The sequence below is a fragment of the Chlorogloeopsis fritschii PCC 6912 genome (assembly GCF_000317285.1).
Classification (GTDB): Bacteria; Cyanobacteriota; Cyanobacteriia; order Cyanobacteriales; family Nostocaceae; genus Chlorogloeopsis; species Chlorogloeopsis fritschii.
Window position 1 is genome coordinate 1 of sequence record NZ_AJLN01000141.1, and the last position, 115343, is coordinate 115343.

General features: G+C 41.4%; 100 protein-coding genes and 4 pseudogenes (1 of these 104 running past the window's edge). 69 read left to right on the top strand and 35 right to left on the bottom strand.

What is annotated here, in order from left to right:
• The 3 genes from UYC_RS35870 to UYC_RS0130930 form a co-directional block, all read right to left on the bottom strand.
• Window positions 1-588: efflux RND transporter permease subunit (locus UYC_RS35870; protein WP_040432690.1), on the bottom strand; the 588-nt coding region annotated here is incomplete at its 3' end.
• A gap of 34 nt (window positions 589-622) precedes the next feature.
• Window positions 623-2272 carry an efflux RND transporter periplasmic adaptor subunit gene (locus tag UYC_RS0130925; protein WP_016878023.1) on the bottom strand — a complete coding sequence of 550 codons (1650 nt, stop codon included), beginning with the start codon at window positions 2270-2272 and terminating at the stop codon, window positions 623-625.
• Window positions 2273-2654: 382 nt separating this feature from the next.
• A complete protein-coding gene (locus UYC_RS0130930) occupies window positions 2655-3389 on the bottom strand; it encodes a DUF305 domain-containing protein (RefSeq protein WP_016878024.1) in 735 nt (244 codons plus the stop codon).
• Between the two features lie 598 nt (window positions 3390-3987).
• Here UYC_RS0130930 and UYC_RS0130935 point away from each other — a divergent pair.
• The gene (locus UYC_RS0130935) at window positions 3988-4356 is read left to right on the top strand and encodes a four-helix bundle copper-binding protein (RefSeq protein ID WP_016878025.1); all 369 of its coding nucleotides are present in this window, start codon (window positions 3988-3990) and stop codon (window positions 4354-4356) included.
• A gap of 303 nt (window positions 4357-4659) precedes the next feature.
• Here UYC_RS0130935 and dps read toward each other — a convergent pair whose 3' ends face one another.
• A complete protein-coding gene (gene dps, locus UYC_RS0130940) occupies window positions 4660-5226 on the bottom strand; it encodes a DNA starvation/stationary phase protection protein Dps (RefSeq protein ID WP_016878026.1) in 567 nt (188 codons plus the stop codon).
• 344 nt (window positions 5227-5570) lie between these two features.
• Between dps and UYC_RS0130945 the strand changes: the two genes are divergently transcribed.
• Together UYC_RS0130945 and UYC_RS0130950 are read left to right on the top strand one after the other, a co-directional pair.
• A complete protein-coding gene (locus tag UYC_RS0130945; RefSeq protein ID WP_016878027.1) occupies window positions 5571-5861 on the top strand; it encodes a DUF4278 domain-containing protein in 291 nt (96 codons plus the stop codon).
• A 212-nt stretch (window positions 5862-6073) separates the two neighbouring features.
• Window positions 6074-6817: a DUF561 domain-containing protein gene (locus UYC_RS0130950; protein WP_016878028.1), complete on the top strand. Its 744-nt coding sequence runs from the start codon at window positions 6074-6076 to the stop codon at window positions 6815-6817.
• Window positions 6818-6921: 104 nt separating this feature from the next.
• Here the strand turns inward: UYC_RS0130950 and UYC_RS0130955 are convergent, their stop codons facing one another.
• Window positions 6922-8046, bottom strand: a complete 1125-nt coding sequence (locus UYC_RS0130955) for a DegT/DnrJ/EryC1/StrS family aminotransferase (protein ID WP_016878029.1) — start codon at window positions 8044-8046, stop codon at window positions 6922-6924.
• 532 nt (window positions 8047-8578) lie between these two features.
• Between UYC_RS0130955 and UYC_RS0130960 the strand changes: the two genes are divergently transcribed.
• Both UYC_RS0130960 and UYC_RS0130965 read left to right on the top strand, forming a co-directional pair.
• Window positions 8579-9355 (top strand): ABC transporter permease, encoded by a 777-nt coding sequence (locus UYC_RS0130960; RefSeq protein ID WP_016878030.1) that lies wholly within the window; start codon window positions 8579-8581, stop codon window positions 9353-9355.
• 136 nt (window positions 9356-9491) lie between these two features.
• Window positions 9492-11351, top strand: coding sequence for a methyl-accepting chemotaxis protein (locus tag UYC_RS0130965; RefSeq protein ID WP_016878031.1), 1860 nt, complete (start codon window positions 9492-9494; stop codon window positions 11349-11351).
• Window positions 11352-11407: 56 nt separating this feature from the next.
• Here UYC_RS0130965 and UYC_RS0130970 read toward each other — a convergent pair whose 3' ends face one another.
• Window positions 11408-13273: a hypothetical protein gene (locus UYC_RS0130970; protein WP_016878032.1), complete on the bottom strand. Its 1866-nt coding sequence runs from the start codon at window positions 13271-13273 to the stop codon at window positions 11408-11410.
• Between the two features lie 532 nt (window positions 13274-13805).
• Window positions 13806-14060: a hypothetical protein gene (locus UYC_RS35875; RefSeq protein WP_039752155.1), complete on the bottom strand. Its 255-nt coding sequence runs from the start codon at window positions 14058-14060 to the stop codon at window positions 13806-13808.
• A gap of 31 nt (window positions 14061-14091) precedes the next feature.
• Here UYC_RS35875 and UYC_RS38345 point away from each other — a divergent pair, with 31 nt between their 5' ends.
• Together UYC_RS38345 and UYC_RS0130975 are read left to right on the top strand one after the other, a co-directional pair.
• On the top strand, window positions 14092-14235 hold the full coding sequence (locus UYC_RS38345; RefSeq protein WP_157171293.1) for a hypothetical protein: 144 nt from the start codon (window positions 14092-14094) through the stop codon (window positions 14233-14235).
• A gap of 464 nt (window positions 14236-14699) precedes the next feature.
• On the top strand, window positions 14700-15041 hold the full coding sequence (locus UYC_RS0130975) for a hypothetical protein (RefSeq protein ID WP_016878033.1): 342 nt from the start codon (window positions 14700-14702) through the stop codon (window positions 15039-15041).
• A gap of 34 nt (window positions 15042-15075) precedes the next feature.
• On the opposite strand, the gene dapF is transcribed toward UYC_RS0130975, so the two are convergent.
• Window positions 15076-15921: a diaminopimelate epimerase gene (gene dapF, locus UYC_RS0130980; RefSeq protein WP_016878034.1), complete on the bottom strand. Its 846-nt coding sequence runs from the start codon at window positions 15919-15921 to the stop codon at window positions 15076-15078.
• A 92-nt stretch (window positions 15922-16013) separates the two neighbouring features.
• Here dapF and UYC_RS0130985 point away from each other — a divergent pair, with 92 nt between their 5' ends.
• Window positions 16014-16235 carry an Hfq-related RNA-binding protein gene (locus tag UYC_RS0130985; protein ID WP_026087695.1) on the top strand — a complete coding sequence of 74 codons (222 nt, stop codon included), beginning with the start codon at window positions 16014-16016 and terminating at the stop codon, window positions 16233-16235.
• 110 nt (window positions 16236-16345) lie between these two features.
• Here UYC_RS0130985 and UYC_RS0130990 read toward each other — a convergent pair whose 3' ends face one another.
• Window positions 16346-18685, bottom strand: coding sequence for a monovalent cation:proton antiporter family protein (locus UYC_RS0130990; RefSeq protein ID WP_016878036.1), 2340 nt, complete (start codon window positions 18683-18685; stop codon window positions 16346-16348).
• A gap of 470 nt (window positions 18686-19155) precedes the next feature.
• The gene (locus UYC_RS0130995) at window positions 19156-19428 is read right to left on the bottom strand and encodes a hypothetical protein (RefSeq protein ID WP_016878037.1); all 273 of its coding nucleotides are present in this window, start codon (window positions 19426-19428) and stop codon (window positions 19156-19158) included.
• Between the two features lie 466 nt (window positions 19429-19894).
• Here UYC_RS0130995 and UYC_RS0131000 point away from each other — a divergent pair, with 466 nt between their 5' ends.
• Both UYC_RS0131000 and UYC_RS0131005 read left to right on the top strand, forming a co-directional pair.
• Window positions 19895-20830, top strand: coding sequence for a M23 family metallopeptidase (locus tag UYC_RS0131000; protein ID WP_016878038.1), 936 nt, complete (start codon window positions 19895-19897; stop codon window positions 20828-20830).
• A 95-nt stretch (window positions 20831-20925) separates the two neighbouring features.
• On the top strand, window positions 20926-21471 hold the full coding sequence (locus UYC_RS0131005; RefSeq protein WP_016878039.1) for a late competence development ComFB family protein: 546 nt from the start codon (window positions 20926-20928) through the stop codon (window positions 21469-21471).
• A gap of 220 nt (window positions 21472-21691) precedes the next feature.
• Here UYC_RS0131005 and UYC_RS0131010 read toward each other — a convergent pair whose 3' ends face one another.
• Entirely contained in the window at window positions 21692-22363 is a 672-nt protein-coding gene (locus tag UYC_RS0131010) for a L,D-transpeptidase (RefSeq protein WP_016878040.1), read from the bottom strand.
• Window positions 22364-22697: 334 nt separating this feature from the next.
• Between UYC_RS0131010 and UYC_RS39165 the strand changes: the two genes are divergently transcribed.
• The 3 genes from UYC_RS39165 (at window position 22698) to UYC_RS0131025 (ending at window position 24662) form a co-directional block, all read left to right on the top strand.
• Window positions 22698-22850 (top strand): hypothetical protein, encoded by a 153-nt coding sequence (locus tag UYC_RS39165; protein ID WP_016878041.1) that lies wholly within the window; start codon window positions 22698-22700, stop codon window positions 22848-22850.
• A gap of 383 nt (window positions 22851-23233) precedes the next feature.
• On the top strand, window positions 23234-23890 hold the full coding sequence (locus tag UYC_RS0131020) for a sigma-70 family RNA polymerase sigma factor (RefSeq protein WP_016878042.1): 657 nt from the start codon (window positions 23234-23236) through the stop codon (window positions 23888-23890).
• Between the two features lie 160 nt (window positions 23891-24050).
• Window positions 24051-24662 (top strand): anti-sigma factor family protein, encoded by a 612-nt coding sequence (locus UYC_RS0131025; protein WP_016878043.1) that lies wholly within the window; start codon window positions 24051-24053, stop codon window positions 24660-24662.
• 125 nt (window positions 24663-24787) lie between these two features.
• Here UYC_RS0131025 and UYC_RS0131030 read toward each other — a convergent pair whose 3' ends face one another.
• Window positions 24788-25219, bottom strand: a complete 432-nt coding sequence (locus UYC_RS0131030; protein ID WP_016878044.1) for a gamma-glutamylcyclotransferase family protein — start codon at window positions 25217-25219, stop codon at window positions 24788-24790.
• Between the two features lie 45 nt (window positions 25220-25264).
• On the opposite strand from UYC_RS0131030, the gene leuS reads away from it, so the two are divergent.
• From leuS to UYC_RS0131045, 3 genes are all read left to right on the top strand, one after another.
• On the top strand, window positions 25265-27880 hold the full coding sequence (gene leuS, locus UYC_RS0131035; protein ID WP_016878045.1) for a leucine--tRNA ligase: 2616 nt from the start codon (window positions 25265-25267) through the stop codon (window positions 27878-27880).
• A 475-nt stretch (window positions 27881-28355) separates the two neighbouring features.
• Window positions 28356-29417: a mevalonate kinase family protein gene (locus UYC_RS0131040; RefSeq protein WP_016878046.1), complete on the top strand. Its 1062-nt coding sequence runs from the start codon at window positions 28356-28358 to the stop codon at window positions 29415-29417.
• Complete coding sequence (locus tag UYC_RS0131045; protein WP_016878047.1) at window positions 29398-30291, top strand: UTP--glucose-1-phosphate uridylyltransferase; 894 nt, start codon at window positions 29398-29400, stop codon at window positions 30289-30291. The genes UYC_RS0131040 and UYC_RS0131045 overlap by 20 nt, the downstream gene beginning before the upstream one ends.
• Before the next feature lie 82 nt (window positions 30292-30373).
• On the opposite strand, the gene UYC_RS0131050 is transcribed toward UYC_RS0131045, so the two are convergent.
• Complete coding sequence (locus UYC_RS0131050; protein ID WP_016878048.1) at window positions 30374-30814, bottom strand: pentapeptide repeat-containing protein; 441 nt, start codon at window positions 30812-30814, stop codon at window positions 30374-30376.
• Window positions 30815-31180: a hypothetical protein gene (locus UYC_RS0131055; RefSeq protein ID WP_016878049.1), complete on the bottom strand. Its 366-nt coding sequence runs from the start codon at window positions 31178-31180 to the stop codon at window positions 30815-30817.
• A 57-nt stretch (window positions 31181-31237) separates the two neighbouring features.
• Here UYC_RS0131055 and UYC_RS0131060 point away from each other — a divergent pair, with 57 nt between their 5' ends.
• The 4 genes from UYC_RS0131060 (at window position 31238) to UYC_RS0131075 (ending at window position 38446) form a co-directional block, all read left to right on the top strand.
• On the top strand, window positions 31238-32950 hold the full coding sequence (locus UYC_RS0131060) for a TM0106 family RecB-like putative nuclease (protein ID WP_016878050.1): 1713 nt from the start codon (window positions 31238-31240) through the stop codon (window positions 32948-32950).
• Between the two features lie 421 nt (window positions 32951-33371).
• Window positions 33372-34562, top strand: coding sequence for an esterase-like activity of phytase family protein (locus UYC_RS0131065; RefSeq protein ID WP_016878051.1), 1191 nt, complete (start codon window positions 33372-33374; stop codon window positions 34560-34562).
• A gap of 591 nt (window positions 34563-35153) precedes the next feature.
• Window positions 35154-36791: a serine/threonine protein kinase gene (locus UYC_RS0131070; protein WP_016878052.1), complete on the top strand. Its 1638-nt coding sequence runs from the start codon at window positions 35154-35156 to the stop codon at window positions 36789-36791.
• Between the two features lie 83 nt (window positions 36792-36874).
• Window positions 36875-38446 (top strand): serine/threonine protein kinase, encoded by a 1572-nt coding sequence (locus UYC_RS0131075; RefSeq protein ID WP_016878053.1) that lies wholly within the window; start codon window positions 36875-36877, stop codon window positions 38444-38446.
• A 29-nt stretch (window positions 38447-38475) separates the two neighbouring features.
• Here UYC_RS0131075 and UYC_RS0131080 read toward each other — a convergent pair whose 3' ends face one another.
• Window positions 38476-39363 carry a 4-hydroxybenzoate solanesyltransferase gene (locus tag UYC_RS0131080; RefSeq protein ID WP_016878054.1) on the bottom strand — a complete coding sequence of 296 codons (888 nt, stop codon included), beginning with the start codon at window positions 39361-39363 and terminating at the stop codon, window positions 38476-38478.
• Window positions 39364-39767: 404 nt separating this feature from the next.
• On the opposite strand from UYC_RS0131080, the gene UYC_RS0131085 reads away from it, so the two are divergent.
• Window positions 39768-41417, top strand: a complete 1650-nt coding sequence (locus tag UYC_RS0131085) for a Ppx/GppA phosphatase family protein (protein ID WP_016878055.1) — start codon at window positions 39768-39770, stop codon at window positions 41415-41417.
• Between the two features lie 602 nt (window positions 41418-42019).
• Here UYC_RS0131085 and UYC_RS0131090 read toward each other — a convergent pair.
• Window positions 42020-43030: a metal ABC transporter substrate-binding protein gene (locus UYC_RS0131090; RefSeq protein WP_016878056.1), complete on the bottom strand. Its 1011-nt coding sequence runs from the start codon at window positions 43028-43030 to the stop codon at window positions 42020-42022.
• 144 nt (window positions 43031-43174) lie between these two features.
• Between UYC_RS0131090 and UYC_RS0131095 the strand changes: the two genes are divergently transcribed.
• From UYC_RS0131095 to UYC_RS0131110, 4 genes are all read left to right on the top strand, one after another.
• Window positions 43175-43942, top strand: a complete 768-nt coding sequence (locus UYC_RS0131095) for a metal ABC transporter ATP-binding protein (RefSeq protein WP_085951651.1) — start codon at window positions 43175-43177, stop codon at window positions 43940-43942.
• A 73-nt stretch (window positions 43943-44015) separates the two neighbouring features.
• Complete coding sequence (locus UYC_RS0131100; protein WP_016878058.1) at window positions 44016-44870, top strand: metal ABC transporter permease; 855 nt, start codon at window positions 44016-44018, stop codon at window positions 44868-44870.
• 163 nt (window positions 44871-45033) lie between these two features.
• Window positions 45034-45831, top strand: coding sequence for an HAD family hydrolase (locus UYC_RS0131105; protein WP_016878059.1), 798 nt, complete (start codon window positions 45034-45036; stop codon window positions 45829-45831).
• A 172-nt stretch (window positions 45832-46003) separates the two neighbouring features.
• Window positions 46004-47239 (top strand): DNA double-strand break repair nuclease NurA, encoded by a 1236-nt coding sequence (locus UYC_RS0131110; RefSeq protein WP_016878060.1) that lies wholly within the window; start codon window positions 46004-46006, stop codon window positions 47237-47239.
• Window positions 47240-47278: 39 nt separating this feature from the next.
• Here the strand turns inward: UYC_RS0131110 and UYC_RS38350 are convergent, their stop codons facing one another.
• A complete protein-coding gene (locus UYC_RS38350; protein ID WP_127011271.1) occupies window positions 47279-47473 on the bottom strand; it encodes a hypothetical protein in 195 nt (64 codons plus the stop codon).
• 184 nt (window positions 47474-47657) lie between these two features.
• On the opposite strand from UYC_RS38350, the gene UYC_RS0131115 reads away from it, so the two are divergent.
• From UYC_RS0131115 to UYC_RS39685, 5 genes and pseudogenes are all read left to right on the top strand, one after another.
• Window positions 47658-49109 carry a folate/biopterin family MFS transporter gene (locus UYC_RS0131115; RefSeq protein ID WP_016878061.1) on the top strand — a complete coding sequence of 484 codons (1452 nt, stop codon included), beginning with the start codon at window positions 47658-47660 and terminating at the stop codon, window positions 49107-49109.
• A 164-nt stretch (window positions 49110-49273) separates the two neighbouring features.
• Window positions 49274-50776 carry a carotenoid oxygenase family protein gene (locus UYC_RS0131120; RefSeq protein WP_016878062.1) on the top strand — a complete coding sequence of 501 codons (1503 nt, stop codon included), beginning with the start codon at window positions 49274-49276 and terminating at the stop codon, window positions 50774-50776.
• Between the two features lie 432 nt (window positions 50777-51208).
• On the top strand, window positions 51209-52498 hold the full coding sequence (locus UYC_RS0131125) for a Glu/Leu/Phe/Val family dehydrogenase (protein WP_016878063.1): 1290 nt from the start codon (window positions 51209-51211) through the stop codon (window positions 52496-52498).
• An 806-nt stretch (window positions 52499-53304) separates the two neighbouring features.
• A pseudogene (locus tag UYC_RS40530) lies at window positions 53305-53577 on the top strand (HAMP domain-containing protein); the annotation flags it as partial.
• A gap of 165 nt (window positions 53578-53742) precedes the next feature.
• A pseudogene (locus UYC_RS39685) lies at window positions 53743-54613 on the top strand (sensor histidine kinase).
• A gap of 14 nt (window positions 54614-54627) precedes the next feature.
• On the opposite strand, the gene UYC_RS0131140 reads toward UYC_RS39685, so the two are convergent.
• The gene (locus UYC_RS0131140; RefSeq protein ID WP_016878066.1) at window positions 54628-55962 is read right to left on the bottom strand and encodes a cytochrome P450; all 1335 of its coding nucleotides are present in this window, start codon (window positions 55960-55962) and stop codon (window positions 54628-54630) included.
• 63 nt (window positions 55963-56025) lie between these two features.
• On the opposite strand from UYC_RS0131140, the gene UYC_RS0131145 reads away from it, so the two are divergent.
• From UYC_RS0131145 to minE, 6 genes and pseudogenes are all read left to right on the top strand, one after another.
• Complete coding sequence (locus UYC_RS0131145; protein WP_016878067.1) at window positions 56026-56628, top strand: TetR/AcrR family transcriptional regulator; 603 nt, start codon at window positions 56026-56028, stop codon at window positions 56626-56628.
• 44 nt (window positions 56629-56672) lie between these two features.
• A complete protein-coding gene (locus tag UYC_RS0131150; RefSeq protein WP_016878068.1) occupies window positions 56673-57344 on the top strand; it encodes a hypothetical protein in 672 nt (223 codons plus the stop codon).
• A 2-nt stretch (window positions 57345-57346) separates the two neighbouring features.
• Window positions 57347-58673 (top strand): annotated as a pseudogene (locus tag UYC_RS35880) (four-carbon acid sugar kinase family protein).
• 87 nt (window positions 58674-58760) lie between these two features.
• Window positions 58761-59810, top strand: coding sequence for a septum site-determining protein MinC (gene minC / locus UYC_RS0131160; RefSeq protein ID WP_016878070.1), 1050 nt, complete (start codon window positions 58761-58763; stop codon window positions 59808-59810).
• A gap of 54 nt (window positions 59811-59864) precedes the next feature.
• Window positions 59865-60671 carry a septum site-determining protein MinD gene (gene minD, locus UYC_RS0131165; protein WP_016878071.1) on the top strand — a complete coding sequence of 269 codons (807 nt, stop codon included), beginning with the start codon at window positions 59865-59867 and terminating at the stop codon, window positions 60669-60671.
• Window positions 60672-60709: 38 nt separating this feature from the next.
• Entirely contained in the window at window positions 60710-61027 is a 318-nt protein-coding gene (gene minE, locus UYC_RS0131170; protein WP_016878072.1) for a cell division topological specificity factor MinE, read from the top strand.
• Between the two features lie 115 nt (window positions 61028-61142).
• Here the strand turns inward: minE and UYC_RS0131175 are convergent, their stop codons facing one another.
• Entirely contained in the window at window positions 61143-62402 is a 1260-nt protein-coding gene (locus UYC_RS0131175) for a hypothetical protein (RefSeq protein WP_016878073.1), read from the bottom strand.
• A gap of 1136 nt (window positions 62403-63538) precedes the next feature.
• Here UYC_RS0131175 and fmt point away from each other — a divergent pair.
• Window positions 63539-64537, top strand: a complete 999-nt coding sequence (gene fmt, locus UYC_RS0131180) for a methionyl-tRNA formyltransferase (RefSeq protein WP_016878074.1) — start codon at window positions 63539-63541, stop codon at window positions 64535-64537.
• 13 nt (window positions 64538-64550) lie between these two features.
• Here fmt and UYC_RS0131185 read toward each other — a convergent pair whose 3' ends face one another.
• A complete protein-coding gene (locus tag UYC_RS0131185) occupies window positions 64551-64946 on the bottom strand; it encodes a DUF6464 family protein (RefSeq protein WP_016878075.1) in 396 nt (131 codons plus the stop codon).
• Window positions 64947-65280: 334 nt separating this feature from the next.
• Between UYC_RS0131185 and psaC the strand changes: the two genes are divergently transcribed.
• The 10 genes from psaC (at window position 65281) to UYC_RS0131240 (ending at window position 72833) form a co-directional block, all read left to right on the top strand.
• Window positions 65281-65526 (top strand): photosystem I iron-sulfur center protein PsaC, encoded by a 246-nt coding sequence (gene psaC / locus UYC_RS0131195; protein WP_016878077.1) that lies wholly within the window; start codon window positions 65281-65283, stop codon window positions 65524-65526.
• Window positions 65527-65908: 382 nt separating this feature from the next.
• The gene (glmS, locus tag UYC_RS0131200) at window positions 65909-67813 is read left to right on the top strand and encodes a glutamine--fructose-6-phosphate transaminase (isomerizing) (RefSeq protein ID WP_016878078.1); all 1905 of its coding nucleotides are present in this window, start codon (window positions 65909-65911) and stop codon (window positions 67811-67813) included.
• Between the two features lie 487 nt (window positions 67814-68300).
• Window positions 68301-70184: a DUF262 domain-containing protein gene (locus UYC_RS0131210; RefSeq protein WP_016878080.1), complete on the top strand. Its 1884-nt coding sequence runs from the start codon at window positions 68301-68303 to the stop codon at window positions 70182-70184.
• A gap of 117 nt (window positions 70185-70301) precedes the next feature.
• Window positions 70302-70424, top strand: coding sequence for a hypothetical protein (locus UYC_RS40080; RefSeq protein ID WP_268744026.1), 123 nt, complete (start codon window positions 70302-70304; stop codon window positions 70422-70424).
• A gap of 86 nt (window positions 70425-70510) precedes the next feature.
• Complete coding sequence (locus UYC_RS0131215; protein ID WP_016879794.1) at window positions 70511-70768, top strand: UPF0175 family protein; 258 nt, start codon at window positions 70511-70513, stop codon at window positions 70766-70768.
• Entirely contained in the window at window positions 70761-71006 is a 246-nt protein-coding gene (locus UYC_RS39690) for a PIN domain-containing protein (RefSeq protein ID WP_016878082.1), read from the top strand. Before UYC_RS0131215 ends, UYC_RS39690 begins: the two co-directional genes overlap by 8 nt.
• Before the next feature lie 4 nt (window positions 71007-71010).
• Window positions 71011-71244, top strand: a complete 234-nt coding sequence (locus tag UYC_RS39695; protein WP_016878083.1) for a PIN domain-containing protein — start codon at window positions 71011-71013, stop codon at window positions 71242-71244.
• A gap of 288 nt (window positions 71245-71532) precedes the next feature.
• The gene (locus tag UYC_RS0131230) at window positions 71533-72168 is read left to right on the top strand and encodes a hypothetical protein (RefSeq protein WP_016878084.1); all 636 of its coding nucleotides are present in this window, start codon (window positions 71533-71535) and stop codon (window positions 72166-72168) included.
• A gap of 113 nt (window positions 72169-72281) precedes the next feature.
• The gene (locus UYC_RS0131235; RefSeq protein ID WP_016878085.1) at window positions 72282-72542 is read left to right on the top strand and encodes a DUF4160 domain-containing protein; all 261 of its coding nucleotides are present in this window, start codon (window positions 72282-72284) and stop codon (window positions 72540-72542) included.
• Window positions 72543-72545: 3 nt separating this feature from the next.
• Window positions 72546-72833, top strand: coding sequence for a DUF2442 domain-containing protein (locus UYC_RS0131240; RefSeq protein WP_016878086.1), 288 nt, complete (start codon window positions 72546-72548; stop codon window positions 72831-72833).
• A gap of 66 nt (window positions 72834-72899) precedes the next feature.
• Here the strand turns inward: UYC_RS0131240 and ade are convergent, their stop codons facing one another.
• Both ade and UYC_RS0131250 read right to left on the bottom strand, forming a co-directional pair.
• A complete protein-coding gene (ade, locus tag UYC_RS0131245; protein ID WP_016878087.1) occupies window positions 72900-74534 on the bottom strand; it encodes an adenine deaminase in 1635 nt (544 codons plus the stop codon).
• 191 nt (window positions 74535-74725) lie between these two features.
• Window positions 74726-74950: a transposase gene (locus UYC_RS0131250; protein WP_016878088.1), complete on the bottom strand. Its 225-nt coding sequence runs from the start codon at window positions 74948-74950 to the stop codon at window positions 74726-74728.
• 22 nt (window positions 74951-74972) lie between these two features.
• Here UYC_RS0131250 and UYC_RS0131255 point away from each other — a divergent pair, with 22 nt between their 5' ends.
• Window positions 74973-75527 (top strand): IS200/IS605 family accessory protein TnpB-related protein, encoded by a 555-nt coding sequence (locus UYC_RS0131255; RefSeq protein WP_016878089.1) that lies wholly within the window; start codon window positions 74973-74975, stop codon window positions 75525-75527.
• A 282-nt stretch (window positions 75528-75809) separates the two neighbouring features.
• The gene (locus UYC_RS40235) at window positions 75810-79781 is read left to right on the top strand and encodes a PAS domain S-box protein (protein ID WP_016878090.1); all 3972 of its coding nucleotides are present in this window, start codon (window positions 75810-75812) and stop codon (window positions 79779-79781) included.
• Between the two features lie 22 nt (window positions 79782-79803).
• Here the strand turns inward: UYC_RS40235 and UYC_RS0131265 are convergent, their stop codons facing one another.
• Both UYC_RS0131265 and UYC_RS0131270 read right to left on the bottom strand, forming a co-directional pair.
• On the bottom strand, window positions 79804-81168 hold the full coding sequence (locus UYC_RS0131265; protein WP_016878091.1) for a glutamate-cysteine ligase family protein: 1365 nt from the start codon (window positions 81166-81168) through the stop codon (window positions 79804-79806).
• 45 nt (window positions 81169-81213) lie between these two features.
• Window positions 81214-83541, bottom strand: a complete 2328-nt coding sequence (locus tag UYC_RS0131270) for a heavy metal translocating P-type ATPase (RefSeq protein ID WP_016878092.1) — start codon at window positions 83539-83541, stop codon at window positions 81214-81216.
• A 791-nt stretch (window positions 83542-84332) separates the two neighbouring features.
• Between UYC_RS0131270 and UYC_RS0131275 the strand changes: the two genes are divergently transcribed.
• The 8 genes from UYC_RS0131275 to UYC_RS0131310 all read left to right on the top strand — a co-directional run bounded on the left by UYC_RS0131275 (window position 84333) and on the right by UYC_RS0131310 (window position 93344).
• On the top strand, window positions 84333-84572 hold the full coding sequence (locus UYC_RS0131275) for a FeoA family protein (protein WP_016878093.1): 240 nt from the start codon (window positions 84333-84335) through the stop codon (window positions 84570-84572).
• A 17-nt stretch (window positions 84573-84589) separates the two neighbouring features.
• Window positions 84590-86587, top strand: coding sequence for a ferrous iron transporter B (gene feoB / locus UYC_RS0131280; RefSeq protein WP_026087697.1), 1998 nt, complete (start codon window positions 84590-84592; stop codon window positions 86585-86587).
• A 464-nt stretch (window positions 86588-87051) separates the two neighbouring features.
• Window positions 87052-87492 (top strand): hypothetical protein, encoded by a 441-nt coding sequence (locus tag UYC_RS0131285; protein ID WP_016878095.1) that lies wholly within the window; start codon window positions 87052-87054, stop codon window positions 87490-87492.
• A gap of 149 nt (window positions 87493-87641) precedes the next feature.
• Window positions 87642-88934: an aminotransferase class V-fold PLP-dependent enzyme gene (locus UYC_RS0131290; RefSeq protein ID WP_016878096.1), complete on the top strand. Its 1293-nt coding sequence runs from the start codon at window positions 87642-87644 to the stop codon at window positions 88932-88934.
• On the top strand, window positions 88931-90001 hold the full coding sequence (locus tag UYC_RS0131295; RefSeq protein ID WP_235083120.1) for a sodium:calcium antiporter: 1071 nt from the start codon (window positions 88931-88933) through the stop codon (window positions 89999-90001). The genes UYC_RS0131290 and UYC_RS0131295 overlap by 4 nt, the downstream gene beginning before the upstream one ends.
• A 215-nt stretch (window positions 90002-90216) precedes the next feature.
• Window positions 90217-90882, top strand: a complete 666-nt coding sequence (locus tag UYC_RS0131300; protein WP_016878098.1) for a methyltransferase family protein — start codon at window positions 90217-90219, stop codon at window positions 90880-90882.
• Between the two features lie 90 nt (window positions 90883-90972).
• Window positions 90973-91863, top strand: a complete 891-nt coding sequence (locus tag UYC_RS0131305; protein ID WP_016878099.1) for a Uma2 family endonuclease — start codon at window positions 90973-90975, stop codon at window positions 91861-91863.
• Between the two features lie 176 nt (window positions 91864-92039).
• Window positions 92040-93344, top strand: coding sequence for an alpha/beta hydrolase (locus UYC_RS0131310; RefSeq protein ID WP_016878100.1), 1305 nt, complete (start codon window positions 92040-92042; stop codon window positions 93342-93344).
• Window positions 93345-93462: 118 nt separating this feature from the next.
• Here the strand turns inward: UYC_RS0131310 and UYC_RS0131315 are convergent, their stop codons facing one another.
• Entirely contained in the window at window positions 93463-94368 is a 906-nt protein-coding gene (locus UYC_RS0131315; protein ID WP_016878101.1) for an alpha/beta fold hydrolase, read from the bottom strand.
• A gap of 188 nt (window positions 94369-94556) precedes the next feature.
• On the opposite strand from UYC_RS0131315, the gene UYC_RS0131320 reads away from it, so the two are divergent.
• The 4 genes from UYC_RS0131320 (at window position 94557) to UYC_RS0131335 (ending at window position 98230) form a co-directional block, all read left to right on the top strand.
• Window positions 94557-95864 carry a protein kinase domain-containing protein gene (locus tag UYC_RS0131320; protein ID WP_016878102.1) on the top strand — a complete coding sequence of 436 codons (1308 nt, stop codon included), beginning with the start codon at window positions 94557-94559 and terminating at the stop codon, window positions 95862-95864.
• A 103-nt stretch (window positions 95865-95967) separates the two neighbouring features.
• A complete protein-coding gene (locus UYC_RS0131325; protein ID WP_016878103.1) occupies window positions 95968-96234 on the top strand; it encodes a Ycf66 family protein in 267 nt (88 codons plus the stop codon).
• Window positions 96235-96272: 38 nt separating this feature from the next.
• Window positions 96273-97757 carry a CIA30 family protein gene (locus tag UYC_RS0131330; RefSeq protein ID WP_016878104.1) on the top strand — a complete coding sequence of 495 codons (1485 nt, stop codon included), beginning with the start codon at window positions 96273-96275 and terminating at the stop codon, window positions 97755-97757.
• Window positions 97758-97876: 119 nt separating this feature from the next.
• Window positions 97877-98230 carry a hypothetical protein gene (locus UYC_RS0131335; RefSeq protein ID WP_016878105.1) on the top strand — a complete coding sequence of 118 codons (354 nt, stop codon included), beginning with the start codon at window positions 97877-97879 and terminating at the stop codon, window positions 98228-98230.
• On the opposite strand, the gene UYC_RS0131340 is transcribed toward UYC_RS0131335, so the two are convergent.
• From UYC_RS0131340 to UYC_RS0131350, 3 genes are all read right to left on the bottom strand, one after another.
• Complete coding sequence (locus UYC_RS0131340; RefSeq protein WP_016878106.1) at window positions 98227-99225, bottom strand: sodium:calcium antiporter; 999 nt, start codon at window positions 99223-99225, stop codon at window positions 98227-98229. The two genes, UYC_RS0131335 and UYC_RS0131340, sit on opposite strands and share 4 nt — an antisense overlap.
• 253 nt (window positions 99226-99478) lie before the next feature.
• A complete protein-coding gene (locus UYC_RS0131345; protein ID WP_016878107.1) occupies window positions 99479-99838 on the bottom strand; it encodes a hypothetical protein in 360 nt (119 codons plus the stop codon).
• A gap of 24 nt (window positions 99839-99862) precedes the next feature.
• Window positions 99863-100198, bottom strand: coding sequence for a hypothetical protein (locus tag UYC_RS0131350; RefSeq protein ID WP_016878108.1), 336 nt, complete (start codon window positions 100196-100198; stop codon window positions 99863-99865).
• A 213-nt stretch (window positions 100199-100411) separates the two neighbouring features.
• Here UYC_RS0131350 and UYC_RS0131355 point away from each other — a divergent pair, with 213 nt between their 5' ends.
• The 4 genes from UYC_RS0131355 to UYC_RS0131370 all read left to right on the top strand — a co-directional run bounded on the left by UYC_RS0131355 (window position 100412) and on the right by UYC_RS0131370 (window position 103513).
• Complete coding sequence (locus UYC_RS0131355; protein WP_016878109.1) at window positions 100412-101197, top strand: class I SAM-dependent methyltransferase; 786 nt, start codon at window positions 100412-100414, stop codon at window positions 101195-101197.
• Between the two features lie 338 nt (window positions 101198-101535).
• Entirely contained in the window at window positions 101536-102729 is a 1194-nt protein-coding gene (locus UYC_RS0131360) for an HlyD family efflux transporter periplasmic adaptor subunit (RefSeq protein ID WP_016878110.1), read from the top strand.
• 107 nt (window positions 102730-102836) lie between these two features.
• Complete coding sequence (locus UYC_RS0131365) at window positions 102837-103100, top strand: hypothetical protein (RefSeq protein WP_016878111.1); 264 nt, start codon at window positions 102837-102839, stop codon at window positions 103098-103100.
• 5 nt (window positions 103101-103105) lie between these two features.
• Window positions 103106-103513: a type II toxin-antitoxin system VapC family toxin gene (locus UYC_RS0131370; protein ID WP_016879796.1), complete on the top strand. Its 408-nt coding sequence runs from the start codon at window positions 103106-103108 to the stop codon at window positions 103511-103513.
• A gap of 30 nt (window positions 103514-103543) precedes the next feature.
• Here the strand turns inward: UYC_RS0131370 and UYC_RS40465 are convergent, their stop codons facing one another.
• The 3 genes and pseudogenes from UYC_RS40465 to devC all read right to left on the bottom strand — a co-directional run bounded on the left by UYC_RS40465 (window position 103544) and on the right by devC (window position 106287).
• Complete coding sequence (locus tag UYC_RS40465) at window positions 103544-104305, bottom strand: cyclic nucleotide-binding domain-containing protein (RefSeq protein WP_235083154.1); 762 nt, start codon at window positions 104303-104305, stop codon at window positions 103544-103546.
• 30 nt (window positions 104306-104335) lie between these two features.
• Window positions 104336-105010: pseudogene (locus tag UYC_RS40470) on the bottom strand (ATP-binding cassette domain-containing protein); the annotation flags it as partial.
• Window positions 105011-105120: 110 nt separating this feature from the next.
• Window positions 105121-106287, bottom strand: a complete 1167-nt coding sequence (gene devC / locus UYC_RS0131380; protein ID WP_016878114.1) for an ABC transporter permease DevC — start codon at window positions 106285-106287, stop codon at window positions 105121-105123.
• A gap of 203 nt (window positions 106288-106490) precedes the next feature.
• On the opposite strand from devC, the gene UYC_RS0131390 reads away from it, so the two are divergent.
• On the top strand, window positions 106491-107804 hold the full coding sequence (locus UYC_RS0131390) for a lipopolysaccharide biosynthesis protein (RefSeq protein ID WP_235083145.1): 1314 nt from the start codon (window positions 106491-106493) through the stop codon (window positions 107802-107804).
• Window positions 107805-108177: 373 nt separating this feature from the next.
• On the opposite strand, the gene UYC_RS0131395 is transcribed toward UYC_RS0131390, so the two are convergent.
• Window positions 108178-108558, bottom strand: a complete 381-nt coding sequence (locus tag UYC_RS0131395) for a hypothetical protein (RefSeq protein WP_016878117.1) — start codon at window positions 108556-108558, stop codon at window positions 108178-108180.
• Between the two features lie 541 nt (window positions 108559-109099).
• Between UYC_RS0131395 and UYC_RS35885 the strand changes: the two genes are divergently transcribed.
• Window positions 109100-110887 (top strand): fatty acyl-AMP ligase, encoded by a 1788-nt coding sequence (locus UYC_RS35885; RefSeq protein WP_016879797.1) that lies wholly within the window; start codon window positions 109100-109102, stop codon window positions 110885-110887.
• Between the two features lie 47 nt (window positions 110888-110934).
• A complete protein-coding gene (locus UYC_RS0131405; RefSeq protein ID WP_016878119.1) occupies window positions 110935-112206 on the top strand; it encodes a glycosyltransferase family protein in 1272 nt (423 codons plus the stop codon).
• Between the two features lie 125 nt (window positions 112207-112331).
• On the opposite strand, the gene UYC_RS0131410 is transcribed toward UYC_RS0131405, so the two are convergent.
• Window positions 112332-113483, bottom strand: coding sequence for a glycosyltransferase (locus tag UYC_RS0131410; protein WP_016878120.1), 1152 nt, complete (start codon window positions 113481-113483; stop codon window positions 112332-112334).
• Window positions 113484-113721: 238 nt separating this feature from the next.
• Here UYC_RS0131410 and UYC_RS0131415 point away from each other — a divergent pair, with 238 nt between their 5' ends.
• Entirely contained in the window at window positions 113722-114411 is a 690-nt protein-coding gene (locus UYC_RS0131415) for a Uma2 family endonuclease (protein WP_016878121.1), read from the top strand.
• Here UYC_RS0131415 and UYC_RS0131420 read toward each other — a convergent pair.
• Both UYC_RS0131420 and UYC_RS0131425 read right to left on the bottom strand, forming a co-directional pair.
• Window positions 114402-115247: an SDR family oxidoreductase gene (locus UYC_RS0131420; protein ID WP_016878122.1), complete on the bottom strand. Its 846-nt coding sequence runs from the start codon at window positions 115245-115247 to the stop codon at window positions 114402-114404. The genes UYC_RS0131415 and UYC_RS0131420 overlap by 10 nt on opposite strands.
• Before the next feature lie 92 nt (window positions 115248-115339).
• Window positions 115340-115343 carry the 3' end of a DUF6887 family protein gene (locus UYC_RS0131425; RefSeq protein WP_016878123.1) on the bottom strand. 200 nt of this gene lie beyond the right edge of the window, so 4 of the gene's 204 nt are visible here — the last part of the coding sequence; the start codon falls outside the window, past its right edge — the gene reads right to left on this strand; it ends in the stop codon at window positions 115340-115342.

A 115343-nucleotide genomic window follows, 5' to 3' on the forward strand; every position in this document is an offset into this window, starting at 1 on the left:
CTTGAGCTTGGCTGGATCGACTAAAACCTGATACTGGCGAACATCACCACCATAGGCAATCACCTGAGAAACACCCGGTACAGCTAGCAGTCGGTTGGTAATATCTCGATCAACCAAACGCCGCACTTCCATCATTGGGGTTGTTTCGGTAGTGAAAGCATATTGCACAACCGTACCAATAGGAGAAGAAATCGGAGAAATTTGCGGATTTTCCACGCCTTCTGGCAGTTTTTGCAGCGCCTGTTGCAACCGTTCTGTTACTAATTGCCGCGCTTGATAAACATTAGTTCCCCATTTAAAAATCACCTTCACAACAGAAATACCAACAGCCGAGGAAGAACGCACCGTTTCTACTCCCGGCGTACCATTGACTGCGCTTTCTATTGGTAAAGTAATTAAAGACTCGACTTCTTCCGGAGCAAGCCCTGGAGCTTCGGTTTGAATTTCTACTTGGGGTGGGGCAAAATCAGGAAAGACATCTAGGGGCATCTGGGTAAGGTTATACACACCCAAGAAAGTAACAACAATAGCTCCTAGCACCACTATCCAGCGTTGGATAATCGACCACTTGAGAATAGCATTTAACATATTTAGTTCAATTTAAAAGACTGCCTATCCTTGTTTATCGGTGTCCATCTGTGGTCGAATTATTTGCAATGTGATGAGTTTCTGTATCACGAGCAGAAGTATCTAACTCCGACGAACTGCCTACTAGCACTAACTGCTGCGACTGATTGCGACGACTTGTGATGTAAACACCAGCCATGAAAGCAATGGTAGCGATCGCACTTCCTCCACCTACTCCTAGCAACCACAGCGGTACTGGTAAGCTAGATGTTTTAACTTCAGTCGCCTGTGCAGGAGTTTCTTTTGTTTGATCTGTTGTCTTAGCACCACCCCGCAATGATTGTGCATAAAGTTGGGGCGCACGCTGAGTAACAATCAAATCTCCCTCAAATAAACCAGTCTTTACCTCAATTAAGTCTCCGGAAGTTTGCCCTAAGCTGACTTCAATCGGCTGGTAAGCATTACCATTTTGCACGTAGACAGTTTTTTTACCATTCACATCAACTACAGCTGAACTCGGAATCACCAACTGAGCGCCTGATGCTTGATTTGTAAGAATTTCAAGCTCTGCAAACATTCCGGGTTTGAGTTGCCCACCTGTATTATTAATTTCTGCTTGTACTGGTACAACTCGCGTTTCTGCTTCTACTACTGCACCAATTCGGGAAATTCGTCCAGAAAAGGTACGCTCAGGCATACTAGCGACTTTTAGCCTAATTCTCTGACCAGTTTTTACTTGATCTAAATCTTTTTCATAAATATTAGCTGTGGCAAAAACTCGACTATCGTTCACGATTGTCATGAGCTTGCCACCTGCATCCTCAAAGGATTGACCGATTGTTACTTCTCTGTCAGCAACTTTACCGGAAATGGGAGATGTTACCGTCACCAGTCCTTTAGCATTAGCGCTATTTCCCAATTGTTGCAGGCGCGTTTCATAAATAGTATTACTGAGGCTTATACGTTTTTTTGCTACTTCTACTCCTGCTTGAGCGCGTTTGAGTTGATTTTCTGCCTCGATGACATCGCGGCGACTATTGGCTTTTGCTAGTTCGGCTTTTGCTTGGGCTAATTGAGTTTGCGATTCAAGGGCATTGCGACGAGGTAAAGCACCAGCATCGGTTAACTGCTTGTCTTTGTCGTACTTTTCTTGGGCAAATGAGACTTGGCTTTGGGCTTGAGCGATTTCTGCTGCGGCTATTTGTTGATAGCGATCGTAGTTTTGTTGAGCTAATCTTAAGTCTGCTTGTGCTTGTTGTAAGTCAGCTTGAGCTTGTGCTAGTTTTTCTTGTGATTCAACTCGCAGTGTCACTAAATCAGGACTAGTTAAAACAGCAAGGGGTTGACCTTTTTTTACTGATACACCAGGTTCTACCAATAACTCAACTACTTTCGCTCCAGAAATAGGAGTTGTTACTTCTACTTTTTGGCTAGGGAGAGTTTCAATTTGCCCGGTGGTTTTAATGCCAACTGCGAGGCGCTGACGTTTGACTGGCTCAGTTTTAATTCCCAACCGTTCCGCTGTTTGGGCATCAACTTGAATTGAGTTAGTAGTTTGAGTGGCTTGGTTTCCTTGATGAAATTCATCTCCATGCCCGGCGTGTGCCAGAACAATTGTGGGAGTCGCTAGTAAAAGCAGGCTTGCTACTGTACCAGAAACACAACTAATAAATGTGGGTGGTTGGGAACGCACAGAGTTAGACATCACGCTTCAAAATTCCTTGAGTACAAACGCCCACAGGCTGGAAGCCTGGGGCTACACAAACAAAGCCCACTTCCGTGGGCTGAAATCCTTACAGGCTGCGGAGGCAGCCTTGGTTTGTATAGCGACACCCTTCTAGGGTGTTGGATTTTGGCGAAGGTATTGGATTTAAAAAGGCTCTTCTACTAATGTTTCACTGAGAAATGAAATTAAGATGAAATTGAGTTGCGATCGCTCTCAAAATCACTCTAGAACTCAATAAACTTCACTTAAGCCTACAGGGCAGTTTCCCGTAGGGTAGCCTGAGGCTATCATAACCAAGCCTGCCTTTGCAGGCTTTGTCTGTGTAGCAACACCTTTTAAAGTGTCGGCTATGTACTTGGGTTTACTGGTTATACCAAGCTTTTCGCCATTGTTTCATTTGGTTAATTTCTGTATCTTGTGAACTGATAATATTTTGAGCCAATTGCTTAATTTCAGAACGCTGAGACTTTTGCAAGGTATCTTTAGCCATAGTCACAGCACCTTCATGGTGAGGAATCATTGCATTGATAAAGCGCAAGTCAAATTCTTGATCGGCAGCACCCAAGTTTGTACTCATCATCATGTCTTGCATTTGCTGTGATGACATCTCTACTGTCTTTCTTTGTTGGGTATCGTAAGCCATTGGTTTATCTCCTGCTTTGGGATACCAAGCTGTACGCCACTGTTTCATCTGAGTAATTTCTTGGTTCTGGGCTTTGATGATTTCGTCGGCTAGCTTTTTGATTTCAGGGCGTTTTGATTTTTGCTGTGCTTCCTGTGCCATTTCTACTGCTCCTTGATGATGGGGAATCATGGCATCAATAAAGCGCAAATCATAATTAACATCAGCTGAACCTAAATCCATTACCATGCTATGGTTCATATCGTGACCGTGATGCATACCGTCATGGTTCATCTGTTGCTTGCCGCTAGCATCAGTGGCAGTGGTAGTGGTATTTGGTATCTGGCTTTGGCTTTGGGGAGTATTTGTAGAACAGGCTGTTAACACGCCACCTGTTAGAGCGATCGCTACAGAAGCAAATGCAAAAAATCCAGTTTTCCAAGAAATAGTCATAGGCTTAACATCAATACTCATAACGTTCCTTCTCTATTCTGAAATCTCCAGTTAGCTGGAGTGTCAACTGTAATGTTCTGTCAGAATAACTGTCATGAAAAATGGTGTGGGGTGTAGGGAAAAACTTTTTTTCATACTTGGTGGTGAATTGTATTTATAGCGACTAGCTTGTTATTAGAGCTAAATAACTGCATTGAATGTATTGAATGTTTAGTATTTCATATCAAAATGAAATTCAAATGAAATCTTAGCTTTTAGTTTGTTAGAGAATATTCTCTTTTTAATTAATTTGAAAAAGTTCTGATTTATTTTTAATTTGGTGTAGGTATCTTTAATTAATTATTTATATAATTTTTATACGTGATTTAAACAACAAAAAAATAAATAAGTTAAGCTGCAAGATCCCCCACTTCTTTAAGAAGTGGGGGATCTGTGGTTTTAGTTAATGTGTTTTGACTTACTTATGCATACAAAAATGAAATTGGCATGAAATTCCGATTATTCAATCGGTAGAAATTTTATTACTCCATTAGTGAGAGGCAAACATACTTGTAACTTTTTAAGGTGATGCTAAAGGCAATTTTGCCTGTCAACCTAAGCAATTGGAGAAGTTGAGATTATGGCTATACAACAACTCACTTTGAACCAAGTTAATCAAGGAATGCAGGAGTGCATTCAAAACTGCTTAGACTGTCATAGCATCTGCATGAATACGGTGACATACTGCTTACAAAAAGGCGGCAATCACGCAGAACAATCTCATATCCGGTTACTACTAGACTGCGCTGAAATTTGTGAAACCAGCGCTAATTTTATGCTTCGCACTTCTGAGCTTCATGCACGTACCTGCGGCGTTTGTGCTGAAGTATGTGAACGTTGCGCTCAAGATTGCGATCGCATGGGTGATGATGCTCAAATGAAAGCTTGCGCTGATATGTGTCGCCGTTGTGCTGAATCTTGTCGCCAAATGGCAATGGCAAGGGCATAAGTAGCCGACAAAAGATGTGGCTATACAGACAAAGCCTGCCTTTATAGGCTTGATTATGATAGCCTCAGGCTACCCTACGGGAAGCCGCCCTTTAGCCTGAAGTGAACCTATAACGACAATAAAACGCCTGGAACTTCAGTTCCAGGCTTATACTTCAAGTCAGTTTGCACTGACTGAAAATCTTACCTAGTCAGTTTTCACTGACTTTAGCTTTTAGCCGTTTGAAATTTATTTCTTGGCGAACTACTTGTGTTCAACTGATGTAATATTATGCCCTGGAAATTACTTAAGTATTACCTTTATTTATCTCACACCTACTTTCTGTTGACTCTTAGCAGCTGTAGAACCATTTTCTGATTTGATTTCTGCTGGTTGCAAATGAGCTTCTAAGAACCACAGTCGCTTGTCGATAGTGCGAGAAACTTCGGTATATAAATCGGCAGTGTCTGCATCGCCTAATTCATCGGTTGTATCGATCGCTTCTCTGATGTGTTTAGCATAGGGTGCAAAGCGCTCTGCTAATGCGGTGACGTGTTCCATGCCCTCTAAAATCTCAGTCGGATATTCTGGCAGTATGGAGCTAGCAGCTGCCATGCGAGCGGTACCGCAAGCATAGCCACCCAAAGCTGTTACTCTTTCTGCAACCATATCGATATATTCTTCTAGTTCATCTGCCATTTCATCAAACATTTCATGCAGTTGATAGAAGTCGGCTCCTTTCACATTCCAGTGCGCCTGCTTTACCTGAGTTTTTAGATCCAGAGTAGCAGCCAAAGTTTGGTTGAGAAGTTCAACAATTTTGGTGCGTGCATCGGCAGGAAGATCAATGCGGCTTGGATAAAGACGTGATGACAGTTTATTTGTGCTCATGGTTGTCACTCTCTTTCATGGAATCGATAGAACAAGTCTACAAATAGAAGACCACTGCGCGAAACTCTCTGGCGGCAGATGGTATTTTTCTCTTGTCGCTATAAAATAAACGCATTCTAGAAAAGAATTTTAGTAGCAAGGGCGGGTTTAAATTGCTCGGTTTCGCTCAAGCTACAAATACTTAGAAGCAATCGCCTCCGTTGCACCATCGCCCTCAAGCGAAAATTTTCTTAATTCCGCTTTTTTATTGGCAAAGATTTCCGTAAAAGCTAATTATAAGCTTGTAGCTCAAGCTGGAGTCAAATTTGGCTTATAAGCGTGGATTTAAGAGGTTAATCAAAGTTATGAAACTTTACTATCGCGGCGCGAGCTACGAATACGATCCAACAAAATCTGGAAGCAATAAGGCAGAAAACGCATTTCAGCCAGTTCAGAACATGATTTACCGTGGGGTTGTTTATCGTGTCGATCCCAATCCCAAGCCGATGGAAATATCTGCAGTACGAGTAACTCAGAAATTAATGTATCGAGGAGCTACCTACTACGTAAATAAAAATTTTCACAGAGAAGTTACTGTAACTAGTCAACCAACTAGCACTTCACAAATCATTACACCTTCACTTTCTGAGACATAAAATCTTAACAACATTATTGTTGCCCTAGTGGTTTGCTAAACCAAGATTAAATTGTCATTCGTTTTTGCCAGTATGAACTTAAAATACGAGAAAATATGGATTTAGGTGTACGCGATCGCCCTTTGGGTAAATGGATAAAGTCGAGCTAAGAGGTAAAGGAGAACGGTAGAATAATCGTTATTTGCGATTTTCGTAGATTGGTCACAGAATCCATGACAATGCATCCTACTCTCCAATATGCATTTGCTAACCGCTGCGCCCTCAAAGTTATCAGCGGTTTGAATAACTTTGACACCAACAGCGTTGCTGCCACCGTCAAAGCCGCACACCACGGTGGTGCTACTTTTGTCGATATCGCTGCCGATCCAGCCCTCGTAAAATTAGCTAAAAGGTTGACAAATATTCCTATTTGTGTGTCGGCAGTCGAACCAGAAAAATTTGTTCAAGCTGTAGAGAATGGTGCAGAATTAATTGAAATCGGTAATTTCGATTCTTTTTATGCGCAAGGGCGGAGATTTGAAACTGAGGAAGTTTTAACACTGACTTATCAAACCCGCGCTTTGCTACCAGAAATTACCCTATCTGTCACTGTTCCCCATATCCTGACACTGGATCGACAGGTACAGTTAGCAGAAGAACTGGTGAAAGCTGGTGCAGATATCATTCAAACCGAAGGCGGTACTAGCAGCAACCCCACTCACCCTGGCAGTTTGGGCTTAATTGAAAAAGCTGCTCCCACGTTGGCAGCAGCTTATGAAATTTCCCGTGCAGTTTCAGTGCCAGTATTGTGTGCTTCTGGAATTTCTAATGTCACCGCACCATTGGCGATCGCTGCTGGTGCTGCTGGTGTTGGTGTTGGTTCTGCCATCAATCAACTCAATAGTGAAGTGGCAATGATTGCTGCTGTTCGCGGTTTGGTGGAAGCTCTAGCAACTCGTGTAGAGGTTAGGGGCTAGGGATAGGGGACAGGGAACAGGTGACAGGTGACAGGGAGCAAGAACGCGATTCACGATTCTCCGTATCCCCGTGTCCTTTTCCCAATCCCCAATCCCCAATCTCTCTAACTCAAGCAATCCTTAAGGCTATAAATCACCTGATCTTGCTCTTCAAGAGAAAGTTCGGGGAACATGGGCAAGGAAAGAACCTCTTGTGAGGCTTGTTCTGCTATTGGCAATTGTCCTGTTTGATATCCCAGGCTTGCATACACAGGCTGTAAATGCAAAGGACGAGGATAGTAAATCATTGTATTTACGCCTCGTTCTTGTAGTTGAGAGCGTAAGCTATCGCGCTTCTCGTTTAGGACGCGAATTGTATACTGGTTCCAAACTCCTTCACCTCCAGCTAATTCCTGGGGTGCAATGATACCGGGAACTTGATTGATAAACTGATGATAGCGGGATGCGATCGCTTGTCGTTGCCGATTCCAAATATCCAAATACCGTAGTTTTATTTGCAGAATAGCCGCTTGGATTGCATCCAAACGGCTGTTTATACCAATATCTTCATATATATAACGAGTTTTTTGACCATGCTCCTTGAGTATCCGTAACTTGGCAGCTATTTGTGGATCGTTAGTTGTTATTGCTCCACCATCGCCGCAACCACCAAGATTTTTGGTAGGGTAGAAGCTAAAACAACCGATATGTCCGATACTGCCTAACTTTTGCCCATTCCAACTTGCCCCTGTTGATTGGGCGCAATCTTCAATTACGACAAGATTGTGAGCTTCAGCTATACTCATCAATGCAGTCATATCCACAGGTTGTCCGAACAAATGAACTGGGATAATTGCCTTGGTGTTAGGTGTAATTGCTGCGGCTACTTGTTGTAAATCAAAATTAAATGTAGTGGCATTAATATCAACAAATACAGGTTTTGCACCTACTGCACTGATGACTTCGGATGTGGCGATAAAAGTGAAAGGCGTTGTAATAACTTCATCACCCTTGCCAATGTTAAAAGCTCTGAGAGCTAAATATAGTGCGTCAGTACCAGAATTACAGGCAACACATTCACTTACACCTGTATAAGCAGCAAACTTTTGTTCAAAGCCCTCTACTATTGAACCACCAATATAACGACCCGAAGCTAGAACCTCCAATACAGCTGCACTCACTTCTGCTTCAATAGTGGTGTATTGCTGTTTAATATCAAATGCAGGGATGGAAATTTCACTTTTAATCATGAGTTCGTGATTTTATGTCAGAAATAGAAGCCTATGCAGGATATTTGCTGATAAATTGCGAATCAAATAGCTACTGCTAAATGTTCTAATAGACTACACCAAGAGTTTTTACTGCTGCTACTAATAGAGTGGCAGAATTTACACCATCACACATCTGTCTTGAAAATAGGGGACAGGGGACAGGGGATAGGTAACAAGTGACAGGGTATAGGGAAAGAGATTTTCATTTTTGGTGATGAAAAATTTTTCACTGATTTGTCATAAATTCTTTAGAAGCTCAGTTAAATTTTGCATTCTGAATCTTAGTATGCTATTGCTAACTGGGTAAAAGACAATATCAACAAAAGATCCAATTCCTGTAATTAAAGTTCCTAGTATACTGGCAATTTCTGCAAAAAATGGTTAGTAGGGGAACCCCCAAGGGCGCGTTGCCTCACCACCGCACTGGCTCCGCAAAGCGCTGCCTCCCGTACAGTAGTTAGTAGTTAGTCAAAAATTACTACCAAATAACAACTAACCAAGCAAAAAATTTATGCAGGAACTAATTAAACTGGATTTTGTTGATTTGGCTAGTGCTACCGCATTAATAGTTATAGCCATTGGTTTATCGGCTTGGGAAAGAATCGGGCTAGAACTTAACTTAGTTTTAGCTGCTGGAAGAACCATCCTACAACTAGCGGTACTGGGATACGTTTTAGATTTCATCTTTGCTTTTGACAACGCTTGGATTATTTTGGCGTTTTTAGGGATACTGGTGACGATTACAGCTATCGTCGCACGAAATCGCATCACTCAAAAAATACCGCAAGTTTTGCCTTTAGTGTGGGGTTCAATTTTAGTCAGTACCGTTGTAACGGTGCTTTATACCAATCTTGCGATTATTCAACCAAATAGATGGTACGAACCACAATATTTGATCCCCCTAGCTGGAATAGTCTTGGGTAATGCGATGAATGCAGCAGCGATCGCCGGAGAAAGATTTGTCAGCACCATGAATAATAGCCAGGTAGAAATAGAAACCCATTTGAGTTTGGGGGCAACTCCAGAGCTTGCAGTGGCACGGTATCGCAAAGAAGCTATTCGCGCTGGCTTAATTCCCACGCTCAATCAAATGGCGATCGTTGGCATGGTTACTATACCGGGGTTTGTCGCCGGGCAATTGCTGAGTGGGGTAAGTGCGCTTGATGCCGTATCCTACCAAATTTTGTTTATGTTTGCGATCGCTTTTGCCAACTTGCTGACAATCATTTTATTAACTAAGGGACTGAGCCGTTTATTTTTTAATTCCGCCGCTCAGTTAATTAGATAGGGAGATGCGGAAGCTGGGTTACTCCTCAACACGCGATTTGTTCCAGTTTGTCAGTAATACAAGCAAGCGATCGCAAACCGAACTGGCAAAATCTACGTGAAATTGCGTAACTTTTTGCTCTGTAAGCTGTAGAATTATGTGTTTTTTGGGAATTCTAAATATCAAGCAATATGTAAAATTGCCTATCAAACAGCTTACAGGATTCATAAATCATATGTTTAAGAACCTAAGTTTTCAGTGGCGAATGATTAGCGCTTTTTTATTTATGGGTTTACTGCTATTAATTGTTGCAGTGGTGGGATGGAGTGGTACTTCTCGCTTATCGAATCATATTAATACCCTATCAATAATTAATCTGCCAAGTGTAGATGGTTTATGGAAAGTTAATGAGGGAGAAACTCAAGTTCAATCAGCGGAACGATTGCTGATGAATCCAACAATTACTCTACAGCAAAGACAAGAAGAATTAAGTCGCATCAAAGCGGCTTGGGAGCAAATTGAGGAAGGGTTTCGGCAATATGAGGCGACTCCTGTAAATAACAAACAAGAGGAGGAAATCTATAAGAAATTTCGTCTGACGTGGGATGCCTGGAAGCAAGCTCACCAGTACTTGAGGCAGTTGCAAGAAAAATATACTAGTGTCGGCATCTTTCATCCTTGGAAATATCAAATTGAATTAATGCAACAGGAAAAAGAAAATTCCTCTGAGATGGCAAGGGTGAAAACAGCCTTGGCAATCTACGCTGAGATGAGTGAATACATGAGAAACGAAGAAATTCCCCTCTATAAAAAAGCTGAAGATTCACTTCTGACTGTTCTGCAAGAAAACCAGGAATTTGCAGCCGACATCACAAAAGCAGCAAACAAAGATGTATCTCAAAGCACCTTCTGGGTTGCGATCGGGATGCTGATTGGCCCATTGACAGCGATCGCATTAGGTATTATGTTTTCCCGCCAAATTGCCAATCAGATCATCTGTGTAGTTAAAGTTGCCGAACAAATTTCGATGGGTAACTTAACGGCTCAAGTTAATGGTGACTCCAGTGGCAAGGATGAGATTAGCCGTCTGTTCAATGCTTGCAAAACCATGATCAAAAATCTGAACGCCCTGATCCGCCAAGTACAAAAATCCGGCGCTCAGATCATTACCTCAACCATGCAAATAGCCACATCGGGCAAACAATTAGAAGCTACCATCACAGAGCAAGTAGCTTCAACAAAGGAAGTTGCTGCTGCTGCTAGAGAAATATCCACTACTTCTAAAGAATTAGTGAAAACAATGGAGGAGGTAGCAGTGATGTCACAAGCTACAACCACAGCAGCCACAAAGAGTCAAAAAGATTTATTGCAGATGGAAATGACGATACGCCAATTGACAGAAGCCACCAACTCGATTGCTGCCAGACTTGGGGTAATCAGTGAAAAGGCAAACAACATTAATAATATCGTCATCACTATTACTAAAGTGGCAGACCAAACCAATTTACTGTCGTTAAATGCCGCCATTGAAGCCGAAAAAGCCGGAGAGTATGGTTTGGGCTTTGCTGTAGTTGCCAGAGAAATCCGCCGACTGGCAGATCAAACCGCCGTCGCCACCCTGGATATTGAGCAAATGGTGAAGCAGATGCAGTCTTCGGTGTCTACTGGTGTGATGGAGATGGATAAATTTGCTAAAGAAGTGGGGCGAACAGTAGAAGATGTTGCCCGTATCAGTTCTCAAACCACACAAATAATTGAGCAAGTACAACATCTAACACCACGATTTGAAGAAGTCAATCAAGGTATGGAAATCCAGTCTCAGGGAGCGCTGCAAATTAGTGAAGCAATGACACAGTTGAGTAGTACTTCGGTACAAACAGCGGATTCCTTGCGGGAAATTAATCATGCGATCGCCCAACTTAATCAAGTTGCCCAAGGGCTGCACCAAGAGATTTCCCGCTTCCAGGTGAATGGAGATGATTTTTCTTCCGTACCTCTGATTCCTCAACTTTCCTAAGCAAGCAGGAAAAGCCGAAGATAGGGGAAAACGGGAAAAAAACTCCACTTCTGTACTTAACCTCCTGGCATATGGCTGTGAATTTGATTGCCTTGGGCATCAAAGACAATCACTGCCAATTTTGCGTTATCACCAATTACTTCTAGAGCTTGCTGTAAACTTTGTAAGTGGCTTGTAACAGTGGCAACACTATTTTGATCCCTTTGATTCAAGCTGATATTCAGTGCTTGTTCATATTCTGGAGTAATGCGGACAAGGATTTCTCGCTCTGTGACGGTAAAGGAACAGACTCGAATGGCACCGCCACAGGTTTTTTCTAAGTCGGCGCGAATTTGCTGGAAAAAGTTGGCAGCTTCGAGTTTTTCTTCTGCCTGGCTAAGGGAGTTTGAATAAGGTTCGATTAAACTTTGAGCTTGATTGTAGTACAAACTATCTTGATTGATTTGCTTGACGATAGCTAAAGCCTGCTTCCACTGAGATACTGCTACCTGCCATTGATTTTGTTTCTCGCTTTGTTTAGCGATTTTGGCAGCGTTCACGGCTTGCTGATAACTTTTGGCTGTTAGTAGTTGTTTAGTAGCGCGATCGCGTACAGTTGCTAGTTTGGGTTTATATTCTGCTAACAGTTTTTGTGCTTCTGGATATATGGAGCTAGATTGAGGAATGGAAGTTAAAGTATTAACTGCCATTTGCCAGTGAGATTGAACTTTTTGCAACTCTAGTAGCGATTTAGCTGTGGCTTCCCGTTGTGTTGTTGCGTAAGCTGTATCTTTTGCAGTTGCTAATTGTTTGAGCCACTTTTCTTCTACTAGCAATTGCTGATTCAGCGCTTGCAGTTTGGTGCGATAAACGGCTAATTTTGGCTGTACCAAGCTATATAATTCATGATTGGCATTAATAGCCTCTAATGGAGCGATCGCCTGTCGCCATTGCTTGCCTCGCGCTTTTAATTCTTCTATAGTTTTAGCTGGAGTTTGACTTTTTTGTATGGCCGATGAACCAGTCTGAAAAGCATTGACAACTTGAGCAATCATTTGTGAGTTTCCAGACAAATTTGCTGCCAGTGTTTCTGCTTCTTGATGACGTGGCGACCAACTAGGAATAACTTCTAATTCTACACTTGCTGTCAAAAGTTGTTGCTGGATATTTGTCAATTCTTGCTCAGATTTAACGCTGCGGATTAATTGGCGAAATGAGTTTTGTAAATTTTTTGCTGTTTGTATTTCTTTACACTCAGAGATTACACAAGGGCGAGTCAACAAGTAAGCTCCCCCACCTAAAGCTGCCATTGCGATCGCAGATACACCTAACACAATAGTCTGGACTTGTCTTTTTTGTTTGAGCTTTGTATATGAGGAAACATCAGACGCGCCTGCCATTGGATCAAATAGCTCTTCCTGCTGTTCATTAACAGGAATATCTGTAGGAATATCTGTGATTGGAGGAAATTGCAGCTGTATTGGCTCGCGATCGGGATTACTAGAGGGTAACCACGGTTGATCCAGCTGGGAGTGGGCAGTGGAAATTGCCGGAGAAATGTCCATCTCCTCTTGTTCGTGCAATATTTTTATTTCTTCTACTTGCTCAACTTTAGACTCTTCCCCCACTGACTGTACTTCAGGATTGCTCCATATTAAGGAACGTTTTGTGTAAGGCAATTTTACGCCAGCTATTCTCAAAAAGAGTTCCACCTGCTGCTCCCGTTGGGTTGGTAGCGAATATAGCGCTTCCTCAAGCACCGCGAAAATGATTTCAGTATCAGCTGCTACAGCTTCTGGATGTTGAACTAAGATTAGGATCTGATCGTTTTTCACCGCACACTTCACTTGGAAAAATTCACCAGAAGGAATTTCTGCCCGCAGTTGTTCTTGCAAAATTTGCGCTATAAATTGTAAATCTTCTTGTAGGACTGCCACTGTCATAAAACTATCCTGCTAATTTATATAGTTTGAATTTCTTTAAGTGTGTTAGATTCACATCTCGCACCAGTTGCTTGATTGCTATTTTTGTAGGTGGGCACTACCTAACTTTCCTCAAACCCTTATTTTTACGTTGTGGACAGTGCTCCGAAGTTCTGAGCCTCCTTGTGGAGGAGCAACGCTTACGGAGGAAACCTCCGGCATCTTGTGACTTCTCTCCACCTTACTGTTATTGAGAGTGGTGCAAGTTATCAGTTAGAGCAACTATTTTTATTTTTTGAATGTCAATACACAATTTCGCCAACCATCGCCTTACAATTCAAATGACCAAATTTTTAACACACTTTTTGAGATTTCATCAAAAGCCAAAATAGAAGTAAAAATATTTTTGCGAAGATTATTAAAAGATGACTAATTATTATAAGCCCACAGGCTAAAGTCTGAGGCTATACAAACAAAGCCTGCCTTTGCAGGCTTTGTCCGTGTAGCGACACCCTTATGGGTGTTGGGTACCTAAACCGTATTGTTTGAGGAGTCAAAAAGATGCCAGAAAATTACACAAATATAAATCTTGTGGTGTGGACATCTTGTCCGCACCGGAAGGGCTAGAAGCCCATTTTACAAGAAAGCTATTATGGTGAAACCATATTGCCATATAAACACAACCTGTTATACCAATTTGAAAAAAGAATGCGACAAATAGACATTGTAGAGACGTGCCGTGGCACGTCTCTACATCAGGATGTGTTGCAAACATTTTTTGAATCGGTATTAATGCATCCGCTTGCATTATTAATGTATCGACTCACATTATTAATGTATTGGCTCGCATTATTAATGCATCGGCTCGCATTATTAATGCATCAACTCGCATTATTAATGCATCGGCTCGCATTGTTAATGTATCGGCTCACATTGTGAATGCATCGGCTCGCATTGTGAATGCATCGGCTTACAAAAATTAAGGTGTTCCATATTTGCAGGATCAGAACTTAGAGGCACAGGAAACACAGACAAGTAAGAGTTAGAGAAGTATTTTGCCTAAGTCCTGAGGATAAATCTTTTTTCATGCCGAGTGCAGCAAAGCAGAACGTAAACGCAACAGATCGCATCTCACCTTGAATCAGGTAAACACGGCTACTCATATAGATTATTATCTTGCCTATCTATATTTAAATTTCATAGCTAAAAGTAATTTTTTACACGGTAAATCCACTGAGATAAAAGACTATTCGCAATTTTTGTAAGCTAATAAAAATATGACTCAGTATTTACACGTAAAAAAGCCCTTTTAAAAGCTTTTTAGCCCTTAACAATGTTTTAAATTTGACTTAAATTACCAATACTAATATATTCATTGTTAGGAAGAAACGATAAAGTTTTTTCTTTTTTCGTAAAAAATCTAGTTAATAAGCGGTCTATAACCGCCATGAATATTTTTCTAGTTAAATTTAAAACACTGAACGTGGGATTACTGACAAATGTGCTGATTAAACAACGCTGTACTGTTGATGTTGTCATCAATAGGGAAGAGTTTGAGAATTTAGCAGAATTTTTTGCCTACAACTTAAGATTTCTGAATCTATCGTTATTCTCGGACTTACAGAAGTTGCTGGTTCTCATCCGTGCTGTTTTGGGCTGGGATAGCGCTGGTTTATTATCCCACTGCATAGAAGCATATAAAATTGGCGATCGCACTCAACAAGCACAGATATTTTTAGAGTGTGAGAGAGGTAGTGGAAGAATAGGAACTGCTGTCAGTGGTGGTTAACAGGAGTAACCAACCACTAATTAACTACATCACCCTATATTTCATATCTTCCCTGAAAAACTTGCGTGGCAGGCCCGGTCATGTAAATATGTTGGTCGATTTCTGACCATTCAATTTGCAGACAGCCTCCAGGGAGTTCTACTGTTGCAGTGCGATCGCATCTGTCTGTTAACACTCCAGCAACTAATGACGCACATGCACCAGTACCGCAAGCGAGAGTAATTCCAGCACCGCGCTCCCAGACTCGCATTTTCAAGTAGTCTCGGCGTACTACTTGAATAAACTCAGTATTTGTGCGCTGAGGAAAAACAGGGTGATGTTCAAATTGGGAACCAATAGTGTCCAGAGGAATCGCTGCTACATCTTCCACAAAAGTAATACAGTGGGGATTACCCATACTCACGCAAGTAACTTCCCAAGTTTTCCCTGCTACCTCTAGTGGCTGATTAATTACTTTTTCACTTGCGGCACACAAAGTTGTCGGAATTTCACTAGCAAGTAGCTTAGGTATACCCATATCTACTTTGACTTGCTCGTCGCTGATGAGTTGGGGAACGATCGCACCAGCGAGAGTATGAATACGATATTGATCACTTTGCCGTGAATTCCCCTCTAAGTCAGCCAAAAAAGCAGCTAGGCAGCGAATGCCATTGCCACACATCTCTGGTTCCGAACCATCAGAGTTAAAAATCCGCATCGTGTAGTCAGTGCCATTTTCCCCAGGTAAGGCAAAAATAACACCATCAGCGCCGATACCAAAGTGGCGATCGCACAATTTCTGTGCTTGCTCTGGAGTCAGTAAGGGAGTGGATGACGAGCGATTGTCAATCAAGATGAAATCATTACCCAAACCGTGATACTTAGTAAATTCGATTGCCATTTCCAAAATTGATGGATTATATTTGTGTTTTCTTCTAGTCCCATTAGTCATGCGTCAGTGGCTAATGACTTCATGAGTAATTACTAATGACTATGATTACGGAATTTGACACCTCACTGCCCAGTAATAGGCAATTACAACATCTGATTAAACAAGCATTACCTACTGACATCAAACTCTTAACTAACGAGACGTTAACAGGAAAAGTGATTTGGCAAGATCACCATAGCATCTGCCTTGTTGATGAACACAGCCAGCAGACTCTGATTTGGAAGCAAGCGATCGCTTACATAAAAATTACAAATAATCAATAACTAGCCCTTGCTGAGGTGCGTACACCAAGGCAGGGAACAGGTTACAGGGAACAGAACAATTAATTACCTTACTTCCCTTCTGCCTCCTGCCTCCTGCCTTCTTAAAATTACTAATCCCACACACTATCTGTAGGTAAATAATCTTTCAGAGCATCCGCTTCAGAAGCTTTGACTACTGGGATAGAGAGTGGTTGTTCGGTTTTTGGTGCAAGCAGCTGTTCTAGTTGATTAAGACTTGGCAAGCTACCGCACAATAGTAATTGATCGCGGACTTGCAAGCTGATTTTGCTATCTGGAAAGCGGATAAACTTGCCATCTCGGCGGATCGCCTGCACCTGTACACCCAGTTGTTGGAAGACATCCAAATCTGCTAGGTGTTTACCAAGCACAGGACAATCAGCATTGAGTGTCACCCACTGACAAGCGCTGTTGTCTGTGGGAACGGCTGCTCTACCCAAGGCAAATTCATTTAAAGCAGCCAGTTCCTCGTCAGAACCCACCACTAACAGGCGATCGCCTTTTTCTAACTTAGTACCAGTACTCGGATAATCGATTTCTTCGCCATTAGTGCGGCGAATAGCCATCAAGCTCACTCCCGTTAAATATCGCATATCCGCTTCTTCTAAACTCATGCCAATTAAGGGTGAACCATCTGGCAAAGGATACCAACGGCTGTTCAAATCTTGAGTAGCTTGGCGCAGGTGGCGAGAAACTTGAGAGGCTGACTGTTCTGGTTGCAAATCGAGATAATGGCGATTGCGGATTTGTTGCATTTCTCGTTGCACTACAGTATTTGAAAATCCGACAACAGTTAAAATGTATGTTGCCATTTCCAAACTGGCTTCAAACTCTGGCTGTACGACTTCCCGCGCCCCTAATTGGTAAAGTACTTCAATATTTTTATCGTTAATGGCACGAACAACTATATCTAGTTCGGGAGATAATTCTAAGGCACGTTTGAGGCTAAGACGAATACTCATTGGATCGGGAAGTGCGATCGCCATTCCTTTAGCTTGATTGACACCAGCAGTTTCTAGAACGTGAAAACTCACACAATTCCCGTAAACATAAGGTACACCAGCTTCGCGCAACTGCTGAATTCTGCTTTCAGATTGGTCTATCACCACCACAGGTAGGTTATGCTGCTGTAACAACTTGACTAAGTTTTTGCCTACTCGCCCATAGCCGCAAACTACCACATGATCTTTAATCGGTAGTTCGTCGGCAACTTCTAGTGGCTTACCTTCCCCACTTAAATAAGGCTTCAGCCAAGGCATTGATTCAGCCCAATCAAATACAATCGGCACCAACCGCAGCACAAAGGGGGTAAGTACCAATGTTACTGCTGTGGTTCCTAAAATCATTAAATATATTTGTCGAGAAACTAGCCCCAGTGCTTGCCCCTCACTGGCAAGTACAAAGGAAAATTCCCCGATTTGAGCCAGCCCAAACCCAGCAATTAACGCAGTTTTCAGAGGATAGCGGAATAACTTTACTAATGGCGTAATAATCAAAAATTTACCAATAAATACCAGCGCTACTAGCCCCAGAATCAATTCCAGATGATTCCACAAAAACAGCGGATCGATTAACATCCCGATCGAGGCAAAAAATAAACTGGCAAAGATGTCTCGCAGAGGTTCCACGTAAGTTAGAGTTTGATCGGCATACTCTACTTCCGAAATCATCAAACCCGCAACAAACGCCCCCATTTCAATCGACAGCCCTAAATACTCCGTCAGGAGGGCAATCCCCAAACACAGTGCCACTACTCCCAATAAAAACAACTCTCGGCTTTCCGTGCGGGCTAGCAATCGCAACAAAGGCGGAATCAGCCACTTACCAGCGATCACTGCACCCGCAGCAAATAAACCAATTCGGGCTAAGGCGGTTAGAACTGCAATGCCAATTGCTTCTCCTGGTTGATGCAGAGCCGGCAAGACAGCGAGCATCAGTCCCAAGGCTAAATCCTGCACCACTAAAATACCTAACATTACTTGTCCGTGCGGCGTTTCCGTTTCATTGCGCTCCATCAAACACTTGAGCACAACCGCCGTCGAAGACAAAGACAAAATCGCCCCCAAAAACACGCCCTTAGCTGGTAAGGCTCCCCAAGCTCCCGTTACTCCACACACCAAAACAGTAACCAGAATTGTCAGGGTAATTTGTAAACCACCCCCACCAAGAGCGATCGCCTGGACTTTTTTAAGTTCCGCAAAGGAGAACTCTACCCCCAAAGCAAATAATAGAAAGGCAACGCCGAACTGTGCCAGAGTCTCTACTTGAATTAATTCTTTAATTAGTCCCAAACCGGCAGGGCCAATCACCATACCACCGATCAGATACCCAAGTAAAACAGGTTGTCGTAACAGTGCCGCTAGCAATCCTCCACAGGCTGCCACGGCGAGAACTGACACTAAATCGACTATTAGCCTAAAATCTTCTTGCACAAGTTTTTCAAAGAAATATTAAGACCTATTAACTTCAGCATACAGTTGATTGTAACAACGTATTTTTGAGAGTTATAGCCCCTATTTTCATCAAATTACTCGCCAAGTGATAATTTGCTTGGTTTAAAAGTATGAATTTATACTTTGTATAAAGAAAATTTTAGTATATTCAAAAACGCCCACAGGCTGGAAGCCTGGGGCTAAACAAACAAAGCCCCTTCGGGTACTCTACGAGAAGCCGCCTTTCAGGCGTCTACGCAGTCGCCTGCGCTCGTGTTACCTTCCCAAGAGCGCTGTCTCACCACCTGCATGGGCTAATCTTATAGCGACACCTTTCTGGGGTGTTGGATTTTGGCGAAGGTATTGATATTAATACTATTTTGTCATTGATGTTTAATACCAAATTGCCATTGTTAGTCTTTTTTAAATCTGTAGAGACATACCAGGCACGTCTCTACAAAAATCTACACTTAAAGAGAATCGTAAAGCTTGCGTACATTAGGAGTTGCTTGCTCGATCAGACGTTGATACAACTGGATGGCTTCGCGATCGCTCTCGCTCGATGAAGCTAGTTGACAAGCTCTAGTTAATGCAGCTTCCAAAGTTGCAGCCCATATGGCCATATTTTCTAGTGTTGCCAAAACATCATCTGTACTCAAGCTTCCTGAGGTACTCTTAATTCGTGTCATCCATGCTTTCAAATTACTGAGGTTGTTTTCAAATGAACTTTGGGATTCTGGCATTTAGACTGTACCTATCTGTAACTCATTAAGAATTTATGTAATATGCTTGCAAGTTGATTGCTAAAGCCACGCTGCGGCTCAACCAAATATCGCATCGCATACTAATATATATTAAGCAGTAGATTTCTCTGTAAAAAGCTGGTAAATAGTATAAAAAATATTAGACGACTTACAATAACACACATATTGCTTTTTGCATATAACAATCTAATTACTTCCTTGACAAACCGAGCATCCCAAATCACAAACAATAGTGACCTTTAGAATTTGGATAATGCAACTGAGATATAAAAACAAATTAGTACCATTAAACAAAAATAAAATAGTTTTTTAATTATTGACAAACATATATAAAGCTTTGCAAAAAATTAATTTTTGAATCATTATAGTGCAGTTGGGGGAACTAATATACGATGCTTTAGTCTGTTTTTGAGCAGTAAAGTTTTGATTTGTTTAAGCTTCTTCTATGATTACCGAAAATCGTGCTAGTAATTCTGGCAAGAATTTACTATATTCAGTTGTACCAAATGTGAAAAGCAAACTTCTTGCCAAAATTGTCGTAGGTGGAATGTTTGCTGCTTTCCCCATTGCTTTAGCATTACCTGCAGATGCTTTACAGGTAAAGATAAATCCCTCTAATCCTAAGTTGGGAGATACGCTGTCGGTTTTTATTAATGTGGATAATTCGGGATCAGGTGCTAATCCCAAAGTTACAACTGGAAATAAATCTTATCCAGCCTTTGAGATTGCTCCTAATCAGTACAGGGCTTTTATCCCCACAACACCTTTAGAAAAACCTGGAACCAGAACAATTCGAGTTTCAGGAGATGGTAAGGTACGGAACTTGGCGGTACTAGTACAGAATCGCAAATTTCCTGTACAACGCATCACTTTACCTCCAGGTAAAGCAGGAGTAAAGGCTACAGAGTACGAACTCAAGCGCGTAGCCGAATTTAAAGCTTTACAAACACCAAAAAAGTATTGGAATGGGATGTTTGGCAAGCCAAATGCAGGTAGAATTACGACAATTTATGGTGTACGTCGCTACTATAATGGTAAATTTGCAAATGATTACTACCATCGTGGCATTGACTACGCTGGTGCAGCAGGTTCACCTGTTGTTGCCCCAGCGGCTGGGCGAGTTGCTTTGGTAGGAACGGTATCCCAGGGTTTCCGGGTTCATGGTAACGTTGTTGGCATCGACCACGGTCAAGGAGTGACAAGTATTTTTATGCACTTGAGTCGCATTAATGTCAAAGAAGGCGATTTTGTTCAACCCGGTAAATTAATTGGCACTGTGGGTTCCACAGGTGCTTCTACAGGTCCCCATTTGCACTGGGGATTATATGTCAACGGCCAATCCGTCGATCCTGTACCCTGGCGATATCAAGAATTTAAGTAGTAAATTTTTGTTTATATTCTGCTCGTAATTGGGCAGAATAAATTGGATCGGTACCGTCCCTACCTCGCTTGGGTGGTTTATAAAAGATGAGCGTTATGAGTATAGAAAAAATTGTAGAACAAGCTCTCCAGGATGGTTATCTTACACCAGCCATGGAAGCAGAAGTCGGGCGCATTTGTGATAACGCAAGTGAACTCTCCATCGAAGAGTACATGGCACTGGATCGGTTGATGGGAGCGCTATTAACTGGTGAGGTGGTGGCGGTACCACGCAAACAGTTTATTAACGTGATGGAAGAATTGGTACTGACGGAGGCGATCGCTCGTGTAGCTGAAATTGAAGCTACCAGTGACAGTTCGCTAGATGTTGGAGATATTGCCGCTTACGCCCTCAACCGCCTGCCGCCTTTGTATGCAACGACAGAAGAAGGTGCTAACTACCAGCGTCAACGCGCTCAAGCAGAACTTGAAGAATTGATTGCCCAGCAAGTAAATGAAGCGATCGCTCGTTACTTAGATCGACCAAATTTCTTCCCAGAACGGCAGGCATTGGGTAAAAACACTGGCAACGAAATTTTGCGTCAAGTTAGCACATTGCTCCAAGTTTATGCACCTAATTTTGAGCAAAAATCACACTCTTAGGCTATAAGACAGGGTTGGAGGAATAGGAAGAGGACACGGGAAAAAATTCTTCACCTCTTCCCCCCTGCTCCTGGTGCTTATTTCCTAGCTCCTAGCCCCTAGCCTAAGCGTCCCTATTTTTCAGACAGAGGCTTTAGATTTCACTAACAAGATTGCTGAATTCTAAGTTTATATCCTGAATTCTTTATTTTAAAAATTAATAATCATTAAAAACCAGTAACTAATTCCGTACTTCTACTGGTGTCCCCAAATCTACCTGTTTGTATAATAAGCGAACATCAGGATTACGCATACGTAAGCAGCCATGAGATACAGCAGAACCCACTAGCTCATCATCTGGAGTGCCGTGAAACCCAATTTGATTGCGTCCATCTGACCAGAAACCAATCCATCTATCTCCAAGAGGACTGTCAGCTCCTGCTGGAAATACTTTGCCCGTGATCGGATGACGCCAAGCAGGGTTGAGGCGCTTTTGCGAAATCTCGAAAGTACCTGTAGGTGTTTCCCAGCCTTTTTTACCAATACCAGTTGGATAACTGGCGATCACCTGACCTAAACGGTAAACATAAACACGGCGATCGCTTAAATCAACTACTACTTTTGTCTGGGGAGCAGACGCAGGAAATAAAGGAGCCTTAGGAGTTGAAACTTTAGCTAAGAGCGACTTAATGGGGTGAGAGGCATTGCTTTTGTCTGTGCCATCTTGGATCAAGCTCCTTGGTGTTTTAACTATGTCTGCTGCCCTGGCTGCACCACCCCCTTGAGTCTCTGAACTAGCAGAAGGCGTCATAGAAGCAGAAATGTGCCAATGGACAGCAAGAGACAAAATTGCTGTGCCAAAACAAAGCAGCATTGCTATACGCGCTACAGATTCATTTCTTGCCATCACCATTGTTTATTTTCTCCAAACTCCCTGTGAACTGAGCAATCTGCCAACACTTTTACCTAAGATACTCTACCTTTTAGGAAACAGGTGTGCGCGTTGTGTATTTACAGTTAGCCAAACGCTGAAAAATTTTTTGGATTGCTTGATGATCCGATCACCAAAAATTTACAAACTTTTATTAGTTCCATCATCTATTTGTTTCTACTCGTGGGCAAACTAGGGCTATACAGATTTTTGCCAACCTCTAGATTTGAAAAATCCAGGTGAAATTCAGTCATTCTCCTGGAACCCAACAGGTGCAGCATTCAATCATTAGTATGGTGTGGGCGGGAGAAAGACCATGTTGGAAAAATTATTACTAGCGATAACAATCACATTTTCCCTCAATTTGTTTTTACAAGTTCGCATACCCAATCAACCTGATAGTGGTGCTAGTTATCAGCAACGACAGGAATCATCGCCAACTATTGTGGTCAGGTTGCCACAAAAATAGCGGTTATTTTTGTCACGAAGCGATCGCTTCGGCAATTCTCACCAACCACTTTGCCGTTAGGTTTAAGCCAAAACTAAGGCAATTTCCTTCAAAAACTTCAAAGTAAGACTTGATTGCAGGTGACATAATAGCTTGGGAACTGTATTTTTAACTTTCCTCGGCTGGTAACTACACTTTGTTTAATACATCATCATTGCGTTTTAGCCAATAGTAATTAGCCAGTTACTATTTGTAGCATCAGTATAAGTAACGTTACTGTCTACCCTAAATATGTATCTTGCAAAGTATACAGTGTTCCAGTCAGAAATCCGTCACTTCCACAAGGAACCTGCCCCTGTTGAGTATGTCTAATAGATAGGGATGATTTAAAGCCAGTACGATCTATGAGTCAATCGATTACTGTATCCTGGTCAACGGTTGATGCAACACTTCCAGAAGCATTAGTGCAAGTTGACAAACTTTCTAACCACGACCTGATTTTGCGCTGTCAAGCAGGATTGCGCCCCGATCGTGCTGCTTTCGCAGAATTGTTGCGCCGCTATCAATCCCAAGTAGACAGGGTTTTATACCATCTTGCTCCTGATTGGGCTGACAGAGCCGATTTGGCTCAAGAAGTCTGGATTCGAGTGTATCGGAATATTAACCGATTACAAGAACCATCTAAATTTCGGGGCTGGTTAAGTCGCATTGCCACTAATCTGTTTTATGACGAGTTGCGCAAACGCAAGCGGGTTGTTAGTCCCCTATCTCTAGATGCTCCCCGTTCGGTAGACGATGGCGAAATGGATTGGGAAATTGCCGGAGACACTCCTGGACCAGAGGAAGAATTAACGACTAGAGAGTTTTATGAACAATTGAGAGAAGCGATCGCGGATTTGCCAGAGGTATTTCGCACAACCATTGTTCTAAGAGAAATTGAAGGTATGGCATATGAAGAAATAGCCGAAATCACTGGAGTTTCCTTGGGAACAGTCAAGTCGAGAATCGCTAGAGCCAGAGCCAGATTGCAAACTCAGTTGCAAAATTATCTAGATACCTAAAGTTTAATGTACCCATCCTTTGGTCTATGGCAAAATTTTATAATCCATTAAGATTTTTAAAGAAAATGCCGGCAAGCATTACCAGCAGGAGAAAGAATGATTAATTTCATCAAACTAGTTTGCTCTTTTTACCCGTGCATAAATTGGTAATAATGTTAAGATGACTACTGATTATCACTTTAACGACCATTCTTGTTTGCAATTCAATGATTTGTCAGGCAAGAAGGAAGAGCATACCAATGATTCAACGGGTGCGATAGATATGGTGAAGCGCGATCGCTTCGAGTTATTGAGTGCTTATCTCGATGGAGAGGTAACAGCCGCAGAACGCAAGCAAGTGGAACAATTGCTGGCAAATGATCCAGATGTTCAACGCTTGTACGCCAGACTCTTGAAACTGCGTCAAGGCTTGCGGACTATGCCATTACCGCAGTCACAGCAGCCATTAGAGAAAACAGTTCAACAAGTGATGAGTCGTTTGCATCGCCGCGAGCGGCTGGCCTGGGCTTGGGGAGGTGCTGCTATAGCTGCTACTATCATCGGTGCTGTATCTAGCTTGTTACCGGGTAGTGAATTAACAGCACCGCAATTGGCTATCAAACCATCGGCAGAACAGACACAACCAAAAACTGAGTCTGTTACTGCACCATTAATGCTTGCTATTAATAACCCGATCATGGCTATTCCCAAAGCCGCAGAAGCATCTCCAGAAAATCCAGTCAATCAACAAAAGCAACTTAAATTTAGGGATTTGGAAAACGATTACAATTGAGTATGCAAACAGGTAAAAAGTTAAAAATTATTAATACAGAATTATGAACCCTACAAGTTTTCATAATTCGTAACAAATTCAGCAAATTTAAAAAATTTATTGTAGAGACGTGTCATGGCACGTCTCTATTTGCGATCGCTACTCCACCAGCCATCAGGCAGAAGGATTCCTCCTAATTTGCCAACAAGATTTGGTGTCATTAAGTATACCCAAGCCCAACCAAGCGATCGTCCTTGCAAATCGTATATTTCTATTTGCTGACGATTGTATAAATTTTCGGAAGTAGATCTGGCAGGATGGTAATCTTCGAGTTCGTCTAAATCAAACAACACATCTGAAGAAGAGAACTCAAGTAAATACCCGTAGACAGCGGTATTGCCCAGTGTCATCGCTGGGTAACCTGCTGGTAAATCAAACAATTGACCGAATGTAAAGGCTTTAGTAGCATTTGCAACCTTACCATCACAGTAGCTTTGATAGTTTGCTTCACCTGGTTTAAGGGTGCCGTAGACAAACACTCGTAACAATCCAGACAAGTTTTTTTTGAATTTAATCATTGCCTTTTTTATCCAACTTAAATTCCTTTGCTTACCATCTAAAATATGGAGGCAGACAAGATTACAGATCCAGTAGGAGAATTTTTGGTGGATTCCCGATATAACCCAGCATCGATTGAGGAAAAATGGCAAACAACATGGGCTGAATTTGGCTTAGATCACACTCCCACAGACACAAAGCAGCCCAAATATTATGCCCTGTCCATGTTTCCCTATCCATCGGGCAGCCTGCATATGGGGCACGTCCGTAATTACACAATTACCGATGTGATTGCCCGTCTCAAGCGTATGCAAGGGTATCGGGTACTGCATCCGATGGGTTGGGATGCCTTTGGCTTGCCCGCAGAAAATGCCGCGATCGATCGGGGTGTGCCGCCAGCGAAATGGACATATCAAAATATTGAGCAGATGCGGCAGCAATTAAAGCGCCTTGGTTTGTCCATTGATTGGAACTGTGAAGTTGCTACTTGTTCACCAGATTATTACAAGTGGACACAGTGGATTTTCTTGCAGTTTTATCAAGCGGGATTAGCCTATCAAAAGGAAGCAGCAGTCAACTGGGATCCTATCGATCAAACTGTATTGGCAAACGAACAAGTTGACAACGAAGGACGTTCCTGGCGCAGTGGTGCTAAAGTCGAACGGAAATTATTGCGGCAGTGGTTTTTCAAGATTACCGAATATGCCGAAGAATTATTGAATGACTTGGATAAGTTGCCAGGCTGGCCGGAACGTGTCAAATTAATGCAAGCTAATTGGATTGGCAAATCCACAGGCGCTTACTTGGAATTTCCCATAGTTGGCAGATCGGAAAAAATCGGTGTGTATACTACACGTCCAGATACAGTTTACGGCGTTAGCTACGTCGTCTTAGCACCAGAACATCCCTTGACAAAGCTGGTGACAACACCCAAACAGCAAGCAGCAGTAGAAGCATTTGTAGAAGAAGTTACCAACGAAAGCGAGTTGGAACGCACTGCCGAAGATAAGCCCAAACGGGGTATTCCCACGGGTGGTAAGGCAATTAACCCATTTACGGGTGAAGAAATTCCGATCTGGATTGCTGACTACGTGCTGTATGAGTACGGTACTGGTGCAGTTATGGGTGTACCTGCCCACGATGCGCGAGATTTCAAGTTTGCTAAAGAGCAGAATTTGCCGATTAAGGTAGTAATTGTGCCTGAAGGCGGCGATGCAGATGCATCTTTGACAGAAGCATACACTGAACCAGGAATTATGGTGAATTCTAGCCAGTTTGACGGCATGAATTCCACTGATGGCAAAAAAGCAGTTGTGGAATACGCCGAAAAACAAGGCTTTGGCAAAGAACGAGTACAGTATCGCCTGCGAGACTGGTTGATTTCGCGGCAACGTTACTGGGGCGCACCCATTCCCATTATTCACTGTCCTAACTGTGGTGCAGTGCCAGTTCCAGATGAAGATTTGCCTGTGAAGTTGCCAGAAGATGTGGAATTTACTGGACGTGGTGGCTCACCTTTGGCTAACTTGGAAAGCTGGGTAAATGTACCTTGCCCTACTTGCGGTACGCCAGCCAAGCGGGAAACTGACACGATGGATACGTTTATTGATTCCTCGTGGTATTTCTTGCGCTTTACTGATGCTAAGAATGAACAGCAGGTTTTCGAGCCTGGCAAAGTAAACGACTGGATGCCCGTAGATCAATACGTAGGTGGAATCGAACACGCGATTTTGCACTTGTTGTATTCGCGGTTCTTTACTAAAGTATTGCGCGATAGAGGTTTGTTGAACTTTGATGAACCCTTCCAACGCCTGTTAACTCAAGGCATGGTGCAGGGTTTAACTTACTTCAATCCCAATAAATCTGGTAAAGATAAATGGGTTCCTTCTCATTTAGTCGCTCCTGCCAATCCCCGCGATCCCCAGACTGGTGAACCACTAGAACGTATCTACGCCACTATGTCTAAGTCAAAGGGCAACGGTGTAGCACCAGAAGACGTAATTGCCAAATATGGTGTAGATACAGCCCGGATGTTTATTCTGTTTAAAGCACCACCAGAAAAAGATTTGGAATGGGATGAAGCGGATGTAGAAGGGCAATTCCGCTTTTTGAACCGAGTTTGGCGCTTGGTGACGGAGTTTGTGGCTGTTGGTAGTCAGGCGATTAATAGCGACAGTAAAGGCGAATTGACAAAAGCAGAGAAAGACTTGCGACGGGCAATTCACATTGCTATTAAGGAAGTCAGCGAAGACGTTGAGGACGAATATCAATTCAACACCGCTATTTCTGAATTGATGAAATTAAGTAACGCCCTGAATGATGCCACCTGCAAAGATTCGTCAGTCTATGCAGAAGGTATTCGGACTTTAGTCGTTTTGCTAGCACCTTTTGCACCCCATATCGCCGATGAGTTGTGGCATTTGCTGGGCAACACCAACTCAGTCCATACTGAAACCTGGCCTCAATACGATCCATCAGCATTGGTTGCCGATGAAATCACCTTAGTAATTCAAATTATGGGTAAAACTCGTGGTGCAATTCAAGTTCCTGCACAAGCAAGCAAAGTTGATTTAGAGAAGTATGCCCGTGAATCTGAGGTTGGACAACGTTATCTTGAAGGCAAGGAGGTTAAAAAGGTGATAGTGGTGCCTGGTAAGCTGATTAACTTTGTCTTGGGCTGAGTCATGTGTATGCTGTTTGTCATTTGTCATTGTTTAAGAATTAATAACAAATGGCAAGCAATCAAAAAATCAAGTATGAATGGCTAATACGTAAATGCGCTTGAGAATTTTGCTAACTCAAGCGCATTTAGTATAAATATGAACCAATTCACTTGTTTGATGCAACATTTGAAGTTCGCAATAATCCTTAATTTACAGTCTATCGCGAAAATAACTTGTGGCAAACATCTGGTGAAGTGGTATCACTCCTTGCACAAAATTAAGGATATCTTTTCTGAGATAAAAAGAGGACTTAGGTGAGTGACAGTTTCTCAACTGACCCTAGTATAACCAAGCAACAAGTATCTGTTTCAAAAGTAAGATATATGGCTATCCTAGCTCAACCCTTAGTACAAGACGGTATAAGAACTTGCTCATAACCATAGCAATATATTACTAAGCGTGTGAAGATTCTGGAGTAAGATAAAAAACATATATGAAAATTTTTGTTCCAGGGCGCCTGTGTCTGTTTGGTGAACATAGTGATTGGGCGGGAGGCTATCGCAGTCTCAACTCAGAGTTAGAAGTAGGTTGCACGCTACTGGTGGGTACGAATCAGGGGCTGTATGCCGAAGTGAAGCCACATTCAAATCTACTGATTCTGAGTGCCTGTCTTAGTGGTGGCAGCCGCAAAACCTTAACTCTACCGATGGAAAAACAGGTTTTGGTTGCCGAAGCCGAAAAGGGTGGGTTTTTCAGCTATGCTGCTGGTGTTGCCTACCAATTTCTTGTCAAGTCAGATAAATGTGTGGGCGGGCTAGAAATTGATAATTACCGAACAGATTTACCAATTCAAAAAGGTTTGTCATCAAGTGCAGCTGTTTGCGTTCTGGTCGCGAGGGCATTTAATCTGGTTTATGACTTAAAAATGTCGATCCGGGAGGAGATGGAGTTTGCCTATCTAGGAGAAATTACCACCCCTTCTCGTTGCGGGCGGATGGATCAAGCTTGTGCTTATGGTAATCGTCCCATTGCTATGATCTTTGATGGCGATCGCACTGATATCATCGAACTTAGTGTTCCAACAGATTTGTTTTTTGTGATTGTGGATCTTGGTGCCAGCAAAAATACTCAGGAAATTCTCAGAAAACTAAATGAGTGTTATCCCTTCGCCCGTAACGAAATACAAGCAAATGTTCAGAAATATCTCGGTTCTGTCAGCTATCAAATCACCCAAGCTGCTGTTCGTGCCTTGCAAGCAGGTGATGCTCAACAAATTGGTATTTTGATGAAGCAAGCACAAGCAGAATTTGACAAGCATCTGATTCCGGCTTGCCCTCAAGAATTAACTGCACCAATTCTGCATCAACTGCTAAATTATGAACCGATTCAACCTTATATTTTGGGTGGCAAAGGCGTTGGTTCCCAAGGAGATGGCACAGCACAGTTTATTGTTAAAAACAAAGAAAATCAACAAAAATTAATTGAAATTCTTGAACGAGATTTTCCACAGATGCAATGTTTAGAATTAACGATTTATGCAGAAAAAACAAGTTAGAAAAGCTGTAATTCCGGCTGCGGGTTTTGGCACTCGGTTATTTCCTGCTACGAAAGTTGTTAAAAAAGAACTTTTTCCAATTATTGATAAAGATGGCAGAGCAAAACCTGCCATTCAGCTAATCATAGAAGAAGCTTTTAGTGCTGGCATTGAAGAAGTTGGAATTGTCATCCAGCCAGAAGATAAAAGAACTTTTATAGACTTATTTAAATTTCCACCCAAAGCAGAACTTTTTGAGAAACTTTCGCCAGAAAATCAGAAATACAGCAAATATCTGGTGGACATGGGTGACAAGATTAAATTTTTGGTTCAAAAAGAACAGCTAGGCTATGGTCATGCTGTATACTGCGCTAAAGATTGGGTAAATAATGAACCATTTTTGCTGCTATTGGGCGACCATATTTACTCATCTGATACAAAAGTATCTTGTGCGCGTCAGGTATTAGAAATTTATAAACAAGTTAATCAAAGTGTTGTTGGTTTAACGACAATGCCAGCAGATATGCTTTATAAAGCCGGGTGCATCACAGGGGTTTGGCAACAGAAAAACTCAATTATTTCACTAACGCAAGTATCCGAAAAACCTACTGTTGAATATGCACGCCAGCATTTACGTGTTGAAGGTATAGCAGAAGATGAGTTTTTATGTATATTTGGGTTATATGTACTGACGCCGAAAATATTTGATTTACTGGGAGAAAATATTAGTAATAACTTTAGAGAAAGGGGAGAATTTCAACTCACAACCTGTCTGGATAAATTGCGTCAAGCCGAAGGAATAACAGGATATGTTGTGAAAGGAAAGCTTTTTGATATTGGAATGCCGGATGCTTATTTGCAAACTTTAATTGATTTTAGGAATAGGGATAAATAGGTGTTTACGTTCCTCAATCTAACCTACAACAGAGAGCGATCGCACTGTTTTTCTCCTAGCAACACCTGAAGCAGACTTATCGCTAGTTAATCGGATCGTTAATAATTCCGCCGTCACACCAGATAGTATCTCGGCATATACACTCAGTAAAAGAGGTATTGTCCAAAACAGCTCCTCTGAAATTGGTTCTTACCATAGAACACAAAGCAATTTCAGCATTTCTAAGATTAGCTTCCTCGAAAATGGTGTCAGCCAAAGCAGTTTCTTGCAGCAAGGCTCCTTTCAGGTTAGCTTGCCTGAGATTAGCTTTTACCAAACTGGAGAAAGACAAGTCAGTCTCCTCCAAATTAGCTCTCTCCAAATTGGCTCTACTTAGGTCAATCTCTCTCAAACTAGCTTTACTCAAGTTAGCACTACTCAAATTAGCATCACTCAAGTTAGCACAAGGTACTAGCACAATTCCCACAAAATCTCTTTCCCCAGCAGCATAACGCTGCAACAACTCCTCAACAGTTATCCTCATCTATATACCTCTACAACCATCATGTAATGAAGCGAGCAGTAACGAAAAACGTAGACGCGACAGCGGCTTCCCGAAGGGTACCACAAAGAACACAAAGGACACGAAGCCACCTCCGGTGTCTACGTTCCTCAACCCAACCTGAAGCAATCTTTCTTCAGCCACAGCGATCACCTGACTGGCTGATCTTTTCATGGTATTTTTTTCTCGTTTGAGATTTTTCACCTGGCTCCCTCTGCTTGATTTTTTGGCGAACGATCGCTTGACTTTCAAGACAGTCGCTACAAGATCGGCGATCGCACAGGGAATAGCGAAATAAAAAAATACTGTCTTCCATCTGCCCAAAAAAGAGTGTACCTTTATTAACATCAATTTTCGTTAGCTGGGTTACTTCCAAATAGGGCTAATTCTTGTTAGCTTAGAGGAATGTTAATAAATGCTGAACTTCTGCTGCAATTTCAACGTTGTAAGCGCCGCTCTTATTTAGATATCCACGGCGACTTCAGCCAAACAGATGCTGCTAATGATTTGCTCCTGAAACTGCAACAAGACAAAATCGTCCATCAGAAAGGTGTTTTGGAGCAGTGGAATTCTCGTCGCCCAGATTATAAACTGGGAGATTGGCAAAGGGGAAAGGCGGCGACTCTGGAGTTGATGCAGCAGGGAGTAGAGTGCATTTATCAAGGTGTGTTGCTAGCTAAATACTCGGATATTCAGTTGCAGTTAACTGAGACGGTAGAGGTGGATACGGGGGAAGACGCCCAGATGCAAAGACGCAAAGACGCGGAGAGTTTACCTGTGTCATCTTCCTCCTTTCAATCTGATAAATACACTTTATTAAGTCGTCCAGATTTACTGGTAAAGCTGCCTGGAAATTCCTGTTTTGGAGATTGGATGTACGTTCCGGTGAATATTGAACTGGGAAAACGTCCGAAGCAAGAATATCAAGTTGTAGCGACATTTCACGCCCAAGTATTGGCGATCGCCCAGCAAGCGGAACCACAAACAGCTTCGTTAGTTTTGCGTGGCAAAGAGGGGCATTATTCTGTGGATCTGCTGAGATGGAAACCGCAGATGCATAGTATTCTCCAGGAGTTGATTCAAACTTTGGAGGAGGTGACAGCACCAGACTTGTTTATGAGTCGGCAACGCTGCAATCTTTGCCATTGGTACAGCAGTTGTTATGCGATCGCTCAATCTCAGAAACACCTCTCTCTCGTACCAGGAATTACACCTGTTCGCTACACTCAATTACAGGCATTGGGTATTACTACAGTAGAATCTCTCGCCCAAGCTAATCCAACGGCACTGGAAAATCTGCCTGGTTTTGACAGCGAAGTTGCCTGCAAACTTGTATTGCAAGCTCAATCTGTACTACAAAATCGTCCCCTGATTTTACCCTATTTGCCAGATAGCTTATACCACTCAACAATTCCGGCGATGAGGGATGATTTGCAAAGTCATAGCCACGAACAAAGGTTACTGCCAACGCTATCAACTCAGAATAATAAATTTACAACCCCAATTGAGCTTTACTTTGATATTGAAGCGCAGCCAGACTTAAATTTGGATTACTTGTTGGGGATTTTAGTTGTTGATAGACAAGCAAATACGGAAGATTTTTATTCTTTGCTTGCAGAAAAACCAGAAGACGAAGAATTGATTTGGCAGCAATTTTTGGATTTGATGTGGCAGTATCCGGATGCGCCAATTTATCATTTTTGTGTTTACGAATCTGATGCAGTTAAGCGGCTGGCGAAGCTTTACCGTACTTCCCATGCTTCTGTACAGCCAATACTGAATCGGTTTGTAGATATATACGAAAAATTAACTCAAAGTGTAGCCTTGCCAGTAGAAAGTTATGCCTTAAAAGCGATCGCTCGTTGGTTGGGTTTTGAGTGGCGCGATCCAGAAGCGAGTGGTGCTAAGTGCATTTACTGGTACGATCGGTGGTTAAAAACAGGCGATCGTAGCTTGCTAGAAGTCATCCAGCGTTACAACGAAGATGACTGCCGCGCTACCCGCAGCGTCAAAGACTGGTTAGTTAAATTTTTCCAAGCAGAAATTAGAAATGAGGAATTAGAATACTCTTCGCAAAGCCGTCTTCCGGATGTTTGCGACAAAGTTCTTTACGATTGAGCCATGAGTAAGGTTAAAAATAACTCAGTTATTAAAACACGGGAACAGCAGTCAGATCTGTTCTAATATTATGTTCGTCAAAACAGTTATGATTAAAGCTCACGCACCAGACGCAGAGAGCTTTCACGAGTGTTGATTATAACTAATTAGACGGACTTGATATAAGTTCTTCTTGAGACTAATACCAAGTTTTGTAGGGTGTATTGTCGCCAAGCACTGCACCATCCTAGATTTTCAGTGCGTTAGGACTACTCTCTAATTTTTACTCCTCCGTGTTCTCTGTGCCTCTGCGGTTTGATTCTTTCTGAGTCGTGCGTAAGTTCTGACTACATATGAAAACAAATTCGTTTAACTAATGGCTGATAGCGATTAGCCATGATATTGTGTTGTTGACTTTTAGATTTTAGCGTCATACTTACCGATGTACTTAATTAAAAAAATATGGAGATTGCCACGTATTTTTTATGTTTTTATCTTAGTTTTAATCATCAGTATATTATTGAGCAATTTAATCTCATGTCCTGTTGAAATCACAGATATAGATTTTATTGGTTCTGCCACTTTGCCTACTGGTTTGACATTTCAAAATACCGAAGTAGGAGGGTTATCTGGTATTACTTATGATGCTAAAAATGACCTTTATTATGCTATATCTGATGACCGCAGTAACAAATCTACTGCTCGCATTTATACCCTAAAAATTGATTTGAGCAAAGGCTCACTCAAAGATGGTAATGTTATTCCTGTTGCTGTTACCCCATTATTAAATAAAGCTGGTACAAATTTTACTGCTGGTAGTGTCGATCCAGAAGGTATTGCTTTAACTAAGAAAGCAACTGTATTTATTTCTTCTGAAGGTGACAATAATCAATTAATCAATCCATTTATCAAAGAGTTTTCTCTTGCTTCAGGAAGAGAAATCGCAACATTACCCATACCGAATAAATTTTTGCCACATCAAAATAACAAGCAGGGTATCCGCAACAATTTAGCTTTTGAAAGCCTTACCATCACACCCAACGAAAAGCATTTGTTTGCAGCCACAGAAAATGCTCTCATTCAAGATGGTTCAGAAGTAAAGCCAAACACTAATAGTCCTTGCCGGATTGTGCAATATAACTTGCTTACCAATCAACCAGAAAAAGAATTTCTTTACTTAACAGAACCCGTTGCTCCATTTTTGAATTTTTCTCGCAAATTTATGGGTGGATTCGCTGATTTATTAGCCCTAGATAATCAAGGAAGCTTTCTAAGTTTAGAGCGACATTTTACTGGCTTAGGATTTTATATTGCGCTGTTCCAATTTAACTTGACAGGAGCCTCTGACATTCATCATATCAGCAGTCTTTTAGCTGTAGATACCAAAAAAATCAAACCTGTTCAGAAAAATTTGCTGTTAGATTTGAGAAAAATTGATGTTTTGTTAGACAATATTGAAGGTTTAACTTTTGGTTCTAAATTACCTAATGGGCAGCGCTCATTAATCCTTGTCAGCGACAATAATTTTAATGTCCTTCAACGTACCCAAATATTAGCCTTTAAACTCAAGATAGAATCTCCAGTATTCAGATTATTGCGTCGTCTTCGTTTAGTTCCAAATTTACAACGCTAGCTTAATATATTCCAAAATATTTCAAGGTGTTAATATCTACGTTTCCAACAATCGGGCAGGATTAAGAACTAATAGGGAGCATTGTCTATAAATATCCGCATTAGAATGAGGTATCTAATTGCGTGCAGCCATGACTTCTGAAAAAAATACAATCGCCAGACTTGTTAGTGCAGATAGCAACCAGAAACCAATTGTAGAACAGTTAGAGAGTGTTAGGTAACATTTCAACTATTAGCTATACATACTAACTACTAAAGAACCAATTTTTCTGGGCAAAGCACAATGGGTTTATAGTATTTCTACGTACCTTACTTTTAAAAGTCGTATATTCACTGACTTTATCAATAAGACTTATTCATGTCTTATTGAGTTTCAGTGGTTTTTCTCATACTTATTAATTAATAATTGTGTTAAATAGGGTTTACAAGCATTTATATCTTTTTTAAGAGGGCTTGAGCAAAAGATTATAATTATTTTTTATTTATTTTTAAATTAGTTTATTAACTTTCAATAATTATTGATTTTTTCTAGTTAAAATTAAGTATGAAATATTTATTTTTTGGCTTAATAATTGGAGAATAGAAAATATTTATGTCACAAAATGGTATTAATGAGAATAATTTACCAAAAATAGAGTTAGACAGTTATATTGGCAAATTTCTAAACAATCGCTATTTAATCAAAGATTTAATTGGTAAAGGAGGGATGGGTAAAGTTTACCTAGCAGAAGATTCAGCTAAAGGTAATATACCAGTTGCGGTTAAACTTTTGTCTATGAATTTAGTAAACCAGCAAATGTCTCAAAGATTTGCTAGAGAAATTTTTATTGGTGCTCAATTAGGTCGCAAAAGTACACATATTGTTCGAGTATTAAGTTATGGTGTAACTGAAGATAAAGTTCCTTTTTATGTAATGGAATATTTGCAAGGAAAAAATCTCAAGCATATTCTTAAGTTTGAACGATTAAATTTATCAAGTTTTTTAGTAATTTGTCATCAAATTTGTTTAGGTTTACAATGTGCTCACCAAGGAGTTAATCTCAAAGGAGAAATTTTTCCAGTTGTTCATCGAGATATTAAGCCAGAAAATATATTTTTAAGTGAAGACACTAAAAATAACCAAAAAGAGAAGATTGTAAAAATTCTAGATTTCGGCATTGCCAAGTTTTTAACCGAACGCTCTGGAATGACTATAACAGAGTCTTTTATTGGTAGTTTACCTTATTGTTCTCCAGAACATATGGAAGGACGCAAGCTATTAGATGTGCGCTCTGATATTTATAGTTTGGGTGTGTTGATGTTTGAAATGTTAACTGGCAAACATCCGTTCCAAATGAAAAGTCATTCTTTTGGTGATTGGTATCAAGCTCATCGTTTTGAAACACCGCCTCCATTTGAGGAAGTTGCACCCCAGATCAAAATACCACAGGAACTAAAAAATTTAGTCATTAGTTGTTTGGCAAAAGAAGTAAGCAATCGACCTCAGAATATTAATCAGATATTAACAACCTTAGAATCTGTTCAGCACCAGTATAATAGAAATATTTCTGACATCAACAATATTTATCCAGGTAAAGATCTAGTACAGTTAGTACCTGTAACTTCATTCTCAGAAAAAATTTGTTTGCAAAAGCAATGGCCTAAAAATAAGCCAATATCTTCAATTTGTTTTCCACATTTACTTTACACACAACAAGGTTTTATACCAACTTTTTGGGCTATGTTACCTCAAAAGGAGATAAATAGTTTTTTAAATAACAATAATTGCGTAGAATTTATTTTCCAAAAAAACCTTTATCCAGTAGTTCTGTGGATTACTGTATTGTCAAATGCACAAGTTCAATTGACAAGATGGTTATCTTATTTTTTGGATTTAAAAGATAATCAAGGACAAAGTATAGTAAAGTGTTTAGCAGATATTGGTTACTATCATCTACTCTTTTTTACCTTAGAAGAACCCAACTATTGCGCCAATGTAATTACTTTATCTTTAACTGCTATTCAACGCCAGCAATTGTTAGATTATTTGGAAATGAAGCACAAAATAGATTCTGTAGTTTCTTTCAATGAAAGCAAAATTATATTAAAGACAGAATATGAAAACATGAAATCAAAAATTATGCAAAGTCTGGCAGAACAACAAGATAAATTAGTTGGTAAAACGTGGTTTGATAAATTGGTTGATATTTTTTCTAATTTATTTTCACATTATTCTAATAAAGATTTTTAAAAGTATATTATTTGTTTGGAATGTTTTATATTTATTTATAAAATTTAATTTTTAGCCTTGTAGATATCGTAGAGGTTGAAATAGTGAATATCAGTTCATATAACTCTACAAGCAATCCAGGGTTGCTTGCCAAACGTTATCAATTAAAAAAAATAATTGGTAGAGGAGGCATGGGAGAAGTTTTTCTAGCAGAAGATACTTTGTTAGGAGGAATATCAGTTGCAATCAAATTCCTGTCTCAAACTTTTTCAGAAGGTAAGATGCAACAGGACTTTGCCCGCGAAGCTCGCATTTGTGCAGCATTAAGTCAACAGAGCCTGCATATAGTGAGGGTAACAGATTATGGTGTCAGTGAAAATGGTAAACCTTTCTATGTAATGGAGTATTTATGCGGCAAGAGTCTCAAAGATTTGATTCCGACACCTTTGCCAATATTTATTGCTGTTTGCCGTCAAATTTGTTTGGGATTGCAATGCGCTCATCAAGGTATTAATATAGACGGTAAAATTTATCCGCTTATACACAGAGACATTAAGCCAGTTAATATATTAGTTGTACCTGATCCGATATTAGGTCAGTTAGTCAAAATTCTAGATTTTGGAATTGCTAAATTTTTAACTACGCAAACAACAATAGTTACTAGTAAAAGCTTTCATGGCACTTTACCCTACTGCTCTCCAGAACAATTGGACGGCAATGAACTAGATAGTCGTTCTGATATTTATAGCCTGGGGGTAATGATGTTTGAGATGCTTACGGGACAAAAACCTTGGCAACCAGAAACAGACTTTTTTGGCGCTTGGTATAAAGCTCATCACTTTCAACCACCACTGACGATCGCCGATGTTAATCCCAATCTCAAATTGCCAGAGAAACTCAATGATTTAATCATGGCTTGTTTGGCAAAATCAGCAAGCGATCGCCCCCAAAATCTAGGTGAAGTTCTCAAAATCTTAGAAAGCATAACCACGGATGGAGCTAAGGAAAAACTTTCTTTGCCATCTACACTACAACCATCTGCCAGTACTCCTCAAGTTGCGATACCTGCCTCCCCTGCTTTTCCATCCTCCTCATCTGTACATTCTGAGTTGCTACCTGTAAAACAAGCTTGTAAAAAGTTGATGTGGCCTAAGGATAAACCGATTCAGGAAATAGTTTTTCCCCAGCTAGTAGATACCGAACAAGGTTCTGTAACAGGACTATTGCTGATGATGTCTCTGCAAAATATCAGCAAATATAATTCTTCCATGCGTTGCAATCAGTTTATTTTTGTCACATCTCCTCACCCAATGCTGCTATGGGTAACTTTACTTTACAGTCAAGAATTTGGCCCTAAGTGGCTACCTTGTTACTTAGATATGAAAAATTCTCACAATCATAAAATAGTGAGTTCTTTAGCTGAAAATGAACGCTATCCTTTGATTTTCTTTACTCTAGAAGCACCAAATTTCTGCGCTAACGTTTTGAGTAGTTACATAGCTTTAGATCAAAGGCAAATGCTGAAAAAATGGGTAGAACAGAGCCAGAGTTTACCAGCTTCATCTTATCTACAGTTGAGTAAAAATTTGTTAAAGCAGCAATATCAACAATTACAATCTCGGATGCTACAGTATGTTGCAGCATCAGGCTCTATTCGTCAAAGTATGTACTATTAAAAGGGAACAGGGAAAAGTGGAAAAATGCGTTAGATTGAAAAACTGCCGATAATCATCCCAGCCAAGACGATAAAACCAATCCAAACATTTTGCCGGAAAATTTCACCATAAGCAGAATTAGGCAAGTCTTTTTGAGTTAAGCGAACAAACTGCCAAATCCAGCCAATAGTAGCTATAGCAATACCGATCCAGAAGGCTAGATGAAGGTGAATGGCAATTCCTAGCCAGGCGAGAAAAAAGACGGTACCACTAAAGAAAATGCCTATTGCCACAGGAGCATAATCGCCAAAAAATAGGGCACTGGAATTGACACCAATGCGCTTGTCGTCATCGCGATCGCTCATAGCATAGACGGTATCAAATCCTAGCGTCCACAGTACTGTTGCGCCCCAAAGTAGCCAAGTTGGGAGGGAAAGGTTCTGCGTCACAGCACTCCAGCTAATTAACACGGCAAAACCCCAGGCGATGGAAAGCACCAACTGCGGTACGGGAAATACGCGTTTAGCACCTGGATAAAGCAAAATCACCGGAACTGCCGCCACAGATAGCCAAAATGAGAGTGGGTTAAGATAGAAAGCAAGAACCGCCGCACATCCAAGTGCTACCAGCGCAACAGCGATACCAACTTTTACAGACAGCGCACGGGAAGCAAGAGGGCGATCGCGTGTTCTTTCTACTTCTGGATCTATATCTCTATCCCATAAATCATTGACTACACAGCCAGCAGCACTTGTGGCGAGAGTTCCCAAAACAATCACGCCAACTAAAGGTAAAGGTGGTTTTCCCGCCGCTGCCAAAAACACAGCCCAAAGGGCAGGAATCATTAATATTAATCGCCCTTCTGGCTTATGCCACCGTAAAAGCCGGGCGATCGCAAGCCATGTTGGTTCCTGTTTGGATTCTGGTGTAGTTAGCATAATTATTTAGTCATTGGTCATTTGTCATTGGTCATTAGTCAGTCATTTGTTAGTGGTTAGTAGCTGGTTGTTCTCCTCTGCTCTTGGTGCTCCCCTGCTTGTCTCCTTGTCCTCTTTAGTACCCGATACCCAATACCCTATCACCAATCCTTAGTTAACACATCTTTACATAATCTAGAATAATTTTATTTGATATTTGTTATTTGATATTTATAAAAGCAAAATCTAAACTGGCAACTTGGAATCAATCTAAATAGTCCTCTTAGTTGCAAGTAGCAGGGTGAATTCTATCGCTCAGGTAAAGTTATCCGGCTTTCTATCTGAGACAAATTTGTTTCACAATACTCGTGCCGTTTAATCGGCGTTGTCGGCTCCTACCATCCTGAATAGAGAGAACAAAATAGATGGTGAATTTAGTTTCTGCTAACTGGGGGAGTATACCAACTCAAACAGGCAAGCAACAGCGAATTATCGCTGCTATCGACTTGGGAACAAATTCTCTGCACATGGTAATTGTGCAGATTGAACCAACACTGCCAGCATTCAGCATTATCGGCAGAGAAAAAGAAACTGTGAGACTGGGCGATCGCGATCTCGTCACTGGATGTTTAAAACCAGAAGTGATTGAAAGAGCGATCGCCTGCTTGCGGCGTTTCCAAGAAGTAGCTAAAACTCTCAACGCCGAGACAATCATTGCTGTGGCAACTAGCGCTGTGCGAGAAGCTCCCAATGGTAAAGAATTTTTACACCAGGTAGAAGTCGAGTTGGGTTTGAGCGTTGACTTGATTTCTGGGCAAGAAGAAGCACGGCGGATTTACCTGGGTGTGCTGTCGGGGATGGAATTTAACAACCAGCCCCACGTAATTATTGATATTGGTGGTGGTTCCACAGAATTAATTTTGGGCGACAGTTATGAGGAGCGAACCCTTACCAGTACCAAAATTGGTGCAGTTCGACTCACTAATGAATTGATCTCGACAGATCCCGTCAGCAACGCCGAATTTCAATACCTGCAAGCCTATGCACGCGGAATGTTGGAACGTTCTGTAGAAGAGATATTGGCGAACTTACACTTTGGTGAATATCCTCGGTTGGTAGGAACTTCCGGTACTATCGAAACTATGGCTACAATCCATGCCAGAGAGAAATTGGGCTTTGTTCCCAATACTCTCAACGGCTATCAGTTTACCCTCAAAGATTTGCGAGAATCGGTTAATCGCTTACGGAAAATGACTAACTCCGAACGGGCGACAGTTCCTGGTATGCCAGAAAAGCGGTCAGAAGTTATACTGGCAGGCGCAGTAATATTACAGGAAGCAATGAGTCTGTTGGGAGTAGAATCGTTAACGGTGTGTGAGCGATCGCTTCGGGAAGGAGTGATCGTAGACTGGATGCTCACTCACAGTTTAATAGAAGACCGTTTGCGCTACCAAAGTTCAGTGCGCCAACGCAGTGTTCTCAAAAGTGCCAAAAAATATCAAGTCAATTTAGAACACAGCGATCGCGTGGCTATCTTCGCTCTCAGTATATTTGACCAAACACAAAGTATTTTGCACAACTGGGGTGCAGAAGAAAGGCAACTGCTTTGGGCTGCCGCCATATTACACAACTGTGGTCACTATGTCAGTCATGATTCTCATCACAAACACTCTTACTATCTGATTCGCAATGGCGAATTACTCGGCTATACCGAAACCGAAATCGAAATCATTGCCAACTTAGCGCGTTATCATCGCAAATCACCGCCCAAGAAAAAGCACGAAAATTTCCGCAATCTCCTGCACAAAGAACACCGACAGCTTGTCAGCCAATTGAGTGCCATCTTAAGATTGGCAGTTGCTTTAGATCGGCGACAAATTGGAGCGATAACACAACTGAAATGTGAATTTTATCCAGAATCGCGACAATTAAAAATGCGAATTTATCCATCTCGCCCTGATGATGACTGCGGCTTAGAACTCTGGAATTTAGATTACAAAAAAGGAGTTTTTGAGGCAGAATTCAATGTGGAATTAGTGGCGAGTTTGGAATCGTCTGCTGTTGTAGTTAGTTAGTAGATTGGTGAATAAAGTAGTGGCGCGACAAGGCTAAAACGGTGTATTAGGTGTAGGTTGGGGAGCCAGTGCGGTGGTGAGGCAGCGCGTTGGGCGGCTACCCTCCGGGAAGCCGCTAGCTAACGCAACGCCTAACGGCGAACGCGTCTAGTGCCGACTTGTAGGCGCGAAGCGACTTCCGAAGGTAGCGACTGCCGTAGACACGAAGTGGCTTCTGAAAGTAAGGGTTTCCCGGCATAAAGCACCTGGCGTTTAAGCGCAGCGCAACCCAAAATGAATCGGGATGTTGGGTCTCGTAAACTCGACCCAATCTACAAAATATAATGCACTAAATTAGTCGTTTCAGTCTATTAGGGTGCATTAACGCAGTGTAACGCACCTTAAATTTTTTCTATGAAGGTTAAATTAAAGTGTCGGAATTAGTAATTATGCCAAAATGATATTAGAAAAACTCAAATACAAATTCTAAGCCACAGGTTGGTTGGGTGAGAAAGCACAAATTTCTGTATTACACCAATCAGCATGAGCGTTGGACGAAATCAAAAACTCTAGAGAAGATATAGCATCTATTGTGTCAAAAAATAAGTTAGATTCATTTTAATTTATTTACTAGCTTGAAACGGCGTATACTTTCCCCCTAGTGCCTCAACAATTGTCCGCGTATTAGACTCAATCATTTTGATATAAGAATCAGCCTCACTTCCAGGCACACCAATCGAATCAGAATAAAGTTGACGTGGTGCTAATTTCACACCTGCTTCTTCGGCAACTGTCTTAATTAAAGCTGGGTTAATAGTTGTTTCTGCAAAAATTGCCGGAACAGCAATTTTTTTAATTGACTCTACCAATCTCTGCACAGTTTGGGCGCTTGGTTGTTCTTCGGTACTAATGCCGATAAGCGTACCTGCAATTGGTATTCCATAAGCGCGTCCATAATATTGAAAGGCATCGTGAGTTGTCACAAGTTTGCGTCTCTGGGGTGGAATCGTTTGGATTTGTTGAGTAACCCAGCTATCCAATTGCTTTAATTCTGTGGTTAGTTGCTGCGCTCTTTGGGTAAATTCTTCTTTATCTTCCGGTGATAACTCAATCAAAGCATCCCGAATTGTGTTTACCATAGCGATCGCATTCTTCACGTCACCCCAAACGTGCGGATCTGGAACTACTTCGCCTTTGCCCTTATCCAGTTGTAAAGGTTTTGCTGCTTCCCCTACTGCTATTTTCCGCGCCTTTGTGCCAGATGCATTCATTAACTTGATTAATCCGGGTTCCAAGTTGTAGCCGTTATACAAAATCAAGTCTGCTTCTTCCAAAACCCTGCTGTCTTTTGGCGTGGGTTCATAAACGTGCGGATCAGTACCTGGTTGGAGAATTCCTGTCAGCTGAATTTCGTCTCCTCCAACTTCTTCTGTTAGATCGGTAATAATGGTACTAGTTGCTACAACTTGCGGCTTGCCATCTATAGTTGCTCTAGAAGAGTTCGATCCCGAACAGCCAAATAACGCAAACCCCAAAAGTACTCCCACAAATAGCTTGTCAAAAGCAAGAGCAAAAAAGACTTTTGACTTCCGCTGATTGGCAATAGTAGTCTCTGCCTTCGGTATTAGTTTCATTTATAAAAAAGATTACTCCCGGCTATAGATGTTTTCATTTTTCTTTCATTTTTATAGTAAACTGAAGCCAATCAGTATGAAAACACTATTGTGAAAACCTTATTTTTTCAGCCAAACTCAATTCCATTCCAGAAAAAACTTGAAATGCCAGTTCCCGTAAGTAAGCCTACTAATACACATGCAACAGAAGCAATTTACATTGCCCATTTAGGAGTGCATTATCGTGAAGTAGAAGCGCTGCGAGATGTTAACTGCATTATTAAACCAGGGAAACTAACAGGAATTTTCGGCCCCAATGGCGCTGGTAAAAGTACACTCATGAAAGCGATGCTGGGATTAGTTCCCAGTCGGGGTATGGTGCTATATCAAGGAAAGCCTTTGATGCAGCAACTTGAAAAAGTTGCCTATGTACCGCAGCGCAGCCAAATAGATTGGACTTACCCCGCCACTGTTTGGGATGTGGTGATGATGGGAAGGGTAAAGAAAACAGGATGGTTGCGTAATTTTAGTGTAGTTAGTCGCCAAGTAGCCAAAGCTGCACTACAACGGGTAGGCATGAGCGAGTACCGTAACCGCCCAATTGGACAACTTTCGGGGGGGCAGCAACAACGCGTATTTTTAGCGCGTGCATTAGCACAGGAAGCGGAAATTTTTTGCTTTGATGAACCATTTGTAGGAATAGATCAGAAAACTCAGTCAGTAATTTTTGAAGTCTTTGATGAACTTACTGCCGCCGGAAAAATAGTCCTTGTTGTCAACCATGACTTAGGAGAATCTATTTCTCATTTTGATGAGTTAATTTTATTAAATCGTGACTTAATCGCTACAGGTTCCCGACAGCAGGTATTAACTGAAGAAAACTTGTCTACTGCCTACGGTGGTAATGTAATGTTTTGGAAAGAGGCAGCGTAATTAGTTAATAGTTAATGGTTAATGGTTAATCGCAATTAACAATTAGCAATTAACAATCAACAAAGAACAAACTATGTTAGAAGCGTTAATTGAGCCTTTACAATACGGCTTTATGCAGCGATCGCTTGTCATTGCCATCTTAGTAGGCTTGTTGTGTGCGGTTGTTGGTAGCTACTTAATGGTGCAGCGGCTAGCTTTGTTGGGTGATGCCATTAGTCACTCGGTTTTGCCGGGACTAGCGATCGCTTTTCTGTTGGGGGCTAATATTTTTATTGGGGCGTTTATCGCGGGCGTGGTGAGTACCATATGCATTGCCGTAATCAGAACGCGATCGCCCATCAAAGAAGACGCGGCTATGGGAATAGTTTTTTCAGCATTCTTTGCTCTTGGTATTACGCTAATTACTGCAATTCAAAAAGAAAATAAAATTGACCTCAATCACTTCTTATTTGGTAATATTCTCGGCGTTACAATACAAGATGTGCGCGACACTGCCATTATTGCTGCCATAGTCTTAATAGTAGTTTTTTTATTATATAAAGAATTGTTATTTTATACCTTTGATCCTTTAGGCGCTCAAGCAGCAGGTTTACCAGTAAATCGGCTCAACTTTGGACTCATGCTGTTGATTGCTTTAACAATTGTCGCCAGCATGAAAGCAGTTGGTGTCATCTTGGTACTATCACTATTAATTACACCAGGTGCAACCGCCTATTTATTAGTTAAACGTTTGCATCAAGTGATGATTTTAGGAGCGGTAATTGGCGTAATTTCTAGTATTAGCGGTATGTATATTAGCTACTTTTATAATTTACCTTCTGGCCCGGCAATTGTATTAGTAGTATCAGGGTTATTTGTGTTGGCATTACTCTTTAGTCCCCAACATGGTGTTTTAAGAATTAAGCAGCTACAGGGAATGAAGGAGTAAAGGGTGATTGGGGTTTGTAGAGACGCGTACACCGCAGGGGTTCCCGTAGGGTAATTTCGCGTCTCTACACCTTATCCTAGTTTTTGGATAAAGACTAACAATAATTACTGATTGGATGTAACTTGATAAAGTAATCTGAAAAAGCAGTTTCAGAATCAAAACGATGAACGTAAATAATCCTAAAATTCTCGCCCTGGATTTTGACGGTGTAATTTGCGACGGACTAATTGAATATTTTGAGGTGGCATGGCGTACATATTGTCAAGTATGGTTGCCAGTTAACGAGACTCCACCAGATGATTTAGCTTCTAAATTTTATCGGCTTAGACCTGTAATTGAAACGGGTTGGGAAATGCCTATTTTAATTAGGGCTTTGTTAGCAGGAATTGCAGAAGAAAAAATTCTTCAGAAATGGGGAAGTATTGTTCAAGAAATCTTACAAACAGAAAATCTGAATGCCAAAGAAATTGGTACAAAATTAGATAAGCTGCGGGATGAGTGGATAGCTACAGATTTAGAGGGATGGTTGAGCCTGCATAGATTTTATCCGGGTGTGATTGATAAAATTAAAGCAACTGTTGCTAGTCTCACTAAGCTATATATTATTACTACAAAAGAAGGACGTTTCGTACAAAAACTGTTGCGACAAGAAGAAGTTTATCTAACACCAGAAGTAATTTTTGGGAAAGAAGTGAAGCGTCCCAAGTACGAAATATTACGAGAATTAATTAAATTACACAATATCGCAGCAGATGCAGTATGGTTTGTAGAAGACAGATTGAAAACATTGCAGGTAGTAGATAAGCAAACAGACTTGCAAGAGGTGAAACTATTTCTTGCAGATTGGGGTTACAATACTCCATCAGAAAAGGTAACAGCCCAAAACGATCCGCGCATCCAGCTACTATCACTTTCTGAGTTTGCTAAAGATTTTTCAGAATGGATAGTGGTTAGTGGTTAGTGGTGAAAAAGTAAAAATAAACTCTTAATTAGCAACTACCTATTACTAACTACTACCTACTAACTACTAACTACTGTACGGGCGGGTTTAAAAGATAAATCCTCGGTTTGAAGCGAAAGATAATCAGTAAAACCCGCCCCTACTAACTACTACCTACTAACAAATAAATTCTATGCTTGACCTTAACAAACTCGCCCGCCAAATGCAGGGTTTGAGCCAACATCTTACGCTAGAAGCTGCTGCTAGCCGCCAACGTTTAGAATTAGCCCAGCAATATCTCTGCAAAGCTTATGATTCACAAACAGAATTAGTACAGCAACAGGAAAAATGGCGCGATCGCATTCTCTTTGCCAATGCAACTCCCCTAGAACCACTCAATACCTGCATTGATATTCCTGTTCCTCCCAAAATTCACACTATCATCGCTACCGACGGTTCCCAAATTGCTCCCAACCACCACGAAATTGCTTATTGCTACCTCCTCAACATTGGCAGAGTCGTCTTGCACTACGGACAAAATAAACACCCGCTTTTAGATAGTTTGCCAGAGGTATTTTATCGTCCAGAGGATTTATACGTTTCTCGTCAGTGGGGAATTAGAACTGAAGAGTGGATGAGTTATCGCCGTACTGCCAGTGAAGCCATGGTATTGGCAGAACTAGCGTGTAGCGTAGCAGAGAACACGGGGAAAGAGGACAAGGAGAATTCTTCCCTCTGCGCGTCTTCTTCTCCATCCCGAATCCCTACCCTCGCAATGGTGGATGGTTCATTAATTTACTGGTTTTTAGAACAATTACCTTTTGATGCACGCGATCGCATCTTACCCCCTATCCTCGAAGCTTGGCGGCAAATGCGTGATGCTCAAATTCCCCTCATGGGCTATCTGAGTGCTTCTCGCAATATAGAAGGAATAAACTTTTTGCGTCTTTTAGCTTGTCCCCATCCCACACCCGACTGCATGAGTTTTTGTCCAAATCAAATGGATAACAAAGTGCCTTGTAAGGTATTTGAACCACTGCGGGATGCTACCCTTTGGGCAACACAACTTAAACCAGGGCAACGCAGCCCTCTGTGGCGTAGCAATGCCCGTATTCTCGACTTATACCAAGGTGAACAAGTTTACTTTTGTTATGTTCACGTTGGTGCAGAAATTGCTCGAATAGAAGTACCTGCATGGGTAGCAGAAAATACACTTTTATTTAATGAATCACTGGGATTAATGCTGGCACAAGTGCAAAAAGGATATGGTTATCCGGTAGCTATAGCCGAAGCACATAATCAGGCAGTGGTGCGTGGTGGTGATAGAACACGTTTCTTTGCTCTGCTGGAACGACAAATGATTAAAGCTGGCTTAAGGAATGTGGGAACTTCTTACAAAGAAGCACGCAAGCGCGGCAGTATTGCATAAAACTAAAAACGTCTATAAGGCATTAAACATAGATTAGGTTTACAGATGCGCGATCGCTTCTTGCAAAATCCGATTTGTTATGCAACAGCCACCAGGTGCAGCCTCCAAACCCTCGTAAACCTTCGTTACCAGGTTGAACCTGGTAACGAGAATTAGAGCCTCTGGCTCGTGTTGAGAACAGTGCAAGATGTCAAACATGGATTCACTAAACCCAGAAACAGAAGCGATTTCCAATCCAAAATCCAAAACGGTATAAGCTGTGGGAACACTTTGGTGCTCGCTGTAATCATACCTTTAACCGATCCATGTGACTGACTTGACAGATAAACAAATTCTGACAAGCGATCGCTCCTTACACCTGACCATGAGAAAATCGATATCATAATAAAAGTCGATAAAACTTAAAATTTGTTTATCAATGCTGATTTCTTCCTCTGGCTTGTCTAAGGTCAAAGACTCGGTAAAGGAGAAGGTTTTTTTCGGTAACGAACCAACTGCCGAACTAATCGCCATTCTCACCGTTTACTTTGTCCAAGGCATTTTGGGGTTGGCGCGCCTAGCCGTCAGCTTTTTCCTTAAAGATGAATTAGGGCTATCTCCAGCTCAAGTCTCCGCACTATTCGGCATTGTCGCTCTACCTTGGATTATTAAGCCACTGTTTGGTTTTATTTCAGATGGCTTTCCCATATTGGGTTATAGACGGCGTCCATACTTAGTCTTATCGGGTGTACTGGGAGCAGTATCCTGGGTGAGCCTTGCAACAATTGTTCACACTCCTTTAGCAGCAACAGTAGCGATCGCTTTTGGTTCCTTGTCTGTTGCTGTCAGTGATGTGATTGTTGACTCATTAGTTGTCGAAAGAGCAAGAGCAGAATCTCAAGCAGAAGCAGGTTCCCTACAATCTTTATGCTGGGGTGCTTCAGCCTTTGGTGGTTTAATCACCGCTTACTTTAGCGGTTTGCTTTTAGAGCATTTCAGCAATCGCACCGTATTTTGGATTACCGCCTCTTTTCCCCTCATTGTCTCCGCAGTAGCATGGTTAATTGCTGAATCTCCTGTTAGCAAAGATTTTAACGATAGTCATAACACTAACTTTCAAAGCATCAAGCATCAACTTGGGCAACTACGTCAAGCGGTTACTCAAAAAGCAATTTGGCTGCCGACAGCATTTCTCTTCATCTGGCAAGCCACACCAACAGCTGAATCAGCTTTTTTCTTCTTCACCACAAACGAGCTGCACTTTGAACCAGAATTTTTAGGACGAGTGCGCCTAGTAACAAGTATTGCTTCTTTAGTAGGTATCTGGATCTTCCAACGTTTCCTCAAAACAGTACCTTTTCGCGTCATCTTTGGTTGGAGTACTGTTCTCTCAGCAGCCTTAGGAATGACGATGTTGCTGTTAGTTACTCATACAAACCGTGCTTTGGGTATCGACGATCACTGGTTTAGTTTAGGCGACAGTCTTATTCTTACCGTAATGGGGCAAATTGCCTATATGCCCGTGCTAGTACTAGCAGCAAGGCTTTGCCCATCGGGAGTAGAAGCAACATTATTTGCTCTGTTGATGTCAGTAACTAACTTGGCAGGATTACTTTCCTACGAATTAGGTGCAGGATTGATGCATTTGTTGGGAGTAACCGAAACCAATTTTGATAAACTCTGGCTTTTGGTGCTTGTTACCAACCTCAGCACGTTGTTACCACTGCCATTTCTAAATTGGCTACCTGCTGCCAACTCTCAAACCGAAACACCGAAAAATCTACCACCAGCAGTATTAAAGGATAAGGAAGAAGCTTTTGTACCCGATTTCATGCCAGAGTTGATGCTGCGAGAGCTAGAATCAGAAACAGTTGATAAGTACAGAAACTAGAATTGTTAACAGGGCAGTGAGTGTGCCCATAGGTTGTTAATTTGGAATTTTTCTACTTTTTAAACCCGCCCATACAAAAGTTAGTTATTTCCTACTAACTACAAATCACTATCTACTAACCACTCACCTTTAATTCTTCCAACATTTCAAATCCAACTATCGATATGCAGACGTTTAAAGTTCAAGAAAACGCCTCAAATTTTCCTGAAAAATCTTACAATCCTAACGAATGGCAGGGAGGATATCAGTCTCTCAAACAAGAGTTTGATTATTGGATAGATGATATAGAAGGGCAAATTCCGCCTGAACTTAACGGTACACTGTTCAGAAATGGCCCTGGCTTGCTAGATATAAATGGACAGCCAATTCATCACCCATTTGATGGTGATGGAATGATTAGCCGCATTACATTCTTAAACGGTCGTGCCCACTTCCGCAACCGCTTTGTTCGCACAGCAGGGTATTTGGCAGAACAAAAAGCAGGAAAAATTCTTTACCGTGGTGTCTTTGGAACGCAAAAACCAGGTGGTTGGCTGGCTAATGCCTTCGACTTCAACCTCAAAAACATTGCCAACACAAATGTAATTTACTGGGGAGACAAACTGCTAGCTCTTTGGGAAGCTGCTGAACCCCATCGACTCGATCCCCACACACTTGAAACATTGGGCAAAGAATACTTCGACAATATTTTATCAGAGGGGGAAGCTTTTGGTGCTCATCCACGCTTCGATCCCAGTTGCCAATTAGATAACGGTGCTCCTTGCTTAGTTAACTTTTCCATCAAGCCCGGACTATCTACTACAATTACCATTTTTGAACTAGACACAACTGGCAAAATTGTTAGAAAGCACGCTCATAGTGTCCCAGGTTTTGCCTTTATCCACGATTTTGCTATTACTCCTAATTACTGCATATTCTTTCAAAATCCTGTCAATTTTAATCCCATTTCTTTTGTCTTGGGAATGAGCGGCGCAGGGGAATGTATTAAGTTTCAACATCATCAACCGACTCGAATTATTATTATTCCCCGGCAACCCAAAGAAAAAAAAGTACAGATTCTTGAAACTCAATCAGGTTTTGTCTTCCATCATGCCAATGCTTTTGAGCAAGATAACGAAATTATTATTGACTCTATTTGTTATGAATCATTACCAGAAGTAGAGCCGGAAAGTGATTTTCGTAAAGTTGATTTTGATGCCCTCAAACCAGGACAACTGTGGCGATTTAATCTTAATCTAGATCATAAAACAGTGCGGCAAAAGTTAATAGAAAGCCGTTGTTGTGAGTTTCCCAGTTTGCATCTTCAAAAAGTTGGACGATCGCATCGTTATTTATATCTAGGTGCGGCTCATGCTCCTAGTGGTAACGCTCCCTTGCAAGCATTTTTGAAAATAGATTTAGAGTCGGGAGAACGTCAACTTTGGAGTGCTGCACCCCAAGGCTTTGCCAGCGAACCAGTGTTTGTACCCCGTACCAATTCTCAACACGAAGATGATGGTTGGGTTCTAGCTCTGGTTTACGATGCTGCTCATCATCGTTCCGATGTGGTAATTTTAGATGCACGTGATTTTAATCAGGGGCCAATAGCTAGGCTGCATCTTAAGCATCATATTCCCTATGGGCTACATGGTAACTTTACTTCTGAGGTATTTTTAGCAACAAAATAGTTATTAAATCTTCTGTATTTTCACATACCCTCGTTACCAGGTTGAACCTGGTAACGAAAACTAGAGCCTCTGGCTCCCCCAATCATCGGGTGCAAGATATCAGCCTCCGACTAGAGTAGAGCAAATTTGCCTGGCAAACTACTATTTTGACAAGTCACAGGTGTTCAGATCCCCGACTTTTCTAAAAAGTCGAGGACCTATCTATAAGCTCTGATAATAAAAAAGGAACACAGACTAAAAGTATGTTTTTTATCTGTGTTCATCTGTGTGTATCTCTGGTTTTCCTTATATTACTATCATTAGAGTTAGCAAAAAAACTACGGTTAGAAAATTTTGTAACAAAAACTACAAAAATTATATTTTTTCCAAAAATAAAGGATAGGCTAGGCGTATAATCCGGTTCGCATCAATAGCGCGATTGGAGAATGCTTTATGATTTCAACATCCCTACAACCGCTGGAAGCTCCTTCTCCAGCATTTATTTGCCCGTTCGATCAAGCTTGCAGCTATCTAGATGCGGCAGCGCGAGAACTAAAGCTCGATCAAGGTTTATTAGAAATTCTCAGTCGTCCGCGCAAGGTAGTCACGGTGTCTCTTCCTGTCAAACGAGATAATGGAGAAATCCAAGTTTTAGCAGGGCATCGAGTCCAACACTGTGATGTTTTAGGCCCCTACAAAGGTGGTATTCGTTACCATCCGGCAGTGACTTTACGGGAAGTCTCGGCATTGGCAATGCTGATGACTTGGAAATGTGCGCTCTTGGGCATTCCCTACGGTGGCGCAAAAGGAGGTATTGCCATAGATCCCAAAAGTTACAGTGTAGGCGAACTAGAACGAATTACGCGGCGTTATACGAGTGAATTAATAGACAATATTGGCCCGTCAGTAGACATTCCTGCACCAGATATGGGTACTTCAGCCCGTGAAATGGCGTGGATGATGGACACTTACTCGGTAAATGTTGGTCATGCGGTACCGGGAGTTGTAACTGGTAAGCCTCTTTCTATCGGTGGTTCGCGAGGACGGGAAATGGCAACCGGACGCGGCACAATGATTATTGTCAGGGAGGCACTGGCAGAACTCGGTCAGTCACTAGAGGGAACGAGAGTAGCCATCCAAGGCTTTGGTAATGTTGGTAATGCAGCAGCTTTATTACTGCACCAAGCAGGAGCCATAGTAGTGGCTGTTTCTAACAGTGCTGGAGGAGTTTATTCGGAAGTCGGTCTTGATATCCCGGCTTTGAAAGCCTATGCTGCCAAAAATCGGGGGAGCGTGGTTGGTTTCCCGCAAGCATTAGCAATTAGCAATGATGAGTTACTAACTTTACCCTGCGACGTTTTGATTCCCGCTGCTTTGGAAAACCAGATCTCAGAAGAAAATGTGGATCAGGTGCAAGCAAAGATAGTAGCAGAGGCAGCTAATGGCCCGGTGACTCTGGAGGCAAGCCAAGCCTTAGAGGCACGGGGTGTAACGATACTGCCGGATATACTAACGAATGCTGGCGGCGTAGTGGTGAGTTATCTGGAGTGGGTACAAGGACTTTCCTACCTATTTTGGGACGAAGAACGAGTGAACCGGGAATTGGAAAACTTAATGGTGCAGGCATATCAGCAAGTGATCCACCATGCTAAGAAACGGCAGATGAGCCTAAGATTAGCAGCTTATACTTTGGGGGTAGGACGTGTTGCTCAGGCGTTGCTAGATAGAGGTTTGTATCCTTGATTTGATCAGTGCTTTCGTAGTTCGAGATTTTTTCATGTTTCCAGGTTTTGGTTTAAGAAAGAGTAAAGATATCTAGGAATTAATGCTCAGGTGTTAACACCAATTGATTCTTGGGAAACTTAGCCATAGAGACAGTCTGAAATTTCTTCATTAACTCGCTGTTATCGCTGCTTTTTTTGTGAATTCTTACTAAATCTATGGCTCGCTCACCCAAAACCTCAAAAATCTCTGTAGTCTGGTTAGGGCAATGGTTAAGTTACCTCAAGGTTGGTCAAAAGATAGCCTTGGGGTATGGACTTGCCTTGGGTGTAGCAGTTTTGGGCACAACCGCCGGATTTACGATCGCCGATTACTACCAGAAGCAAGCGCTGAAGCTAGAAGAAGATGCTGTTGAAGAGTTAAATCTACTCAATCGCTTGTACAGTAATGTTCTAGAAACACAATTGCACCAGCAACAGCTAATTGCTTTACCAAAAGAGTCACCGCTTTGGCAGAAAAAGTACACTCAATATTTAGAGTATTCGGCTAAAGCTAAACAGGTATGGTCTGAATTCAAGTCTGTGAATGGGAATATCGACGATGACGATGATCCTGATGAAGAGAGAGAGGCAGTCAACCGTGTTTTGCAAACCTACGATCATTTTGAAGTCTACTTGCAGCAGGTAAAAAAACTTTTGCAGCAAGTAGCGTCGCGTCGTTCCCAGGTAGGGGAGATAAGCACCGAGCAAATTCAAACACAGTTTTTGAATTTAAGTACAGACTCAGACTTTCAGCTTGATGCCTTCTCTGAAGACTTGAATCAGCTGATGAAGATCACCTTTGAAGAGTTTGAGCAGGCAGAGACTATCTTCAGAGCTACTATCAAACTCCGATCGCAGATTATTTTCATTAGTCTACTACTATCAATTGCGATCGCTGCCCTATTAGCTTCATACACCAGTCGGGCGATCGCTCGTCCGATCCAAGCTGTGACAAATGTAGCCCAGCAAGCCACCCAAGACTCTAACTTTGATTTACAAGCGCCCGTCACCACTCAAGATGAAGTAGGTGTATTAGCCTTCTCTCTCAACCAGCTAATTCAACAAGTTAAGCAACTATTAAAAGAGCAAATCGAGGCTAATGAACAGTTAGAAGCCAAAGTTGAAGAAAGAACCGTACAACTGCAAGAAAAAACCTCAGAATTAGAAGCAATTTTGAATGCCTTTCCCGATTTATTCTTTCGGATAGCAATAGATACTACTGTCTTGGATTACAAAGCAGGTAATCAAACTTCCGATCTGTATGTACTACCAGAGGAATTTTTGGGCAAGCGGTTGGTAGATATTTTCCCTCCCTCCATTGGAGAAAAACTCAACCGAGTAATTGTACAAGCCCAGCAAACTCAATCTCTAGTCAGTATTGAGTATTCCTTGGTGATGCCTAATCATAAAGAACACTATGAAGGACGATTAATTCCCTTTACAACCGAACAATTTATTTTTATTGTGCGGAATGTAAGCGATCGCAAACAGGCAGAAAAGGCACTGCGGCAATCGGAAGCAAGACTGAGGAAACAAGCACAAGATTTAGAACAGGCATTCAAACAACTCCAAGAAACCCAATTTCAACTGGTGCAAAGTGAAAAAATGTCCAGTTTAGGTCAATTGGTGGCAGGAGTTGCCCACGAAATTAACAATCCAGTCAACTTCATTCATGCCAATCTTGCCTATGTTTTTGAGTACGCTCAAAATTTACTTAGACTGCTAGAGGCATATCAAAAATATATCCCCAATCCACCCTTAGAAATTCAAGCAGAAATCGAAGCTACAGATTTTGACTTTTTGAGTGAAGACTTGCCGAAAGTTTTGAACTCGATGCAGGTGGGATCGGAACGTATCAAAGAAATTGTTCTCAGTTTGCGGAACTTCTCGCGCTTGGATGAAGCCGAATTCAAACTTTTTTACTACCAAACCTGTGGGTAAAGGGACAGGATTGGGTTTATCCATCAGTTACCAGATTGTCACCAAAAAGCACGGTGGTAAGTTGTTGTGCAACTCAGCACCAGGAAGGGGAGCGGAATTTATTATTGAAATTCCGATTCGGCAACAAGTCGGGCAACAGTTATCGTACAACTGAAGTCTTGTACACATTTAGCGCCGACTAAACTTTACCTTCAACCCATCGCGAGGACGAGAAAACGGCAATACAACTCGCTCCAGGTTTTGTCCAGGTACTAACTCCCATTTGTAATCGCGAACTAACAAAGCAGCAAAGAGTTTCATTTCTAATCTGGCAAATTCTTTACCCAAGCATTCTCGTATACCCCCACCAAATGGAATATGACTGAAAAGTTTTTGCTTATCTTGCGTTCGCTCTGGTGAGAATCGATCCGGATCGAATTGCTCTGGGTGTGTGTAAATCTGACTATCTTGATGAGTTTCCGGTATTTGATAATACACATCCCAACCTTGTGGAATTAAATACCCACCGAATTCACAAGACTCCAGCACTTTTCGCGAGCCGCTCCGAACTACAGGTGGTGCAATTCGTAACACCTCTTTCAGTACTTGCTCTAGGTAAATCATTTGCTTCAAGGTTTCTTGAGTCAATTGAGTTGGAAATCCTAGTTGTGCTTGTTCTGTACGCACGGCTTCGAGTACCTTGGGATGTTGAGCCAGTAGCAAACACAGAGAAGTTAATGCCGACGTTAGTGTTTCATGTCCCGCGATCAACATTCCCAGAATATTGTCTTTGATGGCTGCTCGGCTGAGTGAATTTCCGGCTTCGTCTTTGGCAACCAACAAAATACTCAAAACATCTTTCTCGCTTGAAGGATGCTGTTGACGTTCATCGATTAAGCTATCAAATCGGGCAAGCAGTTCTTCCCGCGCTCGCACTGCCCGATCAAACTTGCTACCCGGAAACCGAACTGGAATCGTCAACAGCCCCTCGCTCCAAGCTTCGTAAACTTTTTCTAACGATTCATCTGCAGCAGTACTCACACCTACAAATAAACGACAAGCAATATCGAGGGTGTATTTTTTCAACTCTTCATACCAAGTCAGCGTTCCCATTTGCTCCCACTTTTGCAAGTAACGCCGGGTTACTGCTTCCATTGCGATCGCATAATTTTCTAAGGCTCTTGGCTGGAAAGCCTGAAACAGTTGACGGCGCAGGATTTGGTGAGCCGCTCCTGTCTGCACGCCAATTGATTTTGCACCGAGTAGAATTTCAAAATTCGGCGTATTTGTCATCTCCAATTTTTGCCCGTCATTGGAGAAGAGAAACCGCGCCGCATCTGCCCCGATCAAAACGATGGTTGGGCGAGCAAAAAGATGGGTTTTAAAGATGTTGCCATGCTGCTGTTGTCGTTTGGCAATAAAGCCTGCTGGATCGCGCAAATAGCTAATCGATTCCCCGATCGCAGGTAAACCTAATCGCCCAGGAGGTAGGGGGAGGGTTGACTGAGTTGAAAGATTGATCATGCTTTCCTCGTTCTTGAACGAGTATTACGATACGCTACTGTTTCGTAAATTATACTAGCATCTATGAACCAGAGTAACAAAAAGCAGGGAAGACCCCGTAGTACTCAATCTCATCAAGCGATATTGCAAGCGACTTTGGAGTTACTTGCAGAATTTGGGTTTGATAGTATGAGCATTGAGGCGATCGCATCTCGTGCGGGTGTTGGCAAAACAACTATTTACCGACGCTATAGCTGCAAAGAGGAATTAGTTGCCGATGCGATCGAGAGTGTTCGGGAGGAGGTTGTCATCCCGAATACAGGCAGTCTTTGGGGTGACATAGAGGCGTTAATTGAGAACTCGGCTCAAATTACCCTTAGTCCTCTTGGGCGAAAAACAGTAGCCATGATTATTAGCAGTGCATCCAGCAATTCTCAGTTCGCTCAAATTTACTGGGCAAAATATCTCCAACCTCGACGGCAAGCATTTGCAATTGTTTTAGAACGGGCAAAAGCAAGAAATGAAGTTCAGGCAAATCTAGATCCCGGTTTAGTCTTCGACGTAATGAGCGGAATTATGCTTTATGCACTCATCTTTCAACCCACAATCGAGTCATGGGAGTGTTATGTTCGGCGTGCTTTACATCTTTTTTTGACAGAAAACTCGCTAGCCGATCAAAAGTCTTAAAATACGATAGATACACTACCGGAGCTTCCATAGGAGTATCTTCCGTGCAGCCGGATTTAATAGGCTTGGAAATCACAAAAGGAGAATTAAGAAGATTGACAGGAGTCAATCCAAATCATGTTCTCCGCCCTTCTATTATGGAAAATCGCGAGCAGCGATTGGGATTTTTGATGAAAGAAGTTAGAGAAACGCTGCTGTTGACTTTAATAATTGTCGGGTTAGTGTATGCGTTAATTATTTTGCCAACAATTGGCTCTGCTATTTTTTTGGGGATTGGTTTGTTGATTGCAATATCTATTGCAGTGATTGTTGGGCGTTGGCTGTGGCGACGGCTTGCCTACTCTAAAACCCTAAAAATGCTTTTGAATGAAGTTGATAAGTATCATGCCATTATTCAAGCAGTAGATAATTATGACCAAGTGATATTATCTCGGCAATCGGAAATTAATATACCTGACAGAGAAACAGCGATCGCTGCCCTGCAACTGTTGAGAGAAGATTTAGTACAAGCTCTAAAAATCGAGCGAATGGTACGAGATCGGAAAAAGCTGCCTACTGATAACCAAGAGTTACTTGTCAATAATCTAGCCAATCTGCAAGCCTTAGAAGCCAATGCCCAGGTAGATGAATACACTCAATTCTTAAATAAATTGTTGCAGATTGACCTTGATGTACAAACCCTGGTAAGAAAATTACAGTCGCCCGGTAGACAATAAAGATGACCGCTAAACCAAAAGTAATTGTTCTGGATGACGATCCTACGGGTTCTCAAACAGTCCACAGCTGTTTGCTACTAATGCGCTGGGATGTGGATACTTTACGCATGGGGTTGCAGGATGAATCACCAATTTTTTTCGTACTGACAAATACCAGGGCGCTACCTCCAGAATCGGCTGCATCTGTAACCAGAGAAGTTTGTCACAACCTGAAAATTGCTTTAGCTGCCGAAAGTATTCAGGATTTTCTCATTGTCAGTCGTTCTGATTCAACTTTGCGTGGACATTATCCAATTGAAACCGATGTCATCGCCCAAGAACTAGGCCCCTTTGATGCTCATTTTCTCGTTCCGGCATTTTTTAGAAGGGGGACGGATCACTCGTGACAGCATACATTATCTCATCATTGACGGTGTACCAACCCCAGTTCACGAAACCGAGTTTGCTCGTGATTCGGTATTTGGTTACCACCACAGCTACTTGCCGCAGTATGTAGAAGAAAAAACCCAAGGACAGATCAAGGCTGATTCTGTAGAAAGATTTTTACTAGCAGATATTCGTGCTGGTAGTCAAGAACGCTTGATACATCTCCATGACAACCAATGCTGTGTTGTCGATGCCGAAACTCAAGCCGATCTCGATCGCTTTGCGCTAGATCTACTATCAGCAGCAAGTCAGGGGAAACGCTTTTTATTTCGCAGTGCTGCCAGTATCTTAACTGCTTTGGCTGGGCTACCTCCCCAACCCATTGCCCCCGAAAATATGGCAGAGTATGTACGTGGTGGCAAACCAGGTGCAGTTATTGTTGGTTCTCATGTCAAAAAAACAACTCAGCAGTTAGAAACACTGTTGCAAGCAGAAGGTGTGGTGGGTATTGAAATTGATGTAGCTCATTTGCTCAATCAGACCGACCAATCTGCTACACTGCTAACCGATGTTCTTCAAAGTATTCATACGGCACACAACACTGGTAAAACACCAGTGATTTATACTAGCCGCAAAGAACTCACTTTTGAGGATGTCAACACACGTTTGCAGTTTGGAGCGAAAGTTTCAGGCTTCTTGATGGATGTTGTCCGGGGTTTGCCATCTGATATAGGATTTTTAATCAGTAAAGGTGGTATCACCTCTAACGATGTCTTGAGTACTGGTCTGAACTTAACTTCTGCACGATTACTAGGTCAAATTTTACCCGGTTGTTCAATGGTGCGGACTCCAGAAAATCATCCCCAATTTCCTAATTTACCAGTGGTGCTGTTTCCAGGTAACGTTGGTGATACTAGTGCTTTGGCAACAATTTATCAAAGATTAAATATAAAGACTGGGTAATAATTTGCAACTTTCCAAAATGCAGTTACACAAATAAATACTTTAATATTGGTAATTGCTCGGTTTCCATCTTTTGGCTGGTGATGCATGACTTCTGATTCTGCGATCCCCGATATAGAATCAAACTCTGCTTTTAATCATGCAGAATCAATATCTCATCATGCTGATGTAGATGTAGATTCTAACGTTATTAATGTCAATTCAGATTCTGTCCTCCCGGAAGCAGAAGTAAATTCTGTTATCCTCTATCTCAAGTCAATTTCTGCCTCTGCCGATTTAGAGTCAAATTCTGTGGCAGCCGAGCCAGAGTTATCTTCGGTTGCAGATGCAGATTCAGATTCTACAGTTTTCGATTTAGATTTATCTGAGCTATCTTTACTAGAACAAACGCTAGATAAGAATATCCACATCCAAATCAAAACAGAGGAGGGAAAACTTTTATTAATTTTGCCCACAGAATCCCAAGTACCTGCTTCCGAAAACAACTGGGCACAGATGTGGCAACACCTCAAGCTCCGACTAAACACCAGCGATCGCCTCAAACCACGAACTCATATTCCGGTGCATCTAGTGGCAAGCGATCGCCTCCTAGATAGCAGACAGCTGCAAGAACTCGCTCAAACTTTAAGCGAAATGCATATGCAGCTAAAATCTGTTTCTACCAGTCGTCGCCAAACAGCCATCGCTGCTGCTACTGCTGGCTATTCTGTAGAACAAGTACAGCGAGAAAATCTTCTTGATTCGCAATCACAAGTCGCTAAAGTTACCCATACAGAAGCCCTTTATTTAGAAAAGACGGTACGTTCCGGAGTCGAAATACGTCATCCTGGTAGCGTAATTATCTTAGGAGATCTAAATCCAGGTGGTATCGTAGTTGCAGATGGAGATATTCTCGTATGGGGACGTCTCCGTGGAGTCGCTCATGCTGGTGCTGGAGGCAATCGCAAGTGTCTAATTATGGCTTTGCAAATGGAACCAACCCAGTTGCGAATTGCAGATGCTGTCGCTAGGGCACCAGAAAAATCACTGATGCAGTTTCATCCAGAAGTGGCATATATTACACCTCAAGGAATTCGCATCGCTAAGGCTACTGATTTTTCTAAAACCCAATTTAACAAGATGAATCAAGAGCCATAAAGCTCTATTGTTAATTTATATTTCCAGAAACATCATCAACCGCATTCTAACATCATGACCCGAATTATTGTCATTACCTCTGGGAAAGGAGGCGTGGGTAAGACCACCAGCTCGGCAAATCTAGGCATGGCTTTAGCTAAAATGGGGCGGCAAGTGGCATTAGTTGATGCCGATTTTGGCTTGAGAAATTTGGATTTACTACTAGGACTAGAAAACCGCATTGTTTATACGGCGGTAGAAGTCTTAGCAAGAGAGTGTCGCTTAGAACAAGCTTTGGTGAAAGATAAGCGGCTGCCGAATCTAGTGTTATTACCTGCTGCCCAAAATCGCACAAAAGATGCTGTTAGTCCCGACCAAATTAAGTTATTAGTAAATGCACTGGCACAAAAATATCAATACGTAATCATTGATAGCCCCGCAGGGATTGAAATGGGATTTAAAAATGCGATCGCCTCGGCTAAAGAAGCATTAATTGTTACCACGCCAGAAATTGCTTCAGTACGGGATGCCGATCGCGTCGTCGGATTGCTAGAAGCACAAGGCATTAAAAAAATTCATTTAATTATTAACCGCATTAAGCCTGCAATGGTGCGGGCAAATGACATGATGTCTGTTCAAGATGTTCAAGAACTTTTAGCAATTCCTCTGATTGGGGTAATTCCCGACGATGAGCGCGTGATTGTGTCTACCAATCGTGGCGAACCTTTGGTACTATCAGAAAGCCCTTCTTTAGCTGCTACGGCTTTTGAGAACATTGCTCGCAGATTGGAAGGAGAAGCAGTCGATTTTATTGAAGTTGACGCCAATAATGACAACATCTTTTCTCGTATCCGCAGATTGTTGTGGACAAAAATCATTTAACTCTTTTTCCCATTCCCATCTGTGCAAACTAAGCAGCAATGATCCTTGAACTTCTAGAAAAACTTTTTTTTCGCACTACTGACACTAGTCGCAATCAAGTGAAACGTCGCTTACAGTTGGTGATTGCTCACGATCGCGCTGACTTAAGCCCCCAGATGATAGAAAAAATGCGGCAAGAAATCTTAAACATTGTCAGTCGCTATGTAGAGATAGACACAGAAGGCTTAGAATTCTCTTTAGAAAGCAATCAACGCACTACCGCCCTAATCGCCAATGTACCCATACGTAGGGTCAAAGAAACTACGGATGATTTAGAACTTACAGACAACAGCAGTACATTTACTGATAATTTTTAATTAAGGAGTTGTATTCTTAAGCTTATTTAATATAGTTTTTGCTTTATTGTCGCCGTCAAAACTATATTTAGTCTCGTTGTAGCTATAACTACAACGAGACTAATTCAAGTATTAACTATCTATAGGCAACTGGTGGAGTTCCCCAAACTTGTGCGGCTTTTTTGCCGAAAGTCACAGGTCGATCTACATCGTTTGCAATTACAGTTTGACCATCATGAGAAACTGCCAGTACAGGCCATTGTTCTTCGCCCAGTTCTCCAGCCCGAAATAGCACATTGCCAGGTTGGGCTTCACTCCAACCCAAAAGCACTGCTATTTTTTCATGCTCGTTTTCATTATGGGCAGGAGTAACGGTGTCGATGCGATCGCTATGGCGATCCCAAATCACTGCGCGATCGCTCGCATCAGATGTATTGAACACTGCTTCAAATTTACGCGCCAAGAAGCGTTCGCCTTTCTCTGACCAACTAACGGGAACTAGAACGCCAATAGTTCCTTCCCCGTTCAAATCTGAAGTTGTCTTGACATTCAAGAGAGTATCCATATTGGGAGAAGTTGAAGATACCACCCGCAATTTCCCGGTTTGCCTGTCTTCTACAAATAAAACACTGCTGACACGGCTATTGTAAAGTTCAGGTTTAACTTCTAGTTGGACGCGACTGTAAACAGCATACCTCCCATCTGGAGAAACCACAGGTACGCTGCGGTAATAACGGACTCCAGATCCACCCCCAGAACTAACCAACTCATGAGTATTTAAAATCCAATCCCAAGGAATAGGATAGGAACTGCCGATCGGATCTTGCTGTGCTTGTTCGCTTGGCTCGGATTGATCGATAACATTTACATCCTTAAATCGAGGCTGAGTTTCCCTCGCTACAGGTACATATTTAGTTACTTCTGAAGACTCAGTAGTGGATACATTAGTTGATGTATGGCTAGCTTCTGGAGTTGAAGACTTGAATTTAGCAGTTTTTATTCTCCGCAATATGTCTAGTTGATCGCTAGAAAGCCCCTTTGTAAAATTACCAGATTGCCCTGGTGTTGGTGCCAAGTCCACTGCTGCCAATAATTGGTGCTCTGGTATTTCCACCACCGACAGAGAATCATCTTCTGCTGCCCAAGACTCATTTTGATCTACTTGGATAATTTGCGGATTCTCAACAGCGGCTTTAGACACCAACACAGAGCTAGATTTGTCCGTCCAAGGATTGATTGGAGCTACTTTTAATATTTGAGTTGAAGTCAAGCTATCAGCATTACCTGCTTCAATAGATACAGAGTCCAACTCATTATTTATAGAAGTATTTTTAGCTACTTGTGATTGTGCTGAAGTAGAGTGAGCAGATGCAGCTACAAGGGGTGCAATAAGCATCACAAAGGCAATGTACCTTGAGAATGGTTGGGCGCGAAACCATCCCGACAGCAAAAGATGTTTAAGCATTTGTTGACTCTCTAGAGGGTGGTTGCTGTGTGAGGAGTGAGGTCAATACGGAAAGGAATTTAGACTTTGACTATAGGTATAACAAAGAACTAACTGATTTCACCAGATCAAACCTTCCCACTTGGCACTATTTTAGGCAATGTATTATATTTTACACTTTTTCTCAGAAATTCTAGCATAAATTGCTAGTCTCTTTATGACTGAAATTAACTAGGGTTTTGTCCCTGAGCAATAATTTTTGCCACTACTGAGCCAGTTCGGAATTCAGGTATTAATTCCAACATTAATTTGTAGTACTTCAGACTACAGAAGGGTATTAAGTAGCCTAGTACATGGCTTTAGCTATCAGGCATTGCCTGTTGATATTCTGCTGTCACCCCACAAAATACCAATAAGGTAAAATGCGGTGTCAGTTATAACACTTGGCCAAACCACCAACCAAGCTAACTCAAATATTCGCGGCTCACATCTAGCGATAGGAAACGCTTGTCAATTGAACTGCAAGAACATAATCTTCAGTTGCAGCTATAATTGAAACGCACTACTAGCTTGGAAACTCGGCAATTTTTGCTGGCTTTCCAATAAATATAAAAATTATATTAATTTAGCAGACGCGAAATGACCCGCCGTTAGACAAAGCCAAAGAGTATAGTTTGGTTACTAGGAATACAATTTATACTGGACAAAAATCCAGTTAACTTATTATAACTCCAGCAAGCTTTAAGGTTGCAAATTTTCACAAAAACAAAACTATTGTATCACCAGAGAATCAAGCTATTAGAGATGGTCGTCAGCAGGCTGTAGATACAGCAGAGTGCTGCACGAAAGCAAATCGGAACTAACAAATTTAGTGACATCAGCGATCCCCATGACTGTACTTAAATTGCTATTGTGCAAGATAAGTAAGTCAACATAAATAAACTAAAAACACAGATCCCCGACTTCTTACTAGAAGTCGGGGATCTTATAGGGCGCATTTTAGGTTTAATTTGGTTGTTCTACTTACTTGCTCAAAAGATGCGATTAAAAGCATCTTGTAGATTCTTGATTATTGATCCCTGACAATCATGAAAGTCGTTTTCTTTGGTACTCCCCAATTTGCAGTTCCTACCCTAGAGAAGTTGCTGAAGCATTCCAACTTTGAGGTATTGGCAGTGGTTACCCAGCCAGATAAACGTCGGGGAAGAGGAAACCAACTTACACCTCCACCGATAAAAACCATTGCCACAGCTCACAATTTGCCTGTATGGCAACCTCAACGAGTGAAAAAAGATGTCGAAACTTTAAGTCAACTCAGAGCAACAGGTGCGGATGTATTTGTAGTTGTCGCCTACGGGCAAATTCTCTCTCAAGAAATTTTAGATATGCCCAAGTTGGGTTGTGTGAACGTGCATGGCTCAATTTTGCCCAAATATCGTGGTGCAGCCCCAATTCAGTGGTGTTTGTATAACGCAGAGAAGGAAACAGGCATCACCACTATGTTAATGGATGAGGGGATGGATACTGGTGCGATGCTTTTGAAAGCTACAACACCAATAACTTTGATGGAAAATGCCCAAGACTTGGCAGAAAAATTGGCACTAATAGGTGCAGATTTACTGGTAGAGACTTTGCTAAAGCTAGAACGTGGAGAAATTGAGCCAATTCCTCAACAGAATTCAGAAGCCACTTACGCGCCTTTGATTAAAAAAGAGGATTATCAGTTGGATTGGTCAAAGAGCGCCATACAATTACACAATCAAATCAGAGGCTTTTACCCCAACTGTACTGCCTCCTTTCGCAATCAACCCCTGAAAATCAGCGTCTGTGCTCCCCTTGGTTCTGCTTACTGGCAAGAACTACCACCAGAAATACAAGAATTTTCTCGTAAATTACCGGATTTATCAATAGCATCGGGCAGAGCAGGGGAAGTAGTAAGCATCGCCAAGGGAATGGGAGCGATCGTGCAAACTGGAGAGGGATTGTTGTTGTTGCGAGAAGTTCAGCTACCTGGCAAACGTCCCCAGTCAGGTTGGGATTTCGTTAATGGTGCACGAGTAACAATAGGAGAAGTATTAGGAAGTTAATATGAGTAAGAAGTCAGTAATTGTAATCTTCAGTTGCTAACTCCTCAGTTGTAGCTCTTAGCTTTTCGTAGAAGCGGCAAGAGTTACACGGCCCTTCTGGGTTAACAGCACAGCGAATAATTTCTGAATGGGCGTTGTAGCGGCAGTTAGCATCGCCGATCACCCAACGTCCGTTGACCCAAGTTTTCTCTTCTGGTCGTTTGGCAGTTTGCACATATAAGGCTACTTTCTGCAAACGATAGCGCCCTGCTCTAAACTGGTAACGGTGGCTGCGCTCTAAAACAGCGTAGGTTTTGCCTTCAAGGTCAAGATAATTTCCTGGTTGTGGCATCCAGTCAAGTTGCACGCTACCGAGGGACTGTCGTGGGTGCGTCAAAATCACCTCGGTTGGTAAAGAATCTGGCTCCATAAGCTTTTGTAATCTCATTTACATTATTTTAGGATGGTAGCGCACTTGCTTGCCTTAGCATTTGGAATTTATGTTATAGTTAACGATTTGCTAATATTTTGTAAAAAATAGCAAAAGCTTATATGAAGGAAGTGAGTCAGTGGGAATTAAAGGGAACGGGAAACAGGGAACAGATAAAGGCACATCGATTTAAACCCGGACTTAATAACCCCTTTCTTATTACGTTGTTTGAAGTTATGTAGCCTTTTGATTACGACAGCCAAGCCACTGCGGTAAACTAAGCCTTGATTATGATTCTTTCGCAGAGAAGAACACTCGGAAAGGAGCCTTTTTAATGTCTCATACAGTAAAAATCTACGATACCTGCATTGGCTGCACCCAGTGCGTCCGCGCTTGTCCAACAGACGTGTTGGAAATGGTTCCCTGGGATGGCTGTAAAGCCCAGCAAATTGCTTCTTCCCCCCGTACAGAAGATTGTGTGGGTTGCAAGCGGTGTGAAACAGCTTGTCCTACCGACTTTTTGAGCATCCGGGTTTACTTGGGAGCTGAAACCACTCGCAGTATGGGTCTAGCTTACTAGGTCGAACACGCTTGTTTAAAGTGCAGCAGACTTGTTGGGCTGTTTTCTCAAGTTGGGAAATCTGCCCACATCATTGACTGCGCTCCTTCAAGGCGGTTTTTGTAGAATGTGCTGAGGAAAAAAGTACTCAGTTTTGAAATAGCAAGTTCCTTTAACATTGTAGGGAGGTCATTTCTGGCCATTCAGTTCATAATTGGTGGTCAGTAAGTCCACCCTACAAAATAATTATTTTTTGTAAAAGTCGAAAAGTAATAGCATTTCCTAGCATTCAAAGGAGCGATCTGCTCCTTTTTTTCTTTCTTTGCCTACTTTGCCAAGGCCAGATTTTGTGCTAACCACTATACTGGAATTTAATTATTCTGAGAATAAGGTGGTGTGGGCTATGTGCGGTATCGTTGGCTATATTGGCACTCAAGCGGCAACAGAAATTTTGTTATCTGGGCTAGAAAAACTGGAGTATCGAGGTTACGATTCTGCTGGCATAGCGACGATATGGGAAGAAGAAATTCACTGCGTCCGCGCCAAGGGTAAATTACATAATCTGCGTTCCAAGTTAGAACATCTACAAACCCCTGCTACAATTGGCATTGGCCATACTCGCTGGGCAACTCATGGGAAACCAGAAGAATACAACGCTCATCCCCACATGGATACAGCAATGCGTGTGGCAGTGGTGCAGAATGGAATTATCGAAAACTATCGTGAGCTACGCGAACAACTCAAAGCTAGTGGACATCAGTTTCGCTCTGACACGGATACAGAAGTTATACCTCACTTAATCGCTCAACTTCTAAAAGAAGAAATTGCCCGCGAACCAAATAACACTGACTTTCATTTCTTAGAAGCAGTGAGAAAAGCGGTAAACGAACTCCAGGGGGCATTTGCGATCGCTGTTATTTGTGCTGACTACCCTGATGAACTGATCGTCGTGCGCCAACAAGCTCCTTTGGTAGTTGGTTTCGGACAAGGTGAGTTTTTCTGTGCCTCTGATACGCCCGCAATTATTTCTCATACCCGTGCGGTGCTACCTCTAGAAAATAGCGAAATGGCACGTCTGACTCCTTTGGGTATTGAGATTTACAACTTTGCTGGGCAGAGGTTGAAAAAACATCCCCGCTTACTCAGCTTGAATCCAATGATGGTAGAAAAGCAAGGATTCAAGCATTTTATGCTCAAGGAAATCTATGAGCAACCAGGAGTAGTCAGGGCTTGCTTGGAAGCTTACTTCAATACTGATTGGAATGCAGCTAGTGCTAATAATAATTCTCCAATTAATTTAGGTTTGCCAGCCGAATTGTACGCAGATTTAGAGCAAATTCAAATTGTCGCTTGCGGTACTAGTTGGCACGCAGCATTGGTAGGTAAATATTTACTAGAACAAGTGGCGCAAATTCCTACTCAGGTGCAGTATGCCTCTGAGTTTCGTTATGCTCCATCACCCTTAACACCCAATACCCTCACTATTGGCGTTACCCAATCCGGTGAAACTGCCGATACTTTGGCAGCTTTGGCAATGGAAAAAGAACGTCGTCAAGGAAAAGAACCAAAATATCATGCGCGGCTGTTAGGCATTACCAATCGTCCAGAAAGTACTTTGGGGCATATGGTACCGCATATCATTAATACCTTGGCTGGGATTGAAATTGGTGTGGCGGCAACGAAAACTTTTATCGCCCAACTGATGTCGTTTTATGCTTTGGCTTTGGATTTAGCTTATCGCCGTCAAACAGTTTCCTCAGACACACTAGAGGATATTCTCAAAGGCTTGCAGCATATACCTAAAGAAATTGAGGCGACTTTAGAAAGTCAAGAACATTTAACCGAGCAATTAGCACATGACTTTGCCGAAACTACAGATTTTATCTTTGTGGGTAGGGGGATAAACTTCCCGATCGCCTTGGAAGGAGCTTTGAAATTAAAGGAAATTAGCTATATTCACGCTGAAGGCTATCCAGCCGGAGAAATGAAGCACGGGCCCATTGCTCTATTAGATGCAAAAGTACCAGTAGTAGCGATCGCTATGCCTGGTAGTGTCTACGAAAAAGTTATCTCTAATGCCCAAGAAGCCAAAGCTCGCGATTCTCGATTAATTGGTGTAACTCCTGTTAAAGACGGAGAAGCAGCAGAAATCTTTAAAGATCTCATCCCTGTCTCTGCGGTAGATGAATTGCTATCTCCCATCGTGACAGTAATTCCACTACAACTATTGGCTTATCACATTGCTGCCCGTCGCGGTTTAGATGTCGATCAGCCGCGAAACTTAGCAAAATCAGTCACTGTAGAGTAAAGTAATACCAATATGTAAGTAATATTTGGTAGAAAAATTGAGATATTTCTGAATGTGATGACATTATTACATCCAGAAATATTTTTTTAGATGATCGCCTACGGTGCTGTGTCTATCTCACCAGCAATGATTGGTCAGAGGTCAGATTGCAATGACAGAATGATTTACGGCTAGTGAAGGTTTAAACTAGGCATTAAATTATATGAGCATAAATTTTACTTGAGGAAGTATTTATTAGTGGCTCGTGTTTGCAGAAATTAGGGGAGTTGTGAGGCCAAGTATCTGTGGTGACAATGAAGGTAAAATTTTCAGCTAATAGTGAGCAATTCCAAAATATAACTACTATCCGAGACACACTATTACCTAAATTGATTTCAGGCGAAATCCGACTTAAGAAAGCAGATCAATTATTCGATGCTGTTGCCTTATACAAATTTATCCACCTAATTATCACTTGTCTATAAATAAAAAAAGCAGGATATATACCATGAGCCAAAAAACAATTGATTCCAAAAATCTAACTATAGAAAAAATTTTTGAAGATTTTTATATTATTCCTAATTATCAAAGAGAATATATTTGGAAAGAAAAACAAGTATTGGAGCTTTTAAATGATGTATATAGTGAATTTCCTGCCTCTTCCAATATAGAATCCGATGAATATTTTCTGGGCAGTATTGTAATTTGTCCTAGTTCTGATGATACAGACAATGTGTATCAGGTAATTGATGGGCAACAAAGATTAACAACTTCTTATATTTTCTTTTGTGCTATTAAAAATTATATAACTAAGTTGCCAGAACATCAAAAGTTTGATGCGATTAAAAAATTAATTTTTTCAGAGTATACAAATGCACAAGGTCAAGACCAATCACGATACAGGATTAATCCTCAATATCCAGATAGTAAAAATATTTTGGAAGAATTTGCTAAAGATGAAATCAATATAGAAGGGATAGAAAATCAAAAAAATAATAAAACTGAATCTACAATTAATTTGATCTCAGCTTATCAAACAATAGAAGATTTTATTAAGGACAAGTTCAAAGACAATGAAATTCAAATAAAAAGATTTTATGCTCATTTTATTAAAAAAGTAAAGTTGGTTAGAGTTGAAACAACAGATATTAACCACGCCTTAAGAGTTTTTGAAACCATAAATAATAGAGGTGTTGGATTAGATTCTATGGATTTACTCAAGAATCTTTTGTTTAAACAAGTTGAAAAAGAAGATTTCTCAAAAATTAGTAATTCTTGGAAAGAAATAAAAAATGAATTAGATTCAGTCAAAGAAAAGCCTATGGATTTTCTAAGATACTTTATTCTAACTCAATATGATGTTGAAAGAGACAATGTCCAAACCAAAGAATATCAATGGTTACTGGAAAATAAGACTACTTGTAAATATGAAGAAAAACCATTTGAGTTTGTAGAGGAGTTACTAAAGGCTGCTAAAGCTTATAAATTATTAGTTGAAAGAAAAAATCCTGCTGATAATTCTGATAATCCGCATTTAGCTAATATTAAGTATTTAAGCCCTAATCTTAAACAACATTTATATATGCTATTAGCAGCACGGGATCTGCCGATGGAAACATTTACTCAATTGTGTCTCCATATTGAAAACTTTATCTTTATTTATAGTTTTCCTAACAATTCAATCAGTGAATTAGAAAAAATATTTATTAATTGGGGTCAAGAAATCCGTAAAATAGTAAAAAGCAAAGACAAAGAAGAGCAATTATCTAATTTAAAAGTTTTTATAGACAACAATCTTGGTGCACGTAAAGAAAATCTCAAGAAATCTTTTGAGAAAAAGTTTAATGAAGCAAGTCAATTAGACTTTAATTCAAGGGGAACAAATAAAAAGCCAACATCAAATGCTAATAAAAAAACAAAGTATATATTAGCAAAAATTTATCAGTATGTACAACTTATAGCTTACAGGGACAATGATGAATATAAAAATTTTACAACTTTTACTCAGAGTTCAATAGAAATTGAGCATATTTTACCACAAGATTTAAATTCTGAACCTGTTAGAACTTTTGATAAACCAGATGAAATTGAATCATATATCTATAAATTAGGTAATTTAGCTTTGATAGAACAACCTCTCAATGCTTCTATTCAAAATAGTTCATTTAAAGTCAAAAAAGGAGCTTATCAACAATCGAATTTACTTCTGACACAATGTATTTCTAAAAAGCCTACTATTGGAAGTAATACTGCAATTAATAGGGCTGTTGAAGACTTAATAAGTTTTCATGAATGGAATTCACAAGCAATTGATAAAAGACAAGAAATGCTAACAGCATTAGCATTGAAAATATGGTACGAGGAAGTATCTTTTGGAAAAAATGATGGCTGAATTATTATTGGCTTTGGAGTTTTCGGACATATCTATTGGTGAGACATTACCTTTCAAGCACGGCTATGAGTTATTTTCTGCAATCACCCATTTCTAACCTAAACTTCATAAATTTAGATGCATTTGGAATTAAATGATTTAATCATCCAAAGTTGCACTAGGCTACGTTCTTATTTACAATCAAATCCCAATATAAGCGATCGCACTCTCTGCGATGGCATTGGTACTAAGAGCGATTAGCTTTGCAGCCAGAAATCAATTACTGCTACTGCGATCGCATGGTCTTGATTTCTATAATCAATTCAGCGACCAACAACAAATACATTATGAAAACCGTATCTATCGAATTTCCAGATAGCGTTTTTTCTGCTCTCAGAAAAGACCCTGATGAATTTGCTCAAGAAATGAGGATAGCTGCTGCTGTCAAATGGTATGAAATGGGAGAGATATCTCAAGGGAAAGCAGCAGAAATCGCCGGCTTAAACAGAGCAGAATTTATTAATATTCTCGCTCGCTATCAAGTTTCTCCTTTTCAATACACTACTCAAGAATTAGCGGAAGAACTTGCTGCTCTAGATGAATAAAGTTGTAATTAATACTTCTCCTTTAATTGTCTTATTTAAAAGTCAGTTTGCCTACTTGCTGCCAGAACTATTCACTGAAATTATTGTGCCATCAGGTGTTTGGGATGAAATTGTCGAAGCGGGAAAAACTGATACAGCATCAAGACAATTACCTATATCTTCTTGGGCAAAAAGATTTACCCTCACCAGTGTCTCATCTTTAAATTCTAGCTTGGGGATTAGATCGTGGGGAATCTGAAGTTTTGAGCTTTGCTCTAGAAAATACTGGTTATCGAGCAATTATTGATGATGCTGCTGCTAGACGGGTAGCTAAAACCTTAAACATTCCATTTATGGGAACTTTAGGAATGCTCGTCTTGGCCAAGAAACAAGGTTTAATTTCTGAGATTTCACAACCAATTCAAGCTATACAAGATGCTGGTTTATGGTTATCTGACGACTTAATTCAGTTTCTCAGACAAAAAGCAGAAGAATAGATGTCATGGCGTAGCTTGCTTCCTGTAGGCTAGAGGAACGATTTTGCGAGAGTCCTACCCTTACGGGAAGCTGTACCTACGCTCTTGCGTGTAGCGACTTCTGTAAGTAGCCGCACCGCGTCTACGGACACGCTTCACGATTGCTCGCACAGGTTTTTATAATGCACTGTGACAAGATGGCGATCGCACTCTCTGCGATGGTATTGGTACTAAGAGCGATTAGCTTTGCAGCCTCAAATCAATGTTTATATTTGTATCAGGATTTTTGTGAAATGGTATAAAAAATCTATGGATGAAGTTGTCAAAAAAATTGCAGCGTTGGGATTACCTGGGATTATTTTAGTAATGGTTATGGCAACCACAGGTTTAACAGGTGCAGCAGCCATTACAGCGGCTTTAGCTTTGCTAGGTGGCCCAGCAGGGATGTTGGGTGGAATTGCTGTTTTGGGACTGACAGGTTTGATTACTGATGCTTTGGCGAAAGTCAGTTTAGAAGATTTGATCACAGCAATTTATTGTCAGCGCCGACAAAATGAGCCACATGGTAAATTGCTAGAGGAGATTGAGTCTTTGTTGCTGTTTGACGGCGACATGAAAGATAGGCTCAAGATGACTGTAACTGACGGATGCGGTTGTGCAACGGTAGTTAGTGCTAGTACAACAGATGATGCTAAAGAAGCGATCGCTATTTTAGAGAATGTTCCTGGCATGACTCGCGCACACCACAGAGATTTTAAGAGTTCTAATCCCATCATGAGGCTCAGAGATGGGACAGTAGTAAAAACTTGGAAAAACCTCGTTGGTGTTGACCATGTTTTTTTAGGGGATAGGAATGACAGAATGATTTACGGTGGATTTGTCGGTTGGATTCATAGTGAAGGGTTACAACAGGCGTTAACTCGGATTAGAAGAGATTTGACTTAAGGGAGTAGTGGCTAGTGGTCAGAAAAACCCTATTCGCGACACCTACTACCCAAACTCGAATCATGTGAAATTCTTGTCAAAGAAGCAGAAAATCTTTTAGCCAAGGTGATGTAATGCCAGAAATTAGCCGTTTTCTAGGAATTATTATCACCATGTATTATAACGACCATCCACCACCACATTTCCACGTTCGCTATAATCAACAAAAAGCGATTATTGATATCGAAACATTATCAATATTAGAAGGTAAACTATCTTCCAGATTATTATCACCTGTAGTTGAATGGGCAAACTTGCATAAAAGAGAATTGATGGACAACTGGGACAAAGCTAGACTCAACAATCCTCTAGAAAAAATTGAACCACTGGAGTAAATCGTGCTCAAAGATATTATTGCAGTTGAACCGAGAGAGGGTTATCAACTATACCTCAAATTTGAAGATGACAAACAAGGAATTATTGATATTAGTAAATTAATTTCCTTTACAGGTGTTTTTGCACCACTAAAAGATATTAACTATTTCAAACAAGTAAAAATCAACCCTGAATGGGGAACAATTTACTGGGAAAACGGTGCAGATTTTGACCCCGATGTACTTTATGCAGAAATTACGGGAGAAGCAATTAGTAATTATCAAATTACAGAAACAGTAAATGAACTTTGAACTATGCAGTGTTAGAGGTGGCCGGAGGGAGAAATTCTAATGATAACTGATTAACCGGACTTGGTATCACTTAATCCACAGAGAAACAAACTGGAAATCTTTGCCACTAAACAACCCGCGATCGCTCAATTTTAAATCGGGAATTACCAGCAGCGCCATGAACGAAAGCGTCATAAATGGTGCTAAGAGTTGAGAACCGAGATGTTTTGCCCAAGCATCCATTTGAGCATACTGTTTTGCAACTATGTAGCCGTCTGCATCACTCATCAACCCAGCTACAGGTAACTCAAGCACTTGGACAGTATTGCTTTGTGCTACAGCAATACCTCCTTTAGCGTTAATCACCGCATTCACCGCCGCACAGAGTTCCTCATCAGTTGTACCAACAGCCACGATATTGTGGGAATCATGAGCAACACTAGAGGCGATCGCTCCCCTGTGAAGTCCAAAATTCTGAATTAATGCTACGGCGGGTGGAGTATTTTGGTAACGGTTGACAACGGTAATTTTGAGAACATCATGTTCTATATCTGCGGTTACTTCGCCATTTTGCATATGGGCAGGTAGATGCTTTTCAGTTGTGATTAACTGTCCGTCAACTGCTGTCATAACGCGCACTGTTGAGCCATCTTCGGGAATGCGAAAATCTGCCACTTGTTTGGGGGTTGCGAGAAAGTGATTTATCGGTGTAACAGGCATAGATGCAAGCATAGCTTGTCCCGCTTCTGCTGCTAAAATCCCTTTGCAATAGGTAGATAATACGGTAAAGTCTTGTAAATTTTTTACCACAATTAAATCGGCAGGATCGCCAACTTGCAGCAATCCCACATTTATTTTGTAGTGCCAAACAGGATTAACACAGGCAATTTTCAGCACATTCATGACATCATGTCCTAATGCCACAGCACGCCGCACCAGTTCGTTGATATGCCCTTTGACTAAATCATTAGGATGCTTGTCATCGCTACAAAACATGCATTTATCTGGGTGGGAATCAATCAAACTGTGTAGTGTATCAAAATTTTTAGCTGCCGAACCCTCACGAATGATAATTTTCATCCCGAATGCAAGTTTATCTAAAGCTTCCGCCAACGTGCAGCATTCGTGGTCGGTAGTAATTTTAGCATTAGCATAGTTATGTGCTGCCTCACCACGCAATCCCGGTGCATGTCCATCAACTGGATGCCCTAATTCTTGGGCAACCCGAATTTTTTCCATCACCTCTGTTGTGCGATTTAAAACGCCGGGAAAGTTCATCACTTCGCTGAGGTAAGAGATGCCATCCTGCTCAAATAGTTCGCGAATTTCTTTGGCTGTTAGTTCTGCTCCTGCTGTTTCAAACCCAGTTGCAGGAACGCAAGAAGACGCACCAAAAACAATTGTAAAAGGTGTTTGGGCAGCATTGGCAAGCATAAAACGAATACCTGCTAACCCCAGAACATTGGCAATTTCGTGAGGATCGGAAACTGCTGCTACTGTACCATGTACCGTTGCCAAACGGGCGAATTCAGTTGGTACGAGCATAGAACTTTCGATATGAACGTGGGCATCAATAAAACCAGGCAGTATATATTGGTCGTAGTCTTGCCTATTTTCATGAGCGATCGCTTGGATGTGTCCGTTGTCGATCGAGACTGTTCCCGGAAATATGATTTTGTGGAGAACGTCTACGATGTTTCCAGAAATGCTAAAACTTGCCATAACCCACCTTCCGGCACAACAACGAGTGATGAAGAGATTCCCGTCTAGCTTAAGTATAAAATGATTTTATTCAAGTATTTTTACATATTATGAAGTTGTAATGTTGGCATTTTTATAGAAAATAAGCGCGAAAACCCTGTGCATAAATTTATGCCAGGGATGAAGCGCAATTGTAGCTTTCAAGCTACCAGTCACTTACCAGTTTGTGACTGAATGTATTGTTTGACAATGGCAGTAGATACATTACCCACGCTCGCAACGAAATAGCTGGGTGTCCAAGTCGAAGGAAGTCTTTTCAACCACTCGAACTCAATTCTTAGATCGTGAGACAATCTACCCTTGAATCTATGAGCAACTTTGGCAGCAGAATCATTAACTGTGACATTAACTAGTAGATGAAAACGATTAGCCCACATCACTGAAAAGCGTAATCGTCAAATGCGGTATGCAGTGAATAAAGCAGCTAGGATTATAGTTAACTACTGCATCCAAAATGGAATTGGTAATATTGTCTTTGGATGGAATAAAGAAATTAAAAATGGTGTTAATCTTGGTTCTCAAAACAATCAGACTTTCGTCCAAATCCCTACCGCTAAGTTAAAGGAAAGGATATTTCAACTTTGCCAAATATACGGCATTGAATTTGTGGAAACTGAGGAGAGCTACACCAGCCAAAGCAGTTTTTTAGATGGTGATGTTTTACCTGTATTTGGCAACAAGTCAGAAGGGTGGAACTCATCTGGTAAACGAGTTAAGCGCGGTCTATTCGTAACTGCAAAAGGCATTGAGGTCAATGCGGATTGCAATGGTAGCGCCAACGTACTTTTAAAGGTAAAGGAACAGCTAAATTTAGATTTAGCCAAGACCTATAGGGGACTTTTGACTGTCCCACAGAGAGTATTTCTCTGGAAGAATAACTGTAAAAAGCTACGGGGAGTGGCTACCCTTCGGGAACGCCAAGGGCGAACAGCCCTCCCCGTAGCAACAGTTTGAATCCCCGCACTTTTTCAGTCGGGGAGAGTCAATCAATCTCCACAAGTTCCTCACAATTTCCTCAAAATTTGTTTCTATATTTGAAAATGAAAAGCGGTTCTAGTTAAAATTATAATTTTTTGTAAGATTTTAAATAAATTAAAAAATTTCACTGCTAGGCATTTACGTTTGTTTGCGTTCGACTACTGATTAGGTTCCTTGGCTTCGATAAATACCAAACTATTCTCGATGCTTAGTTTAGTTGCTTTGTTATTCAGGTAAAGCCTGGAGGAAGGTAAGTGAATGAAAATTAATATATTCCAAGATCTCACTGCTTGTCAGCAGGCTTACCAAGTATTGCAACAAGCTTACGAGGAGTTAGAAAGACGAGTACAAGGACGAACTAGCGAACTCCAGCAAGTTAACGAGGAATTGCAAACAGCTTTAGAAGAATTAAAAATCACTGAAGAGGAATTGCGCCAGCAGAATGAAGAACTGATTGAAAGTCGTCAAGTTATAGAGTTAGAACGTCAGCGTTACCAAGATTTGTTCGAGTTTGCTCCAGACGGGTATTTAGTAACTGACATTTGGGGAAATATCCGAGAGGCAAACCGTGCAGCAGCTACCTTGCTTTGTGTAAAACAGGGGCATCTGATCGGCAAACCACTGCTCATCTTTATTACCAAGCCAGAACGCAAGGCTTTTCGGACTCAATTAGCACAGTTGCAGAAGGTGCAGAACTGGGAAGTTTACCTGAAGCCACACAAAGGAGATCCTTTCGCCACGATGGTTGCTGTGAGTAGTATAGATGACGAACAGGGTCAGCAAGTAGGCTGGCGCTGGCTGCTGCGCGACATCAGCCTTCGCAAGCAGATGGAACAAAGGTTGCAGGCTACCCACGATCAATTAGAAAAGCGAGTCGAAGAACGAACTGCTTCTCTAGAGCAGACCAATCGGCTCCTGCAACAGGAAATCGGTGAACGTCAACGGGCAGAAGCCACCTTGCGTCAATCGGAAGCAAAATATCGCACCTTGTTCAATTCGATGGATGAAGGATATGGGATCGCCGAAATAATTTTGAATGAAAACGGTGAGCCAGTTGATTATCGGATGCTTGAAGTCAATCCGCAATTCGAGAGGTTAACTGGACTGTCAAGCGAAGTGGCATTGAGCGGCAAAACCATTCGAGAAATCGCGCCCGAACTCGAAGAACACTGGTATCAAATTTACGGACAAGTCGGGCTGACAGGTGAGCCAGTGCGGTTTGAGCAATGTGCCGCAGAGTGGGGTCGTTGGTATGACGTGTATGCGTTTCGCATTGATGAACCGGAAAAACGCCACGTCGCCATTCTTTACAACGAAATCACCGCTCGCAAACGCCGCGAAGCAAACAGTGCCTTTTTAGTCGAAATCGCTGAAGATTTTTCGCGTCTGTCGTCTGTCGAAGAGATCATCCAAACCCTAGGTGCGAAAATTGGCGCATATCTAAACGTGACTACCTGCAACTTCTGCGAAGTAGACGAATCTTGCGATGAGGTGGTGTATCTCGGTTGCTGGAATGTAGAAGGCGTGCCGCGCGTGCCAGAGAGGATTTGCCTTTCAGAACAGGTAAGTGAGGATTTCTTGCGCCGCGTTCATGCCGGCGAAACCATCGTTAGCAACAACACGCAAACCAACCCAGTCACAAACGCCCAAGCCAACGGTGCGATTGGGGCGCTGTCGTTCATCACCGTGCCGTTCCACAAGGATGGCGAGTGGAAATACCTGTTCTCCATTCATGATATAGTTCCGCGCACTTGGCGCAAGGACGAAATTGAGTTGGTGCGCGAATTGGCGAATCGCACTTTCCCGCGTCTCGAACGCGCCCGCGTCGAAGCAGCCGTGGCAGCAGACCTCAAAGATACGCAACTGTTGCATAAACTGAGCGCACGACTGATTTCTGAAGACAACATTCAAGTGCTTTACAATGAGATTGTGACAGCTGCGATCGCGCTGATGCGGGCGGATGGCGGTAGTTTGCAAATTCTGGATGAAGCGACGCAAGAACTGATGCTACTTGCCACGCAGGGCTTTGACCAAACAATGATCGAGCATTTGTATAGGGTTGACACCCGTTTCAACACGTCCTGTGGTATTGCGCTGGCAAGCGGCGAGCGATCGTTCATTAATTTCGATGTTCCGGAGAGTGACGATCCGGATAGTCATCTGCGAATGCATCTCAACGCTGGATACCTTTGTGCGCAATCAACCCCACTCATCTCTCGGTCTGGCAAACCGATTGGAATGGTTTCAACCCACTGGCACAAGCACCACCGATCAAGCGATCGCGAACTGCGTTTTCTGGATTTGCTGGCGCGTCAGGCTGCTGACTTGATTGAGCAGCGACAAGCAGAGCTTGAGATCCGCAAATTTGTTTCCCTGGCCGATAACAGCACGGATTTTATCGGTATGTGTGACATGAATTTTGTGCCGTTCTATGTCAACCCAACAGGTATGCAAATGGTCGGGCTGAATGATACCCGCCAATATAGCGAAATCCCAGTCAGGGAATTTTTCTTTCCTGAAGATCAGGACTTTATCATCAATGAATTTTTCCCGCGTGTTTTGCGTGAGGGACGAGCGGAAGTAGAAATTCGTTTCCGTCATTTCCAGACGGGGGAAGCATTATGGATGCTTTACAGTGTTGTTTGCATCAAAGACACGAACGACCAGCTAATTGGTCTGGCAACCATTAGCCGCAATATTACCGATCGCAAACTTGCCCAAGAGAAAATCAAAGAACAGGCAGCCCTGCTTGATGTTACTACCGATGCCATTTTTGTCCGCGATTTAGAATGTCGCGTCTTATACTGGAACTCTGGTGCGGAACGGCTTTACGGTTGGCAGGCAGCAGAAGTACTTGGTAAAAATTGTTGCGATTTTTTATACAAACAAATATCACCATCTGTGGAAGAGGCTCTCAAAACTGTTGTTGAGCAAGGAGAATGGCATGGCGAGCTAAATAAAATCACAAAATCGGGGCAAGAGATTGTCGTCGAAACTAGCTGGACACTAATGCGGGATGAAGCAGGAAAACCAAAATCCATTCTCTCTGTTGATACTAATATCACCGAGAAAAAACAACTCCAAGCCCAGTTTTATCGAGCACAGCGGCTAGAGAGCTTGGGTACTCTAGCAAGCGGTATTGCCCATGACTTGAATAACATACTCACGCCCATTTTGACAGTAGCTCAACTGCTGCCACTTAAATTTCCCAATCTGGACGAAAAAAATCGGCAACTGCTGACAATCTTAGAAGATAATTCTAAACGTGGTGCCGAACTCGTCAAGCAAATTACAGCGTTTGCACGGGGAGCAGAAGGAAAGCGCGTTCCTCTCCAACCAAGACACCTGTTAAAAGAAATTGAGCAGGTTATCAAAAGTACATTTCCTAAATCAATTGAAATCTGCATTCATATACCAACGCCAAATCTTTGGACAGTTTTGGCAGATCCTACGCAAATACATCAGGTGTTGATGAACCTGTGTGTAAATGCTCGTGATGCTATGCCTAATGGGGGAACTCTCAGTATTTCTGCTCAAAATTTCCACGTGGATGAAAACTATACCAGGATGAATTTGGAGGCAAAAGAGGGTAACTACGTGCTGATCACCGTATCGGATACAGGATGCGGTATGGCACCAGAGTTATTAGAGCGAATTTTTGAACCCTTTTTCACAACCAAAGAACCGGGTAAAGGCACAGGATTGGGGCTTTCCACTTTAATTGGTATCATCAAAAATCACGGTGGTTTTGTCAAAGTATATAGTGAGGTGGGTAAAGGCAGCCAATTTCAGGTATACTTGAGCGCCATTGACACATTGGTAACACAGGAAACTGATGACTCACAGACGGTGAGAGGAAACGGCGAATTAATTCTAGTTGTGGATGACGAAGCATACATTCGAGAGATTACCAAAACCTCGCTAGAAGATTTCAATTACAGAGTTCTGATTGCCAGTGATGGGACTGGAGCCTTCTCACTCTATGCCCAACATCAAAATGAAATCACCTTAGTGTTGATAGATATACAAATGCCGTCTATAGATGGATTCCAAGCAATTCGCATTCTGCAAAAAATGAATCCATCGATCAAAATTATTGCCTTTAGTGGGCTTGCCTCCAACCAGAAGCTTTTAGAAGCTAGTGGGATTAATGTGCAAGCATTTTTATCAAAGCCCTACACCATTAAGGAATTATTGCAAACCATTCAAGGTGTCTTAAGTGTGCCTTAAAAAATTGGTATTAAAGATCAATTCAAAGTAAGTCAATAGCATCCAACGCTGCTAAGGGAGTTTGTGTGTCTATCCATGAAACCTGTGCTTCTAGCTTGTCACAACACTCACGCACTAAACGCAAACCAGCATCTAAGGTCAATTGAGCAGTTGTTGGGGTAAACTCTTGCAATATAGTGGCTTCTATTGTCTGATAGCGATCGAGGTCTTGGCTCAGTTTTGCCAAAAAATTCGCTCCTTCGCCAGCATCTGCGATCGCCTCCCCCATCGCAAACTGCAAAATTGAATCGACGTAAGCCTTAACTTTGGGATTTTTGACTCCCTCTGTAGCTGAGGTATAGAGCAATTCACCATTTAGGTATTCAAAATCTGGTACATAAAGGCGATCGCCTACTAATTCAAATATCTGCATTCCTCTAGTTGGTCTAACTGTTATGCGATCGCGCCTAACTCGATTCGCCGCATTCTCAAGCAGTACAATTACAGCTAGAATTACCGTTGGATAGTTACTATCTATACATCTTATTTCCACAGTGCCGACTTTGTTGAGTCGGACTGGATTCCAAGCTGACTTGAGTAAACTTCCTCCCGCTTCTAGAAACAGATGAGGTTCAATTCCAGCTTTTTCCATTGCTTGTAACCAAGCATAGTAACGAGCAAATTGCTGTTCAACTAAATCCTCCACACTCTCGGCATAAGGCATGAGTCCACCCACTGGCTGTAAATGAGTGTAAACTCCTTCCCAGCCAAAGGTTTGGCTACCTCGATAACGAATTGTATGCGAGGCTAGCCCGATCGCACCTCCTTCATAAAAGGGACAAGCCCGCGTCAGGGAAATAAGTGCTGAGTCGCAAGCTGTAGCTAAATTGTAGATATTCAGTAGTTCCTCTCGCTGTGCTGATGTCGAGTTGTAAGATACTGCAACACGAGGATCGATTACTCCAGGTGGGACTTCCAAATGCAGGTGTGTACCAGTACATTTCCCGGCGTGCAAAAATTTATCATAGCCAATAGTCCGCGCTTGGATATGGTAATTTGGGCGATCGCGCATCACTGGCATAATATGCAAAGGATAGCTAGACAGAGGGTAAAGCCGCAAATTCATCTGTCGCGCCACAGCAAGTGCCAATTTGAGATTTTTGAGATATTCTCTTGCTAGTTCTGTACCAGTATCGGCAGGAGGTGTGTTAATTTCTACCATACTTTTGACGAACTCCGGCACAAAGTAATTTGGATTTAAACCTTGTGCTTGCGCCATTAAGTGACAACCCTGCAAAAATTCATCAGCGCGATTGCTAAGATAACCAGCCTCATCAACCAGAAAAAACTCTTGCTCAAGACCGATACGACGCTTTGCTACACCCATCTCAACCTCTTTTTCTCGCACTACGTGTCTTGAAAAAATAAGTTCTTATAAAACTCCTAATTTTAATTATGGGGATTTCCCCCAACCTTGTTCCCTTTTAATTCTTGGTGGATCTTGGTGCATCAGGGGACGCAAACCATTTAATCCAGCAGCGATCGCCGAACCATTGTGAACAACTGTAGCTGCTAGTGGGTGTAATCCTACTGTTGTTGCTAGTCCTAAAGCTGCTAGGTTTGGAATGACTGCCAAACCGATATTTTGCTGAATCACTGCTTTGGTTTGGCGGGCGATCGCTATTGCCTCTAAAAAACTGGTTAAGTTATTATCCATCAGCACAACATCAGCAGTTTCTCTCGCCACCTCAGAACCATCACCAAAGGAGATGGAAACATCAGCATAAGAAAGAGCCACGGAATCATTTAAGCCATCACCCGTAAATGCTACTATTTTACCTGATTCATGTAATTTGCGTATAATTGCGGCTTTTTGTTCTGGAAATGCTTCGGCGTGGACTCTCGACAAAGGAATGTCAAGTTCGCGGGCAACAGCGATCGCCCTTTGCTGGCTATCTCCGGTTAACAGATGAATTTCCATACCGTATGCTGTTTGCAGTTTTTGGATGACTGCCGAGCTTTCTAGACGGAGTGGATCTGTGTAAGAAATTACTCCTTGAAATTCGCGATCAACTCCAACATACAGCAAAGAATCATGGGCAGAAATGCGGCAATTGAGGTGATAAGGACAATCTGCCTCGTTGCAAGGATGTGGTTCATAAAGACAGTCAAGGGGAATGCCACACTGATGTAAAAAGCGATCGCTCCCCACTACAACTTGTTTGCCATCAATCTCAGCCTGCACACCCAAACCAATTTCATACGTCCATTCCTGACGTGGCAGAACTTCTACACCTTGTTTTTCGGCATAGCGCACCACTGCTTCAGCAACGGGGTGAGTAAGGCGTTGTTCGGCAGCGGCTGCCAATTCTAACACCCTACGCGCAGACATTCTGCCTGCGACTGTTTCCACCTGCACAACCTCGATATCTCCTTTGGTTAAGGTGCCTGTCTTATCAAAGACTAAAGTATCTACTTGTGCCAATTTTTCTAAAGCGTGTCCGCTGCGAATCAGAACTCCGTGCCTGGTGGCATGATGCAACGCTGCTAAGAAAGTTGTAGGCACACAAACGCGAATGCCGGTAACAAAGTCGAGAGTGAGAATAGATGCGGCTCTTGCAGGATTCCGAGTTGCAGCCAAGACAATACCAGCAAAAATTAGTGCAGGTACTATTGCTTTGTCAGCAACGGTGGCAGCGTAATTCCCCATTCTTGTATCGTGAACGGGAGCCTGTTGCACTAACTCAATACTTGCTCCAGCACGGGTAGCAATGCCTACACGTTCGGCTATGATGTAAATTTCTCCTTCACGAACTAAAGTTGAGGCATAAACCGATTGTCCTGGTTTACGCACAACTGGCATAGATTCACCAGTAAGTTTTTGTTGATCGAGCAAAGCTGTACCATGCAGGATTTTACCGTCTACAGGAATTTGCTCGCCCGGATAAACTATGACTGTATCTCCAGGTTTAACTTCGGTTGCTTGAATGTGTTTTTTCTGTCCATTTGGTTGTTCTACCCAAGCATAATGCCCCAAAGATTCGAGTAAATCTGCGGCGCGATTGTGGGTGACTCGTGCTGTGCGATCGCGGATTGTATCCCCAATTTCATGCAGTGTCATTACCAAAGCTGGCGTGAGTAAATTACCTTGAAGAGAAGTTAAGGCGATCGCAATCAAATCTAGGCAATCTATATTTAATTTCCGTTCTGTTAAGATGCTGGCATAAGCACGTTTGGCGATGGGTAAAGCGGCAAATCCCACAGTTGCAGCGATGATTGCTCTGGGGATTGGAAATCCTAAGCCTAGTAAAGCCAAAATAGCAGCGAAAGCAGGCAATTTAATTTCACTATCTTCTTTTTTCTCTGCTTTGGTTTTTGGCTTTTGAATTTTATCTGTTCTCCGATGGGAATCTAAAACTTCATTCCAAAGCCCCTGTTCCCTGTCACCTGTTCCCTGTTCCCTTTTATTTTGCCTTGCCTCTTGAATCAAGCACCCTAGATACGCTGGCATGAAGTCATTTCCGGCACAACTAGGAGATATCTGATAACTAATAGCAATAGAAGCTGCTTGTCGATTGAGGCGTACTCCAATCACTCGGCTATCTGATTCAAGTAAATGAAGCAAATTATCAGCATAGTCAGGGTTATCAGCTAGCAAGGGAACCCGAAATCTCACCCGTCCTGGAATTGTATGCACTATATGATAATTGATTCCAGCATTGATTTGTGGCTTCTGAAGGGTTGCTAGCTTACTTGTTTTTGACTTGGAGGCGATCGTCATCATCATTTCCCTGGCTGTTTTGCGGTGATTTGATGGCTGAGAATTTATCCGTGATGGATTTAAATATTCCACTGACTAACTAATTCACGGCATGATGAGAGAAAGCACGCAACTGTGAATATAAATCTATTTAATAGTGTTAGTAATTAATTTCTATTAAATGCAATCATTTTTAAAGATAGAAGCATTTACAGACGCTTTTTGCCAAAATTAGCGCTCTCTTTTCTCAGAGTATTTTCGGTTTGTAATGTATTCGTAAAAAATATTTTTTAATAAAAAATTCAGTTTTTTTGCATCCAAACTCAACTATATTAAAAATTATTCTCAGCTAACCTAAAAGCTTGTGTACTAAATTGACAATTACCCTAGTCTTGTTTTGCCTGATAGCAATTAAAGCAAAGCACGTTCATGACTGGTGTGCAAATAAATTTCAGGTAAATATAAATACTTTTACTTTAGCAATTTGCACAATTTATTAAATGAATAGGATTTGTCAATCATAATTTTTACATATTTTTACATAGATATTTATACAAGCCTTGGCATAACTTAATCAGCGGAGAAAACAAAAGTAAATAATAACACTAATTAATAAAAGGGAACGGGGTTGGGGGAACAGAAAATATGAAAACAAATGCTGCTTTGAGGAATGTTCAATACAAACAAATGAATTTGTAATTACGGTATTTATTGATATTAATTCTTAATGGTATTTAGATTAAGTACCACAGTCAGCTTAATGTTGCCAGTGAAACATCCCATCATTGATTTGTTTGTGAACAAGAAATGCCATGAGTGTGAAACTATCGGTGCTGAAACCCGGCAAAACAGCTACCATCGCTTCCATAGACGCGAACGAACCTGGGTTGTTGAGACGACTAGAAGCAATGGGCTTCAAAATTGGACAGCAGGTAAAGGTACTGCGCAAAGCATGGTTGAATGGGCCACTACACGTGCGAGTGGGATTAACTACAGAAGTGGCAATGCGGCGGCATGAAGCAGATGGAATTATTGTGAACGTACAGGACTGAGAAAAAAGAGGTGTGGAATGGCACATTGTCATAGTTCTAATTCAGGAATCGCCTCGCTGACATCGAAGCCTGGAGTAAAGCGAGTCGCTGTCATGGGGATGCCCAATGTAGGTAAATCCACATTGTTTAATCGTATTACAAAGGCAGGAGCCTTTGTAGGTAATTGGCCTGGTGTGACAGTTGACTTGCTGGAGGCAGAAGTCGAACTAGATGGACAAAAGGTGGAGTTCGTCGATCTGCCAGGAATCTATGACTTGGAGGGTTACTCTGAAGATGAGCGAGTCGTGCAAAGCTTTTTTGAAACCTATCCAGTAGATTTGGTATTAGTGATTCTTAATGCTGCTCAGATTGATCGCCAGATTCGTCTACCCTTGCAAGTGAAAGCCTTGGGAATGCCAGCTGTAGTGATTCTGAACATGGCAGATGAGGCGAAACATTTTGGCATCAAAATAGATGAGCACAAACTAGCAGAAAAGCTAGAAATGCCTGTGGTACTGGTAAGTGCTAAGTATGGTAGTGGCTATGCGATCGCCCTCCACAAAATTACTCAGGAATTAGCACAAGAACGAGTTCCCATTGCCCCCATAGAACTAAAACGCCAGATTGAAGCCCATCCCTCGATACCAGAATCGCAAATTCAGGAAGTTCTAGCAGACACGGTGGAAATGCCCTCGCGCTTATTCAAGACGTTGACAGAACGTTTAGATGCAGTATTGCTGCATCCGCTACTAGGGCTACCGTTGTTCTTCCTGTCTATTTATTTGATGTTTGAGTTTGTTTGGCTGGTGGGATTGCCATTACAGGATGTAGCCGATGCGATAACGGGATGGTTGCAGGAGGTAGCTATTGCTCCGGTGACAGTCAATTTATCAGAGTTTTGGCGGGGTTTTCTGGTAGATGGGCTTTATGGTGGATTAGCTACGGTGGCATCATTTATTCCCTTAGTCATCACATTTTTCTTCATGATGGCGATCGTGGAAGATAGCGGTTACTTCTCCAGAGCAGCCTACATGATGGATTCCCTGATGTATCGCTTTGGCATGGATGGGCGTAGCTTTGTGTTGCTGATTATGGGGTTTGGGTGTAATATCCCGGCAATTATGGGAACGCGAGTGATGCGATCGCGGGCATTGCGCTTGCTAACAATTTTGATTGTTCCCTTTGCCCTCTGTTCGGCACGGTTAACAGTATTTGTGTTTATTATTGATGCCCTCTTTGATCGCACTTGGGGGCCATTAGTACTATTCTCACTTTACCTGTTCAGTTTCCTAGTAGCACTGCTAACTGGATTAATAATGAAAGGGCATTTTCAAAACCGGGAGCCATTTGTGATTGAACTGCCTCCCTATCGCTTTCCCACACTCCAGCAAATCTTGCTGCGAGGATGGGGTGAATTGAAGCACTTCCTGCAACGGGCGACAGGATTTATTACAGCAGGGGTGGCTGGTGTTTGGCTGTTGAGCAATCTACCTCAAGGTACGGCAAACCCAATCGGGATGCTAGTAACCATCCCACTTTTGGTTGGCATGGTTACGGGTTGGGATGCGGTGAAAGGATTCTTGCAGCGAGCAGGTGGATTGATTGCGATCGGCGTGTTAGGCGTCTGGTTGCTAACCCATTTACCAGGTAATGAGAACGTCAGCTATGCCACTCGCATTGGAGAATTTTTCGCCCCTATTCTAAATCCGGCTGGTATACCTAAGGAGTTAACTGTTGCTTTGATTTTTGGGTTCATTGCCAAGGAAATTTTAGTCGGTTCTCTAGCAACCATTTACAATCTCACCGATCCTAATGCTGTTCAGGCAACCCTAGCTCAGACAATTTCACCAATTCAAGCTTACAGTTTCATGCTCTTTTGTCTGCTTTACACCCCTTGTTTGGCAACAGTCGCTACTATCCGCAGCGAATCTAAGAGTATCCGGTTTACCCTTCTATCAGTTACCTACGGTTTAATCTGGGCATGGGTTGTGAGTACGCTGTTTTATCAAGGGGCGAGGTTGTTAGGGTTGAGCTAGCAATTGCAGACATGGTAGATATACAATGTCTTTCTCACCTCGTATCATTTCACAAAACTCTGATACAAATACAGGCGGTGTAGAGACGCGATATATCTCGTCTCTACAAAGGTTTTGGCATTACGCAAAATTATTTTCACGCTGAGACGTAAGGCTTCTTGCGGAATTAACTAAGCGATCGCAACTATAAATTACAGAATTCTATCTTAGGAAGGTTGCAGTCTCTGCAACCTTAATATCTTATTTTATTCACTCAAAAACCTTACAGAATAAAATTATTGTGTTGCTGTCACTTTCTATTCACATTCGTTTTCCACACTGAATGTAGATGGAATTGATTATAGTTTTGTCATAATTAGCTTACAAGCTTTAGTTTTTAACATACCTTGCTAATCTGAGTATTTTCGTATCAATAATCAACTAAATAACAGTAAATAGGTAATTATGAGTGAGAGGGAAATGATATGTCTGTTAACCATCTTTTAGGAGAATCTACACCAGTACAAAGCAATTATCATTCTCTGACAAATTTTAATGAAACAAAACTAACTCAAGCAAACCTGAACGTAGAAAAGCCTAATGGAGAAATACTGAATAGAGAAAATTTAAATGGAGCATCTACTCCCGATCCAGCAATGATTGTGGCTCCTATTATATTTTTAGCAATGGCAGGGGTAATTGCTTCTCAGAAATTTAAGCTCTTTCATCAGTTTAATCGACTAAATAATTTACAACAACATTCTTGTCAAAACTGCCGTTATTTCTCAAATAATAAATATCTCAAGTGCGCTGTTAATCCCACTATCGCATTAACAGACGAAGCAAAGAATTGTCACGACTATCATCCCCAAAAACCACTAAAAACTACTTGGTTTTCCCGTTTTACTAATAAAAAGTCTAATTAATTTGTCATTATCTCAATTCAAATAAAATATGAAAGCATTTTAAATGCTGCTAATAGCTATTAGCCATTAGCTATTAACTACTAACTGTTTTGAGTTTTGCTACAGCACTTCCACACGCCATTATCATGGTTATTTGCAAAAAGGTATAAATGTCTTTACACCGCAGAGATTTTCTGATTTACTCAGGTTTGGGAGCAGTTTCCAGTGCCTTATTAAGCGTTGCCAGCTGTAGCAATAAGTTAATGGCAACTAATACGAAAGTAACGGAGGATGAGGCTGGAAGTGAAGATGATTGGGAAAAAGTACGCGCTCAATTCAATTTAGATCCAAACTACATCCACATGGCAGGCTTACTGCTAACTTCCCACCCAATACCAGTTCAAGAAGTAATAGAAAAACACCAACGCGAGCTAAATCAAAACCCAACACTGTATTTAGAACAGAACAATTCCCAACTTACACAGGAGGTTCGGAATACAGCCGCAAACTATATGGGTGCGAAATCTAGCGATATTGCCCTCACTGACAGCACGACAATGGGAACTGCACTAGTAATCAACGGTTTGCAAATCCGTGAAAATCAGGAGATGCTAACTACTGAATTTGACTATTACTCCACCCACGAGTCATTGCGCTACAAGGCGGCACGTGCAGGAGCAAGAGTGCGAGAAATACCCCTCTACCAAAATATTCAAAAGGTTTCAGAAGATGAAATTGTCGATACGCTCACTAACGCTATCCGTTCAGAAACCCGCTTAGTAACGGCAACGTGGGTACATTCCAGCACTGGTTTAAAAGTTCCCGTGCGTCGAATTGCTGATAGATTAGCAGAAATTAATGCTAATCGCACCGAAAGCGATCGCGTACTTTTATTTGTTGATGGAGTGCATGGTTTGGGCGTGGAAAACGCAACCATGGGCGACTTGAATTGTGATTTCTTCACTGCAGGAACCCATAAATGGCTATTTGCGCCTCGTGGTACTGGGGTAATTTGGGGTAATCCCAGATCTCAAGCTGCTATCTCACCGACGATTCCTACTTTCACGCGTACAGGCGACTGGGGAGGGAGAATGACACCAGGTGGATTTAAGCCGTTTGAGCATCAGTGGGCGCAAGCAGAGGCTTTTAGATTTCATCAACAACTTGGTAAATCAAGAGTGCAAGAGCGTATCCATAGTCTTTGCCGTCAGTTAAAGGAAGGGCTAGCTAATATGCAGCACGTAACCCTTTATACGCCTATGTCAGAAAACCTTTCCTCCGGTATTGTCTGTTTTGATGTAGATAATCTCAGCCCCGTGCAGGTGGTGCGGCAACTCCGGCAGCGCAATATCATCGCCAGCGATACACCTTACTCACCTTCTCATGCTCGTCTGACACCAGGAGTATATAACACGCCTCAGGAAATGGAGCAGGTACTAAGAGCCATTCGGGATTTAGCATGATGTTTAATTTTGCCAACTATCCTGTTTGGATCAACCTCGTCATATTTGCCTTGGCAGGTGGTGTTGTTTGTTTCAGTGGTGCGCGCTTATCTATCTACGCCGATACGATTGCCGATCGCACTGGTTGGGGGCGAGCATTTATTGGCGCATTATTGTTGGGTGGGGCAGCCTCATTGCCGGAAATTGGAACTACAACAACAGCATCAGCGATCGGTAATGCACCTTTAGCTGCTAACAACCTGTTGGGAGAGATAGGGATGCAGATGGCTATTCTAGCCTTAATTGATCTGGTAATGGTCAAAGGTGCGCTTACCTTCTTTGCTCCCCAACCAGTGCTAATGCTGGGTGGCGTCATCCTGGTGACACTCCTTGGCTTAGTCTTAGCTGCAAATGCTGTAGGAGAATTGGTGTCGCTGTTTGGAATTGGGTTATGGTCAGTAATTGTATTCGGTGCGTACCTAATCTCGCTATATACAATCCAGAGATATGAAAGGCAAGATTACTGGCGGGCGGTAACTTTACCCCATCAGCCAGCAGCAGAATCAACACAACAAAGACGGCAAGAACAACTGCATCAGTTGTCGCTCAAAAAAATTTTTTTATATTTTGCTGTGAACAGCTTTTTTGTTTTAATAGCAGGATGGATTTTGGCACAAATCGGAGATGCTCTTGGGGAGCAAACAGCAATGGGAAGCAGCTTTATCGGAGCTACTTTGCTTGCCCTTGCCACTTCCTTACCAGAAGCGATTACTACTATTAGTGCTGTGCGCTTAGGTGCATTTGATTTAGCTATTTCTAATATTTTCGGCTCCAATGCCCTCACTGTATCTCTGTTTTTCATTGCAGATATTTTCTATCGCGAAGGAACTATTTTTGCAGCCATGGATCGCCCGTCTATGTTTATGGGTGCCTTGGCTATTGTCCTGACTTGTGTTTTTCTATGGGGATTACTGGAGCGAGATAACCAAACTATCTACCGGATGGGAGTAGATTCCACAATTGTCATCAGTATCTACTTTGGTGGTTTGTTGCTACTTTATTCTATCAACAATGGAGTACTTACATAATCTTGCTAGTTTTTTGACACAACTAGGTTTACTGGGTGCGATCGCCTTTTTCAAAGAATTTGCTGAGTCAAAAACAAGATCCCCGACTTCTCTAAAGAAGTCGGGGATCTGTATCTCTAAATTTTTCCAATTCAAATAGGATGACTATAGTTGCAATTGTTGCGAATAGTTAGTGATAATGTCAGTTAACCCTAAATCTTCTTTCAAGTCAAATCATGAAAGCAAAACACGCTATCAATCTCAGCAAAGGGCTAACTTTCTTCTTTATCTTGGGACTTATGTTAGTCTACCAAAACTTTACTCTTGGGGCTTGGGTATATTTAGCACTTCACAGTACTTACGGTTTTCTTTGGCTACTAAAAGATAGTCTGTTTCCAGACAAAAAGTGGGAGCAAGAAGTTTCTATCTTACAAGGTATTTTTATATTTACTCTAGTGAACTTATATTGGATAGCACCTTTTATTCTCATTAGTAGTGGCAATATACCACCACTACCATTAGTAGCAGCAGCCATTTCTTTGAATATTTTTGGTGTTTTTCTACACTTTGCTAGCGATGCTCAAAAATATTACACTCTTAAGTACCAACCGGGACTAATTACCGAAGGATTATTTGCTCGTTGTCGCAATACAAATTATTTGGGAGAAATATTTATTTATACCGCTTTTGCCATGCTGACTCAACACTGGCTGCCATTCGCGATTCTTGGAGTATTTATCAGCACAGTTTTTATTCCCAATATGCTCAAGAAAGACAAATCTCTATCTCGCTATCCTGATTTTGATGAATATAAAAAGCGTTCTGGGCTTTTGTTCCCCCAACTGTTTACCGTAGACATTTCCAAACAAGAGAAGACTGCCGTTGAGAATACTCTTCAGTAACCTGCCCTAGCAATGAAAAAGTTGCCTAGTGCGTCTAATCAACTAACATAAGTACAATGTCTGTCAAGGTGCGGCAACAGGTGAGCAGCCATGTTAGAAAATACCCCTACTGAACCGTATGTGCCATTACCCCCAACTCAGACAGAACTACCCTACGATGATGGTAAGCAAATGGAAAGCCAACGGCATAGGTTGCAAATGGATTTGCTGATTGATGTCTTAATGCCTTGGCTGGAAGAAAGAGAGGATGGGTTTGTAGGTGGCAATATGTATGTCTACTACAATATGGCGCAAGTGCGGCACAAAATGGCAGTTGCTACAACAGAGATGCCCTCGCGCCCATTACTACCTTATGCAAAGCCAGAAAAAGAACATATACAAATTGACAAAGCCGTCTATATCAGCGATTCTATACTGCACAGTCTCAACTTTAAAGGGCCAGATTTTTTTGCGGTTTTAGGAGTACCAAAAGGAGAACGTCGCAGTTGGGTGGTATGGGAAGAAGGCAAAGCACCAGATGTAGTGATTGAATTATTATCTGAGAATACTGCCTCAATCGATAAGAGTGAGAAAAAGCTGATTTATCAAAACCAACTCCGCGTTACAGAATATTTTTGGTTTGATCCTTTTAATCCTGATGATTGGGCTGGTTTCTCTCTCAGTGGTGGGCTTTACCAACCTTTGGTATTAAATGAAGACAATCAATTAATTAGTAGCTGTTTAAGGTTGGCATTGCAGTTGTGGCAAGGAAGCTATAAAGGAATTCATGCAACTTGGTTGCGCTGGGCAACATTACAAGGAGAATTGCTGCCTACAACAGATGAAATTGCATATCGGGAAGGGCAAAGAGCCGAAAAGGAAAGACAAAGAGCCGATCAAGAACGACAACGGGCTGAACAAGAACGACAAAGAGCTGAACAAATAGAGTCTTTACTGCTACAAACGGCACGCAATTTACTGCAACGCTTCCACAAGGAATGAGGGTTTTATATAAAGTTTGGAAATTCTATCGTTAGATTTGGATATCATTTCCGGCAACATCATAAAATCTGCAAGGGATAATGTATAAATTCATATCTTGCGCCTCGCCCCTAAAATGCCTGGTACTGAAGTACCAGGCTTATAGTTTAAGTCAGTTAAAACTGACTAGGTAAGATTTGCAGTTAGTTTTAACTGACTTTAGCTTTGCAGCCTTTGAAAGTTATTTCCTGGCAAGCACCGATCCATACGTGCATCTACTGTTTTATTTTCACATGATTATGTTTTCTAAACCTAAATTATTTTTATCATTTCTGATATTAGTGTTGAGTGTTTCAGGACTATTTCTCAGTGCTTGGATTATTGTTCCTGCTCCGAATATGTCTTTACTCGTGCTAGGAGTAGGAGCGCCAGAAGTTAGCCCGTGGTTATTTATATTAAATTTAGTATCTTTGGTGTTTGCTTTTTTCTACATTCGTCGTCATCAACTCAAGCGTTTAGCTTTTATTTTCAGCTTGCTTGGCTTATTAATTTGTAGCTGGGTACTAATAAATATTCCAATAACTCAGATGCAGATGACAAAAGCAATGGAACAAGGTTTAGGTGCGGATTATCTCAAGCAAGTTCCCCTCAAAGTCAGCGCAAATATGCAACCTTATCCCTTTATGCTAGTTAATACTTTTCGAGGTATTCCACTCAGTAAAATACGCCACAAATCAGATATTCTTTTTGCTACTCCCCAGGGAGTGCCCTTAAAAATGGAAATTTACCAACCTCCAAAGGTGGGGAAATACCCTGCACTTATAGTAATGTATGGCGGAGCTTGGCAAAGTGGTAATCCTCGCGCTAATTCTGAGTTTAATCAATATATGGCAGCTCGTGGATATACTGTATTTGCGATTGATTATCGACACGCACCTGAGCATCGATTTCCAGCACAGCTAGAGGATGTGCTTACAGCCATCAATTTTATTCGGCAATACGCCGCAGAATATGAAGCAGATCCAGAACGTATGGTATTGTTAGGACGTTCTGCTGGCGCACACCTGGCAATGCTAGCAGCGTACCAACCAGATGCACCTCCAATTCGGGCTGTGGTTAACTATTACGGGCCTGTTAATTTAATTGAAGGATATAATGAACCGCCTTTTCCAGATCCGATTAATACTCGCGCTGTTTTAAAAACATTTATTGGTGGTTCGCCACAAGAATTTCCCAATCAATATCAAATTGCTTCGCCAATCAATTATGCAACACGTCCTGTACCTCCAACTCTATTAATTTACGGCAGTCGCGACCATTTAGTACAAGTACGATTTGGCAGACAAATGTATGAACGTTTACATAAATCTGGGAACACCGCAATTTTGTTAGAAATACCTTGGGCAGAACACGCTTTTGATGCTGTTTTTAATGGTGTCAGCAATCAACTAGCGTTATACTATACCGAGAGGTTTTTGGCTTGGGCGATGTTTAGGCAATAATTTCATCATTACTCAACTTTATTGTTTTCATCCGAAATTGGTCTTGGCAACCACTCTATTCGCCTGGCGACTGGAAGTCGCGGCTAAACAAACATACTCCGCCTGCGCGGACTAAAATTTAACCGGATTTGGTATCGCTTCCTAAATAGCGTTGCAATAAGCCAATTACAGCTTCTGGCATTTCTAAATGTGGCAGCACTCCCGTATCTGCGATCGCATGAAAATCTCGAATTGCAGTTGGATTTAATTTTGCCAGCCGCCTTCCTAGCTTCACATTGGTAAATTGGGCTTTCTCGCCCCAGAAGATTACTGTAGGTATAGTAAGTTGCTGAATATACAAGCTTAAATCAAAGTAGAGATCACCCCGCAAAAATGCTAATGCCGCAAACTTGGCATTTGGCTGTTGGGCAGAGAATAAATAAGCCTCTACCATCTCTGGGGAAACTCGATCAGGCTTGGCAAACAGAAAACTTTGCAAAAAGTTATTGACTGCTAATTCATTCTCAGCACCGAGGGCATAAATCAAATTATCCAGTAAGGGTGTGTTGATTACCTGGAGGGGAAGCCTGCGCCCCGCACCTTGCCCAAAGTCATCAAAACCAGAGGGACAAACTAAATACAGGGCTTTGAATAAAAAAGGTTGGGCAACAGCGAGGCGAATCATAAAAGCCGCTGTCAGGGAAGATGCTACCACCGTTACTGGTGGAGAACAAGTGTGCCTAATAAATTCTGTGATGGTTGTCAAATAATCGCTAATTTGATAGTCTCGCACCGGATGAGCAGAATCTCCCCAACCAATTAAATCTGGTGCTAAGATGCGGTGTGTGACGGCAAAAGCAGGATAAACTTTTGACCATTCATAAGCAGAAGAACCACCACCAAAGCAGTGAAGAAAAATGAGCGGTGGTAAATCTTCAGTCTCAGCAATACACCACGGTTCTGTTGTTTGGGTATAGTAAACTATCGACCCAAGTGAGGAGTTGATGACTTTATGTCCAAAGCCTGGAGGTTGAAACTGAAGCATATTTTACCAGCCTTGAGTTGTTCAACTTGCCTATAAGTTTAGGGCTGATAATGGAGACTGGGTACTGGTTTATAGTTAATTACGATTAATAATTAACACTTAAACTTAAATTACACTAGCACACTTACGCTAACAAACGTTTTATCATCGTGTGGCAAGATTAATAAAAACACTTGCACAGCCACACCATGTTAGGAAAGCTACTAGACAGTCGTTACAAAGTTATCCAAGTTCTGAGTGCTGGAGGATTTGGTGAAACTTATATCGCTGAAGACACCCGCCGCCCAGGCAACCCCAAGTGTGTTCTGAAGGTATTGAAGCCCAGCAGTTCCGATCCATATTACCTACAAACTGCTAGGCGCTTGTTTAATAGTGAAGCAGAAATACTGGAACAATTGGGCAATCACGACCAAATACCCCGTCTTTTGGCTTATTTTGAAGAAAGCGAAGAATTTTGCTTGGTGCAAGAGTTAATTGTTGGACATCCACTCAGTGCGGAAATGCGAGTTGGGCAACCTTGGGCGGAAAGTCAAGTCATCCAAATGTTACAAGATGTTTTGGGTGTTTTGGAGTTTGTTCACGGCTACGGTGTGATTCATCGTGATATCAAACCCGATAATTTGATTAGACGCGACTCTGACGGCAAGTTGGTTTTAATTGATTTTGGTGCGGTTAAACAAATGCGTTCCCAACTAGCTGCATCTCCCAGCCAAATGACTGCGACTGTGGCAATTGGTACTCCTGGTTATATGAGCGCAGAACAAGCTCAAGGCAAACCACGCCCAAACAGTGATATTTATGCTGTTGGGATGATTGCTATCCAAGCTTTGACGGGAATGTTACCAACTCAATTACAGGAACATCCTCAAACTGGAGAAATTATCTGGCCAAATCAAGCCCAGATTTCCCCTAGATTAGCAGCTGTTGTACAGAAGATGATCCGCTATCACTGGCGCGATCGCTATCAATCTGCCACAGAAATATTGCAAGATCTCCAGCAATTGCTTTATCCCCTACCAGCAACGCAACCATCTACTCCTGATGTATATACACAATCAACCGCACCGCAGTTTGCTAACACCTACTCCCAATCATCGCCATTATCTCCTTCTAGTGCTACAGATAGTTCCCCAAATTCACCTCAAATCACGTCACCAGCTTGGATAAACCAAACTCTGTCTGTAGCTAGATTTTTACCTTTTGTTGGTGCGGCAGGATTATTTTTATTTAAAGCAGCTACCTGGATTGTTTTATTAGGTATTGGTCTTGCAGCTTTTGGAGTTGGCTTATTTTTTCTCCGTTCTTCTTATCCAAGGCTAGCGCGGGATTATGATGCTGTTTTCGCTGTTGTATTTTGCCTTTGCGGTATCTTGCTTTTATTTCAAGAATATCGGTCTTATGGAAGTCAAGAAATACCAATCAGCCAATTCTTACTAGCAGGAGCAGGTATTTTTTCAGCAGCAGAATGTATTCGTTTACGCGGAATAAAAAAATAAATAAAGGGTCTAGGGACTGGAGGCTAGGGACTAGGTATGAAGATGAAAAACAGAATTGTGAATCTTTAATTTATACCTCTTATCACACCTTTTTGTATTAGATATGTTTAACAATCCACTCAATTTAATTGGCGTTATTTTAATCATCGCAGCAATTAGTTTATGCGCTTTACCTTTTACGCGCCCCCAACTCTTTCGACGTCAAGATATTGTGTTAATCATAGTATTTTTTATCTCCGGTTCAATTTTGCTATTTCAAAATCGGTGGTATAACAAAGAGTTGACACAATTTAATTTAATACTCCTGGCTATACCTGCTATTTACTACACTTTTGAAAGTCTCCGTTTGCGAAGTAAAAATCTACAATAAAAGGGGACAGGGAACGGGGAGCAGGGAAAAATACAATTATGACTGACAAAAATCGCTCACAATGGGACTTAGGTAGATTTATCCAAACTCTTACCTACTTTGAGGTTATACCTTTCCTCAACTGGATACAAGAGTTATTTCAAGGCAGTGCCAAGAATAATCAAGACAAACCAGATGGAGCAAAACAAGTGGGTGTAATACTAGTAGCAGGTGCAACGGGTGGTGTCGGTAAGCGCGTCGTGCGGCGATTAGTTGAACGAGGTTATAGAGTGCGATCGCTTGTCCGTGATATTGACAAGGCACGCTCAATACTTGGCGATAATGTTGATTTAGTAGTTGGAGATATCACTAAGCCAGAAACTTTGACACCCCTAGTAATGGCTAACATCCAAGCTGTAGTTTGTTGTACGGCAGTACGGGTACAACCCGTAGAAGGAGATACGCCTGAACGGGCTAAATACTATCAAGGCGTCAAATTTTACCAACCAGAAATAGTGGGCGACACCCCAGAAAATGTGGAATATCAAGGTGTGAAAAATTTGGTAGAAGCGGCAGCAAAATATTTGCCAAAAACAGGCGAAAAAGTATTATTTGATTTTACTAATCCATCTACAGAAATAAAAAATATTTGGGGTGCAGTTGATGATGTTGTCATGGGTGGTGTGAGCGAAAGTAATATTCAATTGGTAGAAGGAACAGCTTTATTTGCTGGCAATGTTTCTACTGCCAACTCTGGAGGATTTGCTTCTGTAAGAACTAAAAATTTCTCTCCACCCTTTAATTTATCTGGTTACAAAGGTATAGAATTGCGTCTGAAAGGAGATGGACAGCGCTATAAATTCTTTCTGCGTACTGATGAAAGATGGGATGGTGTTGGCTACAGCTATTCTTTCGACACCGAAGCAAATACCTGGATGGATATTCGTATTCCCTTTGCTGATTTGATTCCTGTCTTTCGGGCTAAAACTTTAAAAGATTGTCCACCAATTGATGCTAGTAAAATTTCCTCCTTTCAATTAATGTTGAGCAAGTTTGAATACGATGGAGCATTAAATCCAAAGTTTTCACCTGGTGGTTTTACCCTGCAAATAGAATCAATTAAAGCCTATGGAGGCACATCTGTACCTCAATTTATCCTTGTCAGTTCCGCAGGTGTTACTCGCCCTGGACGTGTGGGAATTAATTTAGATGAAGAACCACCAGCTGTGAGATTAAATGACCAATTAGGAGGAATTCTAACATGGAAATTAAAGGGCGAAGATAGTTTAAGAGCAAGTGGCATTCCCTATACAATTATCAGACCGTGTGCATTAACTGAGGAATCAGGAGGCAAAGAGTTAACCTTTGAGCAAGGCGATAATATCAGAGGAAAAATCAGTCGTGAGGATGTGGCAGAAATCTGCGTGCAAGTGTTAAAAGAACCACAAGCGCGTAACGTTACTTTGGAAGTGAAAGAGGGAGAAAATAACGCTAATTCTATCGATTGGCAGAGGTTGTTTGCAAATTTGCAACCTGATAATTAGATTGAGGGTGGAATACACAGTTATTTGCTCAAGTGTGCCATTCCACCCCAGGGTTTTTCCAGAATTTAAGAATAATGAGTTAGGAATTCAATCTTCTTAACTCATTATTGGAGTTAGTAATGAGAAAAATAGGGGCATTAATATTTGTCGGCGTGTTGACAGCAATAATTATCTGGGGGAGTTTATTGTCGCACCCTGCCGCATCACAGCAAGTGGAATCTCGCCTTAGTAATTTGGAAGCAGACTTTCGTCGTTTAGAGGCACAAGTAAATCAGTTGCAATCTCAGCGAGGGCAACCCCGTGCTCCCTCTCCAACCACAACATTAACTCCACGCCAGACACAGCCTTCTAGGCGAAATCTTTCCCAACAAGAACGAGACAAAATGTTTGATAGACTGGCAACTTTAGTAGTGGAATTGAAGCAACAAGTTAACACATTAGAGGAGCGAGTAGCTAAGTTAGAGTCGCGTTAACTGCGATAAATAATATACATCCCGCTAATATACAGCAAAATTAGTGCCAACCCATCCCAAGTAATGTACAATCTTGACGGGCGGGCAGCACGGTAAATTAACCCAACAATTGCCACAGAAGTCATCATCATCGCGACAACAGCAGTAAAAATATGCACAGAACTGACATTCGACCATAAATTTCCTCGGAAGTATGCCAAATCGTAGACGCCCAAAATTGCCATATTAAAAATATTTGAGCCAAAAACATTAGAAACTGCTAGATCTACAGCATTAAGTCGAATCGCTGCCAATCCGGCGACGACTTCTGGTAATGAAGTTGTTGCTGCCAGTAATAATGCTCCAATAAAACTTTGTCCCAATCCCGTAACTGTGGCAACGCGATCGCCCAATGATGCCAGCCACACTCCCAATACCACAATTGCCACTGAAAGAGTAGCAAAAATCAAAAATGCCTGCTGGCGCTTAATGTGTTCGTATTGAACTACTTCTCGTTCCAGTACTTCTGTGCGGCGTCGCAATTCAAATCGGGCGATAATTCTTGCACTGACTAGATATAGCACGATTAGCACAATACTCGGACTACCAACCCAACCAAAAATCAAATTGTTGTTGCTTTGAGCTAGTAAGATTCCGGCTGCTGCAACACCTAGTAGTATAGATCCCAAACCTGCGGCTAAGGCATGGCTGATCTGTGCCCGTTGCAACAATGGACTCGGCCCGGTAAAAATATCTAACAGTGCCAAAATAAACAAGTTAAACAAACAACTGCCAAAGATACCGCCCGCTGCTAAATCCGGAGCATTAAATACAACGACAGCGCTGATCCCAACTGCCAACTCTGGCAAGGAAGTTGCACCAGCCAGCAAAATTGCGCCTACCCAACTACGCCCTAAACCCGTCTTTTCAGCAAGAATATCGGCACTCTGCGAAAGCCAAGTACCCACAAAAATCACTAAAATAACGCAGACAACAATCTGAATTACAAGCAGCATATTTTCCGTCGTTATTATTTAAATTCTGACAATTATTTAGCAGAAGTGAGACTAGAATTTAGCGATTTTTCTTGAAAAGAAGTATACAGATGTATAAAAATGGACTGCAAAGAACTTGAGCAATGTTCTCTAATTTTCCTCTTAAGTAGGTGGACATAATTAAATGTAAAATGTCATCTTCTAAACAGCAGACGGAACCAGTATTTTACCTACCTACTTCTATCCGCTACGCGTCTACTGCCTCCTCTACCTTCTACTTAGTTCTAAATTCTTCTTGAAACAGTTCTAACAAACCAACTGTGCCCACAAAAAAAGTATAAATGCCATATTGTACGGGCATCTTTTTTCTGGAAGGTGCAAAAAAAGCTGCTATGATTGCCTCAAGAAAATGGATAGTAACGGCAAAACGCTCTATCCAAAAAATGGGATTCAGGCTGCTTGGTAGTTTGCTATTGGTAATTAAGATATAAATATTCCCAAGTTCCAACCCTATAGCACTTGCAATGAGAAATATAGATATAACTTTTATCAAAGTAGAAAAATTTTGCTTGATAAACTTTAGGTTCAATCCAGTATTAGCAGAACTCAATTGAGTAGGTTGTAATTTCGACATTGCTATTACCAAGAGAAATGTTTTTCACACCCCTTTAATTATCATCTCAACTACCTGTTTGTACATTCTCATTGCCATGCCATATGCTTTTGCTGCTTTTGCGTGCGCCTCTACAGCTTTTGAGTATATCATGGTTGAGTTTTGAGCATATATTAATAGCTGGGAATACATTAGCGATTCCTGGGCGTATTGCTGTATAATTTGACTATATTCTTCAATAAAAGAACCATATTCTTGTATTGTTTGATTTTCGTGTTTTTGCAGAGATTTTCCACAAGTAAATACTAAATCACCGTGCTTCTGTGCTAACAATGAGTGCTGAATAGACTGTTGGATACTCTGGTTTGAAATTTTATGCACTGTTTTTTGATTAATAGATGGTTACTTAATACGGTAATCTTTTCATGATCTATCAACATCTGTTCGAGGTAATAATTGAATATTACGCCTGTATATAAATATAACTACTTTTCTTTAAGTTCCTGCTCAGTTAAAAATTCTTCTATCATAAATTTCTTTTCCGACGAAAGCTTGTAACGGGATGAAGTTGCTGTGTCAATAACTCAGAATTTGATGGGGAAGCTTTTGTTAAAGTCGATTGTTCGCCTCTTGATTGGAGAGGACAGACTGCTATTCTACGAAACTATTGATTGGCAGCACCAGAGCGATCGCTTCCGAAAACCAGAGCTAGTTTATCCACACTACTACAGCAGTCAGAATTTTCACGGTATTGAAAACGGCTACCTAAATAGGGTTGCAGCTATAACCTACGATCCAGTAGCAGCATTTGCTTCACCACCAAATGAAGCTTGGATTCGCCAGCAGTTAATTGCAGCAATTGAGTGTCAGCCCACTAAGATTCTCGATCTCGGTTGCGGTACAGGTTCGACAACATTAATGTTAAAGCAAGCTTTTCCCCAAGCAGTAGCGATCGGATTGGACTTGTCCCCCTATATGCTAGTCGTAGCAGATTACAAAGCACGGCAAGCAGGGCTAAATATCCAGTGGCAGCATGGGCTAGCCGAGAATACTGGTTTAGAAGAAGTTGCTTTTGATTTAGTGACAGTTTCCTTTTTGTTGCACGAAACACCACCCAAAATTTCCCAATTAATTCTGCGAGAATGCTTCCGTCTCATTAAACCAGGAGGACAAGTAATAGTTCTAGATGGGAATCAAAAAAGGCTTCGTCATGCTAACTGGCTGATCAAAATCTTCAAAGAACCTTATTCAAAAGCCTATGCCGCAGAAAGTGTAGATGAGTGGATGAGGGCGGCTGGATTTGTAAGCGTGCAAACAGAATATGTTGGCTGGATCGATCAACTGACACGGGGTACGAAAGCGATCGCTGTGAAAGCCTAATAAAAACTATCCACTTGCCTTCCAGCCTCAGTAACCAAATATTTCTCCATTGCTATACAAAGGCGATGTATAAGGTATTTTCTTTTTTGGGAATACTAATAAAAAAGGTTGCACGTCATGTCTGATATTTACTCAAGTTAAAAATTGTATGAGGCAAGTTCAGGATTTTAACTGGAAATTTCTGATGAAAACGATGTAAGAGGATGTTCAAGAAGTATTAAATATTTCTTCCTAGCAGTTTAATTATTAAAAAAAATTAAAATATTCGCTCTTTTACAAATAGCATCGCGTTCTCTAAAATCAACATTTTGTAATCAAATATTTAATTAGTAAAGATAATGACCAAAATTGAACCCAGGCAAGCTAAATTGATACTGAACATGAAATTGATCGGTTCAATTTTATCTATTGTTGTTATTATTAGTATTATTGTTGCTCTTAATTCACGTAGATACTTAAGCATCAACCAGAACACCCAACAAGACTCCTCAAGTCATAAACAGACTATAAATCGTGTCACAGCTTTAGGACGCTTAGAACCTCAAGGAGATATTATTCATCTGTCTGCTCCAGTCTCTAACCAGCGTCTGGCAAAACTGCTTGTGAACGAAGGCGATCGCATTAGAGCAGGCGAAATCATTGCAATTATGGACAACTTGAATCAGTATCAAGCGGTTGTAGAAAATGCCAAAGCGAAAGTGAATGTGGCGCGATCGCGTTTAGCCCAAGTGCAGGCAGGGGAGGAGTTTGGACAAATTGAAGCCCAACGCAAGAAAGTTGCAGAAATGGAAGCTCAATTAGTTGAGGGCATCAAGATACAAAAAGCTGTGATTGCCCGTCAAGAAGTGGAACTACACAAAGCCAAAAATGACTATGAACGATACAAGAGTTTGCTGCAAGAAGGAGCTGTTTCCATCGCCGACACTGAAACTAGACGTTTGCAAGTAGAGATTGAGAAACAAAGATTGCAAGAAGCAAAAGCAAACCTGAGCGAACAAGTTAGCACGGGCAAGGAACGTGTGAAAGCATCTCAAGCAACGCTGGCAAGTCTTAATCATGTTAAGCCAACGGATATCTTAGTAGCCAAAGCAGAATTGAATGAGTCTTTGTCTCAATTACGAAAAGCAGAAGTTGATTTGGAATCTAGCTATGTAAAAGCACCCGTGGCAGGGCAAATCTTGAGTATTAACGCTAAAGTCGGTGAAGTTGTGGGTAGTGGTGGTATTGTTGACATTGGACAGACACAGCAGATGTATGTTGTCTCGGAAGTTTACGAAAGCGATATTCAATACGTGAAGATAGGTCAGGAAGCAACAATAGTTAGCGAGTATGGCGGATTCACTGGAGAAATTAAAGGAGTTGTCGATCGCATTGGATTGCAAATTGATCGTCCAGAAATTGTTAATGACGATCCCTCTGCCAAAGCAGATGTGAGGATCGTGAAAGTGAAAATTCGCCTCCATCCCCATGACAGCGAACGGGTGAGAACTCTCAATAAGCTACAAGTAAGAGCATCAATTCAAGTTCGGTGAGATTAATTATTTTATCAGGTTCATGGGAGCGATCGCTTTGTTTTGGAAAAAATGAGCCATAGCCAGTAAGATAGAATTCATAAAGATTCCGGCGCATAACCTCGCTCATGGCTACCCTAACAGTAGAAATTCCAGATTCACTGCTGTCCAAACTGCAAGAAACTGGACAGCCATTGCAGAATATCATTTTGCAAGCTGTTGAAGCATATATCTCAGCACAACAGCCCTATGATATTACTCAGACTCACACCTGGAAGCTTTGTGGTACGTTGCAAGTGTCCCTACCCGCCGCCGAATATATTGTTGGGCAAGATGAGCAGGGCAAGCCGCTCACTAATTATGCCGAGCATATCGATGACGTTTTGTATTGAAGCCAGTGCCAACCGAAATTATTGTTGACACCTCTGCCCTGATTGCATTCTTCATTCAATCTGAACGCCATCATTCAGCTGTCAAAAATTACTTTCTTCAGCATCCCCATACTCGCTGGGTAATTTTATCAACTATATTTGATGAAACCGTAACCTGGATTCGAGCGAGAGTTTCAATTCACCATTCAATTCAAATCGGACATCTTTTGAGAGAAGAACATCGTTATCTTGCCCTATCTGAAGCTGATGACTTTGCAACATGGGAAGCCTTTTGCCAATATGATGACAAAGCCTGGAGCTATACTGATTGCTCTATTCTAGTAATGGCTCATCGGCTGAAAATTATGGAAGTGATTGCATTTGACGAGCATATTCGTCAGATGGCAGGGCTTGGAATTGTCTGTTTACCATAGCCATGAGTGATAACCTCGCTCATTGTCGAATCAAAAATTCATCAATTGATGCCGTAGTACAGAAGCGACGATATCCTGATTTGTATTGGATTTTAAAATCAAACTACAGAAACTTTCTCGATCAATTACCATAACTTCAACATCAGTATTGGCTGCGGCTTTAACGGTAAAAGGATAGTTTTGCCCATCAATCAACTGTGCATTACCAAAATATTCACCTGATTTAAGCTTAGATGATCGGCGATCGCTCACAAATACTTCAGCTTCTCCCTCTAATATCAAGTAGATTTGATCGGCGAGTTCACCTTTTTGAACAATAATTGAATTGGCTTTGTATTTAATTACTTTAGCTTGAGAGGCAATTGCTACAATCTGAAATGGATCGACTTTAGGTAAGGCTTTTGAAAGATGATTTGTCATCACGCGCTGATGCAAGCGACGAACAATATCTGCATTAGTTAATTCCGAGTTAGTCAACAAAAGCTGGAACAATTCTTCCTCAATCACCATCACTTTGACTTCTGAGTTTTTAGCAACACGTACTGTAGCTGTACGTTGTCCACCTCGCAGCAAACCGACTTCACCAAAGTAATCTCCACGACTGAGATGATTTAAAAGGCGAGGGGGTTGATCGGCAAATTCTTGAATAATTTCAACTTCCCCTTCCAGAATGATATAAAACTTACTGGCTGGCTCACCCTGGTGAACAATGATTTCTTCTGATTGGTAAGTCAAAACTGTTGGTGTAGTAGTAGCTTTTTCTAGCGAAGCTTCATTAAAACCAGGTAACACCAGCGAAAGCTCTTGGTTTAAAGCTAAACCCAATTTACCATCTTCAACATGAACAATCCGATCTGCCAAATCAAGTATGCGATTATCGTGAGTCACCATGAGAACAGCACTGTTATGTTCTTTGGCTAATCGGTGCATTAGGGCTACCACATTGCGCCCTGCTGTCTTATCAAGAGCTGCTGTAGGTTCATCGGCGAGTACCAACTTAGGTTGAGTTACCAAAGCACTAGCGATCGCTACTCGTTGTCGCTGCCCCCCAGAAAGATTTTTCGGATAAGCATCCAGTTTCTCGCTCAATCCTACGGACTCTAATATAGCTGCTGTTTTAGCACGAGCTGCTTTCGGGGAAAAGCCCGGTTGCAGTTCCAATGACATTTGAATATTCTGTTGAACTGTTAAGAAATCTAATAAATTACTTGATTGGGTAATATAACCAAAATTCCGACGCATTTGGACTAATTGCTCTCTAGTAGCACCATTAAGTTCCTGTCCTAAAATCTTTAGACTTCCTTGTTGAACAGAACGCAGACAACCAATTAAACTGAGCAATGTGCTTTTACCCGAACCTGAAGGCCCGGTCAAAATCAAGAATTCTTTCGCTTTAACTGCCAGATTAATGTCAAATAAAACTTGCTTTTGGAGAGAATCTTCTCCAAAAAAATAATTTAGATTTTGGATAGAAATAACTGTTTGAGCAGACACAATATTTAGAAATTAATTATTAAAAACAGTGAATAGTGAAAAGTCTTAAAGCTGTAGGGGAACTTCAACCCCAGCGATGAAATTTATAACTGCTAACTGATAACTGTTAACTGTTAAAACAAATCAGCAGGATTGGCATCTCTCAGCTTATTCATAGTAATAGCACCGGAGGTAAAGCACATAATTATTGTGAGTAAAAGTACTAATAATGCTCGTGGAAATGTCATATTCATGGGCAAAGCCGTGGCATCATTGACAATTGCATACAATCCTAGAGAAGTTATCAGTCCAGGAATATAACCTAAGACTGCTAAAATCAGTGCTTCCTGAAACAAAATATTTAAAAAATAACGATGTTTATAGCCTCTGGCTTTGAGAACAGCGTAATCTGGTAAATGGTCTGAGACTTCGCCATAGAGAATTTGATAGACAATAATCACCCCGACAAGAAAACCAACAAAGACTCCCATACTAAATACAAATCCAATGGGCGCGCTGGTAGCCCAATAATGTTTTTCATATTTAATAAATTCTTGCTTTGTCATCACCCGCACACTCGCGGGCAGTAGAGCGCTGATTTTTTTAGCGATCGCTTTTCTATTGACACCAGGCTTAAGATTTACCAACCCGATAGTAATGTTGTTTGCAGAACGGTGAGGAAACAAATAATTAAAAGTCATACTGCTGGTAATTAAATTACCATCATCGGCAAAGGAAGCACCAGCAAAATTAACTAAACCGTTAATCCAAACTTGGCGATCGCCTACTTCTGCTGCAATTGGTTCTCCTGATTTTATATCCTCTAAGATACTGCCATATTCTTTTAAATCAGAGTTGCGATCAAATACAACAACACCCCTAGCCTTTAACAAATGAGCAACTCGATTGAAATTGGCAATTTTAAAAGGGCTATTTTCTGGATTAATACCCAGGATAATAATTCCTTTTCCTCCACTGACATTGCCATACTTAAAAGAATTCTGCCCGTGATACACATAGTTAACAGATTCAACTTCGCTGAAATTGAGCGTGCGATACAAATATTGCCGAGGGAAATCTGTAGTGTTAGCCAAAGTCTTCATTTGAGAGTTAATTAAAACCAAATCTGCCACCAGACGAGTATGTAGTGCTGTTTGGCTCTCATAGAGAGAATCTAAAAAGGCCAATTGCATAAAAATTAGAATTGCGGCAAAAGCAATACCTAAAATCGCTACAACAAGGCGTAACTTGTAGCGAGTTAGTTGCAGCCAGGCTAAGGGGACTCTTCTAAAAAAAATCATGTATAATTTTAAACTTTAAATTAGCTATATTGGTTTGTAATTTCTCAGCTATATCTTGCACCAGTCTGAACAGCCTGGAGGCAGCAGCCCACAAATCCTCGTTACCAGGTTCAACCTGGTAACGAAAAATAGAGCCTCTGGCTCTCTCACTCGTATGGTGCAAGATATCAGATTTGTAATTGCTCACCTATATCTAGTTTGCAATGATGAAGCGATGGCTTGCCGACAGTATTTTCCTCAGTAGAGCTATTAAAAATGCTACTTGGCTGCTGGGAGGACGGGTGATGACTGGATTAACCAGTTTAGGTTATTTGAGTATAGTTACTCATCACCTCGGTGCTACAGGCTTCGGCACGCTAGTTCTCATCCAAACCTACATTCAAATAATTGCAGATTTAACCACCTTTCAATCTTCTCAAGCAGTGATTCGTTACGGCACTATTTGTCTGGAACGAAACAATCAAATTGCTTTGCAACAACTTTTGAAGTTTACTACCCTACTCGATCTGATTGGGGTGGTAGTTGGTTTAGCGATCGCAGTTATCATTGCCCCCTATATAAGTTCCTATATAGGATGGAATCAGGCAATAATTACTCAAGTGCAGTGGTGTAGCTTAATAATTCTGTTTACCAGCACAGCCACACCGAAAGGTTTATTACAGCTTTACAATCGCTTCGATTTGTTAGCCTTCCAAATAACCATTCCTACCTTGATTTCTATGTTGGGAGCGATGGTAGCTACCATCCTTAATGCTCCCCTGTGGGGATATCTTCTAGTTTGGTTCCTTGCTCAGGCATCTGGAGGGTTACTATTGTTTTTAGTTGGTTGGCGAGAAGCCTGGAAAAGAAATCTGCTCAAGAATATAAATTGGTCTTTAATGAACTTGAGTCAAAACCATCCTGGCTTGTTGAAATTTTGCATTGTCTCTAACTTCGATTCTTCTCTGCCAATGGTAATGCGACAAGCCAGCCCCTTAGTAGTGGGAATTTTCGCTACTCCCTCAGCCGCGGGACTATTCCAGGTAAGCTATGAGTTGTCTACTCCGCTTAAGGAGATAGCTCAGATTTTGACTCAATCTATCTATCCAGAATTGGCTCGGTTAGAAAGTCAGGAAAAACGGCGCTTGTTCGCAACTTTGCTACTGAAATCAACTGCGATCGCCATCAGTATTGGAGTGCTAATTTTTATAATTAGCGTCTGCTTAGGTCGAATCGTTCTGAAGTTTGCCTTTGGCGAGACATTTATTTCAGCTTATGGAATTTTAGTACTTTTAGTGGCGGCAGAAATTTTCACAATGGGAAATTGTGCCTTAGAACCCGCCTTTTATGCGATCGGCAAGCCTAGTTTTCCTTTGCGAGTAAATGCGATCGCCATTTTGGGAGTTTATTTGCCGTTGTTACTAGTTTTAACTAAATTTTTTGGGATTGTAGGTGCAGGCATTGCCACCTTATCGTCCACATCTCTAATATTAATTCTCAATAGTCTGCTAATCTGGCCTCAACTGCGTCATAGGTAGTACCGTGAAGGCAGGGTGTATTGTCCGTTGAAATGCAAACACCTGATAAGTTGCTATATTACTCCTCTTTAATCACTACAAGGAGAGAAAAATACTATACCCAATCTGAACCTTAGACAAAATCAGAAATTGAGCGATCGCACTGCTGCAAAATCTCTCTACAACTCTCTTATGCCTTTGTGTCCTTTGCGTCCTACCCTGCGGGAAGTTGCTAATACCAATTCTCCTTAAAGATGCACTTAATATTAAAAAACTAACCACAAAGAACACAAAGGACGCAAAGGAAGAAGTTGGTACTCATTAAGTGCAAGTTCATAGAGAATTGGTATAAAGCGTCTATGTGGTTCGTTTTTTCATTATTGTGCATAAAAAGTCAAGATTTACTTTTTAATACTTCTATTGCTTTAAATGCTTCTATAGTCTGACCTAAAAATATCATGGGAACAATTAAGCCAAACGGTTTCCCGGTTTGAATCATATTGTAAATGCCAGTTAATGCATTTAGCGACATCAATCCTACTGCAATACTTAATGCAATTTTGGATTTACGTTGGACAAAAAAACCTAAAACCAGATAGAGTATACCGAAAAATAAAAAGCCAATTACCAAGACCAGATAATCAGGAAATCGATTGCCAGCAATCAAGAACAGTATGCTGAGAAAAAGACTTAGAACTCCTATTGCGTAAACTGCACGGTAAGCAGTTGCTAGCTTTTTTCGAGCCTCTGATATTTGTTGTATTTCTGTAGTCATGATTTTTACTTAGAAAGATAAAGCAATAGATAACAAGCATAGTTCGATATATACAAAACGCAAAAATATTGTTTTACTATTTGGAAATAGTTGTCTAATTGCTATCAGAAATCAATATGTCTTTTATATACTTTAAATTAATAAAAGTCTTGTGTAATTATGCGTAAAAATAGCTAAGTTATGACCAACATCCGTAAGCTAATCAACCAAATTGCTAGTACAGAAACATAGTTGCACACTACCCAATTTCTTGCGCCTTGCAAACTGCTCCACATTTAATTCGCATAACTCAAAAAGCCAGAAAATTTACCAGCACTCAATTTTCTTCTTTTGACTTTTGACACTTCGACTACTTCGACTTCGCGGTAATCACCAACGCTGCCATCAAAGTAACTGTTATCTATGCAACATTAATCAACATACAGGGAAGATGAGGGAGATTAGGTAGTTAAAATGCTAACCTGCCTTTTTGCATGAGGATGCACTATCATTATTTTGCCTGCACTTAGTATAAAAGTTACGTAAAGTGTTATCCTCTTCGTTGAAATCTCTAGTTGATCTCCTTGCCGATCGCGCTCAAAGACAATCCCACGATCGCGCTTTCACTTTTCTTAAGGATGGGGAAATTGAGTTTGGTTGTCTAACATATCAAAATCTCGACGAGCAGGCTCGTGCTATTGCTGCTAGTCTCCAGTCTGTAACTTCTGTTGGCGATCGCATCTTGTTGGTTTATCCTTTCAATGCCTGTTTAGAATTTATTGCGGCTCTGTTTGGCTGCTTCTACGCAGGGGTAATTGCCATACCCACAAGACCACCACAAAACGCCGAAGAATGGGCAGATTTTAGCTTTCGCGTCCAAGAGTGCCAAGTGGATGTAGCTCTGACTTCTGCGGCAATGATAAATAAGTTACAGGATTCATGGCAGGCTCAATTACCCGACAGCAAAAACCTGTCTTGGATTGCTACAGATCGAGTTTTGTTAGCTAATGCCGCAAACTGGCAGGAACCAAAGATTGAACGTGATGCGATCGCCTATTTTCAGTACACCTCTGGCTCAACGGGAACTCCGAAAGCAGTGGTAATTACTCACGGTAATGTGTTACAAAACTGCGCCAATTTTCAGCAAACATTTCCGACTCTGGACTTTCGCGGAGTGGGTTGGTTGCCTTTAACTCATGATATGGGGTTAGTCGCTGGTGTGATGCAAACGATTTATGCTGGAGCTTTTGCAGCTTTCATGTCACCAATCGCTGTGTTTCAAAATCCCTCTCGTTGGCTGAAGGCGGTTTCAACCTACAAAGCCACAATCAGTGGCGGCCCTAATTTTGCTTATGATATTTGCGTACACAGGGTTAACCCAGAAGAAATCACCGACCTCGATTTAAGTAATTGGCAAATTGCAGGGAATGGAGCTGAACCAATACGACCTGAAACTCTGGAACGCTTTACAGAAAAGTTTGCACCTTATGGCTTTCGGCGAGAAGCATTTTATCTATCTTATGGGATGGCGGAAGCAACTTTAGTGATTTCTGGCGGTGTAGTCAACAAAACATCAACCGTTCAGTTTGTAGATGAGCAAGCTTTACAACAAAATCGCGTGGTAATGGTAGCAAAAGGGCAAGCTGGAGCGCGGGCGGTGGTGAGTTGTGGCTGTGCTTGGCCGGGAAATCGGGTAATTATTGTCAATCCCCAAACTCTAACTCCTTGTTTGTCTGATGGTGTAGGGGAAATTTGGGTGCAAGGTTTGGGACTGAGTAGCAGTTATTGGCATCGACCTGAAGAAACTAAGCGAACTTTCCAGGGTTACTTGGCAGATAGTGGTGAAGGCCCCTTTTTAAGAACTGGAGATTTAGGTTTTATTCATGATAACCAACTGTTTATTACCGGTCGCCTCAAAGACATGATGATTTTTTGGGGGCGCAACTTCTATCCTCAAATTTTGGAAGAGACTTCAGAAAAGAGCCATCCAGCTTTATCAGCTAATGCTAGTGCTGCTTTTTCTGTAGATGTTGAAGGAGAGGAGAGACTGGTAATCGCTCAAGAGGTAGATCGTCATGCTCTGCGCAAGTTAAATTCTGAGCAGATAGCAGATATCATTGCTGCGATTCGCCAAGCTATGATTATGCAGCATTTGGTGGAAGTTTATGCGATCGCTCTCATCAAACCTGCCACTCTCCCCAAAACCACAAGCGGTAAAGTACAACGTCGTCGCTGTCGAGATTTGTTTTTGACGGGTAAATTAGCATTGGTTGAACAATGGTATTGTCCAGTTTCTGAGCGATTAGATCCTACTGATTTGACTAATTTGCCAGAAATGCAAGAAACATAATTTTTTATAGAGAAATATTTCCTTCTGCCTTCTCATACTAAAATTCCATGTCTGATGCCAAAACTAAAATTTTGATTGTTTACGAAAGGTCAGGGATGGGTCATGAAGTCATGGCTAATATCCTGGCCGAGCAAATTTTACAGGATGCTAACATTGAAACTCTCAGATATACCATCACAGAATTACTGCAAGATCCATTAAGTGAATTCTTAACTAAAACATGGGTTAGCGCCTGGAATTTTTTCATTAGACATAATTTAATTGGGCTGGCAGATGGATTAATAAATTATCTAATGCGCTTGATTTTATTGCCCATCGGCGAGGTTAGTTCAGTTACAGCCATGCACCAGACTTTGGATAAGATTGCGCCAGATATTCTGATTTGTACCGCCGATACTGCTGGGAAATGCTTAGGTAGTTGGGCTAAAGAAAAACAAATTCCTTTTTTTCTCGTAATTACAGATTTGTCTGTTTTTATAGATTTAGTTTCGACCAATGCCATCCATATTTGTTATTTTCCAGAAACAGCCAATGCTATACAAAGTTTTCCGTTTCAACTCACTTATTGGTCTCATGAATTAACCCGTTATAGCAAAATCTTAGAGCAGATTCGATTTATTAGTAAATGCTTTTATGATTTTGTACTTTGCTATCCGCAAAATCGAATTTATCGAAATATCAATCAAGATTACCAACCCCAAAACCAAGCTCCTTGTCAGGTAATTGGCCCCCTACGTGAAGCAAAACACTTTACAACTAGAGAGCAAAAACAACTCCGCGATCGCTTGGAATTATCCCCAGTAGATTCCTGTATTCTCATTATTAGTGGGAGTTTTGGCGGTAACTTTTGCACAAAATATTTGAAATATTTACAAGGTTTTTCTCTGACTTCTTTAGTGATAATAGTGGCTTGCGGTCGAGATGAAAATCTGCGTGTAAAGATTGAGCAAATAGCTGAAAAAAACCAAAATTCTCAAGTGCGATCGCTTGGTTATGTAGATAATCTCCATGAATGGATGTCTGCTGTAGATGTAATTTTAGCTCGTCCTTCAGCAGGTGTTTTATTGGAGGCTTTGCTTGCTCACACGCCGTTACTGCTTCCCCGACAAGCAGCAGCTAATGACCGAGGAGCGATTAGTTTTGTAGAAAAATATCAATTGGGTGAATGCTTTAGAAACCAGCAGGATTTGCAGATAAAATTAAAGCATTTACTAGAAGAAAAAATTTTTTATCAACAACGAATTGAAGCAGTACTCAAAAATTATCCCTCGACATTTGCAGAACAACGGGAAAAATTACGCAGAATATTCTTGCAATAAAATTACAGCACTTTTCACCTATTTATACTACAATCTTGATTCCTCTCTGCGCCTCTACGTGAGATAAGCTTTTTTCAACGCAAAGGTACGCGGAGGTTAGCGCCAAGGTACGCAGAGTTTGAATTTTATCTGTCAAGAATACCTTGCAAAACATCAGGAACCTCAAATACAGCCCGGTTCTGAATAGCTGTAACATTCGCTTTGTAACGCAGCCAATTTTCAGGTTTTAAGAGTTCTTCAACGGCTGGAACAATTTGCTTAAAACTTTTAATTACCATCCCAACTTGTTTCTCTAAAATCCAGTCAGCATTATATTTTTCATTAATAAGTGTTGAATAATTACGATCTACAATCATAGGTAAATTCATGATGATCGCTTCACTGATACTAATAGAACCTGGTTTACCAATTAAAAAATCAGCTAGATTCATAAAATCTGGTACGTCTTCGGTAAAACCTTGGATATGCTGCTTTAACTGAGTTGGACGCTCTTGTAATGCTTGTGCCAGTTTTTTATTAGTACCGCAGAGAAAAATTACTTGCACTTTGTCACTAATACGCTCTAAATCGCGGGCTATATCTAGTATGGTTGCACAACCTTTAGCCCCAAATGAGACGATCGCTGTAATTTTATTTGGATCTAATCCTAAACGCTGTCTTTCGGTAGGGCGATCGCTAGAAATTGGTTGATAAAATCGGGGATGAACAATTAATCCAGAAGTTTGAACAATATACTCTTTTGATACACTTAAAGCACGGGCTTGGTTAGTGGCTCGTTCTGTACCGCAGATAAAATAACTCTTGGTTTTTGGTTCGATCCAAAAATGGGGCGGACAATCTGCAAAGTCGGTTAAAATTGTCGCCATTAGTGTGCCGGGTTTAACTCGTTGCAAGCTCTCCCAAATAGCTCGATTGTGTAGAGGAACTAAAGAAATTACTAAATCAATTGCTTTTTGTTGATTCCAGTGCTGTTCTCCCAATTTGACTGCTTGCGGGTACAACAAGTTAATAAAAAACTTGTCGAGAAACATACTCACTGGATGAAACCATGTCCAATCCATACTGAGCATATCGTTATACATTTCATTGGCATTTACCCCAAACAGCTTTTTGTAGGGATCTAACAAGTCAGTTAATTGACCAATATCTGTAACTGTAATGTGCCAAGGTCGTTTTTGTTGTTCGGCGATCGCATTTAAAGCTTTTAAAGTGGCGTAATGTCCCCCACCTGCATTGAGAGTAAAAATATGCACTGAAAAGGTTTTTTCATAACTCATAATTCAATACAGTTCAGCTAACGTTAAAAACTATAATCTACGTAGTAGCGTGTCAACCTTAAAACTTGTGGAAAACTCATGCCACAAGGCAGACTAACAAATACAGTTTTGAATACAGAGCGATCGCAATAACTATAATTAAATGTAAAATGGCAACTTCACTGAAAGCAGACGAAAACAGCATTTTACCTTCTGCCCTCTGCCTTCTACTTAACTCACCCCTAGCCCCAATCAAGTCATGTCACCTGCCCAAGAATTAGAATCAGCAACAGATATAATATTTCCACCAGGAGATATCTACAGTGACGAACCACCATTGGAAAGCGATTTACATCTACGCCAGATTATTTTGTTATTACAATGCTTAGAATTGTGGTGGCAAAACCGCAATGACTTTTATGCGGCAGGAAATTTGACAATCTACTACAGTCAACGTCAACTTAAATCAGAAGAATTTCGCGGCCCAGACTTTTTTGTCGTGCTAGGATGCGAACGTAAACCCCGGAAAAGTTGGGTGATTTGGCAAGAAGACGGAAAGTATCCGAATATCATTGTCGAATTGCTATCGTCATCTACAAAAGCCACAGACAAAGGCTTAAAAAAACAAATCTATCAAGACACATTTCGCACACCAGAGTATGTTTGGTTCGATCCATATACTTTAGAATTTGCAGGGTTTCATTTAGTAGACGGGAATTATCAAGCCATAGAACCGAACCCCCAAGGTTGGTTATGGAGTCAGCAGTTAAATTTATACTTAGGCGTGCAAGAGAATCAACTACGTTATTTTACGGCACAAGGGCAGTTAGTGCCGACACCAGAAGAATTGGCGGCACAAGAGAAGCAGCGTGCGGAACAGGAAAAGCAACGTGTGGAACGACTAGCCGCTAGGTTGCGAGAATTAAATATTGATCCCGATCATCTATAAAAATTGATTTCGTTATTAATTTGTAGTTTCTTATTGTGGCGTGTTTTCCTGACAAGACTATCAAAATACCATTGCAGTAGGGGAGCAAAAAGACTGTGTAGCCGCATCAAAAGAGACATTTCTAGTCCTGGTGTAATTGCAAAAGCTTTGCGGGTGATTCCTTGTAAAATCTCAATTGCCACTTTCTCTGCTGTCATAATTTGGGCTGATTGTGTAATTAGTTTGGTTTCGGGTGGTTTAGTTTGATTTTCGGCTGCTAATTGGGGTGTATCGGTATCTGGTGGGTAAACTATAGAAATGTGCAAACCTGCGGTTTTGAGTTCACCCCGCAATGATTCAGCTAATCCCCGTACCGCAAATTTACTAGGGCTATATGGTGTATAGCCATACAAACCAATTAGTCCTGCTCCTGAAGAAATGATGACAATATGGCCTTTTTGCTGTTGAAGCATGGCGGGTAAAGCAGCTTTGATACAGTAAAGAGTGCCAAAATAATTAATTGCCATTGTTTCTTCAAAAATGGCAACTTCTAACTCTGTAAAATATCCTGGATGGGCAATACCAGCAGAGGCGATCAATAAATCTGGTACACCTAACTCAGCTATGGCTGTGGCGATCGCTTTTTGGGTTTGTTCCCATTGAGATACATCTGCGGAAATGGCTAATATTTGCTGTTCGGGGTGGATTTTTAAGGTTTCGAGTTCTGCTTGAGTAGAGTTGAGCTTAGTTTGGTTACGGGAAATAATGCAGACATTCGCACCAGATTTAATCAGCAGAGTGGCGATCGCTTTACCAATACCACTAGAACCACCTGTAATAATTACGTGTTTATACATCTTTTTCAGGCGTTACTGAATCACAATATGAATTATGCGATCGCCCTATGCTCGCGGGGACTTTGCCCCTGCATCGGAATACAACGATTTACTTAC

Excerpts from the sequence above, each read along its gene's own strand:
- dapF (WP_016878034.1), bottom strand. The coding sequence starts at position 15,921 with ATGGCAATCGAATTTACTAAGTATCACGGTTTGGGTAATGATTTCATC.
- UYC_RS0131025 (WP_016878043.1), top strand. The coding sequence starts at position 24,051 with ATGACTACTGATTATCACTTTAACGACCATTCTTGTTTGCAATTCAAT.
- UYC_RS0131100 (WP_016878058.1), top strand. The coding sequence starts at position 44,016 with ATGTTAGAAGCGTTAATTGAGCCTTTACAATACGGCTTTATGCAGCGA.
- UYC_RS0130935 (WP_016878025.1), top strand. The coding sequence starts at position 3,988 with ATGGCTATACAACAACTCACTTTGAACCAAGTTAATCAAGGAATGCAG.
- UYC_RS0131410 (WP_016878120.1), bottom strand. The coding sequence starts at position 113,483 with ATGAGTTATGAAAAAACCTTTTCAGTGCATATTTTTACTCTCAATGCA.
- UYC_RS0131300 (WP_016878098.1), top strand. The coding sequence starts at position 90,217 with ATGAAAGCAAAACACGCTATCAATCTCAGCAAAGGGCTAACTTTCTTC.
- UYC_RS0130970 (WP_016878032.1), bottom strand. The coding sequence starts at position 13,273 with ATGACAGTGGCAGTCCTACAAGAAGATTTACAATTTATAGCGCAAATT.
- UYC_RS0131320 (WP_016878102.1), top strand. The coding sequence starts at position 94,557 with ATGTTAGGAAAGCTACTAGACAGTCGTTACAAAGTTATCCAAGTTCTG.
- UYC_RS0130975 (WP_016878033.1), top strand. The coding sequence starts at position 14,700 with ATGAATATTTTTCTAGTTAAATTTAAAACACTGAACGTGGGATTACTG.
- UYC_RS0131095 (WP_085951651.1), top strand. The coding sequence starts at position 43,175 with ATGCCAGTTCCCGTAAGTAAGCCTACTAATACACATGCAACAGAAGCA.
- UYC_RS0131415 (WP_016878121.1), top strand. The coding sequence starts at position 113,722 with ATGTCACCTGCCCAAGAATTAGAATCAGCAACAGATATAATATTTCCA.
- UYC_RS0131405 (WP_016878119.1), top strand. The coding sequence starts at position 110,935 with ATGTCTGATGCCAAAACTAAAATTTTGATTGTTTACGAAAGGTCAGGG.
- UYC_RS39690 (WP_016878082.1), top strand. The coding sequence starts at position 70,761 with ATGAATAAAGTTGTAATTAATACTTCTCCTTTAATTGTCTTATTTAAA.
- ade (WP_016878087.1), bottom strand. The coding sequence starts at position 74,534 with ATGGCAAGTTTTAGCATTTCTGGAAACATCGTAGACGTTCTCCACAAA.
- fmt (WP_016878074.1), top strand. The coding sequence starts at position 63,539 with ATGAAAGTCGTTTTCTTTGGTACTCCCCAATTTGCAGTTCCTACCCTA.
- UYC_RS0131055 (WP_016878049.1), bottom strand. The coding sequence starts at position 31,180 with ATGTTAATAAAGGTACACTCTTTTTTGGGCAGATGGAAGACAGTATTT.
- UYC_RS0131045 (WP_016878047.1), top strand. The coding sequence starts at position 29,398 with ATGCAGAAAAAACAAGTTAGAAAAGCTGTAATTCCGGCTGCGGGTTTT.
- leuS (WP_016878045.1), top strand. The coding sequence starts at position 25,265 with ATGGAGGCAGACAAGATTACAGATCCAGTAGGAGAATTTTTGGTGGAT.
- UYC_RS0131030 (WP_016878044.1), bottom strand. The coding sequence starts at position 25,219 with ATGATTAAATTCAAAAAAAACTTGTCTGGATTGTTACGAGTGTTTGTC.
- UYC_RS0130985 (WP_026087695.1), top strand. The coding sequence starts at position 16,014 with ATGATTACGGAATTTGACACCTCACTGCCCAGTAATAGGCAATTACAA.
- UYC_RS0131040 (WP_016878046.1), top strand. The coding sequence starts at position 28,356 with ATGAAAATTTTTGTTCCAGGGCGCCTGTGTCTGTTTGGTGAACATAGT.
- UYC_RS0131115 (WP_016878061.1), top strand. The coding sequence starts at position 47,658 with ATGCTGATTTCTTCCTCTGGCTTGTCTAAGGTCAAAGACTCGGTAAAG.
- UYC_RS0130955 (WP_016878029.1), bottom strand. The coding sequence starts at position 8,046 with ATGATTAAAAGTGAAATTTCCATCCCTGCATTTGATATTAAACAGCAA.
- UYC_RS0131175 (WP_016878073.1), bottom strand. The coding sequence starts at position 62,402 with ATGCTTATTGCACCCCTTGTAGCTGCATCTGCTCACTCTACTTCAGCA.
- UYC_RS40080 (WP_268744026.1), top strand. The coding sequence starts at position 70,302 with ATGCATTTGGAATTAAATGATTTAATCATCCAAAGTTGCACTAGGCTA.
- UYC_RS0131145 (WP_016878067.1), top strand. The coding sequence starts at position 56,026 with ATGAACCAGAGTAACAAAAAGCAGGGAAGACCCCGTAGTACTCAATCT.
- UYC_RS0131315 (WP_016878101.1), bottom strand. The coding sequence starts at position 94,368 with ATGCTTCAGTTTCAACCTCCAGGCTTTGGACATAAAGTCATCAACTCC.
- UYC_RS0130950 (WP_016878028.1), top strand. The coding sequence starts at position 6,074 with ATGACAATGCATCCTACTCTCCAATATGCATTTGCTAACCGCTGCGCC.
- UYC_RS0131250 (WP_016878088.1), bottom strand. The coding sequence starts at position 74,950 with ATGTGGGCTAATCGTTTTCATCTACTAGTTAATGTCACAGTTAATGAT.
- UYC_RS0130965 (WP_016878031.1), top strand. The coding sequence starts at position 9,492 with ATGTGTTTTTTGGGAATTCTAAATATCAAGCAATATGTAAAATTGCCT.
- UYC_RS35875 (WP_039752155.1), bottom strand. The coding sequence starts at position 14,060 with ATGCAAGCGGATGCATTAATACCGATTCAAAAAATGTTTGCAACACAT.
- UYC_RS0131110 (WP_016878060.1), top strand. The coding sequence starts at position 46,004 with ATGCTTGACCTTAACAAACTCGCCCGCCAAATGCAGGGTTTGAGCCAA.
- UYC_RS0131345 (WP_016878107.1), bottom strand. The coding sequence starts at position 99,838 with ATGTCGAAATTACAACCTACTCAATTGAGTTCTGCTAATACTGGATTG.
- UYC_RS0131185 (WP_016878075.1), bottom strand. The coding sequence starts at position 64,946 with ATGGAGCCAGATTCTTTACCAACCGAGGTGATTTTGACGCACCCACGA.
- UYC_RS0131230 (WP_016878084.1), top strand. The coding sequence starts at position 71,533 with ATGGATGAAGTTGTCAAAAAAATTGCAGCGTTGGGATTACCTGGGATT.
- devC (WP_016878114.1), bottom strand. The coding sequence starts at position 106,287 with ATGATTTTTTTTAGAAGAGTCCCCTTAGCCTGGCTGCAACTAACTCGC.
- UYC_RS0131020 (WP_016878042.1), top strand. The coding sequence starts at position 23,234 with ATGAGTCAATCGATTACTGTATCCTGGTCAACGGTTGATGCAACACTT.
- UYC_RS0131080 (WP_016878054.1), bottom strand. The coding sequence starts at position 39,363 with ATGCTAACTACACCAGAATCCAAACAGGAACCAACATGGCTTGCGATC.
- UYC_RS0131255 (WP_016878089.1), top strand. The coding sequence starts at position 74,973 with ATGCGGTATGCAGTGAATAAAGCAGCTAGGATTATAGTTAACTACTGC.
- glmS (WP_016878078.1), top strand. The coding sequence starts at position 65,909 with ATGTGCGGTATCGTTGGCTATATTGGCACTCAAGCGGCAACAGAAATT.
- UYC_RS0131275 (WP_016878093.1), top strand. The coding sequence starts at position 84,333 with ATGAGTGTGAAACTATCGGTGCTGAAACCCGGCAAAACAGCTACCATC.
- UYC_RS0130925 (WP_016878023.1), bottom strand. The coding sequence starts at position 2,272 with ATGTCTAACTCTGTGCGTTCCCAACCACCCACATTTATTAGTTGTGTT.
- psaC (WP_016878077.1), top strand. The coding sequence starts at position 65,281 with ATGTCTCATACAGTAAAAATCTACGATACCTGCATTGGCTGCACCCAG.
- UYC_RS0131325 (WP_016878103.1), top strand. The coding sequence starts at position 95,968 with ATGTTTAACAATCCACTCAATTTAATTGGCGTTATTTTAATCATCGCA.
- UYC_RS0131295 (WP_235083120.1), top strand. The coding sequence starts at position 88,931 with ATGATGTTTAATTTTGCCAACTATCCTGTTTGGATCAACCTCGTCATA.
- dps (WP_016878026.1), bottom strand. The coding sequence starts at position 5,226 with ATGAGCACAAATAAACTGTCATCACGTCTTTATCCAAGCCGCATTGAT.
- UYC_RS0131335 (WP_016878105.1), top strand. The coding sequence starts at position 97,877 with ATGAGAAAAATAGGGGCATTAATATTTGTCGGCGTGTTGACAGCAATA.
- UYC_RS0131210 (WP_016878080.1), top strand. The coding sequence starts at position 68,301 with ATGAGCCAAAAAACAATTGATTCCAAAAATCTAACTATAGAAAAAATT.
- UYC_RS0131360 (WP_016878110.1), top strand. The coding sequence starts at position 101,536 with ATGACCAAAATTGAACCCAGGCAAGCTAAATTGATACTGAACATGAAA.
- UYC_RS0131420 (WP_016878122.1), bottom strand. The coding sequence starts at position 115,247 with ATGTATAAACACGTAATTATTACAGGTGGTTCTAGTGGTATTGGTAAA.
- UYC_RS0130945 (WP_016878027.1), top strand. The coding sequence starts at position 5,571 with ATGAAACTTTACTATCGCGGCGCGAGCTACGAATACGATCCAACAAAA.
- UYC_RS0131105 (WP_016878059.1), top strand. The coding sequence starts at position 45,034 with ATGAACGTAAATAATCCTAAAATTCTCGCCCTGGATTTTGACGGTGTA.
- feoB (WP_026087697.1), top strand. The coding sequence starts at position 84,590 with ATGGCACATTGTCATAGTTCTAATTCAGGAATCGCCTCGCTGACATCG.
- UYC_RS0131140 (WP_016878066.1), bottom strand. The coding sequence starts at position 55,962 with ATGATCAATCTTTCAACTCAGTCAACCCTCCCCCTACCTCCTGGGCGA.
- UYC_RS0130995 (WP_016878037.1), bottom strand. The coding sequence starts at position 19,428 with ATGCCAGAATCCCAAAGTTCATTTGAAAACAACCTCAGTAATTTGAAA.
- UYC_RS0131060 (WP_016878050.1), top strand. The coding sequence starts at position 31,238 with ATGTTAATAAATGCTGAACTTCTGCTGCAATTTCAACGTTGTAAGCGC.
- UYC_RS0131010 (WP_016878040.1), bottom strand. The coding sequence starts at position 22,363 with ATGGTGATGGCAAGAAATGAATCTGTAGCGCGTATAGCAATGCTGCTT.
- minC (WP_016878070.1), top strand. The coding sequence starts at position 58,761 with ATGACTTCTGATTCTGCGATCCCCGATATAGAATCAAACTCTGCTTTT.
- minD (WP_016878071.1), top strand. The coding sequence starts at position 59,865 with ATGACCCGAATTATTGTCATTACCTCTGGGAAAGGAGGCGTGGGTAAG.
- UYC_RS0131070 (WP_016878052.1), top strand. The coding sequence starts at position 35,154 with ATGTCACAAAATGGTATTAATGAGAATAATTTACCAAAAATAGAGTTA.
- minE (WP_016878072.1), top strand. The coding sequence starts at position 60,710 with ATGATCCTTGAACTTCTAGAAAAACTTTTTTTTCGCACTACTGACACT.
- UYC_RS0131235 (WP_016878085.1), top strand. The coding sequence starts at position 72,282 with ATGCCAGAAATTAGCCGTTTTCTAGGAATTATTATCACCATGTATTAT.
- UYC_RS0131085 (WP_016878055.1), top strand. The coding sequence starts at position 39,768 with ATGGTGAATTTAGTTTCTGCTAACTGGGGGAGTATACCAACTCAAACA.
- UYC_RS0131390 (WP_235083145.1), top strand. The coding sequence starts at position 106,491 with ATGATGAAGCGATGGCTTGCCGACAGTATTTTCCTCAGTAGAGCTATT.
- UYC_RS0131290 (WP_016878096.1), top strand. The coding sequence starts at position 87,642 with ATGTCTTTACACCGCAGAGATTTTCTGATTTACTCAGGTTTGGGAGCA.
- UYC_RS0131090 (WP_016878056.1), bottom strand. The coding sequence starts at position 43,030 with ATGAAACTAATACCGAAGGCAGAGACTACTATTGCCAATCAGCGGAAG.
- UYC_RS40235 (WP_016878090.1), top strand. The coding sequence starts at position 75,810 with ATGAAAATTAATATATTCCAAGATCTCACTGCTTGTCAGCAGGCTTAC.
- UYC_RS0131120 (WP_016878062.1), top strand. The coding sequence starts at position 49,274 with ATGCAGACGTTTAAAGTTCAAGAAAACGCCTCAAATTTTCCTGAAAAA.
- UYC_RS0131065 (WP_016878051.1), top strand. The coding sequence starts at position 33,372 with ATGTACTTAATTAAAAAAATATGGAGATTGCCACGTATTTTTTATGTT.
- UYC_RS0131355 (WP_016878109.1), top strand. The coding sequence starts at position 100,412 with ATGGGGAAGCTTTTGTTAAAGTCGATTGTTCGCCTCTTGATTGGAGAG.
- UYC_RS0131050 (WP_016878048.1), bottom strand. The coding sequence starts at position 30,814 with ATGAGGATAACTGTTGAGGAGTTGTTGCAGCGTTATGCTGCTGGGGAA.
- UYC_RS0131365 (WP_016878111.1), top strand. The coding sequence starts at position 102,837 with ATGGCTACCCTAACAGTAGAAATTCCAGATTCACTGCTGTCCAAACTG.
- UYC_RS0131395 (WP_016878117.1), bottom strand. The coding sequence starts at position 108,558 with ATGACTACAGAAATACAACAAATATCAGAGGCTCGAAAAAAGCTAGCA.
- UYC_RS0131215 (WP_016879794.1), top strand. The coding sequence starts at position 70,511 with ATGAAAACCGTATCTATCGAATTTCCAGATAGCGTTTTTTCTGCTCTC.
- UYC_RS0131305 (WP_016878099.1), top strand. The coding sequence starts at position 90,973 with ATGTTAGAAAATACCCCTACTGAACCGTATGTGCCATTACCCCCAACT.
- UYC_RS0130960 (WP_016878030.1), top strand. The coding sequence starts at position 8,579 with ATGCAGGAACTAATTAAACTGGATTTTGTTGATTTGGCTAGTGCTACC.
- UYC_RS0131285 (WP_016878095.1), top strand. The coding sequence starts at position 87,052 with ATGTCTGTTAACCATCTTTTAGGAGAATCTACACCAGTACAAAGCAAT.
- UYC_RS0131340 (WP_016878106.1), bottom strand. The coding sequence starts at position 99,225 with ATGCTGCTTGTAATTCAGATTGTTGTCTGCGTTATTTTAGTGATTTTT.
- UYC_RS0131270 (WP_016878092.1), bottom strand. The coding sequence starts at position 83,541 with ATGACGATCGCCTCCAAGTCAAAAACAAGTAAGCTAGCAACCCTTCAG.
- UYC_RS39165 (WP_016878041.1), top strand. The coding sequence starts at position 22,698 with ATGTTGGAAAAATTATTACTAGCGATAACAATCACATTTTCCCTCAAT.
- UYC_RS0131005 (WP_016878039.1), top strand. The coding sequence starts at position 20,926 with ATGAGTATAGAAAAAATTGTAGAACAAGCTCTCCAGGATGGTTATCTT.
- UYC_RS0131125 (WP_016878063.1), top strand. The coding sequence starts at position 51,209 with ATGATTTCAACATCCCTACAACCGCTGGAAGCTCCTTCTCCAGCATTT.
- UYC_RS0130930 (WP_016878024.1), bottom strand. The coding sequence starts at position 3,389 with ATGAGTATTGATGTTAAGCCTATGACTATTTCTTGGAAAACTGGATTT.
- UYC_RS0131000 (WP_016878038.1), top strand. The coding sequence starts at position 19,895 with ATGATTACCGAAAATCGTGCTAGTAATTCTGGCAAGAATTTACTATAT.
- UYC_RS0131330 (WP_016878104.1), top strand. The coding sequence starts at position 96,273 with ATGACTGACAAAAATCGCTCACAATGGGACTTAGGTAGATTTATCCAA.